At 47.2% G+C, this 115,343-nt stretch carries 108 protein-coding genes and 2 tRNA genes (1 of these 110 running past the window's edge); 95 read left to right on the forward strand and 15 right to left on the reverse strand.

Annotated elements, in window-relative coordinates:
* From D829_RS33890 to D829_RS0129400, 12 genes are all read left to right on the forward strand, one after another.
* Nucleotides 1-521: GT-D fold domain-containing glycosyltransferase (locus D829_RS33890; protein ID WP_017692487.1), on the forward strand; the 521-nt coding region annotated here is incomplete at its 5' end.
* 64 nt (nt 522-585) lie between these two features.
* Nucleotides 586-2,313 carry a glycosyltransferase family 2 protein gene (locus D829_RS32160; protein ID WP_017692488.1) on the forward strand — a complete coding sequence of 576 codons (1,728 nt, stop codon included), beginning with the start codon at nt 586-588 and terminating at the stop codon, nt 2,311-2,313.
* A gap of 353 nt (nt 2,314-2,666) precedes the next feature.
* Nucleotides 2,667-2,945, forward strand: coding sequence for a glutaredoxin family protein (locus D829_RS0129355; RefSeq protein ID WP_017692489.1), 279 nt, complete (start codon nt 2,667-2,669; stop codon nt 2,943-2,945).
* A 323-nt stretch (nt 2,946-3,268) separates the two neighbouring features.
* The gene (locus tag D829_RS0129360) at nt 3,269-4,612 is read left to right on the forward strand and encodes an LLM class flavin-dependent oxidoreductase (protein ID WP_017692490.1); all 1,344 of its coding nucleotides are present in this window, start codon (nt 3,269-3,271) and stop codon (nt 4,610-4,612) included.
* A gap of 170 nt (nt 4,613-4,782) precedes the next feature.
* Nucleotides 4,783-6,426 (forward strand): ABC transporter substrate-binding protein, encoded by a 1,644-nt coding sequence (locus D829_RS0129365; protein WP_017692491.1) that lies wholly within the window; start codon nt 4,783-4,785, stop codon nt 6,424-6,426.
* Nucleotides 6,427-6,467: 41 nt separating this feature from the next.
* Complete coding sequence (locus D829_RS0129370; RefSeq protein ID WP_017692492.1) at nt 6,468-7,400, forward strand: ABC transporter permease; 933 nt, start codon at nt 6,468-6,470, stop codon at nt 7,398-7,400.
* A 60-nt stretch (nt 7,401-7,460) separates the two neighbouring features.
* The gene (locus tag D829_RS0129375) at nt 7,461-8,378 is read left to right on the forward strand and encodes an ABC transporter permease (RefSeq protein ID WP_017692493.1); all 918 of its coding nucleotides are present in this window, start codon (nt 7,461-7,463) and stop codon (nt 8,376-8,378) included.
* Between the two features lie 25 nt (nt 8,379-8,403).
* The gene (gene ssuE, locus D829_RS0129380) at nt 8,404-8,952 is read left to right on the forward strand and encodes an NADPH-dependent FMN reductase (RefSeq protein ID WP_017692494.1); all 549 of its coding nucleotides are present in this window, start codon (nt 8,404-8,406) and stop codon (nt 8,950-8,952) included.
* A 69-nt stretch (nt 8,953-9,021) separates the two neighbouring features.
* Nucleotides 9,022-9,894: a LysR family transcriptional regulator gene (locus tag D829_RS0129385; RefSeq protein ID WP_017692495.1), complete on the forward strand. Its 873-nt coding sequence runs from the start codon at nt 9,022-9,024 to the stop codon at nt 9,892-9,894.
* Between the two features lie 54 nt (nt 9,895-9,948).
* Complete coding sequence (locus D829_RS0129390; RefSeq protein WP_017692496.1) at nt 9,949-11,010, forward strand: LLM class flavin-dependent oxidoreductase; 1,062 nt, start codon at nt 9,949-9,951, stop codon at nt 11,008-11,010.
* A 50-nt stretch (nt 11,011-11,060) separates the two neighbouring features.
* Nucleotides 11,061-12,272 carry an amidohydrolase gene (locus D829_RS0129395; RefSeq protein WP_017692497.1) on the forward strand — a complete coding sequence of 404 codons (1,212 nt, stop codon included), beginning with the start codon at nt 11,061-11,063 and terminating at the stop codon, nt 12,270-12,272.
* A gap of 245 nt (nt 12,273-12,517) precedes the next feature.
* Nucleotides 12,518-13,783 carry an MFS transporter gene (locus tag D829_RS0129400; protein ID WP_241230838.1) on the forward strand — a complete coding sequence of 422 codons (1,266 nt, stop codon included), beginning with the start codon at nt 12,518-12,520 and terminating at the stop codon, nt 13,781-13,783.
* A gap of 322 nt (nt 13,784-14,105) precedes the next feature.
* On the opposite strand, the gene D829_RS0129405 is transcribed toward D829_RS0129400, so the two are convergent.
* Nucleotides 14,106-14,957, reverse strand: a complete 852-nt coding sequence (locus D829_RS0129405) for an AraC family transcriptional regulator (protein ID WP_017692499.1) — start codon at nt 14,955-14,957, stop codon at nt 14,106-14,108.
* A gap of 181 nt (nt 14,958-15,138) precedes the next feature.
* Between D829_RS0129405 and D829_RS0129410 the strand changes: the two genes are divergently transcribed.
* Nucleotides 15,139-17,211, forward strand: coding sequence for a beta-galactosidase (locus D829_RS0129410; protein ID WP_017692500.1), 2,073 nt, complete (start codon nt 15,139-15,141; stop codon nt 17,209-17,211).
* Between the two features lie 140 nt (nt 17,212-17,351).
* On the opposite strand, the gene D829_RS0129415 is transcribed toward D829_RS0129410, so the two are convergent.
* Nucleotides 17,352-18,395 carry a helix-turn-helix transcriptional regulator gene (locus D829_RS0129415; RefSeq protein WP_017692501.1) on the reverse strand — a complete coding sequence of 348 codons (1,044 nt, stop codon included), beginning with the start codon at nt 18,393-18,395 and terminating at the stop codon, nt 17,352-17,354.
* Nucleotides 18,396-18,632: 237 nt separating this feature from the next.
* Here D829_RS0129415 and modA point away from each other — a divergent pair, with 237 nt between their 5' ends.
* The 20 genes from modA (at nt 18,633) to D829_RS0129515 (ending at nt 35,302) form a co-directional block, all read left to right on the forward strand.
* Nucleotides 18,633-19,505, forward strand: a complete 873-nt coding sequence (gene modA, locus D829_RS0129420; RefSeq protein WP_017692502.1) for a molybdate ABC transporter substrate-binding protein — start codon at nt 18,633-18,635, stop codon at nt 19,503-19,505.
* The gene (gene modB, locus D829_RS0129425; RefSeq protein WP_017692503.1) at nt 19,502-20,188 is read left to right on the forward strand and encodes a molybdate ABC transporter permease subunit; all 687 of its coding nucleotides are present in this window, start codon (nt 19,502-19,504) and stop codon (nt 20,186-20,188) included. Before modA ends, modB begins: the two co-directional genes overlap by 4 nt.
* Nucleotides 20,189-20,461: 273 nt before the next feature.
* Nucleotides 20,462-20,794 carry a hypothetical protein gene (locus D829_RS0129430; protein WP_017692504.1) on the forward strand — a complete coding sequence of 111 codons (333 nt, stop codon included), beginning with the start codon at nt 20,462-20,464 and terminating at the stop codon, nt 20,792-20,794.
* A 298-nt stretch (nt 20,795-21,092) separates the two neighbouring features.
* Nucleotides 21,093-21,938 (forward strand): transporter substrate-binding domain-containing protein, encoded by an 846-nt coding sequence (locus D829_RS0129435; protein WP_017692505.1) that lies wholly within the window; start codon nt 21,093-21,095, stop codon nt 21,936-21,938.
* A 23-nt stretch (nt 21,939-21,961) separates the two neighbouring features.
* A complete protein-coding gene (locus tag D829_RS0129440; protein ID WP_017692506.1) occupies nt 21,962-22,705 on the forward strand; it encodes an amino acid ABC transporter permease in 744 nt (247 codons plus the stop codon).
* 4 nt (nt 22,706-22,709) lie between these two features.
* The gene (locus tag D829_RS0129445) at nt 22,710-23,420 is read left to right on the forward strand and encodes an amino acid ABC transporter permease (protein WP_017692507.1); all 711 of its coding nucleotides are present in this window, start codon (nt 22,710-22,712) and stop codon (nt 23,418-23,420) included.
* A complete protein-coding gene (locus D829_RS0129450; RefSeq protein WP_017692508.1) occupies nt 23,417-24,169 on the forward strand; it encodes an amino acid ABC transporter ATP-binding protein in 753 nt (250 codons plus the stop codon). The genes D829_RS0129445 and D829_RS0129450 overlap by 4 nt, the downstream gene beginning before the upstream one ends.
* Nucleotides 24,170-24,290: 121 nt before the next feature.
* Nucleotides 24,291-24,578 carry a hypothetical protein gene (locus D829_RS0129455; protein WP_017692509.1) on the forward strand — a complete coding sequence of 96 codons (288 nt, stop codon included), beginning with the start codon at nt 24,291-24,293 and terminating at the stop codon, nt 24,576-24,578.
* A gap of 23 nt (nt 24,579-24,601) precedes the next feature.
* Nucleotides 24,602-24,943 carry a hypothetical protein gene (locus D829_RS0129460; RefSeq protein WP_017692510.1) on the forward strand — a complete coding sequence of 114 codons (342 nt, stop codon included), beginning with the start codon at nt 24,602-24,604 and terminating at the stop codon, nt 24,941-24,943.
* Nucleotides 24,940-25,239 carry a hypothetical protein gene (locus D829_RS0129465; RefSeq protein ID WP_017692511.1) on the forward strand — a complete coding sequence of 100 codons (300 nt, stop codon included), beginning with the start codon at nt 24,940-24,942 and terminating at the stop codon, nt 25,237-25,239. Before D829_RS0129460 ends, D829_RS0129465 begins: the two co-directional genes overlap by 4 nt.
* 1 nt (nt 25,240) lies before the next feature.
* Complete coding sequence (locus D829_RS0129470; protein WP_017692512.1) at nt 25,241-25,582, forward strand: hypothetical protein; 342 nt, start codon at nt 25,241-25,243, stop codon at nt 25,580-25,582.
* Between the two features lie 267 nt (nt 25,583-25,849).
* Nucleotides 25,850-26,935 carry a glycosyltransferase gene (locus D829_RS0129475; RefSeq protein ID WP_241230841.1) on the forward strand — a complete coding sequence of 362 codons (1,086 nt, stop codon included), beginning with the start codon at nt 25,850-25,852 and terminating at the stop codon, nt 26,933-26,935.
* A 60-nt stretch (nt 26,936-26,995) separates the two neighbouring features.
* Nucleotides 26,996-28,135: a glycosyltransferase gene (locus D829_RS0129480; RefSeq protein WP_017692514.1), complete on the forward strand. Its 1,140-nt coding sequence runs from the start codon at nt 26,996-26,998 to the stop codon at nt 28,133-28,135.
* 65 nt (nt 28,136-28,200) lie between these two features.
* Complete coding sequence (locus tag D829_RS32165) at nt 28,201-29,826, forward strand: glycosyltransferase family 4 protein (protein ID WP_017692515.1); 1,626 nt, start codon at nt 28,201-28,203, stop codon at nt 29,824-29,826.
* Between the two features lie 14 nt (nt 29,827-29,840).
* Complete coding sequence (gene wecB / locus D829_RS0129490) at nt 29,841-30,932, forward strand: UDP-N-acetylglucosamine 2-epimerase (non-hydrolyzing) (RefSeq protein WP_026081486.1); 1,092 nt, start codon at nt 29,841-29,843, stop codon at nt 30,930-30,932.
* Nucleotides 30,925-31,911: a polysaccharide biosynthesis protein gene (locus D829_RS0129495; RefSeq protein ID WP_017692517.1), complete on the forward strand. Its 987-nt coding sequence runs from the start codon at nt 30,925-30,927 to the stop codon at nt 31,909-31,911. Before wecB ends, D829_RS0129495 begins: the two co-directional genes overlap by 8 nt.
* Complete coding sequence (locus D829_RS0129500; RefSeq protein ID WP_017692518.1) at nt 31,908-32,735, forward strand: SDR family oxidoreductase; 828 nt, start codon at nt 31,908-31,910, stop codon at nt 32,733-32,735. Before D829_RS0129495 ends, D829_RS0129500 begins: the two co-directional genes overlap by 4 nt.
* Nucleotides 32,717-33,658 (forward strand): NAD-dependent epimerase/dehydratase family protein, encoded by a 942-nt coding sequence (locus D829_RS0129505; protein ID WP_017692519.1) that lies wholly within the window; start codon nt 32,717-32,719, stop codon nt 33,656-33,658. Before D829_RS0129500 ends, D829_RS0129505 begins: the two co-directional genes overlap by 19 nt.
* Nucleotides 33,655-34,371 (forward strand): glycosyltransferase, encoded by a 717-nt coding sequence (locus D829_RS0129510; protein WP_017692520.1) that lies wholly within the window; start codon nt 33,655-33,657, stop codon nt 34,369-34,371. Before D829_RS0129505 ends, D829_RS0129510 begins: the two co-directional genes overlap by 4 nt.
* 181 nt (nt 34,372-34,552) lie before the next feature.
* Nucleotides 34,553-35,302, forward strand: coding sequence for a glycosyltransferase (locus tag D829_RS0129515; protein ID WP_017692521.1), 750 nt, complete (start codon nt 34,553-34,555; stop codon nt 35,300-35,302).
* Nucleotides 35,303-35,725: 423 nt separating this feature from the next.
* On the opposite strand, the gene D829_RS33895 is transcribed toward D829_RS0129515, so the two are convergent.
* On the reverse strand, nt 35,726-35,896 hold the full coding sequence (locus tag D829_RS33895) for a hypothetical protein (RefSeq protein WP_017692522.1): 171 nt from the start codon (nt 35,894-35,896) through the stop codon (nt 35,726-35,728).
* Nucleotides 35,893-37,131: a glycosyltransferase family 4 protein gene (locus D829_RS0129525; RefSeq protein WP_017692523.1), complete on the reverse strand. Its 1,239-nt coding sequence runs from the start codon at nt 37,129-37,131 to the stop codon at nt 35,893-35,895. The genes D829_RS33895 and D829_RS0129525 overlap by 4 nt, the downstream gene beginning before the upstream one ends.
* Before the next feature lie 184 nt (nt 37,132-37,315).
* On the opposite strand from D829_RS0129525, the gene D829_RS0129530 reads away from it, so the two are divergent.
* Both D829_RS0129530 and D829_RS0129535 read left to right on the forward strand, forming a co-directional pair.
* Nucleotides 37,316-37,675 carry a hypothetical protein gene (locus D829_RS0129530; protein WP_017692524.1) on the forward strand — a complete coding sequence of 120 codons (360 nt, stop codon included), beginning with the start codon at nt 37,316-37,318 and terminating at the stop codon, nt 37,673-37,675.
* Between the two features lie 263 nt (nt 37,676-37,938).
* The gene (locus tag D829_RS0129535; protein ID WP_017692525.1) at nt 37,939-39,423 is read left to right on the forward strand and encodes a DHA2 family efflux MFS transporter permease subunit; all 1,485 of its coding nucleotides are present in this window, start codon (nt 37,939-37,941) and stop codon (nt 39,421-39,423) included.
* 65 nt (nt 39,424-39,488) lie between these two features.
* Here D829_RS0129535 and D829_RS0129540 read toward each other — a convergent pair whose 3' ends face one another.
* A complete protein-coding gene (locus D829_RS0129540) occupies nt 39,489-40,571 on the reverse strand; it encodes a glycosyltransferase family 4 protein (RefSeq protein WP_346773290.1) in 1,083 nt (360 codons plus the stop codon).
* 419 nt (nt 40,572-40,990) lie between these two features.
* Between D829_RS0129540 and D829_RS32170 the strand changes: the two genes are divergently transcribed.
* The 6 genes from D829_RS32170 to D829_RS0129570 all read left to right on the forward strand — a co-directional run bounded on the left by D829_RS32170 (nt 40,991) and on the right by D829_RS0129570 (nt 46,971).
* On the forward strand, nt 40,991-42,133 hold the full coding sequence (locus D829_RS32170; protein WP_081595123.1) for an ATP-binding cassette domain-containing protein: 1,143 nt from the start codon (nt 40,991-40,993) through the stop codon (nt 42,131-42,133).
* A complete protein-coding gene (locus D829_RS0129550; RefSeq protein WP_017692528.1) occupies nt 42,130-42,846 on the forward strand; it encodes an ABC transporter permease subunit in 717 nt (238 codons plus the stop codon). Before D829_RS32170 ends, D829_RS0129550 begins: the two co-directional genes overlap by 4 nt.
* Before the next feature lie 4 nt (nt 42,847-42,850).
* Nucleotides 42,851-44,245, forward strand: a complete 1,395-nt coding sequence (locus D829_RS0129555) for a GldG family protein (protein WP_017692529.1) — start codon at nt 42,851-42,853, stop codon at nt 44,243-44,245.
* On the forward strand, nt 44,242-45,258 hold the full coding sequence (locus tag D829_RS0129560; RefSeq protein ID WP_017692530.1) for a DUF4340 domain-containing protein: 1,017 nt from the start codon (nt 44,242-44,244) through the stop codon (nt 45,256-45,258). The genes D829_RS0129555 and D829_RS0129560 overlap by 4 nt, the downstream gene beginning before the upstream one ends.
* A gap of 252 nt (nt 45,259-45,510) precedes the next feature.
* Nucleotides 45,511-46,500: a YhcN/YlaJ family sporulation lipoprotein gene (locus D829_RS32175; RefSeq protein ID WP_017692531.1), complete on the forward strand. Its 990-nt coding sequence runs from the start codon at nt 45,511-45,513 to the stop codon at nt 46,498-46,500.
* 246 nt (nt 46,501-46,746) lie between these two features.
* Nucleotides 46,747-46,971 carry a helix-turn-helix transcriptional regulator gene (locus tag D829_RS0129570; protein ID WP_017692532.1) on the forward strand — a complete coding sequence of 75 codons (225 nt, stop codon included), beginning with the start codon at nt 46,747-46,749 and terminating at the stop codon, nt 46,969-46,971.
* A 201-nt stretch (nt 46,972-47,172) separates the two neighbouring features.
* Here D829_RS0129570 and D829_RS0129575 read toward each other — a convergent pair whose 3' ends face one another.
* Together D829_RS0129575 and D829_RS0129580 are read right to left on the reverse strand one after the other, a co-directional pair.
* Nucleotides 47,173-47,562 carry an aspartyl protease family protein gene (locus D829_RS0129575; protein ID WP_017692533.1) on the reverse strand — a complete coding sequence of 130 codons (390 nt, stop codon included), beginning with the start codon at nt 47,560-47,562 and terminating at the stop codon, nt 47,173-47,175.
* A complete protein-coding gene (locus D829_RS0129580) occupies nt 47,559-47,819 on the reverse strand; it encodes a hypothetical protein (protein WP_017692534.1) in 261 nt (86 codons plus the stop codon). Before D829_RS0129580 ends, D829_RS0129575 begins: the two co-directional genes overlap by 4 nt.
* A gap of 225 nt (nt 47,820-48,044) precedes the next feature.
* On the opposite strand from D829_RS0129580, the gene D829_RS0129585 reads away from it, so the two are divergent.
* Nucleotides 48,045-48,584, forward strand: a complete 540-nt coding sequence (locus D829_RS0129585; RefSeq protein ID WP_017692535.1) for a DUF4303 domain-containing protein — start codon at nt 48,045-48,047, stop codon at nt 48,582-48,584.
* 160 nt (nt 48,585-48,744) lie between these two features.
* Here D829_RS0129585 and D829_RS0129590 read toward each other — a convergent pair whose 3' ends face one another.
* Complete coding sequence (locus tag D829_RS0129590; protein ID WP_017692536.1) at nt 48,745-49,092, reverse strand: hypothetical protein; 348 nt, start codon at nt 49,090-49,092, stop codon at nt 48,745-48,747.
* Nucleotides 49,093-49,302: 210 nt separating this feature from the next.
* On the opposite strand from D829_RS0129590, the gene D829_RS0129595 reads away from it, so the two are divergent.
* The 4 genes from D829_RS0129595 (at nt 49,303) to D829_RS0129610 (ending at nt 52,657) form a co-directional block, all read left to right on the forward strand.
* Nucleotides 49,303-50,166 (forward strand): MurR/RpiR family transcriptional regulator, encoded by an 864-nt coding sequence (locus D829_RS0129595; protein ID WP_017692537.1) that lies wholly within the window; start codon nt 49,303-49,305, stop codon nt 50,164-50,166.
* Nucleotides 50,167-50,175: 9 nt separating this feature from the next.
* A complete protein-coding gene (nagB, locus tag D829_RS0129600) occupies nt 50,176-50,904 on the forward strand; it encodes a glucosamine-6-phosphate deaminase (RefSeq protein ID WP_026081489.1) in 729 nt (242 codons plus the stop codon).
* Entirely contained in the window at nt 50,901-52,121 is a 1,221-nt protein-coding gene (gene nagA, locus D829_RS0129605; protein WP_017692539.1) for an N-acetylglucosamine-6-phosphate deacetylase, read from the forward strand. Before nagB ends, nagA begins: the two co-directional genes overlap by 4 nt.
* A gap of 164 nt (nt 52,122-52,285) precedes the next feature.
* Entirely contained in the window at nt 52,286-52,657 is a 372-nt protein-coding gene (locus D829_RS0129610; protein ID WP_017692540.1) for a hypothetical protein, read from the forward strand.
* Between the two features lie 547 nt (nt 52,658-53,204).
* On the opposite strand, the gene D829_RS0129615 is transcribed toward D829_RS0129610, so the two are convergent.
* A complete protein-coding gene (locus tag D829_RS0129615) occupies nt 53,205-54,560 on the reverse strand; it encodes a dipeptidase (protein WP_017692541.1) in 1,356 nt (451 codons plus the stop codon).
* 215 nt (nt 54,561-54,775) lie between these two features.
* Between D829_RS0129615 and D829_RS0129620 the strand changes: the two genes are divergently transcribed.
* From D829_RS0129620 to D829_RS0129745, 27 genes are all read left to right on the forward strand, one after another.
* The gene (locus D829_RS0129620; protein ID WP_081595124.1) at nt 54,776-57,181 is read left to right on the forward strand and encodes an AraC family transcriptional regulator; all 2,406 of its coding nucleotides are present in this window, start codon (nt 54,776-54,778) and stop codon (nt 57,179-57,181) included.
* A gap of 333 nt (nt 57,182-57,514) precedes the next feature.
* Complete coding sequence (locus D829_RS0129625) at nt 57,515-58,444, forward strand: sugar ABC transporter permease (protein ID WP_026081491.1); 930 nt, start codon at nt 57,515-57,517, stop codon at nt 58,442-58,444.
* Between the two features lie 12 nt (nt 58,445-58,456).
* Entirely contained in the window at nt 58,457-59,344 is an 888-nt protein-coding gene (locus D829_RS0129630; RefSeq protein ID WP_017692544.1) for a carbohydrate ABC transporter permease, read from the forward strand.
* An 18-nt stretch (nt 59,345-59,362) separates the two neighbouring features.
* Complete coding sequence (locus D829_RS0129635) at nt 59,363-60,868, forward strand: extracellular solute-binding protein (protein WP_017692545.1); 1,506 nt, start codon at nt 59,363-59,365, stop codon at nt 60,866-60,868.
* 20 nt (nt 60,869-60,888) lie between these two features.
* Nucleotides 60,889-64,242, forward strand: coding sequence for a glycosyl hydrolase (locus D829_RS0129640; protein WP_017692546.1), 3,354 nt, complete (start codon nt 60,889-60,891; stop codon nt 64,240-64,242).
* Between the two features lie 16 nt (nt 64,243-64,258).
* On the forward strand, nt 64,259-65,080 hold the full coding sequence (locus D829_RS0129645) for a polysaccharide deacetylase family protein (RefSeq protein WP_026081492.1): 822 nt from the start codon (nt 64,259-64,261) through the stop codon (nt 65,078-65,080).
* Nucleotides 65,081-65,137: 57 nt separating this feature from the next.
* Nucleotides 65,138-67,342 (forward strand): glycoside hydrolase family 88 protein, encoded by a 2,205-nt coding sequence (locus D829_RS0129650; protein ID WP_017692548.1) that lies wholly within the window; start codon nt 65,138-65,140, stop codon nt 67,340-67,342.
* Nucleotides 67,343-67,546: 204 nt separating this feature from the next.
* Nucleotides 67,547-67,768, forward strand: coding sequence for an RHS repeat domain-containing protein (locus D829_RS0129655; protein ID WP_017692549.1), 222 nt, complete (start codon nt 67,547-67,549; stop codon nt 67,766-67,768).
* A 33-nt stretch (nt 67,769-67,801) separates the two neighbouring features.
* Complete coding sequence (locus D829_RS0129660; protein WP_026081494.1) at nt 67,802-72,628, forward strand: RHS repeat-associated core domain-containing protein; 4,827 nt, start codon at nt 67,802-67,804, stop codon at nt 72,626-72,628.
* 20 nt (nt 72,629-72,648) lie between these two features.
* Nucleotides 72,649-72,972: a hypothetical protein gene (locus D829_RS0129665; RefSeq protein ID WP_017692550.1), complete on the forward strand. Its 324-nt coding sequence runs from the start codon at nt 72,649-72,651 to the stop codon at nt 72,970-72,972.
* Between the two features lie 244 nt (nt 72,973-73,216).
* Nucleotides 73,217-73,624, forward strand: a complete 408-nt coding sequence (locus D829_RS0129675; protein WP_017692552.1) for a hypothetical protein — start codon at nt 73,217-73,219, stop codon at nt 73,622-73,624.
* Between the two features lie 121 nt (nt 73,625-73,745).
* On the forward strand, nt 73,746-76,073 hold the full coding sequence (locus tag D829_RS32180) for a polymorphic toxin type 28 domain-containing protein (RefSeq protein WP_193748516.1): 2,328 nt from the start codon (nt 73,746-73,748) through the stop codon (nt 76,071-76,073).
* Nucleotides 76,073-76,480 carry a contact-dependent growth inhibition system immunity protein gene (locus D829_RS0129685; protein ID WP_017692553.1) on the forward strand — a complete coding sequence of 136 codons (408 nt, stop codon included), beginning with the start codon at nt 76,073-76,075 and terminating at the stop codon, nt 76,478-76,480. Before D829_RS32180 ends, D829_RS0129685 begins: the two co-directional genes overlap by 1 nt.
* Before the next feature lie 264 nt (nt 76,481-76,744).
* Nucleotides 76,745-76,843, forward strand: a complete 99-nt coding sequence (locus D829_RS34210) for a hypothetical protein (protein ID WP_241230839.1) — start codon at nt 76,745-76,747, stop codon at nt 76,841-76,843.
* Between the two features lie 35 nt (nt 76,844-76,878).
* Nucleotides 76,879-77,436: a hypothetical protein gene (locus tag D829_RS32185; RefSeq protein WP_017692554.1), complete on the forward strand. Its 558-nt coding sequence runs from the start codon at nt 76,879-76,881 to the stop codon at nt 77,434-77,436.
* A gap of 8 nt (nt 77,437-77,444) precedes the next feature.
* Entirely contained in the window at nt 77,445-77,966 is a 522-nt protein-coding gene (locus tag D829_RS0129695; RefSeq protein ID WP_017692555.1) for a hypothetical protein, read from the forward strand.
* A 562-nt stretch (nt 77,967-78,528) separates the two neighbouring features.
* Complete coding sequence (locus D829_RS33940) at nt 78,529-79,248, forward strand: RHS repeat-associated core domain-containing protein (protein ID WP_026081496.1); 720 nt, start codon at nt 78,529-78,531, stop codon at nt 79,246-79,248.
* A gap of 15 nt (nt 79,249-79,263) precedes the next feature.
* Nucleotides 79,264-79,599, forward strand: a complete 336-nt coding sequence (locus D829_RS32190) for a DUF3969 family protein (RefSeq protein ID WP_017692556.1) — start codon at nt 79,264-79,266, stop codon at nt 79,597-79,599.
* Nucleotides 79,600-80,184: 585 nt separating this feature from the next.
* Nucleotides 80,185-80,478, forward strand: a complete 294-nt coding sequence (locus tag D829_RS33170; RefSeq protein WP_081595128.1) for an RHS repeat-associated core domain-containing protein — start codon at nt 80,185-80,187, stop codon at nt 80,476-80,478.
* Nucleotides 80,479-80,803: 325 nt separating this feature from the next.
* A complete protein-coding gene (locus D829_RS0129715; protein ID WP_017692558.1) occupies nt 80,804-81,124 on the forward strand; it encodes a hypothetical protein in 321 nt (106 codons plus the stop codon).
* 476 nt (nt 81,125-81,600) lie between these two features.
* Complete coding sequence (locus tag D829_RS0129720) at nt 81,601-81,819, forward strand: hypothetical protein (RefSeq protein ID WP_017692559.1); 219 nt, start codon at nt 81,601-81,603, stop codon at nt 81,817-81,819.
* On the forward strand, nt 81,809-82,033 hold the full coding sequence (locus tag D829_RS0129725) for a hypothetical protein (RefSeq protein WP_017692560.1): 225 nt from the start codon (nt 81,809-81,811) through the stop codon (nt 82,031-82,033). The genes D829_RS0129720 and D829_RS0129725 overlap by 11 nt, the downstream gene beginning before the upstream one ends.
* Nucleotides 82,034-82,067: 34 nt before the next feature.
* Nucleotides 82,068-82,463, forward strand: a complete 396-nt coding sequence (locus tag D829_RS0129730) for a hypothetical protein (RefSeq protein WP_017692561.1) — start codon at nt 82,068-82,070, stop codon at nt 82,461-82,463.
* Between the two features lie 145 nt (nt 82,464-82,608).
* Entirely contained in the window at nt 82,609-82,851 is a 243-nt protein-coding gene (locus D829_RS0129735) for a hypothetical protein (RefSeq protein WP_017692562.1), read from the forward strand.
* A gap of 153 nt (nt 82,852-83,004) precedes the next feature.
* A complete protein-coding gene (locus D829_RS33175; protein WP_081595129.1) occupies nt 83,005-83,265 on the forward strand; it encodes an RHS repeat protein in 261 nt (86 codons plus the stop codon).
* A gap of 2 nt (nt 83,266-83,267) precedes the next feature.
* On the forward strand, nt 83,268-83,660 hold the full coding sequence (locus D829_RS0129740; RefSeq protein WP_026081497.1) for a hypothetical protein: 393 nt from the start codon (nt 83,268-83,270) through the stop codon (nt 83,658-83,660).
* 189 nt (nt 83,661-83,849) lie between these two features.
* Nucleotides 83,850-84,176 carry a hypothetical protein gene (locus D829_RS0129745; protein WP_017692563.1) on the forward strand — a complete coding sequence of 109 codons (327 nt, stop codon included), beginning with the start codon at nt 83,850-83,852 and terminating at the stop codon, nt 84,174-84,176.
* A gap of 160 nt (nt 84,177-84,336) precedes the next feature.
* Here D829_RS0129745 and D829_RS0129750 read toward each other — a convergent pair whose 3' ends face one another.
* Nucleotides 84,337-85,212: a DUF72 domain-containing protein gene (locus D829_RS0129750; RefSeq protein ID WP_017692564.1), complete on the reverse strand. Its 876-nt coding sequence runs from the start codon at nt 85,210-85,212 to the stop codon at nt 84,337-84,339.
* A gap of 223 nt (nt 85,213-85,435) precedes the next feature.
* On the opposite strand from D829_RS0129750, the gene D829_RS0129755 reads away from it, so the two are divergent.
* The 5 genes from D829_RS0129755 (at nt 85,436) to D829_RS32205 (ending at nt 89,524) form a co-directional block, all read left to right on the forward strand.
* Complete coding sequence (locus D829_RS0129755; RefSeq protein WP_017692565.1) at nt 85,436-86,179, forward strand: class I SAM-dependent methyltransferase; 744 nt, start codon at nt 85,436-85,438, stop codon at nt 86,177-86,179.
* A gap of 27 nt (nt 86,180-86,206) precedes the next feature.
* Nucleotides 86,207-87,190: an MBL fold metallo-hydrolase gene (locus D829_RS0129760; protein WP_017692566.1), complete on the forward strand. Its 984-nt coding sequence runs from the start codon at nt 86,207-86,209 to the stop codon at nt 87,188-87,190.
* 192 nt (nt 87,191-87,382) lie between these two features.
* The gene (locus D829_RS0129765) at nt 87,383-87,799 is read left to right on the forward strand and encodes a hypothetical protein (RefSeq protein WP_017692567.1); all 417 of its coding nucleotides are present in this window, start codon (nt 87,383-87,385) and stop codon (nt 87,797-87,799) included.
* Nucleotides 87,796-88,839, forward strand: coding sequence for an FAD:protein FMN transferase (locus tag D829_RS32715; RefSeq protein WP_017692568.1), 1,044 nt, complete (start codon nt 87,796-87,798; stop codon nt 88,837-88,839). Before D829_RS0129765 ends, D829_RS32715 begins: the two co-directional genes overlap by 4 nt.
* A gap of 31 nt (nt 88,840-88,870) precedes the next feature.
* Nucleotides 88,871-89,524 carry a ferric reductase-like transmembrane domain-containing protein gene (locus D829_RS32205; RefSeq protein ID WP_017692569.1) on the forward strand — a complete coding sequence of 218 codons (654 nt, stop codon included), beginning with the start codon at nt 88,871-88,873 and terminating at the stop codon, nt 89,522-89,524.
* A gap of 163 nt (nt 89,525-89,687) precedes the next feature.
* Here D829_RS32205 and D829_RS0129780 read toward each other — a convergent pair whose 3' ends face one another.
* Nucleotides 89,688-90,254: a phosphatidylglycerophosphatase A gene (locus D829_RS0129780; protein ID WP_017692570.1), complete on the reverse strand. Its 567-nt coding sequence runs from the start codon at nt 90,252-90,254 to the stop codon at nt 89,688-89,690.
* 159 nt (nt 90,255-90,413) lie between these two features.
* Here D829_RS0129780 and D829_RS0129785 point away from each other — a divergent pair, with 159 nt between their 5' ends.
* The 9 genes from D829_RS0129785 (at nt 90,414) to D829_RS0129825 (ending at nt 100,748) form a co-directional block, all read left to right on the forward strand.
* Nucleotides 90,414-91,469, forward strand: coding sequence for a GerMN domain-containing protein (locus D829_RS0129785; RefSeq protein WP_017692571.1), 1,056 nt, complete (start codon nt 90,414-90,416; stop codon nt 91,467-91,469).
* A 338-nt stretch (nt 91,470-91,807) separates the two neighbouring features.
* On the forward strand, nt 91,808-92,563 hold the full coding sequence (rph, locus tag D829_RS0129790) for a ribonuclease PH (protein ID WP_017692572.1): 756 nt from the start codon (nt 91,808-91,810) through the stop codon (nt 92,561-92,563).
* 1 nt (nt 92,564) lies between these two features.
* Nucleotides 92,565-93,188 (forward strand): XTP/dITP diphosphatase, encoded by a 624-nt coding sequence (locus tag D829_RS0129795; RefSeq protein ID WP_017692573.1) that lies wholly within the window; start codon nt 92,565-92,567, stop codon nt 93,186-93,188.
* A gap of 349 nt (nt 93,189-93,537) precedes the next feature.
* Nucleotides 93,538-94,380, forward strand: a complete 843-nt coding sequence (locus tag D829_RS0129800) for an STM4015 family protein (RefSeq protein ID WP_017692574.1) — start codon at nt 93,538-93,540, stop codon at nt 94,378-94,380.
* Nucleotides 94,381-94,400: 20 nt separating this feature from the next.
* On the forward strand, nt 94,401-95,648 hold the full coding sequence (locus D829_RS0129805) for an STM4014 family protein (RefSeq protein ID WP_026081498.1): 1,248 nt from the start codon (nt 94,401-94,403) through the stop codon (nt 95,646-95,648).
* Nucleotides 95,641-96,426 carry an STM4013/SEN3800 family hydrolase gene (locus D829_RS0129810; protein ID WP_017692576.1) on the forward strand — a complete coding sequence of 262 codons (786 nt, stop codon included), beginning with the start codon at nt 95,641-95,643 and terminating at the stop codon, nt 96,424-96,426. The genes D829_RS0129805 and D829_RS0129810 overlap by 8 nt, the downstream gene beginning before the upstream one ends.
* A gap of 47 nt (nt 96,427-96,473) precedes the next feature.
* A complete protein-coding gene (locus D829_RS0129815; RefSeq protein WP_017692577.1) occupies nt 96,474-97,862 on the forward strand; it encodes an STM4012 family radical SAM protein in 1,389 nt (462 codons plus the stop codon).
* Complete coding sequence (locus tag D829_RS0129820; protein ID WP_017692578.1) at nt 97,859-98,722, forward strand: STM4011 family radical SAM protein; 864 nt, start codon at nt 97,859-97,861, stop codon at nt 98,720-98,722. Before D829_RS0129815 ends, D829_RS0129820 begins: the two co-directional genes overlap by 4 nt.
* A 331-nt stretch (nt 98,723-99,053) precedes the next feature.
* Nucleotides 99,054-100,748: a methyl-accepting chemotaxis protein gene (locus D829_RS0129825; RefSeq protein WP_017692579.1), complete on the forward strand. Its 1,695-nt coding sequence runs from the start codon at nt 99,054-99,056 to the stop codon at nt 100,746-100,748.
* A gap of 142 nt (nt 100,749-100,890) precedes the next feature.
* Here D829_RS0129825 and asnB read toward each other — a convergent pair whose 3' ends face one another.
* Nucleotides 100,891-102,735, reverse strand: a complete 1,845-nt coding sequence (asnB, locus tag D829_RS0129830; RefSeq protein WP_017692580.1) for an asparagine synthase (glutamine-hydrolyzing) — start codon at nt 102,733-102,735, stop codon at nt 100,891-100,893.
* 192 nt (nt 102,736-102,927) lie between these two features.
* Here asnB and D829_RS0129835 point away from each other — a divergent pair, with 192 nt between their 5' ends.
* Together D829_RS0129835 and D829_RS0129840 are read left to right on the forward strand one after the other, a co-directional pair.
* Nucleotides 102,928-103,227: a hypothetical protein gene (locus D829_RS0129835; protein WP_017692581.1), complete on the forward strand. Its 300-nt coding sequence runs from the start codon at nt 102,928-102,930 to the stop codon at nt 103,225-103,227.
* 31 nt (nt 103,228-103,258) lie between these two features.
* Entirely contained in the window at nt 103,259-103,615 is a 357-nt protein-coding gene (locus tag D829_RS0129840) for a hypothetical protein (RefSeq protein ID WP_017692582.1), read from the forward strand.
* 195 nt (nt 103,616-103,810) lie between these two features.
* On the opposite strand, the gene D829_RS0129845 is transcribed toward D829_RS0129840, so the two are convergent.
* Nucleotides 103,811-104,104 carry a DUF4870 domain-containing protein gene (locus D829_RS0129845; RefSeq protein WP_017692583.1) on the reverse strand — a complete coding sequence of 98 codons (294 nt, stop codon included), beginning with the start codon at nt 104,102-104,104 and terminating at the stop codon, nt 103,811-103,813.
* A gap of 292 nt (nt 104,105-104,396) precedes the next feature.
* Here D829_RS0129845 and D829_RS0129850 point away from each other — a divergent pair.
* From D829_RS0129850 to D829_RS32210, 3 genes are all read left to right on the forward strand, one after another.
* A tRNA-Arg gene (locus D829_RS0129850) sits at nt 104,397-104,470 on the forward strand.
* Nucleotides 104,471-104,765: 295 nt separating this feature from the next.
* Entirely contained in the window at nt 104,766-105,536 is a 771-nt protein-coding gene (locus D829_RS0129855) for a class I SAM-dependent methyltransferase (protein WP_017692584.1), read from the forward strand.
* A gap of 392 nt (nt 105,537-105,928) precedes the next feature.
* Complete coding sequence (locus tag D829_RS32210) at nt 105,929-109,888, forward strand: S8 family serine peptidase (RefSeq protein ID WP_017692585.1); 3,960 nt, start codon at nt 105,929-105,931, stop codon at nt 109,886-109,888.
* A gap of 128 nt (nt 109,889-110,016) precedes the next feature.
* Here the strand turns inward: D829_RS32210 and D829_RS0129865 are convergent, their stop codons facing one another.
* Both D829_RS0129865 and D829_RS0129870 read right to left on the reverse strand, forming a co-directional pair.
* On the reverse strand, nt 110,017-111,246 hold the full coding sequence (locus D829_RS0129865) for an MFS transporter (RefSeq protein WP_017692586.1): 1,230 nt from the start codon (nt 111,244-111,246) through the stop codon (nt 110,017-110,019).
* Nucleotides 111,247-112,006: 760 nt separating this feature from the next.
* Nucleotides 112,007-112,080, reverse strand: a tRNA-Arg gene (locus D829_RS0129870).
* 327 nt (nt 112,081-112,407) lie between these two features.
* On the opposite strand from D829_RS0129870, the gene D829_RS0129880 reads away from it, so the two are divergent.
* The 3 genes from D829_RS0129880 to clpP all read left to right on the forward strand — a co-directional run.
* Nucleotides 112,408-113,244: a hypothetical protein gene (locus D829_RS0129880; protein ID WP_241230843.1), complete on the forward strand. Its 837-nt coding sequence runs from the start codon at nt 112,408-112,410 to the stop codon at nt 113,242-113,244.
* 138 nt (nt 113,245-113,382) lie between these two features.
* Nucleotides 113,383-114,723, forward strand: coding sequence for a trigger factor (tig, locus tag D829_RS0129885; protein WP_017692588.1), 1,341 nt, complete (start codon nt 113,383-113,385; stop codon nt 114,721-114,723).
* Between the two features lie 378 nt (nt 114,724-115,101).
* A protein-coding gene (gene clpP / locus D829_RS0129890) for an ATP-dependent Clp endopeptidase proteolytic subunit ClpP (protein ID WP_017692589.1) crosses the window boundary here: on the forward strand, nt 115,102-115,343 show its start. 349 nt of this gene lie beyond the right edge of the window; only the first 242 of its 591 coding nucleotides appear in the window; its start codon is at nt 115,102-115,104; its stop codon lies beyond the right edge, outside the window.

Here is a 115,343-nt window from a genome sequence, read left to right on the forward strand (position 1 = left end):
CACCGTTTCTGCCCTATGCAGGGGTGCCATGCTCAACGCCCGACATCCGCGCGATGCTTGCGGAAGCCATACAGGCCGCCGACTGGGTTGGCGTCCCGATCTCGCGGGCACCGACATTCCAGGGGCTGTTATTCCCGGTAATGCGCCACTTCGGGATTGACTGGTCCCGGCTGAAATTGACCAGCTCCACGATCAATTACAGTCTGCATCAGTCCGGCCTGGTGTTGCCCTTGCTGCAAGGACGGCGGGTTCTGCTCATAGGCAGCCAGGCACCAGAGCTTGCGGCACTGCTGCATAACCGGGGGATTCATGTCACAGGTATCATTAGTTCTGTGGCGGGAGTCATGGATATTCCGAGGGTGATGCAGCAAACCGCAGAACATGCTTTTGATATCGCGTTGGTGGCAGCGGGTATTCCGGCGGTGATTATGTGTCGGCGAATTGCAGGTGAACTCGGCAAGGTTGCTCTGGATTTTGGACATTTGGCTGACAAACTGGTAACAGGAGAGCTTCAACTCTAGTGGCGTCCGGGGGCCGGTCATGTGCGTGTTGGCCTCACGGACAAGTGGAAATGGAGGGAGCAACATGAGCACACCCGATCAACAGCGCGGTGAAGAACGTCATAGCCGCAGCAACAAGGTTAAGGCTCGAAACGTCGTCCGTCGAAAGGGTCACAGCCATCACAACATCACTCCAAATATCAGCACTCACAGTGACAACAGCCGCAGTGAAAACAACCGGAATGGTAGCATAAGCAGCGAAAAAAAAGCGGACCGCCGGGCCACACAGCACGATGTCTCGCGACCTGCCATGGCAGTCCTGCATGCAGCAGGTCGTCGCTCAATGCGGAAATCCAGACGTAAAGGTAAAAGCAAGCGCACAGCCAAAGGCGCCAGGCTCTACAAACAGGGGTATAACAGAGGATACGACGAAGGTGTCCGCCAGGGACAGAGCTCGTTTGGTCTTGTTTTTGAAGGAGTTAGCATCATTATCCCCACGTACAATCAGCGGGACTATGTGCTGCAATGTGTGTCGAGTATCGAAAAGCATACCCCTGCCCCCTTCGAAATCATTGTCGTGGATAATGCCTCCAAGGATGGAACTGCCGAGGCCATGCTCCGCAAAGGCGGCATGGTGAGGGTGGCTGCCCTGGATAAGAACCGGGGGTTTGCCGGAGGTGTCAATCATGGGCTGATGATGGCGAGAGGACGACATATCATCGTGCTGAACAACGATACGCTGGTTACTCCGGGCTGGCTGGATAACATGATGACTTGTCTTGCCAGTGATCCGAAGATTGGTGTGGTGGGTCCGGTGACCAACTATATTGGCGGGGATCAGCAGATTCAGGTTCCGTACCGTGAGGTAGAAGAGATGTGGTCTTTTGCCGCCACACATAATCGTCCGGATGCAGACAAACATCGAATAACCGATCGCCTGGTCGGATTCTGCTGGCTGTTCTCACGGGAGCTGCTGGAACGGGTAGGTTATCTGGACGAAGGGTACGCGGTGGGCAATTTCGAAGATGACGACTGGATCATCCGGGTGAAGCTGGCAGGATACCAGCTTGCGGTAGCCGGGGATGCTTTTATCCACCACTTCGGAAGTGTCAGTATGAAAGCCTTGGGTGAGCAAGACTTTGCTGTAGTGAATAAGGATAACGAGCAGTTTTATAGCCAAAAGTGGGGAGATCCCCATGTGCTGGTTGCCGAGACATCCCGGTTGGCGTGGCAACAAACCTCTGGTACCCCATCCGGTCAACAAGAGGATGGTGACACAAACCCAATGGATCCGCGTCAGCGAATCTCAACGCAGGGCAGCCAAGATCCAGCATTACAGTTCAGACACAGTTATGACTTCTACCCGGAAGGTTCGTTCCTGTCCGATGCCAAAGGAGATGTCTATATTTTAACTGGCGGTCGGCGGCGTAAGCTGAACATCCCTGTACCGCGTGGAATATCTCCTGTTCAGGTTGCCAAACCGGACCTGCTCGCCATTCCTGCCGGAGAAGCACTGATATCAGCGGGGGACGTGCAAGGATGGCCGAGGGAATCACAACAGGTGCATACGACAGCGGTTCATGATTCTCACAATGGCTGGGCAGAAGGAAGTATTGTTGCCGCAGTGGATGCACCCGAGATTCGATATCAGATCAGCGGAGATAAGCGGAGACGATTTGTATCGGTCTATGCGGCAGAACGTTGGGGTGTACATTCTGGGCATATTATCAGCGTGTCTGCGGACCAACTGAATTCGATGGAAGAAGGACGGCCCATTATCGCCCCACCTCAGCTCTTGAACCCAGATCTGTAATGTCAGGCGATCTGTTTATCCAGATTAGCAGCATGATGCGGAATGGAAAATGTAGCGGTATCCTGTGTAATCGCTCTGATTCATTCCGCATCCGAATATTACATATGAGTTGGTAGCTAGACTACTGAAGCAGAGTGATTCATTCCTGTTAAATAAGCCATCTTTCAAATTTATAATTTAATCTTTCTATTTGGTTATAGGTTTATTCTATTAGCAGATCCATTGACGCAGGAAGGGCACAGGAGTACATTTAGAGCCATAATTCTTATTTAACAGATGGGAATTGAAGGTCTAAGGGCGTTCATAGTTAATCACCCAGACTTTGATCTTAAAACCAATCAGGAGGTATGTCGATGTCTTCATCTACCAAAAAAGTCGTGCTGTGGAGCAAAACAGGCTGTCATTTCTGCGGGGAAGTAAAAGCATTTTTGACAGAGCGAAACCAGCCTTTTGAGAACATTGAAGTGCAGGGTCATGACGTGCTGCGTGATGTACTTGAAGCAAAATATGGCATTCGGCATGTACCTGTCATTGAAGTGGGAGGGGACGGCAAGTTTGAAGCCTTGCTGGAGCCTGATCTGGAGAAGCTGGCTGAACTTCTGACACGAGCGGACGAAGCGGCAGCAGTCTAACGGGAGTTGATATATACCTTTGAAACAAGCCATTTCCGGCTGCTTCATGATGCAAGATTGCATTTGTGCAGCAGTCGGAACGTTCATAAGCTATAGCTCTCTTGGGATGTAAATGGTCATATTTACATCTTCAATGTTCATATAGAAAAAATCTATTAGTCACGCTGTTGACCCTTTTACGGGGCAGTGATAAGATTTGTGAAATTAAAACAAACCAAACTCATAGGAATAGTTAACTTTTAAGTTATTTTGCATACGTAATCAGTTCAGTTGGCCCTTGATCATTCTTTTGAAGATTCTAATCCAAGGAAGGCGGAGTGCATATGACAGCGAAACGCAGTTTGAAATTTGGAGCCATTATTCATGGGGTTGGAGGAAGCAACACCACATGGAGACACCCGGAGGTTCTGTCGGATGCCAGCGTTAACTTTGGATTCTACAAACGTCAGGCACTGAAAGCGGAGGAAGGCAAGTTCGATCTGGTCTTTATCGCAGACGGTCTGTATATAACCGAGAAATCCATTCCGCATTTCCTCAATCGCTTCGAACCAATCAGTATCCTCTCCGCTTTGGCTGCCGTTACTTCACGTATTGGACTGGTAGGCACCCTCTCGACATCCTATAGTGATCCGTTCACCGTAGCCAGACAGTTCGGTTCCCTCGATCAGATCAGTGATGGCCGTGCAGGCTGGAACGTCGTGACTTCTCCACTGGAAGGTACAGCGAAGAACTATAGCAAGAGCAGTCACCCTTCGCATCCGGAACGTTATCGCATTGCCGCGGAATATTTACAGGTAACCAAAGGGTTGTGGGACTCTTGGGAAGATGATGCCTTTGTAAGAGACAAAGAGAGCGGCGTATTCTTCGATCCATCCAAGCTGCACACGCTTAATCATGAAGGAGAATTCTTCTCCGTACAGGGGCCACTCAATATTGCCCGTTCACGGCAAGGACAGCCGGTGATTTTCCAGGCAGGTTCATCGGAAGATGGCAAAACGCTGGCGGCGCAAGAAGCGGATGCTGTCTTTACTGGACACGATACGATTGAAGATGCACAGGCATTCTATAAGGATGTGAAAACACGGGCGGCTTCCTATGGGCGTTCTTCACAGGATATTGTTATTCTGCCAGGCATCAATCCTATTGTTGGACAGACCGAAGAGGAAGCGGAACAGAAGTATCAGGAGATCGCGAGCCTGGTTACCATTGATAAAGCGCTGGATTATCTGGGACGTTTCTTCGAACACCATGATTTCTCCCAATATCCGCTGGATGAACCGTTCCCGGAACTGAATGGCATTGGAAGCAACAGCTTCCGCAGTGGAACTGACAAGATCAAGAAGGATGCCAAAGAGCAAGGATTGACCTTGCGTGAAGTGGCTCTGCGGGCAGCAACACCACGCAGCAAATTCCTGGGCACACCGGAGCAGGTTGCTGACAAGATTCAGGAATGGTTCGAGACGGAAGCGGCGGATGGTTTCATTATTGCTTCGGAGCTGCCAAGTGGATTGTCTGATTTTGTGGAACTGGTTGTTCCGATTCTGCAAGAGCGCGGCCTGTATCGTACGGAATATGAACACGATACATTGCGAGGTAACCTTGGGGTACAGATTCCGGTTAACCGTTATACGACTGCGAAGAAGCAAGTTGTATCTGATTTGGCATAACGGATAGGGAGCGAACGAGCATTTGATTATGTCTGATGTGTTCTCCAAACGGTAATAAAGTAATTACTACGTTTCGTACTACCTTAAAACCGACTTAACTCATAAGATATATAGAGTATTGGTATAAACATCAATTTAATGACACCTGTATACACAGAGGGGGAAGCGATATGAACAGGTCTATTTCATGGATGAAATATATGGCATTGGCAGCAGTATTGGTGATGGTATTATCCGGTTGCGGAGCGGCGGGAGGCAGCACGAACAGTACGGCACAGGCATTAGGCGGCAGGCAGGCCGGGCAAGCCGAAGGAGGCAACCTGACTTTTGCTCTCGCGACTTCACCGGATACACTAGACCCTCATCGCAGTGGGCTTGCCGTAACAGTACGCGCCATCCGAACGATCTACGACAATCTGGTCGTGCAGCTGCCTGATGGTTCCATCAAACCTTGGCTCGCCACGGAATGGAGCGTATCCGAGGACGGCAAGAGTTATACGTTCAAGCTGCGTGAAGGCGTGAAATTCCACGATGGCACACCGTTTAATGCGGAAGCCGTGAAATACAATCTGGACCGGGTGATTGATCCGGCCACCAAAGCTGCCAATTCTCTGGCCCTGATTAGACCCTACAGCTCCTCCGAGGTCATTGATGAATATACCATCAAAGTAAATCTGGAATCACCATCACAAGCCTTTCTTGGCAACTTGAGCCAGGCACTTCTGGGGCTCGTATCCCCTACGGCTGCCCAAAAATATGGTGACCAGCTGGGTAAGAATCCGGTGGGCACAGGCCCGTATACCTTTGTGAAATGGGATGAAAATGCGGATATCGTCGTTGCCAAGAACAAGGATTACAACTGGGGACCTGAGACGGTTGAAAATAAAGCCGCGCCCCATGTGGACACGATCACATTCAAAATTGTACCGGAAGAAGCAACGCGCATCGGAAGTGTACAGAGTAGTCAGGTACTCGCTGCCGAGACGGTTCCACCGCAGAATATCGCTGCATTAAAAAACGATCCGAACCAGCAATTGTTACAGGCCAATACAGTTGGACTGCCGTACACACTCTTTTTCAATCTGCGCAAAGCACCTTGGGATGATGTGAAAGTAAGGCAGGCAGTACAATCCGCTGTAGATGTGGAATCGATTGTCAAAACATTGTATCTGGGCAACTACGAACGTGCGTGGTCCGCACTGTCTCCTGGAATCCTGGGTTATAATGCATCGCTGGAAGGAAGCATTAACCCGGATATCAACAAAGCCAATCAGCTGCTCGATGAACAAGGCTGGGTGAAAGGCGCTGACGGTATTCGTGCGAAAGACGGCCAGAAACTGACCCTGCGTTATGTCGATGGTTCGCCAAATCGGGAGAAACGTAATGACATAGCCGCGATTATCCAGCAACAGCTGAAACAGGTAGGCATCGCTGTTGAAGTGGAAATTACAAAAGACGTAGCAACGGTCATCTATCAGAACTGGGATTATGATCTCTATGGCAACAGTCAGGTCAATTCCGATCCAAATGCCTTGTATGCTTTCTACCATACGAGTGCAGAGGGAGAGCGTCCGACATTGTCCGGTTTGTCTGATCCAAAGATCGATGAATTGCTGGAGCAGGGAGCGGTCGAGACGGATCCTGATAAACGTGTTGAGATCTACAATCAGATTCAACAATACCTGATTGAGCAAGCGATAATTCTACCGATCTATGTATTCCCGTATACCGTCGCAGCATCCAAAAAGGTCGAAGGCATCAAGTTTGATTCACTGGGTTATCCACTCTTTAACGACGTCCGCATTCAGCCCTAACATGAACGGTCAATTCAGATTCAGGAAGGAGATATCCCGGTATGGTTCAAATGATACTGTCACGACTCGCAACATCGCTTCTGGTTATTTTCGGAGCTTCGGTGCTGGTGTACTGCATCATGTATCTCCTGCCGGGTGATCCGGTTCTACTCATGCTGGACCCGTCCTCGGCTACCCCGGAGATGATCGAGAATCTGCGGGTTCAGCTTGGACTGGATCAGCCGTTTTACATCCAGTTTGCGAACTATTTTGGTGATATGCTGCGTGGCGATTTTGGTAAATCAATGATTAATTCGGATCCGGTTTTACCAAAAATACTGGAACATTTTCCAGCCACACTGGCTTTGACCGTACTCAGCTCAATCATTGCCATCACAATCGGAATTACACTCGGTGTATTGTCTGCAATTCATCGCAATGGCGTGATTGATTTCGTCGCCCGGCTCGTTGGACTTTTCGGCATCTCCATGCCAACCTTCTGGACGGGGATACTGCTCATCCTGTTATTCTCGGTACAGCTTGGCTGGTTCCCGGCGATGGGTTCCGACGGTTTCAGTTCACTGGTTCTGCCCGCGGCTACGCTGGGTCTCGTGGGTGCAGGATTTATTGTACGGATGGTACGGAACAGCATGCTGGAAGTGATCAATGAACCGTTTATCGTGGCGTTACGGGCCAAAGGACTTTCGGAACGTGCCATCATGTATGGTCATGCACTGCGTAATGCGCTTATTCCTGCTGTAACGGTAATCGGCATGCTAATCGGTGATCTGCTTGCGGGAACCGTTGTGGTGGAGACCGTCTTCTCCAGACAGGGGATCGGACGAATTATTGCGGATGCGCTAATGGCCAAGGATCTGCCAGTGGTGCAAGGTGTGGTTTTCTTTACATCTATCATCTACGTTGTCTTGAACCTGCTGGTGGATATCTCGTATTCGTACATTGATCCCCGGGTTCGGCGTGCAGTCCGCACATGATCATGGATGGAATAGTCAGAAGTGTCCTGACGCGGAGTATGAAAGGAGGAGTTGTTGCTCATGAGCATGAAACCTTTGGTTGGTGACAAAAAAGCATGGGCGGGCAGTGTAGGACGTATCCATCTGTGGAATCGCCGCCCTTGGCGCTATCGCGTCTCATTCGGGGTATCCCGATTATTCTTTTATGCAGCATTGCTGGTGGTGGTGTTTACCGTGGCATGTGCGATTGTACCGGGCTGGATTGCGCCCTATGATCCAACTCAGATGATGACGGATGCTATTCTGCAGGCTCCTTCTGCTGCACACCTGTTCGGGACGGACTATTTTGGCAGGGATATCTTCAGTGTGGTTGTGCATGGAAGCAGAGATTCATTGCTCATTGGATTCGCTTCGGTACTTGTAGGTGGTATTGTCGGCAGTGCGCTTGGTATTATCTCCGGTTATGCCGGAGGCGTTGTTGATACCATCACGATGCGGGCTGTTGATATTCTGATGGCTGTACCCGGCGTGCTCCTTGCATTGTCTGTTGCAGCTGCTCTCGGGCCAGGACTGATGAATATAGCACTGGCTGTTGCGGTTTCCTCCATTCCGGGTTACGCAAGGGTGATGCGTGGGCAGGTCATATCTGTTAAAGGTCTACCTTTCATTACAGCGACACGTTCACTGGGCGGTTCCAATACACGTATTTTCTGGAAACATGTACTGCCACATTCGTTGTCACCCTTGCTGGTCATGGCTACGCTGGGCGTAGGGACATCAATTCTTACGGGCTCCGGACTCAGTTTTCTGGGACTTGGGGTGTTGAAGGAAATACCGGATTGGGGCGCATTGCTCTCACAAGGTAGAGGTTATCTGACGGTTGCCTGGTGGATCTGTACGTTCCCCGGTCTGGCGATCACATTGTTTGTACTGGCGGTTAACCTGATTGGAGACGATATTCGCGATCGGTTGGACCCCAAAGTAAAAGGAGCGGCCTGACCGCTATACCAAGGAGGAATACTTTATGTCACATGTTGTCATTATTGCCGGATCACCTTCCAAGCGTTCGCGTTTGACAGGTCTGACGGATTACAGCAGCCAAAAATTAACGGAGGCAGGCATCACCGTTGAAGTCATTCATGTTGTGGATCTGCCCGCTGACGATCTGGTGCAAGCCCGGTTTGACAGCTCATTCATTCGTGATGCACTTGCTATCGTGGAAGCGGCGGATGCAGTTATTGTGGCTACACCTGTATACAAGGCATCGTACTCGGGAGTACTCAAGCTGTTCCTGGATCTGATTCCGCAACAGGGGCTACGGGGTAAGTTGACACTTCCGCTCGTTATCGGTGGCTCTATTGCTCATCTACTCGCGATTGATTATGCATTGAAGCCTGTTCTGGCAGCCCTTGGTGGAAGACATATCTTGGGTGGCGTGTATGCTGTGGATCAGGGAATAGAACGATTGGATGATGGGAAATTTGTACTCTCGGCAGATGTGACTACACGTCTGGATCGCTCGCTGGATGAATTGATATTGACACTGGAAAAGGATGGGATTACGATATCATAAAACCAAGTAAGTACATTGGATAAATCGATATAAGATCAAACGTCTGCGGACGTGGATACGGAGGCACTCATGAATATCGAGAACATTGAAGCATTTGTATATATCAATCATTATGGAAGCTTCAATAAGGCTGCCGAAGTACTCTTCTTGTCCCAACCTTCGGTCACAGCTCGCATTCAGTCACTGGAAAGGGAGCTGGGCTGCAAGTTGTTTGATCGGCTTGGCAAGCAAATTGTGCTGACAGAGGAAGGTCGGAAATTCCTGCCATATGCGCAGCAAGTGCTGCAAGTGATTCAGAAGGGCAAGCAGAAGATTCAGCAACGGAGATCAACACCGGATGCTCTTCGGCTCGGTAGTACAGTATCAGTATCCAACTATGTCATTCCCGATTTTTTACCCAAGATCAAGGAAGCTTACCCCGAAATTAATATCAAATTGACGACAGCAACGACGGATCAGCTGATTGCCAAACTGCTTGGTCAGGAGATCGATCTTGCTTTTGTGCGCAAGGTCATGCATCCTGCGATCCGTACGGTTGCTTTTTATGAAGATCCGATCCAGCTCTATGTGTACAAAGGGCATCCATTCATTGAGAGCGGACATGTCAGCATGGAAGCCATCCGGAATGAGCAACTGGTCTTTTTTGAATGTGGTTCACTGGACTGGCTACGCATTCACCGGGCTTTCGACTCGCTGGAACATCCGCCGAATATTACATACCATGTTGATAATTCGGAGACGGCGAAGAAACTGGTTATGCAAGGGGCAGGCATTGCCTTTCTTCCGGGACTTACTGTGAAGAAGGAAGTGCAGAATCAGGAGTTATTCCCCATTCAGGTACATGAGGTAGCAGGTGTATCGTTGCAGATCAGCGTCGTTACTTTAAAGGAAGAATATTCGCCATTGGCAGAGCCCTTCGGGGAACTGCTGCGGCAACTATAGATCGCTTGTAAGCTACATGAACACAGGTTCAGCACAATCAAGGAGGAGAAGGATATGAGTATTCGTGTTGGCATTTTGGATCAGACTCCCATCTATGAAGGGGAAACGGCGGTGGATGCTTTTCGGCATACGATTGAGCTGGCACAGCGGGCAGAGCAGCTTGGATTCCATCGGTTCTGGGTATCGGAGCATCATGATTCAGGGCATGTTGCAGGTTCCTCCCCGGAGGTACTCATCTCCCACTTGCTTGCGCATACAAAGCGGATTCGGCTGGGGTCTGGCGGAGTAATGCTCCAGCATTACAGCCCATACAAAGTCGCCGAGAATTTCAATATCCTCGCAGCGCTCGGACCAGGAAGAGTTGACCTGGGAATCGGTCGTGCACCAGGCGGGTTACCACGTTCGACACAGGCGTTGCAGGAAGGTATTCAGGAAGCTGCCTCTCTTCAAGAGAAAATTGTTCAGGTGAAACGATACATCCACAATGAGCCGCTTGAAGATCCATCGCATCCACTTGCAGGTCTCAGCGCTTCGCCTGTGTCCGACATTCCAGCGGAACTGTATGTGCTTGGAGCGAGTGTTGATAGTGCAGGCATGGCTGCGGAACTGGGACTCCCATATGTCTTTTCACTGTTCATTAACAGTAATATAGAGGTAGCGCTTCAAGCGATCCGTATATATCGTGAACAATTTGATCGTTCCCAGGGAAGAGAGCCTTACGCTGCACTAGCCATATCGTTAATTGTGGCCGAAAGTGAGGAAGAAGCGGAAGGACTTGCGAGCGAGCATATGCTGGTGAAAATTCATCTGGAGAGTGGTAAGGTGCTGACCGTCGGTTCTGTGGAACAGGCGGAAGAATTCGGCCGTCAATCAAACGAAACCTATCGGATCGAAATTTTGGAGCCAAGTGTGACCCGGGGTACGAAGGAAAGCGTAGGTCAGGCGCTGCTGAAGTTCAAGCAGGAGTTTGCTGTGGAAGAGTTCATTGTGACTACAGCTACACGGGACTTTACCAAGCGAATTCGTTCATTTGAATTGTTGCGTGAAATTTTGGCAGAGCAGGGACTAAGTGAATTTGCACTGGAATCCAAGGAACAGGAAGCTGCAATCGGATAGAATTAGGCAGTTAAGATAGCAATGAATATATACGAATGGGAGGCCATGTGATGAAAAGTGATCTGGAACAGCCCAAGCAGCATTCTGGGCAACAAGTACAGGGCCCCGAGCATGAACTTCACGGTGAACGGGCGGAAGAATTCGTGGAACGATTAATCACCATTCGGCGACATCTGCATCGTAACCCGGAATTGTCCGGCGAGGAAAGGGAGACGACGGCAGCCATTCGCAGTTGGCTGGAAGAGGAAGGCGTCCGTATTGCAGACGAATATGTGCTGCGGACAGGGCTTGTCGCTGAAGTGGGTCAAGGGGACGGTCCTGTGGTTGCCCTAAGAGCAGATATTGATGCGCTGCCCATTCAGGAAGAGACAAAGCTGGAATTTGCCTCCCAGGTAGATGGAAAGATGCACGCTTGTGGACATGACGCACACACGGCAATTCTGATCGGTGCTGCCCGATTACTGAAACAGCGTGAGTCCATTCTACCGGGAAAAGTACGGTTGATATTCCAGCCATCGGAGGAAAAAGCAACGGGTGCTCGGCAAGTGATCCAGAGCGGCGCATTGTCCGATGTTCGGGCGGTATTCGGATTACATAACAAGCCTGATCTTCAGGTAGGTACGGTGGGTATTCGGGAAGGCGCATTGATGGCAGCAGCAGACGGTTTTGTTGTCAAAGTGGAAGGTGTAGGCACCCATGCAGCCGTGCCTGAAGCCGGCATTGATCCAATCGTGGTTGCCGCACATATCGTTACGGCACTACAGGCCATTGTGAGTCGTAATGTAGGAGCACAGGAGAGTGCCGTAATCAGCGTCACCAAGCTCCACAGCGGCACAGCCTGGAACGTCATTCCCGATGAAGCGATACTCGATGGCACGGTGCGTACCTTTGATGAGAAAGTGCGTGCGCGGATTCGCGAACGTTTCAATCAGGTAGTCGCCGGTGTGGCGGCGGCCTATGGCACACGGGCTACGGTTCGCTGGATTCAGGGACCACCTGCCGTGGTCAACGATGAAGCACTGGCATCTGCGGCGGAGCAAGTTGCAAGTCAGATTGGACTGAATAGTGTTAGACCGCTACCTTCTCCAGCAGGTGAGGACTTCTCTTTTTATCAAAAAGAAGTTCCCGGCCTGTTCCTCTTCCTGGGCACCTCTGGCCCGCATGAGTGGCATCACCCTGGCTTTGATGTGGATGAACGGGCATTGGCGCTGGGAGCACATCTTCTCGCCGATCTGGCAGAGCAAGCATTACGTAATCTGTAATCATTTAGATAATGTATTCTGCGCTTTATTGTGATGTGGAACGGTTTCCGCTTTGGCGGTAACCGTTTTTTTGTTATGGCCTTTAATAGAGTTAATCCACTGTAATCAAGAGCAGGTGTGTCCATCAGACCGGTCGCGGGCTTCTCTTTCTATTCATTAATGTACATGATGTGTGCTATCCTAGGAGCGGTGATGATCGTTTTTGCCTATGAACGGCGTAGACCGGTGACAGGTACATCTGTGAATTGACTGCCAGAAGAGAAAGTGGTGACGAACGTTTGAAGTCTACGATGACTGAAACATCCAATGGAAAATTAAATCCGGTATCCTTTTCGTTTATCCGGTTTTATATGCTGGCCTTTTTATTTTTTGCGGCAAATTCAGCCTTGACGATTATTCTGCCTTTGAGAAGCGAAGCCGCCGGATTGAATCAGGCTGAGATTGGTCTGATGATGGGGGCATATATGTTCACCTGTATGCTCTTGAGACCTTTTGCAGCACAGCTGCTGGGTAAGCATGGGCCACTTCGTGTGATGCAATGGCTATTGCTTTTACATGCCGGGACGTTGTTGCTGTTTGTTGTTTTTGGTGTGGAGACGTATCTGTGGTTGCGGGCCCTGCAAGGGGTGGCTACGGCCTTTTTCTCCATGACCATGCAGGCAGGCATTGTGGAAAAGCTGGAGGACAAAGACCGGGCACAAGGGCTGTCCATGTACACCCTGTTTACGATGGTTCCTTCTCTGGTCATTCCGATTCTCGCCATACAAATCTGGGAAAATGCCAGTGATCTGGCGTTTACGTTATTGATGATCGGACTGGCGGCTCTGCCACTTCTGATCGGGTATAATGTGGATTTGCCGCGGAGTACCGTACAGAACAAATCGTATACCTTGGTTGATATGTTTCGTTCATTTGGCGGCATCTGGCGTAGCACGCCACTGCTGATCAGCAGTGTGGTAATGTTGTTTGCGTCCTGCGTCTTTGGGGCGACAGCGACCTTTCTTCCCCTGTATATGGTATCCACCGGAATGGCAAGTGCAGGCTTATTTCTGACGATACAGGGATTGGTCGTAATCCTGTGCAGGTTTATTTTGCGCAAAAAAATTCCGTCCGATGGTAGCTGGAATACCTGGCTCATGGCCGGGTTAATGCTGTGTGCAGCACTGGGAACCCAGTTGCTCAGTCTGATGGAGATCATTGGACCATTGGTGTATCTCTCCGCGGTGTTTAGCGGTTTTGCCTTGGCATTGTTGTACCCGACATTAACCACATATCTCTCTTTTGTGCTGCCTGCGGATTCCAGATATGTACTCATGGGGATCTTCATGTCCTCGTATGACCTTGGATTCTCTCTGGGTGGACTGGCGATGGGGCTTATTGTACAGGTGAGTTCGTATTCGATCATGTTTATGATCTGCACGTTGCTCTCTATTGCAGCGATGATTCTGGTGTTGGTGTTCAGGCAACGGATGGAAGCGGGGAATAAGGCCAGATCTGTGGTGACAAGCTGAACCGTATGGTAGCGGAATGATCCTGAGCAGTGATAGACAGCCGGATGTTGCTGCCAGGTATACGTTATTGTGAGGTGCGAATGGAGCGCCGATGTGGAAGCGTAAAAGAAAGGCTTATGGACTGAATTTTCCGGGGGGCGTATCATCAGGATACGAAGCTGCAGGAGACAGACCATGGGTCTTTTTTTAGATAATAGAATTTATAAGTTTTCAACAGAGCTGAACAATTCGATTATCGCAAGAAAAACTTCAACTAAACGCGGTCTGTCTTCTGTGAAAGTCTTCTTTTGCTTTTGCGTCAGCATGATGAAATAACTTGTGCCTATAACGTGTGATTGTGCATCATTCGAAATTGCATAGGTGTTACGTTCTCCTGGGTTTTAAAACATCGGATGAAGTAGCTTGACTGTGAAAATCCCGTTTCCAGCGTAATTTGTTTAATGGAAAGGTTGGTTGTCGCGAGCAGCTGTTTCGCATGTAGTAGCCTAGATTCCAAGAGGAATTCCGGGAAAGAGATGCCAAACGTCTGACTGAACTTGCGGCTAAAGTATGTTGTACTGTATCCGGCAATCCCGGCAGCGTGGTCTAGTGTAATGTGCTCGTTACTGTGGGAACGAATATAATTCCCTGCTTCACGAATTCGCTCTGAAGTGTGATTTAACGAAACATTGATTTGGCTCGCCGCGGATTGTAATCTGGTCAGAAGCTCATATAGTGTAGCTGCCACACTGTGCTCGTCCTCCACCTGATAGCCTCTTCCGAGCTCCAGTAATCGATCCATGAGCGCGGTAACCACCGGGAAGTTGGAACATTGAAACAACCAGGGCTCGTCAACGCCTTTTCCATTTAACAGTTCTTCGAGACGAATTCCGTAAAAGTGAATCCAACGAATGCTCCAAGGATCATCCGAATCTGAGTAGTACGTTTGTCTGAGACCGGGACCATAGAGGAATCCCTGCCCACGCGTTAGCTCATAACAAGCAGTTCCCGTGTCCAGGAATCCTTTACCTTCAAGTACAAGATGCAGGTTATAACATTGATCCAAGTTAATTTCAGTGGTGCCGTATTCTCGATGCACACGATGCTTCGGAAAGTCACTGTACCCTCCAATAAAATCGGGAAAGCATACATGTCTGGGGAAAATCGGCTTGGGGAGAAAGATATGTTCTTTCACGTGCATCCTCCATTTGAACGCAATATTTTTATGTAATGAATCGAAATAGATTAAGACAACTGTGGTTTGAATCTTGGACAATGACAATATTTTATTATAAGTCGCATAATCTTGTCATTTATTATAAGTGAAGTATCCAATAGAATGGAGGCAATATGGCAGGTTAAGGGGGCAATTGAAGGTGGCAAAATCAATCCAAATGGATGAATTGAAAATGGGGGTCTGTTATTACCCTGAGCACTGGTCGGAGGCGTTGTGGGAGGACGATTTCCGTAGAATGAAAGAGATGAATATCACAGTTATTCGGATGGCTGAATTTGCATGGTCCATCTTTGAGCCGGAAGAAGACCAGTTCGATTTTAGTTTTTTCCAGAAGGCACTGGATCTGGCGCATCAATACGGTTTAAGTGTTATTTTGGGAACACCTACTGCAACTCCACCAGCGTGGTTAACATCCAAATATCCTGAAGTATTAAACGCAAATAAGGACGGGGTGTTGTATCAACACGGCATGCGGCGTCATACCAACTACAGCAGCCCAATCTTCAGACAGCAATGTGAAAAAATCGTGCGCAATATGGTGATTGCCTATAAAGATCATCCGGCTCTTATTGGATGGCAGATCGATAACGAATTCAATTGTCATATGGATGTTTTCTATGCTGAGGCTGACCATGTCGCCTTCCGTGAATGGTTAAAGGATCGTTATGAATCGTTAGAGAATCTGAACCAGGCATGGGGAACCGTTTTCTGGAGTCAGACCTATACCGACTGGGAGCAAGTTTACCTTACCCGAAATATGGTCAGCCAATCGCCGAATCCTCACCTGGCATTAGATGAAAAGAGATTCATATCAGCCAATACGATTTCATTTGCCAAGCTTCAGGTGGACATCATTCGGGAACTGGATCCGAAACATTGGATCACAACGAACGGTACGTTTGGACACTTGGATAATCATGAAATGACAGAGGAGCTATTGGATTTCTTCTCCTATGATTCGTATCCGCAGTTTGCCACGATCTTCCCAGGGACAGACGATAACTCATTACAAGATCGGGCCTGGAGCATGAAACTGTCGAACGTACGTAACATGTCACCGAACTTCTGCGTCATGGAACAACAGTCTGGGCCAGGAGGCTGGGTTGACAGTATAGGCATGGGTACACCAAGACCGGGACAGATCCGATTATGGTCGTATCAATCTGTTCTTCACGGAACAGATCTGCTCGTCTACTTCCGCTGGCGGACGGCAACGTTTGGCACCGAGATGTACTGGCATGGCATCAATGATTACCATAATCAACCCAACAGAAGGGTACGCGAGGTTGCACAAGTAGGAGAAGAGTTTGCCAAGATCGGGCGTGTTATTGCGGGCACTACATATCAAGCCGATGTTGCGATCCTACAGGATTACGATAACATCTGGGATGGAGAGTTGGATGAGTGGCACGGCCCGCTTCAGCAACAGAGTGTACGCTCTTGGTATAAGCAGCTCCAGTATCGTCATATTCCGACGGACATGGTTACACTGCAACCAACGACAACACTGGAGGAGTTATCCGAGTATAAGGTGATCATCTATGCTCACCCGGCCATCATGACAGACGAGACAGCAGAACTTCTGCAAGCCTATGTCAGTCAAGGAGGCACTCTGTTTTTTGGTGCGCGCACCGGTTATAAAGATATCAAGGGACATTGTTATATGAGACCGTTCCCTGGGGCTGTCGCTGAGTTGTGTGGTGTAACCGTAGAGGACTTTACCTTAATCAAAGGAACCATTCCAGCAGCCAAACTGCAATGGAATGGGGCAAGTGAGCGGCTTCAAGAAGGAACGCCAACGGCCGGATTTAACGAAGTTCTTCATGTGGAGCATCCCGACGTACAGGTCGTAGCCGAGTATGCATCCGAATATTATTCAGGTAGTCCTGCATTGACCAAACGTACGGTAGGTCAGGGGCAAGTATGGTATTATGGAGCGGCTTACAATGAACCGGTCGTAGATACTCTCCTGGATGAAATAGGGCTATCTTCACCTGTGGGTGACCTGGTAGAGGTACCGTCCGAAGTTGAGCTTGGTATCCGTTCCGGTAAGGATAAAGCTTATGTATTTTTACTCAACTACTCGGATCAACAAGTACCCATTAAGCTTAAGAAGCAAGCAAAAGAGTTACTATCGGGTACAACAGTTCAGGATGAAATCAACATGCCCGCGTATGGTGTATTCATTTTTGAGATCGATTTGCCACATTAAAAAATTCATTCATCCATATCATGCGTTATATATAGAATGAAACACCAAAAACGCCTTGCAGCCATTGCAAGGCGTTTTGTATTTGCATCGTGCGCAACATACGTACAGTGTGGACTGACATTGGTTGTATTGTGTATGGACTATGCTTCGTACAAAATCTCACCTGTCCGGGATACATCATATCCCTCGAATGATTGCAGTTCCTGCCTGAACTCCGGCGATTGGAGAATATGCAGTACCGATTCTGTCCAGGCTTCATTACCTTGCTTCCTCAGCATGACCAGATCATAGCGCTCCTGAGTGAGCGGGACAAAATCAACCTGCCCCACAAGTCGCGCAGCCTTTTCAATGCCAACTCCGACATCAGCTTCACCTGAACTTACTTTGGCAGCCACGCCCATGTGACTGGTTTCCTCGGTTTCATATCCGATCAGACCTGCGGCAGGAATTCCATGTAGCCGAAGTTGCTCATCCAGCAATACTCTCGCGCCAGAACCTTTCTCCCGATTAGCTAGTCTCAGTTCAGGCTTGCTCAGATCGGTCCAATTCTGCAAGTTCTGCGGATTGCCACGCTGTACATACAGTCCGGCAGGACGTGATAGCAGGTTCACCACAACATAAGAACGCCCCGTCAGGATTTTACGAATATACGGCAGATTATACTCACCGGTATCTCCGTCGAGCAGATGGGTACTGACCAGATCAGACTCACCGCGATACATCGAGATAAGCCCGTCCAAGCTGCCCATGAACGAGCGGAGCGGACGAATGTCCCGTGTATGTTTCTCCATATGGCGCATTAGAATATCCAGACTAACATCCTGACCTGTTATGACCAGATGCCGTGGTGCAGAAGTCATTGTATGGGTAGAACTCGCTGGGGTAATCGCATGCGCAGACCCAACGGGTGTAGTCGATTGTAAGGAAGTTCCCTGAAAATCACCCTGACCTGGCTGAGTCCCTGATGCCGAGGTCTGATGCGGAGTCGGGATACGCTGACCTGAGGACTGAAGTTGCTTGGAGCGACGTTTATATGCCTCCAGATCGGTAGCATCAATCCGCATTTGTTTACCCACACGGTATGCGACAAGATCTCCCTTTTTGATCAGGTCATAGACCGTCAGTTTCGATATTTTGAGCAGCTTGGATATTTCTTCGGTTGTGTAGGATTGCTCCTCCGTCATAAGTGAAGATCCTCCTTCAAAGGTATAGAGCAACTATGGTTTTGTTATAAATGTTTCTTGTACTATACCATTAATTGAGGGATGCCATAAACCTGAGAACACGCAATAAACGCATAGGACAGATAACAAAAATCAAATGTGATAGAAATCACCTTCCCATTTTTTTTGTCTTGTGTATAATTAGATATAATCAATTATAACTAGTTATAACCAAAGATAACGTTGGGGGAGAAATGAATGAGAAAGAGAATCGGATATGTGTTGGGAAGTATGTCACTGGGACTGGCTCTTGTATTGGCTGGTTGCGGCGCAAACACGGGCACTAGGGATACATCCACGGGTGCAGAACAAACGACCTCAACGCCAGCGGCATCAGGTGAAAGTTCATCAGCAGGAAATACCGATCCGCAGGAAACGGTAGATCTGACAATCTCTGCGGCGGCCAGTCTGACCGATGCGATGAAAGAGATTGAAACCAATTATGAGTTAGCTAATCCTTATATAGAACTTAATTTTAACTTTGGCGCCTCGGGTGCCTTGCAACAGCAGATTGAACAGGGTGCCCCGGCTGATATCTTTGTATCGGCGGCAACAAAAAATATGAATGCGCTAGTGGATGAAAACCTGATTGCATCGGGAGATCAGAAGAATCTGCTACAGAATTCACTGGTGGCCATAGTGCCAGCAGATGGGACCCACACAGTAACCAGTGAAACGGATCTCACCAGCGACTCCATCAAGACGGTAGCCATTGGGATTCCGGAAAGTGTTCCTGCGGGAACCTATGCCAAGGAAGCTCTGACCAATGCCAAGCTGTGGGATGAACTGGAAAGCAAGCTTGTGCAGGGGAAAGACGTTAGACAGGTTCTTCAATATGTAGAGACAGGTAATGCAGATGCAGGGTTTGTATATAAAACGGATGCTCTTACTTCGGATCAGGTGAAAATTGCGTTTGAAGTGGACAAGAACAACTACACACCTGCCAATTATCCGATAGGCATTATCGAAGGAACGAAACATCGTACAGAAGCTGAACAATTCTATGCATATTTGCAAACCCCTGAAGTACTGGATATCTTCGCGAAATACGGATTCACAATTCCGGAATGAATGTGAACGCAATAGACTGGTCCGTATTCTGGTCACCGGTGCGCTTATCGCTTCAGGTTGCGTTATTATCCAGCGTAGTGGCCACTGTGCTCGGAATTGCGATAGCTTGGAAGATGTCACGTTCTTCATTTCGGGGAAAGATTCTGCTGGAAACGGCATTTATGCTGCCGCTAGTCCTTCCCCCGACGGTGGTTGGATTTCTGTTACTTGTCATACTGGGGCGTAAAAGTCTGTTTGGACAATGGGTTGAAGCCATATTCTCCGCACCGGTTATTTTCACCTGGTGGGCTGCGGTGATTGCTTCGGTGGTGGTTGCTTTTCCACTTGTGTATCAGACGATGAAATCGGGATTCAGCGGTGTGGATCGTGATCTGGAAGATGCGGGCCGTTCGATTGGGGCGAATGAGTGGCAGGTCTTCCGTTACATTTCTTTGCCGCTCGCAGGCAGAGCATTGATGACCGCTTTCATCCTGGGCTTTGCCCGTGCACTCGGGGAATTTGGTGCGACACTGATGATTGCAGGCAATATTCCGGGCAAAACACAAACGGTACCTACGGCAATCTATGTCGCTGTGGATTCGGGCAATCAGACCATGGCTTGGGCATGGACTGTTTCCATTATTATTATCTCGTTTCTCATGTTACTGATGACCAGACAGCAGCGAGATGGAAAAAATGACTAATTTGATATGTGTTAATATTATATATAAAATGATGAAAAACTCGTTTTGAGGAAAGAACTTTTTTCCTTAACGAGGGTTTTTATTACCAATTTCATATGTACCAATATCAATACCCTGCTAAATTGGTCTTAATGGAAATGTAAAGCTGTTTTAACATAAAAAAATAAAAATTTTCCCGAAATTTAATCGTTCAGTACTCGCTTTCAGTGGGCTTGTTCCTGTAAGATAGAAGTAATGGATTCCAGCCAAGTACTGAAATAAGGAGAGACGACGATGAACACTAAATCTGATTGCGGCGTTTCGTTGCAAATTGATGACTATCTGGATCTTTTGCATTTTGCCATCCAAATTCAGGATCAGGAATGGCAGCAATCCCTTATCCGCCAACTCAAAATATTTCAGACGGCGACGGAGCAGCAGCGCACACCTGAAGAGGAATTATGGACACGGTTTGATTACATCAACAGCAAACTGACAGGTCTGTGCCACCAGATTCATGCCGCTCATTCCATGGACGAACGCAAGAAGTTCGAGGAACGGATCGGTCTCTTACAATTACAGCGAGTGGAAGTTGCACGTAAAATTAAATGGGCGAGTCGCAGATAGATGAGTAGTGTATACACCAAGTGATGCACCGCCAAAATGGTATAATCAGTGAGAGTCATACAAGAAGAAGCCATCCGCCAATCGATATGGGGGATGGCTTTTTCTTGTACTATAGAGAAGTCCTATAACCTTATCAGGATGTCCTATTAGTTTAGTTATTGCCCTAAGATGACTTGTAATGATATTCTTTGTTCAACCTAATTCCGACTATACAAGTAAGAATTGTTTGTTAATAGGGTAGAGGAATGGGAGTACACATCATATTCGCTGTGATAACAGCCTGTGGAGGAGATTGGGAATGGTTAAACAACGGGGGATTCAAAAATTCCGGACAGCACTGCTGTTCATTACAATGCTGGTGGTACTGGCTGGATGCAGCACAGGAACTGCAAGCAATGAGTCAGAATCTGCTTCGGCAGCAGGCGACAGCGACACCAAAGTGAAAAAGATCATTGTAGGAACAGGTACACAGTTCCCGAATGTCTGCTTCATTGATGAGAATGGCAAGTTAACAGGTTATGATGTGGAACTGATCCGGGAGATCGATAAACGTTTGCCTGAGTATGAATTCGAATTCAGTACCATGGATTTTAAAAACCTGCTGCTGAGCCTGGAAACGAAAAAAATTGACCTGATCGCGCACCAGATGGAAGTGAATGATGAGAGACAGGCTAAGTTCCTGTTTAATGATGAAGCCTATAATATTTTTCCAAATAAAATTGTCGTAAGTCAGAAAAATGAGGAAGTAAAATCGATTGAGGATCTGAAGGGTAAAAAACTGATTGTTGGTGCTACGAGTAATGCGGCTGTACTTGCTGAGAAATGGAATGCGGCGAACGGCAACGGGATTGATATCGTTTATTCCGGAGCGGGTGAGGATACCATTACCCAGATCAAAACAGGCCGGGTGGATGCCACCATCAGCACTCAGTTTGCCATTGATTATCAGAATAAGGCGGTTGATGCTCAGTTGAAAACGGTAGGAGATGCCCTCTCCAACTCCAAAGTGTACTTCATTCTGAACAAAGATGAGCAGGAGCTCAAAACCAAAGTGGACGAAGCGCTCAAAGCGATCAAAGAAGATGGAACGTTAGGCAAACTGAGCACTGAGTGGCTTGGAGCTGACTATACGGTTGAAGAGTAGTCTGAGAAAGGTGTGCAGCGGTAATGGGAAAATCATTTGATCTGTCATTGGTTCTGGATTTCATCCCGGAACTGCTACGATATTTGCATATAACACTGATTGTACTGGGTGGTTCCGTCGTGCTCGGACTGGTGGGCGGCGTACTTCTGGCCGTTCCCCGGCTGTATCAGATTCCGATACTAAGCCAGCTGGCTACCCTGTACGTCTCATTCATGCGGGGCACACCGATCCTGATCAAATTGTTCCTGGTGTATTACGGACTTCCCGAGTTGCTCAAACCCATTGGCATCGACCTGTCGAGAACCGACCCGTTGTTATTTGTCATTGTGACCTATGCGCTTAGTGACGCGGCATCCTTTGCCGAGATCTTTCGCGGAGCGGTGCGCAGCGTGGATAAAGGTCAGACGGAAGCAGCCTATGCTGCGGGTATGACCACAGTCCAGTCTTTTCGGCGTATTGTTGTTCCGCAGGCACTGATTGTTGCTTTTCCGAACATGGCCAATACGTTAATCGGTTCATTAAAGGATACGTCTCTGGCCTTCTCCATTGGTGTCATGGACATGGTGGGCAGAGGGCAGACGCTAATCTCCGCCACGTCCCACGCACTTGAAGTGTATATCAGTTTGTCCGTGGTCTATTATGTCATTGTCATTGTGCTTGAAAAAGGATTTGCCTTTGCAGAACGCAGACTCCAGCGTCATGAACGCAAGAGGGTTGTATACAAACCGGCAATTCGAGCCAAACGCCTGAAACGAATAGCGGGGTGAGCATGTGTCGATTGATCTCCAGTTTATCTATACATCCTTTTTTCAAATCCTGAAGGCATTGCCACTGACACTCGTCATTACGATTGTTCCGTTGATTGCAGGCTTCGGAATCGGTCTGGCTACGGCTCTGATCCGTATCTATCGTGTGCGGTGGATTCACCGCATTGCTGACTTCTACGTTTCATTCCTGCGTGGAACACCGATGCTGATGCATCTATTCCTCATCTATTACGGTATTCCGATGATTATTGATAAGCTGGCGGAACGTTACGGTTGGGCTTTCCAATCCTCGTCGATTCCAATTCTCGTATTTGTACTGATTGCTTTCTCGCTCACTGCGGGCGCCTATATGTCCGAGATTATCCGTTCCGGCATTCTTGCTGTGGATATCGGCCAGATGGAGGCGGCTCACGCTGTAGGCATGAGCACATTCCAGGCTTTAAGGCGCATCATCATCCCTCAAGCGATCGGAGCTGTATTGCCTAACCTGTGCAGTATGTTTGTTGGGTTCCTGCATGGATCAACACTTGTTTTTACCGTGTCGCAGATGGACATACTCGGTAAAGCGGATGTAGTGGCATCCGTAAGTCTGAAGTTTCTGGAGGCCTTTATCGCCGCAGCATTCATCTATTGGGGGCTGACCATCATTGCCGAGCGGATCACCGCTTTACTTGAGCGTCGGGTTGCCGTGTACAGCAAAGGAGGCGTGTCATGATTACACTAACAAACATACACAAAACTTTTGGCAAGCAGGAAGTATTGAAGGGCATTGATCTAACTGTAGAGCAGGGCGATGTCGTAGCGATCCTTGGACCGAGCGGATCAGGTAAAACAACGCTGCTACGCTGCGTCAATTTTCTGGAACGTGCCGATGAGGGCGAGGTTCAGATCAGTGGATTGACCGTCGACTGCAAGCATGCACGCAAACATGACATTGTGCAGTTGAGACGAAAAACGGCGATGGTGTTCCAGCATTATAATCTGTTCAAACACAAGACAGTGCTGGATAACGTCACCGAGGGATTAATTATTGCCCAGAAAATGTCCAAAGCCGATGCCCGCACTCGTGCCTTGCGTGTGCTTGAACAAGTCGGACTGTCTGCCAAAATCAATGAGTATCCGAGTATGTTGTCAGGTGGACAACAGCAACGGGTGGGCATCGCCAGAGCACTGGCACTGAATCCCGAAGTGATTTTGTTTGATGAACCGACCTCGGCGCTAGACCCCGAGCTTGTGGGTGAGGTGTTGTCTGTCATCCGCTCCATTGCTCAAGAGGGAATTACCATGATTGTGGTTACCCATGAGATGGGTTTTGCCCGTGAGGTGGCGAATCGGGTTGTTTTCATGGATGGAGGTTCCGTTGTGGAGGAAGGAACCCCGGAGGAGGTGTTTGTACGTCCCAAGCAGGAACGTACTCGCCAATTCCTCAGTCGATATTCTTCCGACTGGAGTTATGTCATCTGACGATATAGGCGCAAGCTGTAGTAACTGACGATCCCGGCCCGGCATATGCTGTAACAGGCAAATGCTGATAGGCCGGGTTTTTCTATGGGTGAAGCAGGCCGTGACGGTAAGGAGGAGGACCATGCAGAGCAAAATCGATGAAATCATCACACATATTGCACACTCTCACCAGCAGATCGCACGTGTGCTGGATGCCAAACGCCAAGTCGCTGTACGCATGTCTGAAATCATCAATCATTTGCCAGATATCGAACCGGAGCTGGATGGCGTTGACGGTCTGCTGGATAGCTCTGGGCAAATCAACAAAAGCATTATCTCTTACTTGGGGGGCCTTGCAGATCTGGAAGAGGCTGTAGCCGAAACGCTGACCCAAGTCATGCGGGAGATCGCAGTTCAAGAGGAAGAATAAGCCCGGAAGGCGGGTGAAGGAACATGAGTAGAGAACAGAGCCTCATTCTGATGCTGGACGCAGCAGCCAAAATGCAGTGGAATATTGCCCTGATCCTGGAGGCAAAAGCGATTGAGGCCGAGAAGGTACGGAACTGGACGCTGAATCATTTGAATGGGGATACCTTTCTGACGCATGGGGATCAGGTAGGCGAGCCGCTCAAAATGCATGATCAGCTGGTGGAATTGCTGGAAGGATTAACCCGGATGGAGACCGGACTGTGCAACAATCTCAAAGCGGTGATGGTACAGAACGACAGCGAAGATGGCGGCGGTATGGACGGTGGCATGTTTGGCGGCATGGATCTGGGAGACATGGGAAAATGAGTCTGATGCGGCGTGAGCAGGAAGCCAAACTGGCGCTCATTGAATCCATTGCACACAGTCAGCAGGCGCTGGCACGCATTCTGGACAGTGTAGCCAGTGTAACCGCTCATTCGGAAGTATCCGCCCGCAGTCTGGCCGAGAACATTCGTTTGCTGAGTCGCTATCAGGCAGAAATGTCTCGTATGGTTACGGGAATCAGGCTGGCCCGAATCCAGCATGGGGAGCCTGGCTTGCCGTGGCTCAAAGACCCCGGGTGTGCAATTCGTATCGTTCGGGACATACAGGAGGAATGTTGACATGTTAAAGCAGAAGAAAATACGACTGAGAACCAAAAGAGCTTTGTTAACCCGAGGAGCCCGTCTGCGCAAAATTCGCAAGCTGCGTGCGCTCAGAGCCAAACGTGTTCTTCACAAACGCCCACTTAAAGGACGCAGTGCGTGGCTCAAAAAAAAGAAACGTACGGTACGGCGGCACCGGAGTCCGAAGCCCGTACAACCAGTCGTCCCGGCTACCCCTACCGATCCGAACCCGGACGGTGCGTACAGCCAGGGATACGACGAGGCGTACAACGAGGGATTCAACGCGGGTTTCGCCAAGGGATTCGAGGACGGACATCAGCTGGCGTACAAAGCACAGTAACCGAGTAGACAGGATTATTCCTGCATGGAATGATACCTGTCTAGCAGTTAGCCCGGGGGGGGGGGGACAGATCCCTCCGGGTTATTTGCATCGCCGCAAAAGCGGACATGCCCGTACAGGCGGATGTGGAGGGCATGCGCCAATTTTGCGCCTTGCAGGACACCCGTCCATGATGCATCTGACCCCGAGGCATATCCTTTAGAGGGAAGACCAATCTCGGGGAGAGTCTGGAAGTGAGATCTCCTGAAGGAAGACAGGGTGAAGAATGTGGCAAAACGAAGGCACCGTCCGCTGACCGAAGCGGAAACAGCTTACCGCGGCGGATATGCAGAAGGCCGCAGATTCGGCGGCTGTCAAGCCATGATGGAGCGGGTGCAGATGTTTGAACCGACCTTGCGGGACATGAAGGTGTTATATATCCCGCAAGGATTCGATGCCATCGATGAAGGTGTCACCTTGGCTCTGCAGCAATCTGTACGTGAATGCGTTGTTGGATCGCCAGCAGCGATGTTGCAGGAAGCCAGTCAGCATCGGCCCGATGTCGTGCTTGTCATGAATGGTCTGCATGTATTCCCCGCAGATCATGTAGAGCAGGTGAATGGCATACGTGCACTCGGTATCCGAACTGCCGTGTGGTTTGTGGATGATCCGTATTTCACCGAAGATACAACGTCCCTTTGCCAGCACTATGATGTCGTGTTCACGCATGAAGAGGCCGCGGTGCCCTTCTATCTGGGACATGGAGCGAACCAGGTCATCTATATGCCTCTCGCGGTGAATCCAGGCATGTTTCAACCGCGGCGCGCGGCACCGCAGCATCAGCACGACATTTGTTTTATCGGTACCGGATTCTGGAACCGGATTGCCTTGTTTGATGAATTGGCCCCTTTTCTTGCGGACAAAAAGGTGTTCATTGCGGGTAGCCAGTGGAACCGGTTGGCACGCTTTGATGTACTCGGTCGTTTTATCCACGAAGGGTGGATTGCCCCCGGAGAGACAGTGGATTATTACAATGGCGCCAAGATTGTCATTAATATTCACCGGACTTGCGAGAATGGGGAAGACAATCGCAACACACACCATCTTGTAGGTCGCTCGATTAATCCACGTACGTATGAGATCAGCGCCTGCGGCACAATGCAGATTACGGATGCACGTGCAGATTTACCCCGTTATTATAAGCCGGGATATGACATCGAGACGTTCAACAATGCAGCAGAACTTCAGCGCAAGATCCACTATTATCTGAAGCATGAAGAAGAACGACAGGCGATGGCGTGGCGGGGACTTCTCACCACGATGAACCAGCACACATTTACTCGTCGCATCGGTCAGTTGCTGGAACATTTGTAATCCCCGTCTGAAGTGCAGCACCAACGAGAACTCTATCCCAAAAAATAAAGGAGTGGCGGTATGTCTCTCAAACACCGTAAAACCAAAAAGGTTCATTCACCCGTACTGAGCCTGACTGATCAAGCGCGCAAAAATGGGCAACATGCCGGATATGACGCAGGTAAGGAAGAAGGATATCTGCGCGGTCGCGCCAACTATATTGTGAATTGTGCACAGGAACCGTTACCTTTCCGACAGCTTCACGTGCTGTATGTATCCTCGGGTAAAGGCTTCCCTTACTCCCCGTTGGATGAGGCCATTATGGCCACGCTACAGGGTATGGTAGCTCAGGTAACCCTCTCTGATCCGCGTCAACCAATTTCTGAAATTGCGCTGCAGACACGTCCTGATCTTGTGCTTGTGCTGGATGGAATGGATATTCCCGTCGAGCATATCGATGCGATTCGCGAAGCGGGCATTCAGACGGCGATCTGGCTCACGGATGACCCGTACTATACAGATATGACGCTGGAAATTGTGAAACATTTTGACCATATCTTTACGCTTGAACTGAACTGTGTAGAATTGTACCGCCAAAGCGGTTGTGCGTCGGTTCACTACCTCCCTTTTGCCGCATTCACCAATCATTACTTCCCGATTACAACTCCTTCCCCGTTAAAACGGGATGTCAGCTTTATCGGCTCGGCCTACTGGAACCGGGTATACTTCTTCAATCCGATCATGCCTCAGTTGATGTCACACAATACGGTATTTAACGGCATCTGGTGGGATCGCCTGCCTGACTATACTGCCTATGGCGAGAAGATTGAGCTCGGTCGCTGGATGAGTCCGCCGGAGACCAATGATGTGTACAATGGCACCAAAATTGTCATCAACCTGCATCGATCCCACGAAGATGATTCCGTCAATAATAATAACCTCAAAATCCCGCCAGCCTCACCGAACCCGAGAACGTTTGAAATTGCCGCGTCGACGACGCTACAGCTGACCGACGCGCGGGATGACATTGCGCGTTTCTACAAACCGGGTGTGGAGATTGAGACATATTCCTCGCCGCAGGAGTTACTCGACAAAGTGGAATATTATCTTACTCATGAAAAGGAACGCCGTGAGATTGCACTTCGTGGACTCGAACGTACACTGAAAGACCACACGTATGGCAAAAGAATTAATGAAATGTTAACCATCATATTCCCTTAATACTGGCCGGGAGGAGGTGTGCACAGTACCCTGTATCGGATACCAGGTACAGGGTCCGTGCGGCCATGGCAACGAAACCAAAGATGATGTTATTTTCACATGTGTGCAATACTCGGAGCATTACAGGTGCCGAGAAGCTGCTGCTTCATTTTATGAGAGAGATCGGTACGATCTTTGAATGTGTGCTCGTAGCCCCTCAGGAGGGGAAGCTTGCAGGGCTTGCGCGGAGATTCGGCATTCAGGTCAAAATATGCACTCTGCCGATGCTTCACGGTGTGTACACACCTTACCTGGGCATTGCAGATGATGCGGAGCATCTTCGTCATACGCCAGCGTATCAGGAAGCAGTCTCCCTAATACGGGAGACTGCTCCCGATATAGTGTTAACGAACACCTGTGTTAATGTGATGCCGGCTGTAGCGGCAAAGTCCCTTCAGATTCCGATCATCTGGAAGATTACCGAGATTATTCATACGAATGAACATACAACCGAGGCGATCCAGATGATTGGCCGTTACGCGGATTGGATTATTGGTATATCCGAGACAGCGGTAGCCCCTTTCCAAGAAGCCGGCATGGGTGACAAAGTGACCATCATATCCCCAACTTGGGAACCCGCGCTACCAGCACCGGACCGCTGGGTTCATCTGCGCGAACGCAAGCGCAAGGAGCTCGGTTTCAAATCATCGCAGACCTGTATCGGTTATATTTCTTCATTTATATATGATGCCAAAGGGTTGAAACCTTTTGTGGATATGGCCTTGAGGATCTGTGAAACACATTCGCGCTGTCGCTTCTGGATTATCGGGGCAGCATCGGATAAAAAGTATTACGACGAGTGTGTATCACGGGTGAAAAAATCCGGGTATTCACGCCGGTTTACCTTCACCACATTTGAAGAGAACGTATCTCTGGCATATACCGCGATGGATATCCTGGTCATCCCAAGCATGGTCAAAGAAGGGTTTGGCATGACCGCACTGGAGGGTCTCTATTTTGCCAAACCGGTCATCGCTTTTGCTCAGGGTGGACTGAAGGAATTAATGGAATCCGTAGGCAGTGATGCATTTCTGGCCCCGCCGGGCGACACCGAAGCGCTTGTCAGCTTGGCAACAACCTTGCTGAATGATGCAGAGCTGGCCTCGAATACGGGGTGGCGCAATCGGACAGAAGCGGAAAGGCTCTACGGGATTGAAACCTACCGAACGAAACTGCATACGATGGTGACACAGTGGTTATTGCGTTTTCCCGGATGGTTTGCTTATATCCAACCTCCGAATGGACCTGTGTATACCCATGGGGAGGGAGGACTACGCACTGTACTGGTTCTGGAGCCGGCTACGGTTCGGGCACTGTTATTCCCGCTGACCGTCATACATGCGTTGCCACATTCCTCATTACCTCCAATCGCATTGGGTCACGATGCTCCGGGTGCCTCAGGTACTGGCACAGCTGCAAAGCTGATTCAACAGAGGGGCAAAACGCGGAAACGTCGTCGCAAGTCACTTGCACCTCGTTCTCGCCGAGACCGTGAGGGACTGAAACGTACTTCCGGAACTGGCAGACGTAAGGGGAGACCCCGTACAACGAAGGGACCGCGTAAACATATGGGGAAATCGGCTAGTCGCAGACGCAAATCTGCCAAAGCGGGACGTAGCCGAGCAGGGCGCAAGGGTTCCAATACAAGATGAAGGCAGGGATTACGATGAAGATCATGACGGTGCTGGGTACGAGACCTGAGATCATACGGCTCAGCCTGATCATCTCCAAGCTGGACCAGTACGCTTCCAAACATATTCTGGTGCATACGGGACAGAACTTCACGGAAAGTCTCAGCGGTCTCTTTTTCAAGGAAATGGGCCTGCGCGCACCGGATTACGTTCTTCAGGATGAAGCGGCCACTCTGGGACGACAGCTATCCTCGATGTTTACGCAGATGGAAGATCTGATATTGCAGGAGAAGCCCGATAAATTGCTGCTGCTCGGCGATACCAATAGCGCATTATGTGCAGTATTGGCTGAGCGCATGGGTGTTCCTGTTATTCATATGGAAGCAGGCAATCGTTGCTTCGACCTGGATGTGCCTGAGGAGAAAAATCGTAAGGTTATTGATGCCATCTCCACCGTTAATATGCCTTACACGGAACAGAGCAAGAAACATTTGGTCAGTGAAGGGGTACCAAGCAGGCGCATCGTGCTAACGGGCAATCCCATCTATGAAGTAATGCAGCACTACGACACGCAAGTAAGTTCCAGCAAAATACTCAAGAAGCTCAAGCTGAAGTCCGGGCAATACTTCCTGGTTACTGCCCATCGAGCTGAGAATGTGGATCATGCCCCTCATTTGCTGGAGATTATGAAAGGACTGAACCAGGTCGCAGAGGAACACGGGTTGCGTGTGATCTGCAGTATTCATCCGCGTACAGCGATCCGGATTGCGGAGCATCTGCAACTAGAGATGAACCCGCTGGTGGAGTTTCACGAGCCGTTTGGATTCTTCGACTTTGTAATGCTTGAACGTCATGCACGCTGTGCACTTACGGATAGCGGTACCGTCCAGGAGGAGTGTTGCATTATGGGCGTGCCAACCGTAACGATGCGTCGAACTACCGAACGGCCGGAAACGGTCGATTGCGGCAGCAATGTGGTCTCCGGTCTGGATGCCGCGCGCATCGCTGATTGCGTGAAAGTCATGACAAAGATGTCTAGCGACTGGGATTGCCCGCAAGGTTACAAAGCCACAGATGTATCTAGTAAAGTGGTTAAATTTCTGCTTGGAGGGAAAATGCATGTTTGAAAATAAGCGTATACTCGTGACTGGCGGTACGGGATCATGGGGTTATGAACTTGTGGCTCAACTACTGCCCCAGCAGCCCAAAGAAATTATTGTATATTCCCGGAACGAGTCTAGCCAAGTGGCTATGAGTCGTGAATTTGAAGACCCGCGTCTTCATTTCCGGATTGGAGATATTCGTGACAAGGACGCCTTGACGGCGGCTTGCCAGCATGTGGACTATGTATTTCATCTGGCTGCGCTCAAGCATGTTCCGGTGTGTGAAGACCAACCGTACGAAGCACTCAAAACCAATGTGATTGGTACACAGAACGTAATTGAGGCCGCTATTGAGAACAAGGTGGAAAAAGTAATCTATATCTCGACTGACAAGGCTGCCAATCCGTCCAACTTCTATGGCATGACAAAAGCGATCGGCGAGAAATTAATTGTATATGCAAACTTGTTACACAGCGATACCAAGTTTGTTACGGTACGGGGTGGAAATGTACTGGGAACAAACGGAAGTGTGGTACATCTGTTCAAGAATCAGATCCGCCAGAAAGGGCAGGTCTCCATTACGGATATGAGTATGACTCGATTCTTTCTTACGCTGAAGGATGCAATTACCTTGCTGTTCAAAGCTTCGGTGGAAAGTGTCGGCGGAGAGATCTTTGTCATGACGATGCCTACCTGCAAAATCGTTGATCTCGCGGAAGTACTGATTGAGGATTCCGGTGTGGAGAATGTGAGCATTGTGGAACGTGGCATTCGTCCAGGGGAGAAAATCCATGAAATATTGATGAGTGAATTCGAGAGCATGACCACCGTTGTCTACGATGAGCAGTACCTGGTAATTCTTCCTACCCTGGGCATACCGGGTCTGCGTGAACATTATACCAATTGTCCCCCGGTCTCCTTTAACAGTTTCAGTTCTGAACACCAACTCATGACCAAAGAGGAGATTCGTGAAATTCTGAAACGCGGAGGATTCTTGTCATGAAACTGCTGATACTTGGTGGAAACGGAATGGCCGGCCATATTTTGGTCGACTATTTCCGCCGTCAAGGTGTACACAGCGTCTTCTACACATCTCGGGATGTAACGGACCCCAATGGTCTGCTCCTGGATGTGAACGACAGCTTCATGGTTGATCGATTGGTAGAAGCTGTGCACCCGGATGTGATTATTAATGCTGTAGGTGTGTTGAACAACTTCGCAGATGAGGACAAAATTACTGCATATCATATTAACGGTTTCCTGCCACATCGTCTGCGGCGGGTTGCAGATACGATTGGTGCACGCCTGATTCATATCAGCACGGACTGTGTGTTCAGCGGGGAACGGGGAGCATACCGGGAAGATGATGTTACGGATGGGACTTCAGCTTACGCCATCACCAAAGCACTTGGCGAAGTTCAGGATGAAGGTCATCTGACGATCCGTACGTCCATCATTGGACCCGAGATTCGCCAGGGCGGCATTGGTCTGATGCAATGGTTTATGTCCAGCACAGGTGAAGTCGGCGGGTATACCCGCGTATTCTGGAACGGTGTGACCACACTTGAGCTGGCCAAATGGGTAGACCATTACCTGGCCTCATCGGTTAGTGGTCTGATCCACTTAGCTCATCCGGCACCTGTTAGCAAACATGAACTGCTTGTGTTGTTCAAGCAGACCTGGGATAAGCAGGATGTGACGATTGTGCGTGATGACAGTGTAGTGCAGGACCGTACGCTGGTGTCCACTCGCGAGGATGTGAAGACAGACCTGCCGGATTATTCTACAATGCTGAAGGAGTTGGCATTATGGATGGAGCAGAGCTGAGAGGCAAGAAAGTGCTGATTACAGGCGCTTCTGGTTTTACCGGGCGACATGCCGTATCTTATTTTCGGGAAGCGGGTGCAGTGGTTGCAGCGGTAGTCCGGAGGCCGGATGTGTATTCGTTTGGTAAAGGTGCACAAGTCCATGTCTGTGATCTGAACGATAAACAGCAAGTACGTCATCTGATCGGCGAGGAGCAGCCCGACTATGTGCTGCATCTCGCTGGCAAAAATTCAGTGCCTGATTCGTGGTCTGATCCGCTACTGGTCCTGGAGACCAATGTGATGGCCGTGTTGTATCTGCTGGATGCGCTTCGCAGTTGTCCGACAGCACGAACCGTTATTGTAGGATCGAGGTTAAAATATACGCCGGAACCTGGCCGGATTCCCCAGCCTCCGCATCCATACAGCCTCAGTAAAGCTCTGGAAGAGATGGTGTCCTTGTCGTGGATGTCGCTCTTCGGACAACAGATCATGCTGGCGGAGCCAGGCAATCTGATTGGCGCGGGTCCTTCCACAGGCATCTGTTCACTGCTTGCACGCCATGTTGTTGCCTGTGAGCAGGAGGGCAAAACCGAGGCATTCCGTCTGTCCGGACGGGACAATACCCGTGACTTTCTGGATGTGCGGGATGCAGTCAGAGCGTATGCGACCCTCTTGATACAAGGGTCCAGCGGTACAGTATACCCGGTGGTGTCCGGAGTTGAGCGAAGTCTTGGTGAAATTGTAGATCTGCTGTTGTCCATGACAGAAGCGGAAGTTCCTGTTCGCTGGGATGGGGCATCTTCTGGTCCGGATGGTTCGGGGAAACAGGAGGAACTATCACTGCTGCGCAAGCTTGGCTGGCAGCCGATGATTCCATTTGCCACATCACTTCAGGATATCCTGAGTGATGTTCGTGTCCAGCAAGGGAGGACGACAAGTTGAATCCGAGAGTATCCATTGTCATTCCATTCTACAACTGTCCTTATGTGCCTCAGGCGATTCAGAGTGCGCTGAACCAGACGTATCCCGATGTGGAGATTGTTGTTGTGAATGACGGTTCAACCCGGCATGCAGAGTTGCTTCAACCCTATCTTCCTTATATTCATGTGCTTGGCAAAAGCAATGGCGGGACGGCTTCGGCACTTAATCATGGCATCCGCCATGCCTCTGGTGATTATGTAGCCTGGCTCAGTTCGGATGATTATCTGTACCCGGATAAAATTCGTTATCAGCTGGAGTTTATGCAGCGTGAGAATGTGCTCGTCTCACATACCAACTTTCATTATATCAACGAGCATTCGGCAGTTACCAGAATGCATGGTGGGCCTGAACCGATGTCGGATATGGATTTACTACGACGGTTTGTTAACGGCAATCCGGTGAATGGCTGCACGGTCATGATCCGCAAGGATCTCTTTAGCGGAGTGGGGCTGTTCGATGAACTTCTTCCCTACACCCATGATCTGGATCTCTGGATGCGTATTGTACTGAACGGTCATCGGTTCCCATACCTGAATGAACCGCTTACTGCTTATCGGTGGCATGGGGGAATGGGATCGGTACGTCATGCGGATGTCATCGGCAGAGAGGCATCCATGGTATGGTCCAGATATCGGGAACCGCTGTTGCAGCGAATAGCGACGCTTGGCGGGTAGCGTAGGGAGGGCAGTTATGAAAGCCAAAAGATGGCTGATTAACGCCCTCTTTGCGCAGCATTTTTGCCGATGATAGTGAGGTTGGGGGAAGTCGATTAATGATCCAAATGTGCTTCCGTAGCACCGCAGATGTCCGATACCGATCGAATGGATCTTCATATAATAGAGGAAAGCAATCGCTATGCAGAGACAAACGGGGGAAGGGGAGGACCGAATGGAGCCAAAAGTATCGATCGTCATTCCTTTTTACAATTGTGCTTATATCGAGCAGGCTGTTCACAGTGCCATTCACCAGACGTATCCTCATATTGAAGTGATCGTGGTGGATGATGGGTCAACCGAGCATGTGGAGCGGCTAGAGCCATTCATGGAGCATATCCATTATATTCGCAAAGAAAACGGTGGAACCGCGACAGCATTGAATGAGGGCATCAAACATGCAACAGGGGATTACTTTGTCTGGCTCAGCTCAGATGATGTGATGCTGCTGGATCGGGTGGAGAAACAACTGAAGTTTATGCGAGAGGTCAAGGCTTCATTTTGCCATGGTGCATACCATTATGTGAATGAGAAGAGTGAATGGTTGGATACGGTGCAGCCGGAAGTGGGAAGTCGTCTGGAGATGTTGCAGGTATTGCTTGAAGGTTGTCCGATCAACGGCTGTACTGTCATGTTAGAGATGGATGCATTTGAGCGGTTTGGCTTGTTCGATACCGATTTTCGCTACACCCATGACTATGAGATGTGGATGAGGCTGTTTCCGATGTATGAGCTGTTCTACTACAATGAACCTCTGATGTGCTACCGATTGCATGAGTCCATGGGAACCAAACGCCATTTCAAGGCACTGGTTGCCGAGATGGAACGGGTTCAAGAGAAGCATAGACCTATTTTACTCAATTTGCTGCAGGTTGGTGGGTACTGGAAGTAGATGGATTTGGCAATGATGGCTGAATGGAATAGGTGTTAATTGGACAGGAGAGCACCCTTATATGTATTCCAAGTTGGCGACAGATTAATAAGATCTGGATTTCCTAGCTCCAAGCGCTAACGAACCTGTCACGTCTTATTAGGGTGATTACGATGGAAAATAAATCCTAACGAATCTCAGTCACGTTATTCCTTCGCAAAATGGCTTTTGAATCTGGAATTGGACCACGATGGATGAAATAACGTCTCTGTGATTCGTTACATGTCAGACTTGTGTAAAATGGAGTAAATAGCGTGTTCTCGGTCCGTTAGAACACATTTGAAGCGAACAAGGGGTGTCCTCAGTCATTCATATGACATATGGGACACCCCTTGTTTGATATTCCTGCATGTTATATGAAGACGGCATATCTTTCGACGAAACTCAATCTTTTGAATTCATGATTGCCATGGATGCAGGATCGGGAAATATATATCCTTTAGGCAGCTTCTTCATCAATTCAGTCATTACAGCGTAATCTACGTCGATGTGAGGTGTGGAAACTGGAGTCGAAAACCAGCGATTGTATAGATCACTCGGTACAAGTAACGTCATATCGTAAGTCCTCCTCTGTAGATGGCTTCTTGGTAGACTTGAAATGTACGAAATCCCATCACTTCCAGTGAACGGTGTTGTTCAGCCCAGGCTTTCGCCGCCGCACCCACTGTTCTCCGGGTAACATCATCCTCAAGTAGTGCATTCAAAAGTTCACGGAGTGAGTCGACATCCTGCGGAGGAACAACCCATCCCGTACGTCCAGGTTCAACCATCTCAGGCATACCGGCTGTACCACTAACGATCACAGGTACACCCGCCAGTTGCGCTTCGGTAACGGAGAACGGCTGGGTGTCCTGCAGGCTGGGCTGGACATAGATGTCTGCATGGCGCAGGAAGGAAGGAATATTGTCCAGCTTGCCCCAGAACACAACATCGGCTCCAATACCCGTTGACGCGGCCTGTGACCGCAATTCATCGGTTAGATTGCCTTCTCCTGCGATCCAGCAGACCCAATCGGAACGTTTATTTTTCAGACTGGCTAAGGCCTTGATTAACACATGAACGCCCTTGATGTATTCAAGTCGTCCGGTAAAGGCAATGACTTTCTTGCCCGCAGGTGGTCGCTGGCGGAACTTCACAGCTGCTGAGGCACGGTAGGCTGGGAGATCTATAGCATAGGGAATCTGTCTGAACTTTGATTCTGGAACTGCAAGCTCTGTAAGCGTACTCTTGATCCAGTGGCTTGACACGAGAATGAGCTCAGACTGTGCCGCACTTCGTTCTTCCAATGAGAGAAAATAACGTCCACGCTTGGATTGCAAATATGAAGGGAGAGTAAGCTGTGGGTTGGAATTTTGAGCATCGTAAAAGGCTTCGCGTGCAAGAGAGCCATGATAGCTTGTAACCAGTGGGATATTGCGGTTCAAGATGCGTTTTATGGCTACAGCAGCTACTGGATCTTGCGCATGAATAACGTCATAGTGGTCCACCCCCAGATAAGCGGCCGCCATCTCGAAGGCATATCTATTCAGTTCATAATAAGCGAGAAGAGGATCGGCAGTGAATTGTGGCAGATCAGTCGGATTGAGTTTGGCTTGCAGCATGGGCCACACCTTATCCTTGGAGAAAGCGCGGTTCAGATTACGAACATATACTTCGTTACTGGCACCATTTGTGCCCATGATATCAACCTCTACACCAAGTGCGATTAGCCTGTCGGCCAGTTGTTTAACATATGTCCATATGCCTCCCATATGTGTAAGCTCCCAATACGTAACGAGCAGAACTCTCATAGCGACCTCCTTGTCACGGCCTGCACCGGCCGAGCTTCTATCCTTTTATTCTATGAAAAAAGAGGACCGGAAGGTCGGGCATTTCCGTGTAATTGTCCGAAAATGGGTGAATGCAAATGGCAATGGACGAGAGGACGCATATCCTATGTACAGGAAGGTTCATGCTCCGAAGGAGGGATCTACAGTGGCAGTATATTTACTTGAAATTCATGAGAATCTGTTACAGACATTTGTTCCCATCAAGTATATAGATGTGGAGTTGGCTTATGTGGGCAGCGAGGAAGGGACCGATGTATTTGTTGGTGGAGCCAGCATTCACGGAGAACTGTACCGACATCTTTTTCACATAAGGCCAAATTTGGGGGGAGCGAGCGGTAATCAGGTCATTCACAATCTGGATGTGTCATCCGAGCCTTATGAACTGAGGATCATCAGCAACAGCTCTTCTCCGTATCATCTGGTAATTCGAATATATTGCAGAAGTATTCACGGTCAGACATTGGGCATACTGTCAGAATATCAGATGATGAAGCTTGCAGATTGATATGGACATCATTGCATAGTCATGATTAACCAACGTGTGGAGCAGGGAAGGTGCCTGTTCCATTTTTTTGTGGTGCATCCATAGTAGAATTGTCTGAAAAAAATAGCTTGACAGCAAAGGTATTTTCATTAGAATTAGATCAGTATTAAACGAAAGTTTAAAACGACGATTTAAAACGATAGTTTGAAATTGGTCGTCAATATAGGCTGAGTGAGACGCATGGATAAGCCTGCGTCTACTGGCTGGAAAAGAGTGTGGAGAACGTGGAAGAACAAACAGCAGTACCTCAGGAGCCGGCAGAGTTTTCGCTTAAAGCCATTATACTGCCACTCCTGGCAATTATCGTCGGAATGATTATGGTTATTCTGGACAGCACGGTAGTGAACGTAGCCATTCCGAATCTCGTTCAATATTTCGAGACGGATCTTAAAACCATCCAATGGACGGTTACGGGTTACACCTTGGCTTTGTCTGCGGTTATTCCACTGGCAGGCTGGTTAACGGACCGTTTTGGTGCCAAAAGAGTGTTTCTATTCACCATTGCCATGTTTACCTTGGGTTCTGTGTTATGCTCGATCGCTCAATCACCTGAGCAATTAATCATTTACCGTATCATTCAAGGCCTTGGTGGAGGCATGGTTGCCCCTATTGGTATGGCGATGGTCTTTCGTCTGGCTCCTCCTGAGCGAAGAGGTTCTATCATGGGGATGCTGGGAATCCCGATGCTGCTTGCCCCTGCATTGGGTCCGGTGTTGTCCGGGTGGTTTATTGAATCACTGAGCTGGCACTGGATCTTCCTGATTAACTTGCCCATTGGTATTGCAGCTTTCATTCTATGTATCAAGTTTTTGCCTGATACAGATCGTGGACGCACACCTGCACTGGATCTGCTCGGCATGATTCTGGCGCCAATTGCGTTCTCGATGCTGGCTTACGGTGTGAGTGAGGGTGGAACGAGCTGGACGTCTGCAACAACTTTGACGGGTGTCATTGTGGGTGGGGTAGCGCTCATTTTGTTCATTATTGTGGAGCTTCGTCATCAAAATCCATTGCTCGAACTCCGGGTATTCAAATCATCTGATTTCTCACGGGGAATTATTCTCGCATGGGTGTCACAAGTGGCGCTGTTCGGTGCGATGATCCTGATCCCGCTTTATTTGCAGCAGATCAAAGGGTACACTGCATTGGAAACTGGATTGATCCTGCTGCCACAGGCGTTGGCTTCCGGAGTGGGTATGCCGCTCGGTGGTCGGTTGTTTGATAAAATCGGTGCTAGACCTCTGGCCTTCGTGGGTCTGGGTATTATCTCGGGAGCATTGTTTATTCTGTCCTCCATTACGGCAGAGACAGGTCTTGGCCTGATTATAACGGCTCTGGTCATGATGGGTCTGGGTATGGGCTTGTCCATGATGCCACTCAATACGCATGTATTAAATGCTGCACCGCGTAAGTTGGTTGGACGGGTTACACCGCTCACGGCCGCTGCACAGCAAGTGGTCGTGTCCTTTGCGGTTGCAGGGCTTACAGGCTTCCTTACTTCAAGAATCGCAGACAATACAACGAGTACAGAGCCGACCGCTATCGTTCATGGTTTGGTAGCTGGTTTCAATGATACGTTCTTCCTGGCCGCTTGTATTGCATTGTTCGGATGTTTGCTCAGTCTGATTCTGCGCAAACCTAAGCCGATGCCGGAAGAAGAACTTCAAAATGGCGACAAGCCTGATCCCGCGATGATGATGGGACACTAAGACTCTATAAAAACCATACTAAGGCAGTTCAGAGAAATTTTGCTGAACTGCCTTTTTTGCTATGCTCAATGGAAAATTCGCAGTGCTGTCATCATTTCACGGAAAGAAATGGCATATCGATCTGGTGAAAAAGACAAGCTCATATGCTGTCTGCCCTGAATGCGGATATATTCACGCAGTTTCTGGTTTTTCATGAGGTCCCTTGCCTCGGAGACAGCTGCCTTGACATTGCCAATCGGATAGAACTTTCCAGTCTTGTTATGTGTGATAAAAGAACGCACACCGTCCGAATCCGTACTTAGTACCGGGCATCCACAACTGATGGCTTCAGCGACGGCATAGCCGAATCCCTCAAGCAGCGAAGTCGATAACATGATGCCCCCTGAAGCGGCAATCATGGAATAGAAGGTAGGCATCTGAGAATGGGGAACATTGATGAAGATGCCAATCTTATCTTCAAGCCCGTATTCTGCCAGCATGTGCCGGAACATGACTTCATCTTCTGGATTAGCCAAAGTTGGATCGTGGAACAACCATAGTCTGACTTTCGGATTTTTTTTGACGATTTCACTCGATATGATTAAATATTCACGCCAGTTTTTGTTGTGTTCAAGACGTCCTACCCAAGCCAGCACCGGATAGGGTGGGGTATCCACCAAAATTGGTGCGAAGGTGTCCGTATCCAGCATATTGGGAATAACAAACCGATGAAGCCAAGGGCAGATATGAATGAACATATCCAGCAGGTGGTCTGTGGGAGGCAAAACGGCTGCATCGCAATGGGCTTGAAGGTAAGGGACACCCATCTGTATCGTTTCCAGAGCTTGATCGCGTGTTCCGAGTCCCTGCGCTTCAAAAATAATTCGACCTGTATAACCAAGTCCTCTCAAGCGGCCGGGCATAGCGATGTCTGAAGTGGCAATGATGGCATCATAATGATGAGTATGAATGATATGATGGATATCCTCGTCACTGGACGCGGTGAAAATGGGCGTATCACTGTTGTTCTGCAATCCCGAGCCTGTGTTGAGATACAATAGGTGCGCTTCAATGCCATGACGTTTCAGAACAGCGGTGCGCAGTCGATTTAACGTATCCACGCCACCGCTCGGAACATAAAACGTGAATAATACTTTCAAACGATTCACCCTCTGACTTTTGGTCAGGAGCACATTCTCCTGTACTCTATGTTACGTTGGCTGTAAGTGCAGGGTGTGGGTGCTACTTGGATTGTTCACATTTTGGACACATATTTTTAAGCTGTCTTTTAAGTGTCATTAAGCTGAGGCTAGGATAGCTCACGTAAGATACAAGTAACTTCCCGTGTCTATCATCTATTACATAAGTTCAACGTAACATTTACACGATAACGGAGAGGGCAGAAATAACTTGAAGAAGCGAAGCGTTCGCCTTTATCCCCGGATTTTTCCTTCTGAATGAAGGAATCAAAAAAAATCTGGGGATAACAGTGATCGGAAGGTTATTCTGCCATCGGAGTGCAAGTGTAAATATTTTCAGTTGAATTTATATAACGATCGATGGTGCACGGGTATTTTAACGGGAAAGGATGAATGATGTGCTCGAAGTGAAACAGGTCAGCAAAGTTTACGAAGGGCAACGCGGCGTACATCAACTGGATTTCACTATGGAACGTGGTGAGATTGTTGGCTTTCTTGGGCCCAATGGTGCCGGAAAAACAACAACGATGCGTATGATTACGGGTTATGTGCATCCAACTGCGGGTTCCATTATGGTGGATGGGGTATCGGTGCATGAGCAGGGGCAGCGTGTTCGTTCCAAGATTGGGTATCTGCCTGAAACGCCGCCACTGTATCCGGATATGACGGTGCAGTCCTATCTTAAATTCGTAGCCAATTTGCGAGATGTCCCGGCACGTGAGGTTAAGCTGCGGGTCAGTGAGATGGTTAGCAGACTGGGACTTCAGGGTCGGGAAAGGCAAATGGTACGTGGGTTATCCAAAGGATACAAACAACGCCTTGGGCTGGCAGGAGCCATTATTCACAAGCCGGATTTGCTGGTTCTGGATGAGCCAACATCGGGTCTTGATCCAAATCAGATTATCGAGATCCGGGATTTAATCCGAGAATTGGGCGAGAACCATACGGTTCTGCTCAGTACGCATATTTTGCCTGAAGTGAGCACGCTCTGTAATCGAATGTTGATCATTAATCAGGGACAGCTCGTGCTGGATGGTTCACCTCAGCATTTCGGATCAGCAATGGGGGATCAGTTCAAAGTGTCGATTGAAGTGAAGGCCACTGCGGAGCAATTACAACATGTGCTGACACCATGGGAGAAGGTGCGAAGTGAAGTCATTCAAGCGTCGGATGCGAATACCGCCAAAGATACTTCACTTAATTCAGATTCGGCGAATACGGTTAAAATGCTGCTTACTGGAGAAAACTCGGAAGATTTCCGGGAGGAGCTGTTCTACCTTTTGTCAGGTGCAGGATTACCGATACTGGAGATGAAGAAGGAGAACCTGAGTCTGGAGCAAATTTTCCTGAAGCTGACCACAACCGAGGCCACAGACACAGACGCAAATTCGGCAGATGTGGATAAGGTTGTTGGGGCAGAGATGGATCAGGACGTAACTTCTGACATCGACTCGTCGAGTATATCGGGAACATCAGTTAGTACAGCAGCCGATGCTTCGCCCCAAGCTCGCAAAGGGGAGGACTCCAAATGAGACGAATGATGGCGGTATGCAATAAAGAGTTGCAAGCTTATTTTCTGTCACCAACGTCCTATTTTGCTTTTGCCGTATATGTACTGATGACCAGTCTGCTGTTCTATTCAAGCTTTGTATATTACCAGCCGAGCATTGTCGATTATCGTCTCGTGTTGGGCGATACGCTGTCCATGCTGCTGTTTGTCGTGCCATTGCTGACGATGCGATTAGTGGCAGAGGAATTCAGACAGGGAACGGATGAATTGTTGCTGACTTCTCCGGCACGAGTAACAGAAATTATTTTTGGCAAATATCTCGCTTCTCTGGCCATTCTGGTTGTGCTCATCCTGTGCAGTCTGGTGTACCCATTCATCATGTCGTTCTATGGGACATTGGATATGACGACAGTATGGATGTCTGCGCTGGGATTATTTTTCCTGGGCGGAAGTATGATGGCGATTGGACTGTTCGCTTCTACATTATCCCAGCATCAGATGGTGTCTGCGGTGGCGGGTTTTATTATTTTGCTCGTTTTGTGGATGCTTGATTCATTCGCAGGCAATACAGGTTCTGCTTTGCAACAGTGGCTGGACCCATTTGCCCTGACTAACCGGTTCGACAGCTTCATGAAAGGTGTGCTTAGTGGGCCGGATATATTGTACTATGTCACCCTTTCGGGTGTGTTTCTGCTGTTAAGCATTCAAATTGTGGAACGGAAGCGGTGGAGGTGAGAAGATGAAAAAATGGTTAAGTCATACCAACAGTACCGTGCTGTCCGTAGCGGTGATTGGCATCTTTATTTTGCTAACACTGTTCCTGAATTCACTTGGCGGCTTCCAGCTGGATCTGACCTCGAACAAACAATACACGTTATCTGACCAGTCCCTTACTGCGATCAAAAATGTGAAGGATGACGTCAACATTCTGGTGTTAACGGTCGAAAATGCCAACAACACCGTTCTGAACCGTGAGGTCACGGATATGGTCGAGGAATACACGAAACGTAACAGCAAGTTGAAAATAAAACAGTATAATCTGACGCAGGAACCTGCGCTTGCATCCAAATACGGCATAACAGGCAGCTCCATTGTGCTGGAGCAGGGAGATCAACACAAAGTGATTGATATCGCCAGTCTGTTCACCGCGACAGGGGACGGAAGTGACGGATCATACCAGTTCACAGGTGAGGAAAAACTTACGCAGGCGCTCATGAATATGTCATCCACGGAGATGCGCAAAATGATGTTTTTGACTGGGCATGAAGAGCTGAGTCTCGCTCAGATGACTACGCTGCAATCCTCCTTGGAACAAAATAATGTGCAGACGGAAGAGTTACAGCTGAATCAAGCAGGGAAGGTTCCCGAAGATGCAGATGTGCTGGCGATTATTGGTCCACAACGTGATCTCAGTGATACGGAAATGAAAGCCATTCGCACATATCTGAGTAATGGAGGCAAGTTGTTATTATCCCTCGGATTTGTAGAAGATATGAAATCCAGTTGGAAAAACATCGATGCTCTGATGGCTGATTATGGCGTCGTTGATGAGCATGCGGTCATGGTGGATAATCAGCAAGCCAGTACAATGGGGCCACTCTGGGTGGTGCCGGAGTATGGTACACATGCAATTACGGACAAACTTGCTGCAAGCCAATTGTATCCGATGTTGTCGTTGTCGATTGCGCTGACCAGCAAAGAACAGGATAAATATACCCTTTCACCGTTAATTCATTCTTCGAATGACAGTTATGGGGAGACGAATATCGGCGGTTTATTGCAGAATGAAACAACCAATGATGCCGAAGAGGACATTCAAGGACCAGTTGAATTAGGGTATGCAGCCGATACGACGGATGGCAAACCGAAGGCGGTTATTCTGGGCTCGTCCATTTTCATGCAGGATTCGGAAATTGCGAATGGCGGCAATCGGGACTTTATTTTGAATACGGTAAACTATTTGAGTGAGAAAGAAAATGGATTGACGATTCGCCCAAGGGTACAAGCCGGCTATGAGACGGCATACCTGAATGACGAGCAAGCCAGAACGATTTTCTTCGTGGCTATTGTAGCGTTCCCACTCCTCTTTGTTATCATCGGTGTACTCTTATGGTGGAGGCGTAGACGGGTATGAGAAAATGGGTCCCAACAATTCTGGTGGTCATTGTACTAATTGTGGGCTGGGTGTACGCGGACAGTCAAAATTATTTTCGGGAAGAAGAAGCGGTGCAAGCCAAGTTGCTCGGTATTCAATCCGGGGATATCCAATCCATTACAATACATGACACAACGGAGGAGACATCCGGTGCAGCAGCATCTTCGACCCTGACGCTTGAAAATGGCGTATGGCAGATGGTGGAACCGAAAGCCTATCCTCTGAACGGTTACAGTGTAAGTAGCTGGCTGGATGCTCTGAGTGGTGCAAATCAGGAACTGGTGGTGGAAGAAGCGCCGACGGATCTGGATAAGTACGGATTAGGAACAGATGCTACACGTATGGATATCAAACTCAAAGATAATCGGGAGATCAAACTGGCTATTGGTGGCCAGCTTCCAGCAGATGATGCACGTTATGTACGTGTTGATTCGGGCCCTGTGGTTGCCGTGCAGACAGAGGCGATAACAAGCATAGCTTTGTCTCGTCGTGATTTGTTGGACACTACACCTTTTAACATGGATGAGACAAATGTTGGGTCTCTGGAGTGGGAGGGTGAAGCAGCTACCTGGATATTAAAAACGACATCGGAGAACGATGCAGCAGAGCAGACTTGGACACTGAATGGAAAAACGATTGAAGCCACAGATGCCGTATCTCTTATCGGCAAAATCAAAAACTTGTCGACAGCAGATGATGTGCGTAAAGCATCCGAGTTGAAAAATTCGGTTCCACGATTCACCCTGTCTGTTGAACAGATGGTCAATGGGCAACAAGTTCGAGATGTGTATCGGGGACTTACGGTGCCGTCCGAATCGGATCAGATCTGGGTCATTACGCCGGATGGTCAATGGGCATATGGCATGGATGCAACCAGTTTAACGGAAGCCGAGAAATTCCCGGATACAATTAAAGCATCAACAACTTCTTCGGAAGAGACACCGAGTTCTGTAAATGACGCAACGACATCCTCTTCAACAGACGGGAAATGAGCCGGGCGGAAGATAAGTGATATTAATTGAGATGTAATATTATTTTGAGGCAGTGCTGCGAACAAAGCAGCACTGTTTTTTTGTTTAAAGGCAAAGAATCTCACTGCCCACGGATCAAAATCCATGATCAAAGAACATGCCATTTGACCAAAAATTACAGGGTAAGGTACCATATCCTTTCAGCATATCGGTACGGTCAGAAGCGCATCCTATCTTTGTGACCAAAACCAACATACATTGGAGGATGAGTACATGCCAGCAGTCAAAAAGGCAACAGCTATTACGTTATCATTATCTACTGCAATCTTTGTAATGGCCGGTTTGACAGGTTGTGGCACGAATCGGGATACCAACAATATGCACACGCAAAGTGTTCGTCAACAAGCGAACGGAATTAACCGTTATGGCGTGGAGTCCAATGGAATGGACGGTATTCGTGCGAAAAGTTATCGCATGCATAATGTCAATGACCTGAAATCCAGTGAAGAGCTGGCAAAACGCATCACGGAGATGAAAGAAGTTAAATCCGCCCGTGTCATGTTAACGGATCGTAATGCTTATGTCGCGGTTCGTTTGGCAGATGGTCATGCAGGCAAGTTGGAAAGCAAGTCCAATGGTCGTACGAGCATGCTGAATGGAACGATGCGTAACCATGCCAGTGATACCATGCGTGGGGGCAACATGAATCATGATATGGGTGGTATGCGTGTGAATGGTGGTACGGGCACAATGTCTCCGTACAGCACTAGCGGAATTGCTCCAGGATTGAACACGAATTCAGCAACGGATCGCAGCCATATGGGCAATGATCGTGGCATTTATGGCACGATGGGCACAGGCGCGGTTGGTATGATGCGTGGTCTGACAAACAGCGGCAAAGCACGTGGGACGGACGATGGGCATTATGGTATGAAAAGTGAAGGACAACGTGTAGATAGCACGGATGATAACACATCAGCTGAGATTAAGGGTAAGATTTCAGCCAAAATCAAGCAGTTTGCACCGAATATCGAGAATGTATATGTATCAGCCAATCCGGATTTTGTGAAGCATGTCGAGAACTATGCCACAGATATGCGTAACGGTAAGCCCGTTAGTGGCATGATCGATACGTTCCAATCGATGGTGGAGCGCATCTTCCCAACGAACGGAACAGGTACGAATCACCGTGATGGCGTCCTTGACGATGGCCTGATGAACCGTAATCACAACGGTGGTGTCATGAATCGAATGAATCGGTAGTTCATAAGACAGATGAACAAGTGTGCCTTTGCGCAGATGGTAACATCCGCTGCAGAGGCATGTTTGTTTTAAATGATCTTTAATACATAGACAACTGCTCACGTTCTCTTTGGACAATGAATCACATGTTTACTGCCCATTTTTCTTATAAAACTGAACCAACGCCCTTGACCTGACATAAGATGAGTTGACTGTATCCCCTTAACCTTGTTACACCAACACAACCCGAGCAAGGAGGGGTGAACATTGAAGGGTATCGATCATAAAAGCAAATTTTTGTTGACCCACCGTGAACGCGAAGTATTCGAATTACTGGTTCAAGACAAAACAACGCGTGACATCGCAGGGCAGTTATTCATCAGCGAGAAAACGGTGCGTAACCATATTTCGAATGTGATGCAGAAACTCAATGTTAAGGGTCGTTCGCAGGCAGTTGTCGAGCTGATTAAGCTTGGAGAACTGAAGATTTAGTTGCGAATTACAGTTAGGATTAAGTAGCAGCATGAAAGCCTTTCTCTATTCTTTGTCAAGAAGAATGGGGCAAGGCTTTTTTGCTGCTGATTTATAGTTTATTACATCAGATGATCCGCTGTTCAGGGATTAAGTCACCCATCCATGGTGTATAAAAATAAGCCACGCAACGCAACCATCCAAAGGTTATCATTACATGGCTTATGTTGAAAATTGAACATCCATTAATTCAAAGTCGACTTTGCATGAGGCTCTCATCATAAAATCAATGCCAATGATTCCGTCAAAACCATAAGGTTCTTGAATTGAACCAAGTTGAATTGGAAAATCAGTCAAAGCAATATGCTCAATATGAAGATTGGGAATGTGCTGTTCATAGCAGATTTCGCTCGTTCCACCTACCCCATACATTCGCTTAGCTCGTCCATTAATAAAATCAATCTGTATACCTACTGCAGCTAATGCATCGGTATCAAACACAGTTGCTGCACAGCCTGTATCAAATAAAATATTATGCAAAATGATAGTTTGTTCATTATGGCTTATGGTCAAGGATACGATAGGTAAGCCTTGCTGTAGTTGTAGTTTCATGTTCGTTGCCGCACTCCTGAAAAAAATTCTTCTACAACCTCAACATCGCTTCTGCTCGTATGAAAGACATATAACTCGCGTGTCGGATGGAGCTTGTGCAGTTCTTTGTAACCGCTCCAGGCTTCTTGAGGATTATCATAGTTTTGAATAACAGCTATATCCTCTAGTTGACGGACACGGTTGCTGGAGCTTGCCTTGATTGCTTCCACAAGCACAAAACGATCTGGGTGTAATTCAATAATCTCTCCCCATTTCATCGGTGTCACCTCACTTGGTTAGTCGTATTTTTATTATAGCATAGTCGTTTAAGGGTGTAGGAAGTAAGCATGTTAATTGCGATTATGTGGTACCTTGTAGTTATCGAGAGACCTACATAGCAACAGGGCGGGGATATGAATATCTCGTTAACCGTTTCGGCCCGAATCAATGGTTGAAAAGACATTTGAATCTTAAACTGCATTGAAAATGAAAGGATGAGCTGTGTGGACCACTTTTTAAGTGAATTTGAAAATCAATTTCGAGCGGGGTTTCTTCCTGATCTGGAACAAACGCTGGCTAAGGTAGAGCACGAGAAAGTATATGCTTGTGCCTTTGGAACAGACAGTGATTGGGTAACGCTGTTCATGGCGGTAAATACAGAGGAATCCCTGGCTAGGCATATTGTGAGTATGAAAGAGCAAGGGCTATGTGATAGTGAGGAGGACGAGATCTATTACAGATGGGGCTGCTCCGAATATCAATATGGCGAGGATACGCACTTTAACCACATCAGTCGATTGTTGTATGCAACAGAAGATGTCCAGAAGTATAAGGATGAGATCATTCGAATCATCGCCAAAGTTGTGAATGAGACAGCAGATGACGTTTTCGCTCGATATGGACAAACCAAAGCAGACATTACGTTTTTCGTTTCTCTCACAGATGATGATCTGGCGGAGGAAATTGAAAATCAATCGGTCCATCAAATGACTGTACCCGGCTTAGCCAGCAAATTCTTAAAACGATATGATGACATGAATTAGACCGAGTTAACTTGAGTTGAGCGTTTAGTTGAATGGAAATTGCATTAAAACGATTTGAATCTTAGTACCGCGAAAGTCTTTCCTATTCTTTAACTAAACTAAAGAAGGAAGAGGCTTTTTTGTTTTAGCGTGAAAAAATGAAACAACCGAATCCATACACTTATTGATTCCTATTCATTTGAAGGAACGTCCTCCATTTTTTCTTCGAAAATGGCTGATAAAAGAGCTGCTCCAATTCCTCAAATTGTGCTTCGTTCAGATGAAGATGGAGTGCTCTTTTCGCAATTTTTGCGGCAGGCTGGGAAGCGGATTTCCTTCCTCCGGCTTTTCGTTTGATCGGAATATGAAATTGCAGCAGATCTTCAAGGTGATTCCATCCTTCCCAACTCAACCGACCTCCGCGTTTCCAGTCGATAGCATAGAGGGCATAATAGGTGTGTCCTTCTGTTTGTTTGGTAGCAATAATCCAGGTGGAAGGACTGAACTTTTTCTGTTGTCTTCGATTCATTAGAATTGCACCCCTCTCGATTCTCAATATAAAGGACATCAACTATGCGTATCAAGCAGGTCAGGGTCTATACACGCTCAGCATCATTGCAAAAGTCATGTTAAATTCCTCTTGATTTGCAGGATCGTCTTGATTAAAATGAAGTTATAAAAATAATTTTCTTAATTTGTTAAAAATAAATAAAAATAATTTTCATAAAGTGAGGTCCTCATGGCAGCCATATTACGTGCGTTGCAGCAAGAACTAAATAACCTTCCGTCTCAGGAGCGACGTATCGCCGAAGTCATTATGCAATCTCCATCGGACATTCCCGGCTGGACGATTAGTCATCTGGCAGAGCAGAGTGGGACGAGTGCGGCGACGGTAACCCGCTTTTGCAAGTCGTTTCATTTCAAAGGCTTTCCTGATTTCAAAATGAAGCTCGCCGCAGAATTGTCCCACGCATCCGATGAAACGGCGTATCAGGATATTGTAGCGGGCAATTCACTATCCAAAATTGTTGAAGCTATCGAAGCCAACCACCTCGCGTCTATTGCAGACACCACTCGTTTACTGGACTTGGGCAGATTGGAGCAAGCCGTTCAATTATTGTGCCAGGCTCGCCGCATTGATCTGTACGGTGTGGCCACCTCTTCGATTGTTACACAGGATTTCTATCAGAAACTGGTGCGGATTGGCAAAAGCTGTACGGCTTTCTCCGACTCACACATGCAGATTACATCCGCATCTTCGCTCGCCGAGGGAGATGTGGCGATGGCCGTATCCTATTCAGGCGAAACACCAGAGACCATCGATGCCCTGCATTGTGCCAAACAAGCTGGAGCTTCTACGATTTCACTGACTTCCTATGGAAGTAACACACTCGCAACGGTATCGGACATTCCACTGTTCACTTCTTCTTTGGAAGAGGGCATGAGGCGTGGAGATATGGCTTCCCGTATTGCACTGCTGCATGTGGTCGATATTTTGTTCACAGGCATGGTAAGTGCCGACTTCGACCGTTTTATCCCCAGACTGGAACAATCCTATCACAATGTGCAATCTTATCGAGTCCAACACAACGGAGGTGCCTGACAGATGAAGATGAATATACGAATTTTTGAAAATGAAGAAGATTTGAACGCCACGGGTGCTGGCCTCATTGCCAGCTTGTTGCAGACCAAACCACGGGCTGTATTGGGGCTTGCGACAGGAAGTTCTCCTGTGGGCATATATAAACAGCTTATCACGTTGTACCAGAAGGGGCTGGTTAGCTTCTCACAGGCTTCTTCTTTTAATCTCGATGAGTATGTCGGACTTCCAACAGAACATCGTGAAAGTTACCGCAGTTTCATGAACGAACAATTATTCCATCATATTGATATGGATCTTGCCAGAACGCATGTGCCTGATGGTCAGGCTGCCGATCTGGAACAGGAATGTAATTCCTATGAACAACGGCTGGACGATCGTGGACCGGTAGACCTTCAACTGCTGGGCATCGGACATAATGGTCATATTGGCTTCAATGAACCAGGAACTGAACTTACAGGACGAACACATGTCGTGGATCTGAAAGACGAGACGCGAAAGGCAAACGCACGTTTCTTTGACAGCATCGATGAGGTTCCGGCTCAGGCGATTACGATGGGTGTCGGTACCATTTTGAAAGCCAAACAGATTCTGCTCATTGCCCGTGGCGAGGAAAAAGCCGAGATTATCCGCGAAGCCTTTATGGGCCCAATCACAACGGCCTGTCCTGCATCGCTTTTGCAATGTCATCCAAATGTGGTGGTACTGCTGGACCGTGCAGCAGGGAGGCTGGTGAGATGACCGGAGCGAATAGCCATGAACCTGAGAGACAGCGTGATGAAAATATTTCTCTTCTTCGGGGCAAACTGCTCCTTGCAGATGAAATATTGGAAGACGGTGTAATAGCCTGGAGGGATGGGAAAATCCTTTATGCTGGGATACCGGAAGGTCTTCCTGAAAGGATTCGGAGCGAGGCTTTGCCGCTGTCAGTACCGGAACGTGGTCTCATCGTGCCTGGATTCATTGATATCCATGTGCATGGTGGGAACGGAGAAGACTTTATGGATGCAAGCCCGGAGGTGCTGGACAAGATCACATCTTTTCATAGTACGCAGGGCACGACAGCGATGCTTGCGACTTCGATGACGGCTCCGAAAGAGAGACTGGATAACGTACTTGCTGAGGTTAACCGCTACCGTTCTGTTGACATGCCATATGCACAGCTTGAGGGTGTGCACCTGGAAGGTCCCTTTTTCAGTCCGAAATGGCCTGGTGCGCAAAATCCGGAACATATCATGCTGCCTGATGTATCTTGGCTCGAAGCATGGGAGAAGCAATATCCTGGCCTGATCCGTCAAGTTACGTTGGCACCGGAACGTGAAGGCGCGCTGGAAGTCATTTCATGGCTGCGAGAACAACGGATTACAGCGGCACTCGGCCATACCGATGCGACCTATGAAGAGGTGGAGCGGGCAGTAGAAGCAGGACTTCATCATGCAGTACATACGTTCAATGCCATGACACCGCTGCATCACCGGCTACCCGGGGCTGCCGGAGCCGTGCTGAGTGATCCCCGCATCAGTGCTGAGGTAATTGCTGACGGCATTCATGTTCACCCTGCGGCGATATCGATCCTCGCTCAGCTGAAGCAACATAATGATCAACTCGTGTTGATTACAGATGCCATGTCTGCTGCGGGATTGGATGATGGGGAGTACAAAATCGGCGACCTGCCCGTAATTGTGAAGCATGGCGAGGCCAGACTGAAGGACGGCGGCGCACTGGCGGGAAGCACACTGACGATGATTCGCGGTTTCCGTTACCTGGTACAGGAAGTGGGCTTGAGTCTGAACGCTGCATCAAGAGCAGCAAGTCTGACCCCGGCACGCCTGCTGGGCATTGATCATCGGACAGGTTCCCTGGCTCAAGGAAAACAGGCAGATATCGTTTTGCTGAATGAGGAGTTGGATATTGAGGGTGTATGGGTCAAGGGCAGACGGATCGGTGAGTCATATTAGATTTAGAAAATTAGTATCGTGTTAATAACTCTCATTTGTGATGCATCGGTTTTCGGAGTTAAGACTTGGCTTCTATCTGTGTAGAGGCAACACCCTGAACAATATGTTAAAATAGATCTCAAAAAGACGGGATCTGCGGATCACGCATAACGGAGGCGTGAAACATGGAACGTAACGCTATGCTCGAACATGATCCGTTCATCACAGTGTTGGCGGAGAAGTTGCACATACACGGATATTATGCCTTTTATGGCGAGCATTACAATGAGACCGATATGGAGCTGTACCGCAGGCATCTGTTCACATCATTCAGCAACATCGTATGGGTAGAGCTGGATGCACGCAAAAAGTATATGATTGTCGATCATCGTGGACGCAACACGGTTATGAAACTGATCGAAGGTATGCTGAACATACGTAGGACGCTGCGAGCGAATCAGGCAATGGCAGGTACGGACACCGCTGGAGTCCAGCAGGAGATCGCGCATTTATCCAAGCTTGTGCACATGCTGAAGTTCACAACATTCCGCACATAATGGGGATGAGGGGAGTAGAATCTGGAGGATGTCCCGAAATTGGGTTACTCCTTCTAGTCACAGGCGGATGAACGTCAGCCACGTTATTCCGGTAGAAAATTGATGAATGACATGCAAAACGAGGAAATAAAGCGTCTACGATTCGTTATTGAGTCAAAACTGCGGATTTTCGTCGAATAGGAAGGGCGCAGTTCGTTAAAAAGTAAATACCGAACCATTGAAACGAAATAGATCTAGATCACCAATTATAAAAGGGGTGTACCGTCATGAAGTTGGACGGCACACCCCTTTTATATACTTACATACCTACCTATTACCCTTCATTTGTAAAGTAGGCTCAATCCTAAAATCAGTCATGCGAGAAGCTGCAACGTAGTGGAGGGGACGAAATCGATTCTGAAGAAGCGGAGCGTTCGCCTTTATCGTCGGATTTTACCCTTTGAGAAGGGGAAGCCAAAAAATCCGACGATAACAGCGATCTAAAGAACGATTCGGCCCCGGAACGTCCACTCAGCACGCTCTCATGATCTGGTTTTAAACACGATGATTACAAACTCTTCAAAAACTGAACAATCGTCAACAACCCTTTATCAAAGTTCTCCAGGTTGAAGTGCTCGTTCGGTGCATGCAGATTCTCATCCGGCAAGCCAAAGCCCATCATGACAGCAGGGATTTCGAGTACACGTGAGAGCTTCTCAACAATCGGAATGGAGCCGCCATCTTTGGTAAAGAGGGCACGAACGCCATACACATGCTCATACGCATCTGCTGCTTTTTGCATAATTGGATTGGAAGGATCGGTATTGAAAGCAAAAGCTTTCTCGATCTGTTTCACATGCAGCGTTGCACCCGGTTGAACGTGAGCACGCAGATGTGCTTCGATACGATCCAATACATGTTGTGGATCTTGATCCGCAACGAGACGGCACGTAATTTTGGCATGAGCTTCCTTCGGAATAACCGTTTTGCTGCCTTCGCCTTGGAAACCACCCCATACGCCGTTCAGTTCCAGCGTTGGACGAGCGCCAACACGTTCCACGAACGAGTAGCCTTCTTCGCCGTACAATTGCTCCAGCCCGAGGTCTTGACGAAGCTGTTCTTCATTGAAGCCCTGTTTCACAAATTCTTCTCGCATCTCAGGAGATAGTGGCAGAACGCCGTCATAGAAACCGTCTACACTCACACGGCCTTGCTCATCATGTAGCGAAGCAAGCAGGGACACGAGTGCATGCAGTGCGTTGGGTACACCGCCGCCAAATGAACCGGAGTGCAAGTCGGTATTGGCTGTATTGATATCCACATGCATAGAGCATAAGCCTCGCAGGCCTGTGGAGATTGCTGGTTTTCCTTTTTCAAGCAGGGATGTATCTGAGATCAGTATCATGTCTGCACGCAGCTTGTCTGTATGTTCATTCAGGTAGATGGGCAGGTTCGGGCTGGAGATTTCCTCTTCGCCTTCGATACAGAACTTGATGTTAACTGGCAGTTCTTTGTTTTCGGCGAGGATGGCTTCAACTGCCTTGATATGTAGGAAGATCTGTCCTTTGTCATCCGTTGCACCACGGGCGAACAGCTTGCCATCACGAACGGTAGGTTCGAAAGGAGGTGTCTCCCACAGGTTAAGCGGATCAACAGGTTGTACATCATAGTGTCCATAGATCAGAGCCGTCGGTTTGCCGGGTGCATGCAGGTGATCTGCATAGACAATCGGATGTCCAGCCGTTTGAATGACCTCTACGTTTTCCATGCCTGCACGTGTGAGCGCATCTGCTGCCCATTGTGCTGCACGGTTAATATCCTCTTTATGCGCTGAAATGGCAGAGATACTTGGAATGGACAACCATTCATTCAGTTCTGCCAGGTGTTTTTCTCTATTTTGTTCAAAATAAGTCTGTTCTTTCATTAAAAAGGCCTCCTTCATGTTTGCTATATCTCATTGTAATCCATTTTGTCATGTTAATAAAACATTGGTTAAAAAAATGATCGGTTACAGATCGTTTCATTCACCTGAGGATTGTGCGTATAATACAGGAAAAGGATTTCATCCATATATTCTCAGGGGAGTTGAGGAAGTTTCCATGACAGTCAGACCCGATGCAAGCAGGCAGGTGAGCACCGATGGAACCGACTAGGAGCGAGCGAATATTTGGCAGATTCAAGCGGTTATCCGACTTAAAGGCAGGAAGACATAAAGGAAGATTTTATCGAAACAGCCTGATGCTTATTTTACTCATTGCCAGTATTCCTGGGCTAATCACAGGTATCGTCATGTATCAACAGGTCGTTGGCCGGATGGAAACCGAGTTCAATCGGATGCATCAGAACCAGATCGAGAACCGGGCACGCAATGTGGATGATCAACTGGCTTATCTGGAGATGAACTTATCCCATTGGGCTTTTGAACCGAGGTTTGGCAATGCACTGCGAACGCTGGATTTTGTGTATTATTTCAATGAAACTCAGGAGATTGTGACTACATTATACGTATTACAAGGTTCCCATCCACTGATCAAGTCAGCACAGTTGTATTTGCAGGAGCCTAAGCCAATCTTGTTTAATCGGGATTATACCGAATTGAACGATGAAGCCAAAGTAGAAGCATATGATCGATACCTTTCCATGGGGAACCACGTGTACTGGACAGACTGGGTTTCCAGCATCAACAGAGATACCGAACCTTCGACCAACGATAGTCCACTGCATACGGATGCAGGCAATGCACTTGTTCTAGTACATAAGATACCGGGGGAGAGCATTAATCCGTTTGGGGCACTGGTCATCACGCTGGATAACGAGAAAGTCGCCAGTTTATTGAAAACGCTTACTCCTTATGATGAAGGTGTAACGTTCCTTATGGATCAGGAAGGAAACACACTGGTTACCGGGAATCCGGGAACGGCGGGAGAGACGTCTGCTTTTGAGCAGCAGCTAAAAGAAGAAGTGGCCCTGCATGCGGACAGCCGCTCATTCCTGTTCCGATATGAGGATCAGACCTATTCTGTCTCATACGGCTCATTGAGTCGGATCGATTCGGACTGGACTTACGTCTCCGCAGCACCTCTGACCTCAGTCACTTCGCCAGTCAAGATGGTATCCAAAATCATCGTCATTGCGAGTGCAGGCAGTCTGATTCTGGGATTATTGTTATCCTGGTTTGCTTCCCGCCGAATCTATTCGCCTGTAGCACGGATGCTGCATCTGCTTACGCCTGGCAGAAACGAAACAACACCAACGGATGCCAAGCTGGACGAGTTTAAGCTGCTGGAACAACAGTGGAACGAACTGACTTCCCGCAATGTCACGGCACATCGCCAATTGCAGGAGCAGCTTCCCCATCTGCGCGACAGTTTTGTCTTACAACTTGTGCAGGGGCATCTATATGCCTATAACGAGCAGGATCTTCAGCAGCGGATGCGTAATCTCGGATTTGAGTTGGAGGGCCAGCAGTATTTGTTGGTGCAGATGTATTTTACGGGGTACGAGCAGCTGCAAGGCAGATTTGGAAGCCAGGACACGGGATTAGTCACCTTTGCAGCAGTGAATATTACACAGGAAGTTGCGAAAAATGTTTTCAGGCAGATCAGTGTCATGAACTTCCACGACCTGTCTTCCGCCATGCTTGTGATTGCTCCCCAGGATGAACCTGTGAAATCACAAGCGCTGTTATGGGGACAGGAACTGGTGGAGGTCATTGGACGAACGCTCAAAATGAAGGTGACCTTGATGGTCAGTCGCCCGGCAGCTTCACTTCAGGAACTGCCCGGACGATTCGTTGAGATGGAACAGGCCGTGGCTTATCGCAGTGTGGAGGAAGGAAGTCAGATTCTCGATCTGGAGGATGAGGAATGTTTCCGCAGAAATGAAGCAGTTTCCTATCCGCTTGGGCTTGAACGGGAGTTGCTACAGGTGGTCAGGCTGGGCAAACAAGCCGAAGCGGAACGTGTGCTGGAACAATTCATGAGTGAGATTACGCGGACGGGCAGTACCGAATTTCAGGTGCAACAGATGATGCTTCAATTGCTTGGCAGCATTCAGCACATGATGCTGCAAACGGGTGTCACACCTTATAAGCTGTTTGGTGGTTACAACATGTATGAGCAACTATCCGGTATTCGTGAACCTGTACAGATGAAGCAATGGATGATGAATGAGGTACTCATACCTTATATACAAGAGGTTGAGGTACGATCGCAGGAACCGCTGAAACTGGTGGTGGAACGAACGATGTTGTATATCGATACACATTACCGCAGCGACATTTCGCTGGAGAATTGTGCTGACGAGGAGCAGATGACACCCTATGCACTGAGTAAGGCTTTCAAACAGGTATCGGGCATCAACTTTATTGATTATTTGACACGTGTGAGAATGGATGCGGCGAAGCAATTGTTGCAGGAGACAACGATGAAAATCAATGATGTTGCAGCGGCTGTGGGATATCAGCACAGTTATTTTAATCGGATCTTCAAGAAACAGGAGGGAGTTACGCCGAGTCAGTATCGCGATCAATGGTTTGGACAATAACCTTTTATATCTTTGTCATTTCAGACCGGCATTCGGCTTTATCGGATGACGGTTTTTTCTTTTTTTTACCGTGATACAAAGAAGGATAAACCCGCAAAAATGTGCAATTCTACCCGCTACGTTATGCGCAATTTCTTGTGAAAATGGCGTTATAGCGGACTTTTCGGCCATCATGTCGTAGCAATGCAAAAAATGAAGGTTGCCGGAAAAAGATCGGCTGTATAGTCTGAGTATCAGGTTAATTGATAACGTTTACATATTTGAGGAAGGGGAGACATGATGAACGGGAAGACGGACTGGAATACCAACGGCACTGCAACTGCTCAAGCGGATATGGCAACAAGACCATTAAAACAGGAGTCCAATTGGAAAAGACAGATTAAACGAAACAAATGGTTATATGTGCTTGTGCTTCCCGGATTTTTGTACTTTGTCATCTTTAAATACTTGCCCATGTGGGGGATCATCATTGCCTTTCAGGACTACCAGCCTTTCCTGGGCATCCGGGAGAGTAACTGGGTGGGGCTAGAGAACTTTACGAACTTTTTCTCCAATCCAGACTTCTTTCGACTATTACGCAATACGCTGGTTCTTGCTCTGTATGATCTTATCTTCTTTTTCCCGGCACCGATCATTATCGCCTTATTATTAAATGAAATTCGGGTCGCCTTCTTCAAAAGAACGATTCAAACGCTGGTCTATGTACCCCATTTTGTATCCATGGTGATTATCGCCAGTATCACGTATGTGTTCCTGACCCCGCAGGGCGGGGTGTTATACGACCTGATCGCCTGGATTACAGGCAAGCCCATTGATGTACTCTCCAGTCCGGGTTCGTTCCGTCCGCTCATTATTGTGCAGATGATGTGGAAAGAGATGGGATGGGGCACAATTATCTTCCTGGCGGCCCTCGCAGGTGTGGATACGGAGCAATATGAAGCTTCCATTGTGGATGGCGCAGGACGATTACGGCGGATGTGGCATATCACGCTTCCAGCCATTCGTACGACCATAGTCATTTTGCTCATTCTCAGACTGGGGAACTTCCTCGATACCGGATTTGAGCAGATCTATCTGATGACCAACTCCCTCAACCGGGATGTCGCAGACGTATTTGATACGTATGTGTACACGGTGGGGATTACGCAAGGTGCATTCAGTTACAGTACCGCTGTGGGACTATTCAAGTCTGTGGTGGGGATCATTCTGGTGCTTGGCAGCAATAAACTTGCGAAAAAATTCGGCCATCCCGGAATTTATTAAGGAGGAGCGCCCATGAACAGCCGTCTATACAACAGCCCTGCCGGCAAGGTATTTGATATCTTCAATTACGTCATGCTGGGGATTCTGGGCATATTAACCGTCCTTCCGTTCCTGTATATTATAGGGAATTCTTTCGCAACGGAAGCCGAGATCACCGAACGCAGTTTTTTCCTCATCCCGAAGGTATTTTCCTTTAGTGCATATGAGTATATTTTTTCCTCGTCCACGATCTTTCGCAGCATTGGTGTTTCCATCTTCATCACGGTGGCAGGGACACTGGTCAATCTGTTCTTCACCCTAACGATGGCCTATCCACTATCCAGAAGTGACTTCTGGGGCCGTAACGTCATGATGAACATGGTGATTTTCTCGATGTTATTTGGCGGTGGCATGATTCCAACGTACCTCGTCATTCGTGGACTGGGACTGCTCGATTCTTACTGGGCTCTTATGCTTCCTGGCGCGATCAGCGCTTTTAACTTAATAGTTGTCAAAAACTTTTTTCAGCAAATGCCGCCCGGGCTGGAGGAAGCGGCCCGCATCGACGGCTGTTCGGATCTTGGGGTGCTGTGGCGAATCGTTCTGCCTTTATCCAAACCGGTCATCGCCACGTTTGCCTTGTTCTACGCCGTAGGCCACTGGAACAATTTTTTCTCGGCACTGCTGTACATTTCCGACAGTGACAAATGGCCGTTACAAGTCATGTTGAGACAGATCGTGTTGCTCTCGCAAGCCAGTGTCGGAGATATGGCAAACATGGACCCCAATTTTGTACAGCCACCAGAGCAGTCGATCAAAATGGCGGTGATCGTTGTAGGTACCATTCCGATCTTGCTGGTGTATCCGTTTTTGCAGAAGCATTTTGCCAAAGGTGTCATGTTAGGTTCAATCAAAGGCTAAAGCCAAGGGGGAGAACGTATGGGACAAAAAACGGGATTCAAAAAAGGTGCACTGTTACTTTCTGCGTCACTGGTATTGAGTACAATTCTGGGAGCATGCTCCACGGACAAAGCAGGTTCAGGGACCGCTGCGGGTGGAACTGACGAGATTACCATTATGCTTCCGAACTTCGAAGCGGAGAATCCGCCGGAGAACAGCCCGGTCATCCAGAAGCTTGAAGAACTGACCAAGGTGGATGTGAACCTGCAGTGGGTGCCAAGCAGCTCGTACGAAGACAAATTCAACATCACACTGGCCTCGGGAAAGCTGCCTCAGATTATGGTGGTGTTAGGGAAGTCCCCAAGTTTTATTAATGCGGCTCGAACCGGGGCTTTCTGGGAGCTTGGTCCTTATCTGAAAGACTATCCGAATCTGAGTCAAATGAATGAAATCATCACCAACAATGCGTCAATCGATGGCAAAACCTATGGGATCTACCGGGCACGTGCCCTGGGACGTAATGGGGTCACAATCCGAAAGGATTGGCTGGAGAAGTTGGGGCTGGAAGAGCCGAAGACGATTGATGAATTTTACAATGTATTGAAAGCGTTCACGAAAGATGATCCAGACGGTAACGGTAAGGATGATACGTACGGTCTGGTTGCCAGCAAATTCACGGGTCCGTGGGATAACATGCAGGTATGGTTCGGTGCACCCAACAAATGGGGAGATGATGGTAGCGGAGGTCTGATCCCGGCGCATGAGACACCAGAATACATGGAAGCCCTGAAATTTTTTCGGCAAATCTATAGCGAAGGTCTGGTCAACAAGGATTTTGCCGTGATGGATGCAACGAAACTGCCTGATCCATTTGTGAATGGTCAAGCCGGTGTCATGGTAGATGTAGCAGATAATGCGCAGCGGATGGATCAGAAAATACTCGATAAAGACCCAAATGCGACAGGACGCGTGGATGTGCTGCAAGCGATGGAAGGTCCAAAGGGATTGCGTGATATGCCAACGTCCGGTTACTCAGGCCTGATTACCATTTCCAAAAGCAGTGTCAAAACGGAAGAAGACCTGAAGAAGGTGCTGAGCTTCCTCGATCAGTTGAATGAACCGGAATTGCAGGCATTGCTGTACAACGGACTGGAAGGCAAGCAATACGAGAAAAAAGAAGACTACATCATACCAAGCACTGACAAGCTGGCGCTGCGCGACCTGCAGGGTTTAAATCAGATTTTGATGTTTGTGCCGGAAGACAGAACGCTTCGTGTACAACAGACACCTGTCCGTGAAAAGGTTGCACAGGTGCAGAAAGCCAACGAAGAGATTGTCATCGCCAATCCTGGCGAACCGCTGATCTCTGATGTTTACGCTCAGAAAGGACCGCAGCTGGACAATATCATCAACGATGCGCGGATCAAATATATCGTAGGTCAGATTGATGAGAAAGGATTCGAAGATGCTGTTGCCCTGTGGAAGAATAACGGCGGAGACGATTATGTCAAAGAAGTTAATGAACTGTACGCTGCACTGAAGTAGTGTGAAAGGAGGAAGGCAACATGTGGAACGGGGATGCTTTTGAAAATCCCGAGGCGCAGTACAGGGTCCATCCCTTTTGGTTCTGGAACGGGGATATGGAAGAAGAGCAGGTTAAGCGGCAGGTGGCTGAGATGGCCACGCAAGGTGTAGGCGGATTCTTCATCTGTCCGCGTCAGGGGCTACAGATTCCCTATCTCTCTGAAGCATGGTTCGATAAGGTGCGGATTGCAGTGCAGGCAGCTGCCGATCATGGCATGCAGGTATGGTTATATGACGAGTATCCCTATCCGAGTGGAATGGCTGGTGGGGAAGTGACCCTTGATTTCCCTGAAGCAAAGCAGCGTCAGCTCGTGCATCATCAGTTGGTGGTTCAGGGTGAAGAAGCTGTCGATCTGGAGTTGCCATGGGGACGAGTCTTGGTTGCCAAGGCGATTCCCAAGGATGAACAGGGCAAACGGTTGTGGCATGAGTCCAGCGATCTGCGCAGCAAAATCGGCAATATCCAGACCGATCAGGTGTTTCAGGAGACCGGACTCACATCGTATAACCGCAAGCGGTTCTTCACCTACCGAACAGCGTTCCGCTTGTTGTGGGATGTTCCCCCGGGTGATTGGGAGTTGATTATATTTCAAGAAATGGAGATCGACGATTTCAAATATTACGGCAACTTTGTTGATCCTTGCCACAAGGAAGCGATGAGTCGTTTTATTGAACTGACACATGAGCGTTATAAGTCAGCGGTTGGAGATCAATTTGAAAGCGTGATCAAAGGCATGTTCTCGGATGAGATTGCACCGCTGGGTCGTATCCCCTGGTCACCACAGCTTCCCCGTTATTTCAGCGAGCGTTGTGGTTATAGTCTGATCGATTCGCTACTGGCCCTGTTATATGGTGATGTTCCGGACGCGCATCGGATTCGGTATGACTACTATCAGTCACTGCACCTGCTTCTCAGGGAGTCCTATCACAAACAGGTGCATGACTGGTGTGAGGAAGCAGGAATCCAGTATGCGGCTGAAGTGCCTGGGGTACGGATGACCACCCAGTTGTTCAGCCATATGCCAGGTGGTGATTCGGCCCATGAGAAAATTGGACGATCCTTATCGTGGATTCTGGAACGGTACGGCCAAAAGATGCGTGACAATCCCAAGATGGTCAGTTCGCTTGCCCGGCAATTGGGCCGAAGCCGCAATCTGATTGAATGTTTTCACAGTGTAGGCTGGTCCATGACGCTACAGGATGCCAAGTGGATGATTGATCGAATGGCCGCCATGGGCACCAATTTTTATAACTTTCACGCCTTTTTCTATACGATTGGTGGGCTTGCGAAGCATGACGCACCGCCGTCTCAATTTTTACAGAATCCCTACTGGAAGCATTTCCGGCGATTGGGGGATTACACCGGACGTTTGAGCTATCTCATGAGCACCGGAGCAGCAGATATTCGTATTGCCGTGCTTGACCCAACGACGACATTCTGGAGTCTGATGGGGAATCCGCTGCATGGATTTGAATATAGCGGCGAAGACGAAGCAGAACGGGGGCAACTGGAGCGTCTGACGAAGGACTGGATGAGGATCACGACACATCTGCTCGAAAACAGACGTGACTATGATCACCTTGATCCCGAATTGTTGGCTGAAGCTGACTTAACGGATGGCATCATTCAGATCGGCGTTGCCCGTTATGACGCACTGATTCTGCCACCGATGCTGAATCTGGAGGCCGCGGCCTGGGAACAGGTGAAGAGATTCGTTCAGCAGGGAGGAACTGTCATCTCTGTTGGGATGCCTCCGCATATTGCCATCCAGCCGGGAAGTCCGGAGGGAGAGGAAGCTGCCCAGTTCTTTGGTGCGGGCGAGCAGCCACAAGAGGTGTACTGGGGCCGTAGCGTGACAACAGATCACGATATCCGTGAAACCATGTGGCATCAAGGTGAGGGGAATGCCTATTTTCTACCCGCAGGAACAGGGCAGGGAGATGACTTTTCGCTGGAGCTAATCTCTCTCCTGCTCGATCAGGTATTGCCGGAACCCATCTGCTGGATCATGGAGGAGGAAAGTGCCTCCCTGCTGATGCACACCCGTGAATTGTCGGCTGGAGAGCACATGGTTTTTTTGACCAATCAGGAGGGTCAGGAATTGAAGGGGCAATTAAAGCTAGTTGCCAGACAGCTGTGGGATGGAGAGGAGCTGGCAGAGGGTGCTTGTCTTGTGGCAGAACGACTTGATCTGGAGACAGGACAACTTCAGGCATTGCCGTATACGAGCAGTGGTGGGGAATGGTGCATTTCACTAACGCTGGCGCCTTATGAAGCACATGCTGTTCGTCTTACTTTACAAGCTGTGAAGGAAGAGGCTTTAACAGCGAAGTTGGATGTAGCAGACAAAATGGGTTCGGCGTTCGGATCTGATGTATCGGCAGGGACGAATCAAGCCAGTAAGATCAGTATTCCTTCAGAAGGGCCATGGCGATTGGAAACGGTGCAGCCTAACATTTTGCGAATGGGACAATTCCATCTTCAGGCTTCCAATGCTAATGGTGTGATTCTGGAAAGCCAGCATGTAGCTGTAAAACCGTTTATTGATCAGGCGGCAGAATTATCGGAGCAGCAGCATCTGCCACTCCAGTTCAACCAGGTATTTGGCACACCGAAAAAGGCATCCGTTGCTTACCCGATCGAGTGCCGATATACGACCACATTTGAGCTAAGAACGGCATTGCCTGCATGCTTGTTATTTATGGACAGAGCGGCGATTTCGGGCACTTGGTCGATGGAGATTAATGGGCAACCGCTTGAAAAGGAACAATTCGATCCAATCGAAATAACCGACCACAATAACATCGCTTGTGAGATTACGGAGCTGCTGCACAGCGGTCTCAACGAAATGACGGTCATCGTACAGGTAACGAAAGATGAGGATGGCATTGTGGATCCCTTGTATCTACAGGGAAGATTCGGCGTGGAGTTCCATCATGAAGGCATGGCTTCGCTCGTGCGGGAATCGGACACGGCCCTTTGTATCGGACCAGAACCGCAGCCGCTGTATCCCCATTTTGCCGGGGAAATGAGTTATAAACGCACGTTCTGGCTGAATGAGCCAGGGGAAGATATTACCTCGTTTGAACTGGAATTTAGCGATTGGCGGGTGCAGGATGTGACGGAAGTGCGGGTGAACGGACATAGTCTGGGTGTGAGATGCTGGTCTCCGTATCGTTGGAAAGGAGAGGCCTCCTGGTTGCGTCCGGGAGACAACGACATTGAAGTACGGATCACGAACACATTAATTGGCCTGCTGGAAGGTACGTATTTTGATTCAGAACATCATCGATTACAGGATGCAGGTCATGTACCTGTTGAAGAATTCGGATAAAGGAGTGGTAGCAGGGATGGGACATCGTATTCAGTTTGACCGCTATCCAGGTGGTGTGATGAAAGCGTTAACGCTCAGTTATGACGATGGAGTGGTGCATGATCGCAGACTGCTGGAAATCTGTAATCGGTATGGTTTGCGGGGAACCTTTAATCTGAACTCCGGTACCCTGGGTAATCCAGGCCGCATTGAGGCTGGGGAAGTCGCTGAACTTTATACGGGGCATGAAGTAGCCGTTCACACGGTTACTCACCCTACGCTGCCTTATGTTCCGAATGAACTATTGACCGAAGAGATTATGGAAGACCGAAAAGCATTGGAGCAGCTCGTCGGTTATCCGGTACGAGGCATGGCTTATCCCAACGGAGGGTATGACCGTGCGTTAAGTACCAAGCTGGAGTGGCTTGGCATTGATTATGCCCGTACCGTTGAATCACATGGCAGATACACGTTGCCAGATCGGCCGCTTGAATGGCATCCGACGTGTCATCATAACCATGATCTGGCGGGGCATGCCAAACGTTTTATCCAACATTCCAAAACAGGTACGCCACTATTACTTTACGTCTGGGGTCACAGTTATGAGTTCAATGATAACGACAACTGGGAGATCATCGAACAGTTCGGTGAGCAGATTGGCGGCAGGAATGACATCTGGTATGCGACGAACATCGAAGTGATTGCCTATTGGAAAGCGGTACAACGACTGGAGTGTTCGGCCGATCGATCCATCATCCATAATCCGTCTGCCATCTCGGTTTGGTTCACCGCAGATCAGCAGGTTGTTGAAGTGCAGGGTGGAGAGACATTGCGGCTAAGCGAACGAATCAAGGTATAAGGAAGGGAGCTGACGATCATTCGTTATTTTCATGAGAACGAGGCGATTGCAGGCAAGGTGTACGATTCAATTCCGGATATATTGACAACGGTGGCTCAGCGTTATATTGGCGATCATCCGAAACATTCCTTTTTGTTCAGAGCCTATCATCAGGGAGGTTTTCGCAGGCTGGGCGATTATCGTTACGACCTGAATCTGAATGAAAAATGGGTAGAGGCGTGTGCAGGGCAATACGTGTATGTATGGGGCAAGTTATGGAGCGAGCAGAATACAACGTTAAATACGGGTCTGAACTGTTATAGTCCAGTGACGATCTATGTGAATGGCGAAGAGGTATTCAAGTCCGAGTTGTTGCAGGAGTTATTTCCCGAGCGAAGAACCCAGATTCCGATTTCCGTGAACTATGGCTGGAATGATGTGTTGCTGTGTTTTGTCAAAACAGAAGTGGGATTCGGCGGTATCTACGGAACAGCCTCATTCAAAAATTTCCCACTCCACTTCCTCACTCCTGGGGCAAATCGTCAGGGTCAGGAAGGCTGGTTATATTCGGAACCCGTCGATGAACCTGTATTATCTCTTCCTCGTGACGGCATGACGGAAGAAGAGACGGGCCTTACCTGGTATCCGCGCAGGGACTGGACGGAGTTAGAAAAGAGCAGGGGGTGCTTCTCCAGAATTCTGGCAGTTGCATTGGGTACAACAGGTTCAGCAGAATTATCAGGTACTAAACAACCCGCTGTTGCCTATGCATGGTCCAAACTGGATGTAACTCAACCGGGATATTCACCTGTTCTTCTGCAAGGAAAACATGAAGGTGCGCTCACCCTGTACGTGGCTGGTAAGGAAGTATACTCTGCTGGAAGTAGCGGTGAATTCCACCTTGAACTCCCGCGCCGTTACGGTTCTTCGAATCTGGTCGCGAAAGGTGAAATTCAGGCAGTGGGCGGTTCATGGGGATTCACGTTGGAAGATGCCGAGCGTTCGGGTTCTACAGGCTGGAGACTGAAACCGCCTCATCCGGTTGCAGGATGCTCTGACCCCTGGCTGTACACAGGTGTGTTTGCTCCCGGTGCTGAACCATCCCACGCCGACATTGTGAGAACTGATACCGTATTTGATGATGGCGGACAAGGTGTATATTGGCGGGTAGATCTTCCTGATACGCATGTTCGTCCCTATCTGGAGAACACACATTACGGAAAGTGGAATTATCCGCTCGGCGTTACCCTGCTTGGACTTCTCCAGACGGGACAGGAATTGGGACGGGATGATTACATTCAGTATGTGCGGCAACATATTGAACTGAGCACTTCATTTGACCGCTATGGTCTGTGGGATCGGGAAGGGTACGGTGCGGCAGGGATCAATAATCAGCTGTCTGCCATAGATAGTCTGGATGATTGCGGTTCGTTTGGGTCTACGCTGCTTGCTGCGATGGAGTTCGGCGATATTCGTGGGGGAAGAGATACCGCGGATCGGATTGCGGGCTACATTACGGATGAGCAGGAGCGTCTGGAGGATGGTGCCTTTTACCGGGTTCGCGGCAGTGGGGAGATGCGTAAGGAGACGATGTGGTGTGATGACTTGTACATGAGTACACCTTTTCTGATGCGTTATGGTCAGTTGACAGGTGATGCGACGTATTGGGATGATGCGGTTAATCAGTTCCTGATGTTCCGTAAATACCTCTACCTTCCCGATCAACAGATCATGTCCCATGTGTATGATTTTGTGCGTGGTCGGGCGACAGGTATTCCGTGGGGACGAGGGAACGGCTGGGTGCTCTTTTCATTAACCGAATTGTTATCCATCCTGCCACATGATCATATGAAACGATCGGAATTGCTAACGTTCTATCGTGATTTAAGTCAAGGTTATCTGGCGCTGCAAGGGGAAAATGGACTATGGCATCAGGTGCTGAACCGTCCGGATTCGTATGAAGAAACCTCCTGCACGTCCATGTTCATCTACGCTTATGCCCGTGGTATTCGGGAAGGCTGGCTGGAACAGCCTGAGCCTTATCTGGAGGCTGTACGCAAAGGATGGGAAGGCATGACGCGTTTGTCGATTGACTATAAAGGTAATATATACGGGGTATGCCGCGGTTCCGGGTACTCGTTTACCGCCTTGTATTATCGCGATGATCTGGGATGGAATCTGAACGATACCCATGGGATCGGCATTGTGCTCTTGGCAGGCATTGAATTGTATAAAATGAACCAGAAGCTCCGTGAGAGGCATATATGTGAAGTGCATAATTAATTCGAGGCAGAAGGCTTGATGAAGTCCTTTGAAGTAAAAGAAGACGAATTAGGCAAGTAAGTTACCTAAATCGTCTTCTTTTTGTTCTATTGCCACGATTTTTTTGGATATTGTGGATCAATCGACAAATTTTGATAGAAAGCTACAAAATGGTTTTATTATAATAGGGAAGAGCCAGTTATTCTATCATAGGGAGGAATTGAATTGCAAAACAAAGGGAGATGGACAAGGTGGACTGGAGCATGTGTATTGGGTCTGGGACTATTATGCATGGCTTCGTCCGTAGAGGCGGCAGGGAAAACAACTTATGTATATGATGCCAACAATCGATTAACCTCTGTGACAACCGCGAGTGGAAAGGTATATACATATCAGTATGATACCAACGGAAATCTATTAAAAATAGTTCAGCGTGCAGCCAAGTGATAAGTACAATTCATACGAGGAGAGATTGATGATATGAAGAGAAGGCTATCCATTCTGCTTATTTTTACTTTTTTGGCATCGATATTATTTCCACCAGAACTTGGGATACAACGTGCTGCTGCTTCTTCATCCTATGACACGCTGAATACCGTGAGTGTGACAGAAGACGTATACGGCGATGACTTATTGAACCCCGCGTTGGGAGGCGCTGTGGATTCGAATGAGCTTATTACCATTACGACCGTATCTGAACGTTTTCAAGTGGAGCGGGACTGGATCATTCTTGAACTGGGAAAAGGCTACGCGTTAAATGAAATCTATCAGGCGTTGATTGCTCAGGAACTAGGGGGTTCATATGAGACATACATACAGGAGAAATATCCAAACGCCTTAAATCATTCATTCACGACTAGTCCTGAATCGGTTACCTTTGAAAATGAACCTGGTTCATTGGGACGGGTCGATGAGCCTTCGGTGACAGAGGCTACATACAACGATGAATATGTGTCCTCTTCTGTGACAGACGAGGTGTATACATCGCCTCATTCATTCGCTCTCGCTGCCAACGGTTATGATGACATCGCCTTACAGCGTCAGTCCATCAAGTTCGACCAGGCTCCTTATGGAGTGGGATCGGTAAATGATAGTATCTCTACGAGCGATGGCTCGCTCAATATAAGCGTGGTGGATCTGGTCATGCCAGGGGCCAACGGTCTTGATTTTACTCTGCGTCGCAAGTATGACAGCTCGCTGGGCAAGGACCAGATTGGTGCGAGAGTAAATCCTGATTTTAAAAACACAACCGAATCGACAACAGAGGAACAAAAATTTCCAATTGGTAAAGGCTGGACCTGGGATCTGCCTTATGTGAAACATGAAGGCGGTGGGACGTATGTTCATATTCCGGGAGTTGGTACATTCGCCGATTCTGAAAGAGGTGGGTTAGCAGGATATCCATGGGAGAATCTGGACTTTGGGCTTGTACACTCCGATCTCTATGTTTCAGGAGAAAAAGCAAACTATGTTTTAAAAGATTACAATACCGGAATTGTTCAATATTTTGATCAGGCGGGAAACATTCTGCAAATTCGTAATCAGTATAATAACACCATTGAATTTTATTACACCACCAACGTAAATTACGGCACCGTTCTGAGTTTTGTTATGACTCGGGCTGGCAAGGGACAGCCAGTGCAGACGATGGATTTTTCATACAGCGCGAATGAGGTCAAAGCTTCCTTTAATGATCGGGTGGTCACCTATAAAACGCGAAATGTGACGAGCAACAATCGTACTCAGCGATTGCTCGATCACGTCATTGATGCAGAAGGAAGAATAACGAAGTATGGGTATCTTCGATGGAATGGCTTACTTTTCAACCTAATTGATTACTACAAGGATTACACGGGAGAAAATCAGCAGGTCTATTGGGGATGGAATGACTGGCTCGTTTTGGCCTCCATTGAGCATCCGACCAAAGCGATGACGCAATATACTTTTGGCGGAACTGTCCTGCGAAAACTGGGACCGACTGGCGCGGAGACTCAACCTCGATATGGTCAGCGCAGAGTATACTACAGCACAGCAGGACAGGAAGTATCCAGCCAAATCAATGTGAATTATAGCGGCGATATTGGTGCAGTTTACGGACAAAACAATACCTTTACGACCACGGTAGAGGATGGGCTAACCCGAACCGAGTACAGTTTCAAGAAACAATTTGTTGCACATAACAAACCGGATGTGGTCTATAATACGCAAATCAGTAACCGGGCAATTGAAGGGGATCAGCGGCGGGTTACAGCCTATTCTTACAATGAGGCTGCTTATCGCAATGTTCCGACCCGGATTGAAGAACGTTCGTATGATACAGGTGGAGCTTCCAGTGCAGCGGTCACGACCCTGCAGTACAACAATTGGGGGCAGGTGATTGCCCAGACGAATCCACTGGGTGCAACGATCAAGCCCACATATGAGATGAAGTTTTTCAGTGGATACGACTTGTCACCAGTGATAGCCCTTACCCAAAGCACGGAAACGGGCGGTAGTAGCCAACAGGCAACCACCAGTTACAGCTATGATTCGGTTACCGGATCATTAGCACAGTCAGTCATACGGGACAGCCAAGGCAATCTTCTGGGCCAGACTAATTATCAATATGATGGATACGGAAACCCGATTGTGCTCCAACTGAAGGGAGAGACGGCAGATACCATCGTTCGTCAGCAGTTTGGTTACAAGTCCATGCGGCCTACCCGGCAGGAAGTTAATGTAAAGGATGCAGCAGGGAAGAGTTCCGCGGTTATCCTTCAAGCAGGGTATAACGTTACCGGAGAGATGAACAGCTACACGGACGGCAATCAGAATATAACAACGACGGCCTATGACAAGCTTGGGCGTGTTATTTCCGAGAAGAATCCGGATGGAAGCATGACCACCTTGTCCTATGATGACGTGAATAATACGTTGACGGTAACGACACCTGATCTTAGCAAAACGGTATACCGTTTTGACCCGCTAGGCAGGTTGTCTAGTGAAACGAATGTGCGGGGCAGCAAGACGTATACGTATGATGCATATGATCGAATGATCGCTCAGACGGATGCGACAGGACAAACAATCACGTACACGTATGATGCCTTCGATCGGGTCATTCGCCAGCAGGACGGAACGTCCACCACCCAAATGGCTTATGATGATGCAGCATGGACCCTGACAATCACCGATGGCGAAAACAACCGCATTCGGGAGACCTATAATGTCATGGGCCAAGTGACCAAAAAGGAAGAACTCAGGGCTAGCGGCAACGTGGCTTTGGCCACCTATACGTATGACAGCGTAGGCAACGTCATCTCCGTCACCGACGGAAACGGCAACCTGACCACGAATAGTTATGATGCCTTGTCCCGTCTCTCCTCGGTGACCGATGCCGAGAATAAAAAGACAAGTTATACGTACAATCTCGGTGGTGACTTAACCAAAGTAACCTATGCAGACGGAAAAACTGTCCAGAAGCGTTATGATGAGATGGGACGTTTGCTCGTCCGGACCGATCCCTTGGGACAAGTCACGACCTATACGTATGATGCGAATGACAATGTGACAAAAGTGCTGGATCGCAAAGGGCAGGAACGCACCTACGTATACAACAGCCGCAACTTCCTACTGGAAAACCGGGCCAGTGACGGCACAATCTCATACACCTATGATGCCATGGGCCGGAGAACTGGCATGGGCGATCCTACCGGAAGTACCCAATATGCATATACACCCGTCGGTGAACTGGAGAAAATCACGTATCCGGATGGGGCGACGTTAACGCTGGGTTACGATGCCCGAGGAACACGTACGCGTCAGACCTTCCAGCAAGGCAGTTACACGCTCAATCTGGGTATGTCGTACAAGGGAGCTTCTGTACTTCCAGCATCGCTGAACTTAACCAATGGGAGTGGAACGACGCTCGGCAGCTTCGCCTACACCTATCGGGGTAACAATAGTCTGGCCCAACAAAGTGCGGGGTCTGGCTGGAAAGAGACCTACACGTACAACGGACTGAATCTGACCGGGCTCACCCATACGTTCCAGGGAACAAACGGCCCGAGCTACAGCTATGCCTATGATAACAATCGAAATATTACGAGCAAAACAGATCAGGGAATCGCTTCCCAATACACCTATGACAAGCTAAATCGAATTAAAACGTCCAGCCCGTATCAGGAAACGTATACCTACGACGTGCGGGATAACCGGAGCAGCCTGGAGAGTGAGAGGGAGTGGAGCCCGCCTGCACCAGCTTCTTACACTTACGATGCTCGCAATCAACTAACAGGTGCTACGGTTAACGCCCAGACGGTGAGCTACCGATACAATGGTGACGGTCTGATGACTGAACGAAGTACGGGAGGTCAAACGACTCGGTACTACTACGATGATCGTGGGTTGCTGATGGCCGAAGGCACGGTAAGCAGCACGGGAACGGCGCAAATCACGGTAGGCTATGTCTACGATGCCACTGGCAAACTGATCGCCCGGCAGATCGCCGGAGAAAACCAGCTCCATTCCTATGTGACGAACGGACACGGGGATGTCACGGAAATCCGGGATGCGTCAGGCAATATATTAAACCGATACACATACGATATCTGGGGCAACCCGGAAATGACAGAGGAGACCGTCCCGAACGTCTTGCGTTATGCGGGGGAATATTGGGATGATGTCACGGGACTACAGTATTTAAGAGCTCGTTGGTATGACCCGTCCACGGCCCGTTTCATTAACGAGGATACGGTGGAAGGGGAACTCACGAATCCCCTGAGTTTGAACCTGTACACGTATGTGGAAAACAACCCATTGATCTATGTCGACTCCAGCGGAGAGTCCAAACGACCAGCAAAGAACTCTTTAGAGGGGTTGGGGGCAGGGAGTGGAAGTGCCAGTGCTGGCGCAGGTAGATCATCTGGAGGAAGTTTTGGTGGGGGCGGAAGTAAAGGTGGAAGTAGAGGAGGAAGTAGCAGCGGATCAAGTAGTAATAAGCCATCGACTTCAAGTAATGGGCAATCGATCCAGGGGGCGGCTAAGCTTTCAGATACGATTAGTAGTAAAGCCTTTAAACAAATTTTTAAAAAGTGGGGTAAACAAGGTGTCGACGCCTTTGTAAAAGCGGCAAATAAGGGATTAGTAGGCCCGCAAGGACAAAATGGAATAAAATTATTAAAAGGTGACGGAATAAGAATCGGTGGTAAAACTTATACTCATGAAATTAAGGTTTTGAATAAAGAGTATGGTGATTATCGAATTTTTGGATATGTTGATGAGGCAGGAAAATTTATTTTTGACCAATTTAAAAAGGGATTACATTAATAATCAAGGAGTTGAGAAGTTTGAACACCGATGAACTCTTAAACTGGGTTTCTACAAACGATATAATTGAACGTGCTAAAAAAGCTTTTTGGTCATACATGGGAAATTTTAAAATGGAGGAGCCGGATGAGTATAGAGAGTTATTTAAAAATGTGGATTTGAAATTTTTAGATACAAATATTAGCAAAATAAGCTTAACAATTAGTTATAGATTTGACGAGCCGATTAGTTTTGTATCTGTTTTTATAGAAATTACTCATGAGGAAGAAGAGTTATGTATTTATGAGTCCTTATTTTCACTAGATGGGAGTGAGTTAGATGATTATTTAAGAATGACAAACTAGAAGAAGGATCTATATTTGGTGTGTGAAGGCTTATAGTTTCTCTGTTTTTCTAAATATGGAAGGGAAATTGGGCGGAGTTGCGAAATTTAAATCAGACATGGGTGCTAGACTTGAGATTGCGAAACAAAATGATGCCATTTACTCTCTATACTCAAATCCGCGGATTCCTCAAGCAAGTAAGGATTGGCTCACAAAAAAGGGAATTGGTTATAAGGAATTTTTAGATTAAAAGGAGAGATGATCCATGTCTGTCTCATCATCTATTGAAATATGCTTATCAAAGCAACTATCAGGAATGACTATTTTAAGCAAATTAGAAAAATACGGTTGGTCGTATAACGATCACGGACATGCAACTTTTCTGCCCATCGGTGACGATGATGACTATAGTTGGCAACACGTCAGTATTCCTAAAGAAGAGTTGTTTAAAATTCTAAGTACAAAGGAAAAGCAAAGAGAATTAATCGGAGTTGGAATGACTTGGAAGGATACGAATATAGGAGACACTTTTTTAATGAGTCCTGATATTAATCGTAAAGTTGTTGAAGTAGAGAGTTACAGTAATATAAATGATATAAATTGGTACATGACCAAATTGATCCCTGTGTTTGGTCCGTTATTTGAGTCAATTTCTTACCAAGAACATGTATAAGTTCTTTCACCTAATGAAACCTTGAGGCTAAACATCCTCAAGGTTGTTTTCTTATAAAAAATTAATCAGAATCTCTTTGCTTGCTATCCTTTGGCTTGAAACAAGGATGAGAATGTATGTTTTGGGAGAAAGGATTTTAGGTCTCAGGTTGTCCATTGAAACGAATATACGGGGCAGCAAGACGTATGCGTATGATGCGTTCAACCGGGTCCTTCGCCAGCAGGACGGAACGTCCACCACCCAAATGGTCTATGCGGCGCGTACCCTGACGATCACCGATGGGGAAAACAACCGTATTCGGGAGACCTACAATGTCATGGGCCAAGTGACCAAAAAGGAAGAACTCAAGGCCAGCGGCAACGTGATTTTGGCCACCTACACGTATGACAGCGTAGGCAACGTCATCTCCGTCACCGACGGAAACGGCAACCTGACCACGAATAGCTATGATGCCTTGTCCCGTCTCTCCTCGGTGACCGATGCCGAGAATAAAAAGACAAGTTATACGTACAATCTCGGTGATGACTTAACCAAAGTAACCTATGCAGACGGAAAAACTGTCCAGAAGCGTTATGATGAGATGGGACGTTTGCTCGTCCAGACCGATCCCCTGGGACAAGTCACGACCTATACGTATGATGCGAATGACAATGTGACGAAAGTGCTGGATCGCAAAGGGCAGGAACGCAGCTACGTATACAACAGCCGCAACTTCCTGCTGGAAAACCGGGCCAGTGACGGCACAATCTCATACACCTATGATGCTATGGGCCGGAGAACCGTTATGGGCGACCCTACGGGAAGTACTCAATATGCCTATACACCCGTTGGTGAACTGGAGAGTATCACGTATTCAGACGGAGCCACGCTGACTATGAGTTACGATGCCCGAGGAACACGTACGCGTCAGACCTTCCAGCAAGGCAGTTACACGCTCAATCTGGGTATGTCGTACAAGGGAGCTTCTGTACTTCCAGCATCGCTGAACTTAACCAATGGGAGTGGAACGACACTCGGCAGCTTCGCCTACACCTATCGGGGCAACAACACTCTGGCCCAACAAAGTACCGGGTCTGGCTGGAAAGAGACCTACATGTACAACGGACTGAATCTGATCGGGCTCACCCATACGTTCCAGGGAACAAACGGCCCGAGCTACAGCTATGCCTATGATAACAACCGAAATATTACGAGCAAAACGGATGAGGGGATCGCTTCCCAATTCACTTATGATAAGCTGAACCGCGTTCACACATCCAGCCCGTATCAGGAAACGTATACCTACGATGTGCGAGATAACCGGAGCGGTCTGGAAAGTGACCGGGAGTGGAACCCGCCTGTGCCAGCTTCTTACACTTACGATGCTCGCAATCAACTAACAGGTGCTACGGTTAACGCCCAGACGGTGAGCTACCGTTACAATGGTGACGGTCTGATGACTGAACGAAGTACGGGAGGTCAAACGACTCGGTACTACTACGATGATCGTGGACTACTGGTGGCCGAAGGCACGGTAAGCAGCACGGGAACGGCGCAAATCACGGTAGGTTACGTCTACGATGCCACTGGCAAACTGACCGCCCGGCAGATGGCCGGAGAGAGTCAACTCCAGTCCTATGTGACGAATGGACACGGGGATGTAACGGAAATCCGGGATGCGTCAGGCAATATATTAAACCGATACACATACGACATCTGGGGCAACCCGGAAATGACAGAGGAGACCGTCCCGAACGTCTTGCGTTATGCGGGGGAATATTGGGATGATGTCACGGGCCTACAGTATTTAAGAGCTCGTTGGTATGACCCGTCCACGGCTCGTTTCATCAACGAGGATACGGTGGAAGGGGAACTCACGAATCCGCTGAGTTTGAACCTGTATACGTATGTGGAAAATAATCCATTGATCTATGTGGACTCCAGCGGAGAGTCCAAAAGACCAGCAAAGAACTCCTTAGAGGGGTTGGGGGCAGGGAGTGGAAGTGCCAGTGCTGGCGCAGGTAGATCATCTGGAGGAGGTTTTGGTGGGGGCGGAAGTAAAGGTGGTTCCTCTGGTAGTAAGCCGTCAACATCAAACAAAGGACAATCGACTAAGGAGACGCCAAAATCTTCTGTTGTAAAAGAACTATCAAGAGCTATGAAAAAAAACCTTAAAACTTTGGACAACATAGTGAATAAGCACCTTACTGAAAAGGACTTCTCAGGAACTTTAAGGGATTTGCAAGGAAATCCTGTTCCGAAACCAGAAGGAGGATATTGGAACCATTTGCATGAGATGCAAAATTCTTATCAAGGATTAATCAAAATAAAACGTGGGCTCACAGGTTCTCTACAAAATCCTAATTTATCAGGCTCTGTTAAAAAAACTTTACAAGATGGTCTAGACAAAGCAAATAAATATTTGAAGAAAATTGAAGATTTGTTTGAACCTTTTGGAGGAATAAAATAATGAGAAAAACGATTAAAGAGATGTATGATCTTAAGCAAAGTACTCAAGAAGCCGAACAGGAATATGCTTTGGATACCTGGTACAACAGACTAATCAGTAAAACAGTTGAAGAGATTGACATAGGAGATACCTCTAGAATGTTGTCACAGAAAATTCTTGTTGAATTAGCGATACAAAAGGCTATAGAATTTTTAATAGATGATCCACAGGCCGGTGAAAAGTATGATGGTCAATTACTTGAGTTACTCCATTCTATTGACTTAAATGAATTTAAAGATCTGTCACAACTTAAACTCCTCCTACAAAAAATTAATAACAGCCTATTAGATTTAGAGTGGTTGGATGAAGAGGATAAAAAGGAATACAGTGAATTATTATGTGAATTTATGACAAAGGTCAATATGTGAAGTTTAGTGTATGACTAGTTATTATCCCCATGAAAGTCGCTAACTAGCGGCTTTTTTTTTGAGCATGGTTCAGATTACTATGGCATATGGTGCAACCGGTTATCCAATCGCCAGGCAGTTGGCTGGACGGAAACAGCTGCAGTATGTGACTAATGGCCACGGGGTCCGAGATGTATCTGGAAAAGGTATAGTATACGGCAGTCCACTCACAGTGAAGGAACGTTACCGAATGCCCTCCGTTATACAGGGGAATATTGGGATGAAGTGACAGGACTACAGTATTTGAGGGCACGCTGGTATGATCCGGCCACGGCACGGTTTATTAGTGAGGATACGGTTGAAGGGGAATCACGAATCCGCTGAGTTTGAACCTGTACACGTATGTGGAAAACAACCCATTGATCTATGTCGACTCCAGCGGAGAGTCCAAAAGACCGGCAAAGAACTCTTTAGAGGGGTTGGGGGCAGGGAGTGGAAGTGCCAGTGCTGGCGCAGGTAGATCATCTGGAGGAAGTTTTGGTGGGGGCGGAAGTAAAGGTGGATCCTCTGGTAGTAAGCCGTCGAGTTCAAGTAGTGGGCAGACGACTAAGGGGACGGGAAATGGTGGCCAGAAACCTAACGTGGCTGAACAGAATTTCAGCTCGAATTTTGATAAAAAAATAAAAAAGCATGCTCAAGATATCTATGAAACTTCAAGGGATTTAGGTATTCCAGTTAAAAAAGGAGATAAAGAAGGAATGAAAGATTTTGTTTCCTCAATTGTAAAGGACTCAAAAAATCTCGCTAATTCAAAACCTTTTGAATGGAATACAATTGAGTCAGTGAATGCTTATGTTAAGGGAGATGCAGTTGTTCTAGTCAATCGAAAAACAAACGAAATATTTACTTTTTTAAATAAAAAAGGAGACCGATTATCAAGTAAGTTAAAATCCGTATTAGATTTGATTGGAGAGTGAGGACGAATATGAACAACTATATAATATCTTTTACAAAAAAGTTTGATTATTTTTTTAAAAACAAAGAATTTTCAAATATTATTTATTTACATGATGAGGATGATCAGGAGAGACTAGACCATGTCCTATTCCTTGAAAAAGCCGATGGTAAAGTTATAGGGTTGTATATAAGAGGTATGAATCCGTTAATCTCAGTGAACAGAATTTATGATTTGGATGATTTCAATTTGTTTGCAAGTTATGAAGAATTAGTTGAATCTAAGGAGAATATTCAACTGAGAGTAGAGTATATATGTTTGTTTTTTAGCTCCGGATATAATGAACTTTTAGGTTTTTATTTATCGAATAACGATACATCTAGTTCTCTATTTGTATTATTTTTACAAGATGAGATTGATATGATAAAGAATTGTAGTAAGTCAGACGCTAGTAAGATCCTTAAAAATAAGTATTCGAGTAAAGGTTATATAACTTACGAAAAAAAGAGCGAGAGTGACTGGGAAGAGATGAAAATGGAATGTCAACAATAAATTGAACACAATTTTTCAATAGGAAAGTCTTGATTTTTTTTGTTGCCACCCAGGGCCGAATGAGCCCTATCATATCTGACCCATGTAATACTATTATCGGACTTTGGCACTTTGAAAATAATAACACCACAATTGGAGTTAACTGCCGTATTGTGGTGTGCTTTTACTTATGATTTTATCCTATAGGTAATAGGGGCAAGGAAATGACGAGCGAACGTCAACCAAATCTACGTAAGGAAAAATACATTTGCGATTAACGAAATTGTCTGACCGAAGTAGGTACGATGAAGGCAAGGTTCGCTTTCGCTAAATGGTGATGGGCTTATGGCAGAAGGTAAATCGGGCCAGACGAGAGAGCTTCCGTACAGTAGATCACCTATATGACGTAAGTGGAGAGCTTCAATCTCGGTAAGATCAGGTTGAGCCCGGATTGGAAAAATACTGGAAGAGAGGACACATGTTGTCATGTAGTTGAAAATGCAGCAGGTAAACACGCTGGATTGTTTATCTATTATGACAAGCTTAACCGCATCCACACATCCAGCCCGTATCAGGGAACGTATTGAACCGATACACCTATGACATCTGGGGCAACCCGGAAACAACAGAGGAAACCATCCCGAACGTCTTGCGTTATGCGGGGGAAGATTGGGATGATGTCACGGGCCTACAGTATTTAAGAGCTCGTTGGTATGACCCGTCCACGGCTCGTTTCATCAACGAGGATACGGTGGAAGGGGAACTCAAGAATCCTCTGAGTTTGAACCTGTACACGTATGTGGAAAACAACCCATTGATCTATGTAGACTTCAGCGGAGAGTCCAAAAGACCGGCAAAGAACTCTTTAGAGGGGTTGGGGGCAGGGAGTGGGAGTGCCAGTGCTGGCGCAGGTCGATCATCTGGAGGAAGTTTTGGTGGGGGCGGAAGTAAAGGTGGGGGTAGAGGAGGAAGTAGCAGCGGATCAAGTAGTAGTAAGCCATCGACTTCAAGTAGTGGACAGACGAGTCAAGGGACTGGAAAAATTAATAACGTCTACGACTCTATCAAAAAGGCTCCTAAGTATCCTGAAGGATTCAAAGGTGTTCAAAATGGAACAAAAAAAGTTAATGTTAATAATAAGGATGTTCTTGAACAATTAAGAAACGTAGAATCTGGGCAGTGGAAAAAAGTATATAAGGATGGTTACAATGCCAGCGGTAAAGAGGTGTCAATTCATTATTTTGAGAGTGCCTCAGGAAAGGTATTTGATGTTAAGGTTAAGTTTGGTTGGAGTAACAATTAAGGAGTGAAGAATAATATGGAATTGAATTTAAAAGTTTCTGATAAAGTTCAAATAGAAAGGATTGTATCAATTCTAGGATTAGGGATGCTAACTGCTCTTGAAGAGGGTGTGGTCAATCTCGAAGAGATAGAAGGATATTTGTTTAATCCATTTACAGTAGACATTTTAGAGAATATGGCCTTAGAGAATGCAGTAATAGAAATAATTAAATCTGGGTGTGAACTGGAAGATGTTGAGAGTTTAATACCGCAAAAATTACAATCTACTATTTCAGGGCTTAAGGAGGATACTATCAACACATTAAGACAGTTACCGACTCCAAACATACCCACTGAAAAACTATTTAAATGATAGGTCTCAAGGCGGTTTCTCAAATTAGTATCAATAATAAAGATTTATAGTAAACCATCATATAAAGGGATTCTGATTGGCCTAATGCCAGTTGGAGTTCCCTTTCTTGTGAATTAATCCTTAATTACTTCAGATAATAGTATATACTCACAAAATTCCTGATGTTATTAAAACCATTAGGTGTATTTATGTATATAAAATAAAAATAAATTACAATTTGGCATCGATCTGATCCTTCAGAAAAAATACATTTGCGATGAACGAAATCATCTGACCGAAGTGAATACAGAAGAAGGCAAGGTTCGCTATCACTAAATGGTGATGGGCTTATGGTAGAAGGAATAGGCCTGGATGGAACGAAGACCTGATATTACTATAATGACCTACAGCTGCTTATTGTAGAAGGTATAATCGGGCCAGACGACAGGGTATCCGTAAAGTAGGTTACCAGTATGACACAGGTTGTCATGTAGTTGAAAATGCAGCAGGTAAACACGCTGGATTGTTTATCTATTATGACAAGCTGAACCGCATCCACACATCCAGCCCGTATCAGGGAACGTATTGAATTGATACACCTATGACATCTGGGGCAACCCGGAAACAACAGAGGAAACCATCCCGAACGTCTTGCGTTATGCCAGAGAGTATTGGTATGAAGTGACGGGACTACAGTATATAAGAGCTCGTTGGTACGTTCCGCCCACGGCTCGTTTTATCAACGAGGATACGGTTGAAGGGGAACTCACGAATCCCCTGAGTTTGAACCTGTATACGTATGTGGAAAATAATCCATTGATCTATATAGACTCCAGCGGAGAGTCCAAAAGACCGGCAAAGAACTCTTTAAAACGACGGGAACTAATTCATCTTCTGTAACAGTAAGGTATGGAAATAGTACTTCGAGTGTTTATCGTGGAGGTAAAACATTTGAAGTAAAAACGAACGAAGTCAAGCTGGACAAGAAAACTGGATTAGTCAAAACAACACATGGAGTATCCTTGGATACCAATCCTGGTACTGTTTCTAAATTCGGTGGAGCTTATAAAATTGAAAGTATTCCTGATGGTTTAAAGATCATTCAACGGGGGAGTAGACTAGAACATTTTGAGATAGTTCCCGCGTATGATATGTCACTTAAAATGTATCAGGACTTATTGAATCTAATTAAGGTATCACCGGTAAAATAATTGGAGGTAGGATCATGGATGAGATCAAAGTTTTTTTTCTTGAGGACACGGAATTAGCGGAATATGAAGCAATTAGTAAAGGGTATAGAAATGATGTCATTGTTACTGTCTCAGACATTTTATACCGTGTTCACGTATATGATATCGTAAGACTTCAACAGGATTTCGAATCAGAGTTGGATAATTACGGGTACTATTCAATTGAATCAAATTTAGTATTAGTGAAAGAAGTAAGTAAAGAGAATATTCAATTAACGATTAAGGCGCTATATGAGCAAAAATATTTTGAAAATTTAAAACCTATTGATAAAAGTAGTGTCGGTGATTTTTTTTAAAAATAACAATTTGTATGTTGCGATAAATAAACCTTGTTAGTTTTTTCCTCGCAAGGTTTATTTAAAATATCACCAATGATACGAATAAATAAAATAGCGTTGCGCGAGATACTGTCTATACTCAAACTTTCAGATTCCTCAAGCAACTAAGGATTGGCTCTCAAAGAAGGGAATTGGTTTTAAGGAATCCTTAGATTAAGAGAAGAGATGATCGATGTCTGTCTCATTATCTATTGAGATGTGCTTATCAGGGCAACTATGAGAATACCTATTTTAAGCAAATTAAGTGCTCGTTGGTATGATCCTTCAACCGTATCCTCGTTTTATCAACGAGGATACGGTTGAAGGGGAACTCACGAATCCGCTGAGTTTACATTTGTACACGATGTGGAAAAGAACCCGTTGATCTATGTAGACTCCAGCGGAGAGTCCAAAAGACCTGCAAAGAACTCTTTAGAGGGGTTTGGGGGCAGGGAGTGGAAGTACCAGTGCTGGCGCAGGTAGATCATCTGGCGGAGGTTTTGGTGGGGGCGGAAGTAAAGGTGGAAGTGGATCGGCTGGTAGTAAGCCCAAGCCATCGACTTCAAGTAACGGGCAACCGAGTCAAGGATCAGTTAAGGCTATCAACGTTTCTGAATCTAAAATGTATCAACTTGGTAATTATTTCAACAAACACGGAAGGGGATGGGGTATGAATCTAAAAAAGCCTATGATGTAGCAGCTAAAGAATTCGCTACAAAAAATCAAAACAACCCTAAGTCTAGTATTGTTGAAGGAACTTGGAACGGTTCAGGGTCGTTAAATGGAACAACTCAACGAGCAATAACTTATGATAGGAAAACAGTTATTATTGATATTAAATCAGGCCAAGTAATTGACTTCTTCGTAGGTAAGGAATCAAAGGTATAAATATTATAAAATTACAATAAAGAGGTGGGTCGCGTTGTCAGAAAAAATTATCAACAGTAAGTGTATGGGGCGTTATCAGCTTGGGTGGACTATGGAAGATTTGAAAAAAGAAATTTATGGGAATTTCACAGAAGAATCTTTGGAAAATCATTACACTCTAACTACGGAGAACTTGAAGTTCTGGATATTAAAAAAGAGAGAGGTTATATCGCAAATAATGGCTTTCGGTTCTTATTCCGGCAAATTCTTAGAATGTATAGGGATAGGCAATAACATGCTAGATTTAAGCCGGATTGGTCTCAGGTATAATAAAGAAGATTATGTATATACACTTCAAGATTATCCTGGAATTTGTTTTGAGCTTGAGGATATTGACGAATGGAATGAACTCACTGCGCCAATAGAGTATATTTCAATATTTAATGTTTAGCAAAGAATGATATTTTGAGAAATAAAGCTTACTTAGGTTTGTGAAAAGTCTTGAATATTGCTGAAGAGTCCCCCTTGGAATAGACATTGGGAAAAAAACTAGGTTTAAACGATAAAATTTGAAGTGTACCCTGAGGAGTGTTTTTATGGCAAGGTTACAATGCAAATGTGGTGCAACATTATCTAACTCAAAAGCACCTAATGACGTTGAGTTAAGAGTATATACCGACAAAGAGTGGGATAACATTATAAATTTAGGGAACGCAATTGACCCAGTAACAATACCATTTCCTCGATATGATGTATGGAGATGTTTAAACTGTGAGAGAATTTATGTTTTTGATGAGGATACTGTAATAAAAACATATATGTTGGAGAGCAACGATTAGAATAGTGAGAATACCTCTTTACTGAATAAGCTATATACCTTAACGACCATCTGCTCAAAGCAGGTGGTCGTTTAATTAATGTAACCTATGCAGATGGAATACCGTCCAGAAGCGTTATGATGAGATGGGACGTATACTCGTCCAGACCGACCCCTGGGACAAGTCACGACCTATACGTATGATGCGAATGACAATGTGACAAAAGTGCTGGATCGCAAAGGGCAGGAACGCACCTACGTATACAACAGCCGCAACTTCCTACTGGAAAACCGGGCCAGTGACGGCACGATCTCATACACCTATGATGCTATGGGCCGGAGAACCGGTATGGCGACCCTACGGGAAGTACTCAATATGCCTATACACCCGTTGGTGAACTGGAGAGCATCACGTATCCAGACGGAGCCATGTTGACGATGAGTTACGATGCCCGAGGAGCACGTACTCGTCAGACCTTCCAGCAAGGCAGTTACACGCTCAACCTGGGCATGACGTACAAAGGAGCCTCGGCGCTTCCGGCATCCCTCAGCTTGACGAGCGGCAGCGGAACGGCTCTCGGCAGCTTCGCGTATACGTATCGGGGCAACAATAGTCTGGCCCAACAAAGTGCCGGGTCCGGGTGGAAGGAAGTCTATACCTACGACGGCCTGAACCTGAAGGAACTCACGCATGCGTTTAATGGTACAAACGGTCCGAGTTACAGCTATACCTATGATAACAACCGAAATATCACGAGCAAAACGGATCAGGGAATCGCTTCCCAATACAAATACTTCAGGAGGCGTCGAACATTGGGGAATAAAAGGTAAGGGTGGAGTATTTAGTTGGAGGCTGAAAATCAAATCTGAAGCAAGTACAAGAGAAGGCTTAAAAGCAGGAAGTAATCAGCCTCGTTTTGATGCAAGATTAGATGATAAGGGATCATATATCAATCCTTTTACTGGTGAAATGGGTGGTCGAAGCATAGGTACACGTATTCCCCTTGGGAGCTGATAAGTTTGAATAAAAAGATTCTGATGGAAATCTTGTTATATCCTAAAACAAGTGATGCAGAGAAAGATGATGCAGTAATTGACTTGGTAATTAATTTCCAAGATGATGAGACAATCGATTTTCTAATTAATGTTTCAAACGATAATTGCTATGATGAAATGGTAGTGGCAAGTTGTGGCGAGTCTTTAGCACACATTTGGATTAAGAACGAACAAATTAATTATGAAAAAGTATTAGTTCTAAAAGGTGTTGCTTCAGCGGAAGCAATCTCATTAATTCAAGCACAACGCACTGATTGGTATAGAGACTATTCAAAGATGAATCAAATTTAGGGATGAGAAGGCCCTGAAGGTTCACCTTTAGGGCTTTTTTGAAAGTAGTCAATTTGTTTGTGTTTTTATATATATTTTACTATTGAGAGTAGAGAAACTAAAGTAATTTGTAAGTGCTGATGTTTGTGATACCGCGCTAATAAACGTTGTACATAAGGCATCAAAATAACTCCAGCTGCTCCGGTCCTTCTTCCTTCTCCGGTTCAGTACGGTCAGGGAAAGGCTTCACCGGCTGATCCAGCAGGTCCATCATCATCTGGGCATTCGCCGCTGCATCGCCACCGGAGTTGTTGTTGAAAATAACATAGACATCCTTGCTCTGCTCCTGCAATTGCTCCAGATACCCTTTCCACTCCAACAATTCTTCCTTGTTGTAACGGTATAAATAACGGGTCTCGCGCCAATTAGGCGCACCATTCTGATGCCACCCGGACACATTGCGTCCGTGCATACGCACCAGCGTCATCTCGGAATCCGTCGCCTGTGGCACGATGGGGATAGAACCGAGACCTGCCTGAGGTTCGTCACAGACGCTGTGAATCCAGCCTTGCTCTTTCAGGAACGCAAGCGTCCGCTCGCGCATGTCACCTTCATACCAACTGCGATGACGGAATTCGAGGGCACATGGAATACCTTCCATTCTCAGTTTCACTTCACGAAGCTCTTTCACGTTGTCTTTATTGCACTCAAACCAAGGTGGATATTGAAACAAGGCTGCTTGCATCTTGCCGGCTTCAATGACGGGTTCCAGTGATTCCCGAAAAGCCTTATACATCTCCGACGTGCTGGTGAAGTAGGGCTTGCCCCGCAGATGTCCGGTCATTCCCTGATAGGCTTTGATGATAAAAGCAAAGGATTCGGGCGTCTCTGCAGCCCATCGTGCCATTCGATCCCGCGGCTGAACGGCGTAGAAGGAACTATCCACCTCCACGGTGGAGAAGTATTGTCCGTATAGACTAAGCTTGTCTTTGGCTTTGGTACGGTTTGGATAGAGATCTTCCTGATCTCCCCATCCGGTAAGTCCGATGCGAATCATAAGAACACCTCCTGTTGCTTATAGTTAACCGATTCGCAGGGGCATGCGTATGTCTAACATTATATCGTGTGCATTTTAGCTCTTCAATGTTGGAAACTTACTGGGATTTTTTGAGTTTGCAGAATAAAGACGTTACAATACATTAAAGCTAGGGGAAATGATCAGGCCTGTACAAAGCGTACTACAGATAGAGGGCCGATGACCAAGTGGAGGGCGAGATGTAATGACGGAATGGTATAAAAAAAGTTTTGGAGAAGATTATCTTCTCGTATACAAGCACCGGGATGTGCAGGGTGCCTATCAGGAAGTACATAAAATGATCAATTGGTTGAAGCTTGAGCCCAATGCTGAAGTATTGGATCTCTGCTGCGGTATGGGACGGCACTCCATGGCACTTGCTGACGCAGGATACCAGGTGACTGGAATCGACCTGTCCGATGTGCTTCTACGTGAAGCGCGCATAATGGACACCGAACACCAAGTATCGTGGTGTCTTGCGGACATGCGTGAACTCCCGCTAAAAGGCGGCTTTGACGCTGTAGTCAATCTGTTCACATCGTTTGGTTATTTCCTGGAGGACGGAGAACAACTGAAAGTATTATGTGCCATTCATCGCATGCTTCGCCCGGGTGGCAGCTATATTATTGATTTTATGAATACGGCTTATGTGACTCGTCATCTGGTGCCGCACTCCGTCCGAGAGGATGAAGGGCAGCGGATCGAGGAGTATCGCAAGATTGAGGAAGGATTTGTGCAAAAGGAAATTCGCATTACGGATACCACATCCGGACATGAACCGCGGGTATATCAGGAGCGTGTGAAGTTGTACACACGGGATCAACTGAGTCAGATGTTAAGTGCAGCTGGACTCCGGGTAGATCAGGTTCATGGCGGCTATGATGAAGAGAAATATGACGAGCAGACTTCTCCGCGCATGATTTTTGTGGGTCGTCGTCCTTTGGAGTGAACAGAGACCGTCAGGAAGGGGGATAACATGAAGCGAACAGAAGAGATGTCCATGACAGAGGGCATACACCGGGTCAAGATCAGCATGTCGTTTCCCTTACGATGGGTGAACAGTTATGTGTTATCAGAACCGGATGGGAAGATAACCATTATAGATCCGGGACCGCGTAATTCGGAAACAGAACAGGAGTGGAGTGAAACGCTGGGAGATCTAGGCCTGACCTTTAGTGATATTCGTCAAATTGTACTGACCCACCATCACCCCGATCATCTTGGGTTGTCGGGTTGGATGCAACAGATGACGGGGGCACCCGTTCGAATGTCCACACGCTCCTGCCAAGAGGCCGATTATATGTGGGGACCTGATTCACACATCAATACAATATTACCTGATTATTATGGTCGTCATGGTATGCCGGAAGACAAGACTGAGCAGATACATGAACATATGAAGGCATTTACTTCGCAGATCACACCACTTCCAAATGTGACACCCATTGAAGATGGCGAGTGGCTTAGTATGGGCGGGAAACGTTGGGTTGCTGTGGAGACGGGTGGACATGCCCCAGGCCATTTATCCTTTTATGCGCCGGAGTCCATGGAGATTCTGTGCGGAGATGCAGTTTTGCCACAGATTTCACCGAATATTAGTCTGCAACCCGGCAGTGATCTTCAGCCATTATTATCTTATATGGAAGGATTGCAACGTCTTGGGGAGCTGAATGTCAAGCAGGCGTATCCAGGACATCGGAATCCTTTTGCCCAGTTCAGCGAACGGACAGTACAACTGCTCGCTCATCACGAGGAACGTCTCCAGAAGATGACGGAGCGAATTCAGGAGTCACCTGCGAATGCGTATGACATCTGTGTACACATGTTTGGCAATCGGCTCGGCACCCATCAACTGCGGTTCGCCATGAGTGAGACGTTAGCCCATCTGCAGGAGTTAATTCGACGAGAAGTAGTGAAGCAGGAGCAGCAACCGGATGGTACGTTCTATTTTCAAATCTAAACGGAATGATGATATCGATATGAAATGATAATGCGATCTTATATAGAGGCTCGGGACAGGAAGTTCACCTGTTCTGGGCCTTTTTAGCCTCTCTTAACGGTTCATTCATCTATTTTTAAGCCAGCGCGCCTATGATACATCTATGAACTTCGATACATCTATGAACTTCGCTAAAGAAAGCAGGGAAGAGCGATGACCAGAAGAAAACGGAATCAATGGAGAAAATGGCAAGCTTCAGCGGCAGCAACGTTGACTGTGGCTGCACTCTTTCAATATGTAAGAACTTCGGATGCCTTTGATGTGGCCTATGCAGCAGCGAATGGCACAGATACAAGCGTTACTGCTTCAAGCCAAGTGGATACGCATGATGATGTGATGGATGAATGGATCAACAGTACAACGGACAGCAACAACTGGAACACGCAGGACAATGACAATAATGATAGTCAATATAATGGAACATCCGATAGCACACAAGCAGCTCGGCCAGATCAGAGCGTGAGTAACAAGGGGAATTATTCAGATTCTCAGCGTTTCGGACAAAATAACCAGGGTACAGACTCCGGATACACCAGTGGCAACTATCAGTCACGTACAGGTGCGTCATGAGCCGCACGGAGCAAGTTGCTCGTCCGCTCCGTTTTCAATTCCGTGCGATGAACACGGATGTTGAAGTGCAACTGTCCGCTGGGCGGGAAGAAGCTGAACATGCAGCAACCGTGGTGAAGAATTGGTTTGAGACGCAGGAGCAGCGTTTCAGCCGATTTGTGGCAGACAGTGAACTAAATCGTCTGAATGCTTCAATCGGATGGATGCCCATCTCCGCTGCGATGGATGAAGTTTTGAGTTTGGCCTATGGATATATTGGACTGACTGAAGGGATTTTTCAACCGGGTATCTCCCAGGCTCTTCAGGCTTCGGGATATGATCTAAGTTTCGAGAAGGTGCAGCAACGACAATTGCAACGTCCGTTGCTTGAACGCATACTGCGAACAAAAACGCCTGAATGTTCAGGGATGACAGAAGATCGATATGACCACAGTCGTCCGAGCTGGATTCAGCGGGAAGGTAGCCGGATGGTTCATCTGGACCCCGGAGCTGAGTTGGACCTGGGAGGCATTGTTAAGGGCTGGGCAGTGGAGCGTATCGCAGACTGGTTGCAGCGAACGTTGCATATTCCGGCGGGGTTGATTAACGCGGGTGGAGATATTCAAGTATGGGGCTCACCAGACCATTCCCAGTGGACCTTGCAAGTAGCAGATCCTTTGCAGAATCAGGGTGCTGTGTCGGGAGCGATCCGTTTACAGCGAGGAGCTGTTGCCACTTCGGGTATTTCCCGCAGACAATGGCAGAATACGGACGGAAGCTTTGCACATCACCTCATTGACCCCCGGACGATGGAGCCGGCAGATACGGACGTATTGCAGTGTACCGTTATGGGACAGCATGCTTCGCAATGCGAGATCATTGCCAAGACGGTCTGCATTTTGGGTAGTGCCGAGGCGGTGGGCTGGTTAAACCGACATTACGATCGGCATGACGTCCTGTGGATGACACGGGATGGGAGTATTTATTTTAGAGGGAATACGGATACGCTCGCTGAGCATTGGCCCGGTTTTGATCCGGATCATCGCTTCAGTCTGATCTAGGACAAGTCTAACAGATATGGGGGAGCCGGTTATGGCACAATGGATTGTAGATTACCTGCCGACGTGGAATATCATTCGAATTAGTGGAATTGCTGCTTATGTGCTGCTCTTTGCCGGTGTGTTTCTGGGCATTGCGCAAGGGATGCCTATGGCCAAAGGCAAACCAAAAGCAGCCATGTTCAAATGGCATACCCGAACGACCTGGCTCGCCTTCGGACTTGGACTCGTGCACGCATTAACGTTATATATTGATCATTACAGCCCATTTACCTGGGGAGAACTTCTGATTCCTTTTACCGCCTCCGTGCATCCGATCGGCAGTGGTCTGGGAACGTTAGCCTTCTACGGATTAGTGATTGTCCTGTTATCCAGTGATCTGCGGAACAAGCTGGGCCGTAAATGGTGGTTCATGTTCCACATGTTGTCCTATCCGGTGTTCATTGGTCTGCTGGTTCACGGCATGGTGACGGGAATAGATTCTGGCAATATCATCATGCGGATGATGTATGTATTTACCGGACTCAGCATTCTCGGTATCACCGTGCTGCGTGGCATGTTGAGAGAACGCAAAGGCCCGGAAATCACGATTGGACCGAAACGTGCAACATCTGGTTCACCTTCCGAGCAGAATTGGGTTGAAGGTTTTGGTTTGGTGGGAACGGTACGACCTAAACATCTGAAATAATAAAATGTGGATTATCATCCAATATGTATCGTTACACATGCAAAGAAGCGGCCATCAGGCCGCTTTTTCCATGAACAGTTATTTTATTGAACAGTCATTTCACGAAGCATCCATACACATGTCCAATGTTCTACATAGCTTCAGGTATGAAACGAGTTACGGATTATACAGCGTCATCACTAACAGGTTTTTCTCCCAGTGCTTCTTCAAGCTCGGATTGTTTGCGATGGGCGATCCGACTGCTCGCTGCTGATGCAATCGCACCGACAATATCATCGAAGAACGTGTGGACAGGGCCCAGGCTCTTGTCATTCAGTCGTTCAAGCACCCCTGGTTTCAGCTTGTCCACATAACCATAATTCGTAAATCCAATGCTGCCATATACATTGACGATGGAGAATGCCAAAATCTCATCCACGCCATACAGTCCTTCATCGTTCTCAATCATCTCCTGCAAAGGAGATATGAGCTGCCCCTGTTCTGCCAGAATATCAAGCTGAATCCCGGTCAGAACAGCGTTCTGTACCTCTCGTTTACGGAGAACCATCTCCACATTTTCGATACATTCTTCCATCGTAAGACCTGGATAATATTTTTGCTGCAATAACATGACCAGCTCTGCGATCTCAGGGATCGTGACGCCCCGCTTATGCAGCCATTCCCTTGTGGCCTCCGCGACCTTGCGGCTATTCAGGCTGTAAGGGATTTTTTCTTGCTCAGGGTGTTCCATGGGCGATTCCTCCTCTGAAGTTAGCAATGTCCCTACTCTTGCTTCCTAATACGTTATTAACCTGTTTTACGTTTCTTTATTATCTTTTAGTTATTTTTTGGACAAAGGCTCGTATACATGGTAGTACAAACTGTAAAAATGATGAGGGGGAACGTGATCATGAGAAAGATCCAATCTTTGCGTACGGTATCGGCAGCTGCGCTGCTGAGCATTCCTATGGTGTTGTCAGGTTGTGGCATGTTTGGAGCACAGTCTTCCGAAGCTGTTGATCCACCACCGCCTATTCAGGAAGCAGCCATGATTCAGGCAGCCGAAGGGAATGGGGCACTCGCAATGCTCCCATTAACGACGGTATATCTGCAAGACCAGCAGGGGCTGCTCGCTCCTGTATCCCTGACCCTTCCTTCTGGAACAGATGCTAGCAGTCCAAAGACAGCTCTGGATACACTTGTCACAGGCGGGGCCTATTCGGGTATGCTGCCTGAAGGATTCCAGGGCGTTCTCCCGCAGGGAACGGTTGTGCAGAATGTAACGATTCACGCGGATGACAAGCTGGCGGTCGTTGAGTTCTCGGGTAATTTTGCCAAGTATGATGCGAAGGAAGAACGGAAAATGCTAGAAGCTGTCACGTGGACATTAACGGGAACGCCTGATGTGGAGAATGTGCAGATCTGGGTGGATGGCAAAAAGTTAACGCAAATGCCGGTGAACAGCACGCCGTTGCCTGAACCGCTGAATCGGGCTGTGGGAATCAATCTGGATCTGGGCGATACGTTTGTGACGAACAGCAGCCCGGTCACGGTCTATTTCTCCGCTGCTTCTCCAGCAGGCATCCAATATTATGTTCCGGTGACACGTCTGGTTACACCTGGTGAAGATCGTGTGCAGGCAGCATTGAATGAACTGATCAAGGGACCTGACAAAGGCGGCGAACTGGAAGAGGTCATGACAGGCGGAACGGAGCTGCAATCGGTCAAAACGGCAGAGGATGGCACGGTAACGGTTGCCTTGAAAGATGATATGTTTGCCGAAGGGGATATCGTGCCAAGCGAGCTGTTACAGTCCGTCGTATTAACGACTGCAGAAAATACAGCCAGCAAGGATGCCAAAGTGCAGATCGAATGGAATGGCCAAAAAACGGTTATGGGTGACGACAACAGGGATTACAGTGCGCCGGTTTCCAAGCCTGAATATATCAACGAAATTCCGATTTAATGAACGAAGAATGCTTAAGGATGCTTTTAACCGAACTCTTTGGTAAAATATAAGGGATTCGTAAAATACGTGTTCAAAAAGATCGGTTTTCAGTACCGAGAAGATGGGATGAAGCTAGAAATGGAGTAGCGGAGCGTAGGCAAACTACGTGAGCAACTACAATGTTTCCGAAGGAAACAACCTTCGTAAGCTTATGCTTATTCGGCTTGAATTCCATATTCGATGCTGATGATGCCTTAAGGCATCTTTCGTAATCAAAAGCGAGCTTTTTGAACAATCTCTAAAAGTGTGAATAAGTTCAACATTACAGGATGCTTAAGTCGTAGGAGGCAGAAAATATGAGATCAAACGGACGAACCAGCGAACAGCTGCGCCCGCTGAATTTAACAGTGAACACGAATAAATACGCCGAGGGCTCTGTACTGATTGAAGTTGGAGATACAAAGGTGATCTGTACAGCTACAGTAGAGGAACGTGTACCTCCCTTTATGAAAGGGCAGGGTAAAGGCTGGGTAACAGCTGAATATTCCATGTTGCCACGTGCAACACATACCCGGAACCAACGTGAAGCCAATCGCGGCAAATTAACTGGACGCACCATGGAAATCCAGCGTCTGATTGGTCGGGCACTGCGCTCGGTAGTTAATCTGCAGGCTCTTGGTGAGCGTACGATTACCCTGGACTGTGATGTTATTCAAGCTGACGGAGGCACACGCACAACGTCCATTACCGGTGCGTTTGTAGCGCTGGCGCTTGCCGTGAACAAGATCTCCCAACAGCACAAACTGCAAGTGTTCCCGATTACGGATTTCATTGCCGCAGTAAGTGTGGGTGTTGTGGGTGAACAGCCTGTACTGGATCTGAACTATGATGAAGATTCCAAAGCCAAGGTAGACATGAACCTGGTGATGACAGGCGGCGGTAAATACGTCGAGCTTCAGGGAACAGGTGAGGAAGCACCATTTGATCGCCGTGAGCTGAACGCCATGTTGGAACTGGGCGAACAGGGAATTCTGGAGATGATCGAGCGTCAAAAAGAAGTGCTAGGACCGATTGCGCTCAAGATCGGCGCGCGTGGATTAGGGGAAGCGTAAGATGAGTTTGGACAGCCCAATCCTCATTGTTGCAACCCGCAATGCGGGTAAAGTCCGTGAATTCGCTCATGCTTTCGCACCGCTTGGCAAAGAGGTTAAGAGCATGTTTGACTATCCGGAGCTGCCGGATGTGGTAGAAGATGGCGTAACGTTTGCGGAAAATGCCTGGAAGAAAGCCAAAGCGGTTGGTGATGCGCTGGGTTTGCCCGTTCTGGCAGACGATTCAGGACTTTGCGTAGATCTGTTGGACGGGGAGCCAGGAGTGTATTCAGCGAGATATGCAGGCGAAGGAGCAACGGATGCACAGAATAATGCGAAGTTGCTGGAGACGCTGGAATCGTTGAAATCCGGTGAGGACACCGAGCAGCCGCTACTAAGTCCGGCTCGTTTCGTTTGTGCGCTGGTCCTGTACGATCCGACAACAGGTGATAAGTATGAATCGGAAGGCACTGCGGAAGGCTGGATTACGGCTCAAGCTGCAGGTGCTGGCGGCTTTGGATATGACCCGCTATTCTATGTACCTGAATACGAGATGACGATGGCAGAGCTGACGCTCGAGCAAAAGCAGGCGATTAGCCACCGCGGTCATGCGCTGAGAGCGCTTGTATCCAGACTTGAAGGCTAAGACTAAACGAAACATTTTGATTTAACATAATGATATGTGAACATCAAAGCGTTAATGGAAGGACAGAAGCATTCCGAATGGAATGGTTCACCCGCCATTAACGCTTTTTCTATGAAATGAAGTGTTGAGTCGGATTTGGGAAGGTCCATCTATATACCTAAAGAGGATTGCTATTTCTGCGACTATATTAGAGAACGTATGTTCCTGTACCTACATTCAAAATGGTTCACATTGCACGATTGGGAATCTCATTGGGACTGGAGTTGGAAGAAGTTGCAAGCCTTGTGTGGTATGGGTTAACATTCAAATTAACGAATCATATATGAACCTTAAACGGAGGGATCTACTCATGCAAGAAGTGAAGCTTGTTGTATCCTACGATGAATATGAGGACGGCATTCGTATGGAAAAATTAATTAAGGATTTGGCAGCTAAACCGGAGGCCAGCTCACTGGAAAGTCTGGTCATCGGAGATTGGGGACAGGCTTATGAAAATTCGCCTGACGAGTTCATAGGCACGCTCGTCGAGTCAGCTCCAAGCTTTCCGTCATTGAAGAAACTGTTCATCGGGGATATGGGATACGAAGAGTGTGAAGTGTCGTGGATTATTCAGACGAATCTTACCCCGTTGTTGGGTGCTTTTCCAGAATTAAAATCATTCTCGGTCATGGGCAGTAGCGGCCTTAGTCTGGAACCACTCGAGCATGCCAAGCTCGAAGAGTTGATTATTATTTGTGGTGGTCTGCCGAAAGATGTATTATCTTCAATCACCCATGCCAAGTTGCCTGAATTGCGTAAACTGGAACTGTATCTGGGTGTAGATAATTATGGTTTCGATGGTTCACTTGAAGATGTGCTTCCCCTTTTGGAACAAGGGTTATTTCCAAAGCTGGTTTACTTGGGTCTGAAAGACAGTGAAATTCAGGATGAGATTGCGAAAGCAGCAGCTAAAGCACCTATTCTGGATCAACTTGAAGTACTGGATCTATCGCAAGGGACGTTATCCGATGAAGGGGCTGAGGCGTTGCTTGCCAGTGACAAGATCAAGAAACTAAAACATCTCGATCTAAGTTACCATTACATGACCAATGAAATGATCAGTCGCTGGAACCAATCTGGTATATCCGTAGATGTTAGCGACCAGCAACAGAGCGATGAGGATGACTGGCGTTACCCGTCGTTAACGGAATAGAAATGTCAGATGTAAAGGAAATGAAAGAAAGCCGGCATCAACCAGTAGATGTACCTGATCCAACACGAAATCAGCCCTTATTATTGATTGGAAACCCTAATAACCGACGAACTCAAGGGATGCAAGAGGCTAGGCATAGATTGGGCTTGAAACCTGCGGTTGTACTGTCATATGCACAATTGCTTCAGAACTGGAGACACGGCGGAACGATCGCTGATACAGTTGATTCCAATCTGTCTGTACCCCTGATTCGAATTGATGCTCCTGGCGAGGATTGGGAAGTAGAGCGTGAGCTGCTATTCCTTGGAGCTATGAACGATACGTTAGCCTTAACGGATGGAATAGGTGCAGAAGCATTTTCCGCAGAACAGGCACTTGCGCTGGAACAGGACTGGGGAAGAATCTACGCTCCTGCCCAGTGGTTCCGTGGCTGGAAAGCATGTCTGGATCGAATCGGCCGTGAGTCTCGGGAAATATGGCCTGAAGTCCGATTTATGAATGATCCCGCCGATATCCAATTGATGTTTGACAAGAGAACATGTCAGCAGCATCTATCTTCACATGGAGTTGATGTACCTCCGGCGCTTCAATCTTCGCAGCCAATCCGCAATTATATGGACCTGCGTAGCTCAATGAAGTCTGCCGAGATGCATCGTGTGTTTGTGAAGCTTGCGTGCGGCTCCGGGGCTTCAGGAGTTGTTGCCTATCAAGTCAATCCCCGAACGGGTGATGAAATCGCTGTAACAACGATGGGGATGGAACAGAGACAGGGCAAGACGATTTTCTTCAATGAAGGACGTCTACGCAAGTATACCCGCAGTGAAGAGATTGCTACGCTGATGAACTGGTTATGTGCAGAAGGTGCACAGATTGAACGATGGATGCCAAAAGCCACGCTTGATCAGCGGGCCTATGATATTCGCCAACTGATTGCAGGTGGACAGGCAGGTCACGCGATTATGCGGCTGAGCCGTACCCCGATTACCAATCTGCATCTGCGCAATGAGCGTATGCTACCTGCTGAAGCAGGGCTGGATGAACAGCGGATGTCGCTGGTACGGTCGGCAGCGCAAGCAGCCATGTCTGCATTTCCCAACTCGTGGTCAGCCGGGATTGATGTGATGCTTACGAGTGGTTCGAATCCGCGTGCCTATGTGCTGGATGTGAATCCCTTTGGAGATTTGTTATACAGGGTCGAGCATCATGGCCTCGGAACCTATGAGTGGGAAATGGAACTTTTACGAAAGGAGCCTATTCAACATGCCTGATATGAACACCATTGTGGGCTCCCATGATCTGTTAATGATTACGCTGGATACGTTACGCTATGACGTAGCCAAGCTGGAAGAGGAGAATTGTCCTAATCTGTGTGGTTCGGGTCCGTGGGAGAAGCGTCATACCCCAGGCAGTTTTACATATGCGGCGCACCATGCTTTTTTTGGTGGTTTTATGCCGACTCCTGCCAATACAGATAAGGCATCTCATGTAAGGCTATTTCATTCCCGAAATACTGGGCTCAAAACACATCCGCACACCTGGCTGTTTGATACACCGGATATCGTATCCGGGTTAGCAGCTGAAGGTTACCGTACCCTCTGTATTGGCGGCGTCATCTTTTTTACGAAAAAAAACCCGCTTGCGAAAGTATTGCCTGGCTATTTCCAACAGAGCTACTGGCGAATGAACTTTGGGGTAACCAACCCCAAATCAACAGAACATCAGGTACAACATGCATTAAAGCTACTTGAACAGACAGCGTCGGATGAAAAGATATTTATGTTTTTGAACGTGTCTGCCATTCATGGCCCCAATCGTTACTTTGTAGAAGGGGCTAAGGAAGACTCGGTGGAGACTCAACGGGCTGCACTTCGATATGTAGACGAGGCTCTTGGGCCATTGTTCGAGGCGATGCGAAAACGCGCCCGCCCTGCGTATTGCCTGGCTTTTTCCGATCATGGTACAGCTTACGGTGAAGACGGGTATCAAGGACACCGGCTTGCACATGATGTCGTCTGGACGGTGCCTTACCGTGAATTTTTAGTATAGAATGTATTGATCTTATGAGGACAACAACCGGAGACAGGAGGAAACCGATGGAGAAACATATACAACATACAACAACAGGCCATTCCACACAGTCCGGATCCAATATAGCTACAAGTCTCAGTGAAGTACTGGCATTCCCTTATCGTTCTTACTTATACTCGTACCCACACAAGACCGCCTATCGTGAGCTGGACCCACCACTGCCGTTAGGGCCACTGTGGGAACGAGAAAATACCGATACGTATTTTTTATATATGCATATTCCCTTTTGCGCTGCTCGTTGCGGATTCTGTAATCTGTTCACACTGCCGGATCGACGGGATGATACGCATGAACGCTATGTAGATGCGCTGGAACGTCAGGCGAAGCAGTGGGCACCCATTACATCTCGAAGGCCGTATTCGAGGTTTGCGATTGGTGGAGGAACGCCTACATTATTAAATGAGGTTCAGTTGAATCGTCTGTTTGATATTGCTGAACATGTTATGGGGCTGGACCCTGCACAAGCATCGATTTCGGTGGAAACGTCGCCGGATACCGTTACGGAAGCCAAGCTGGCCATCATGAAGGAACGAAGTGTGGATCGTGTTAGTATGGGCATCCAGAGTTTTATTGAAGCTGAAGCATCCGCCATCTATCGTCCGCAAAAACCGCAGGAGGTCGAACGAGCACTTGAGAAGCTTACTCGTTATGATTTCCCATTGTTGAATCTGGATCTGATCTATGGTTTGCCAGGGCAAACGGTTGAATCGTGGATTTATTCATTGGAAAGAGTTCTGGCCTACGAGCCGGGCGAGATATTTATCTATCCCTTGTATACACGGGAAAATACAATCGTGAAGCCAGATGATATTCGCCGTCAGGGACCTGACATTCGGATGGAACTGTATAAAGCTGCACGTGAGACTTTGAAAAGTAAAGGTTATGTGCAATATTCGATGCGTAGATTTGCCAAAGAACAGTCGTCCTCCAAAGTGCTTCTGCCTTATAGCTGTCAGGAGGAGGGCATGGTTGGTCTGGGATGTGGCGCACGCTCTTATACGAGTGAAGTACATTATGCTTCCAAGTATGGCGTGAGTTACAAGGCGACGCAGAGCATCATTGCCGACTACGTGGCGACCGAGCGCTACGATGTGGCGGACTATGGCATCGTGTTAAGCCGTGAGGAACAGAGACGTCGCTTTATTCTGAAAGCCTTGCTGCATCGGGAGGGATTGACACTGTCTGACTACCAACAGCGCTTTGGTACCGATGTGATGTCCGACTATGTCTGGTTGGCAGAACTGTTGACAGAGGGCATGGCGGAGTTGGAGAGCGATGAGGGCAAGCAGGTGCTGCGTCTGACAGAAGAAGGACTGGGTTACTCCGATGCGATTGGAGATTGGCTTATATCTGCCGAAATTCGTGAACAGATGGAAGGGTTTGTTTTCTCATGAGAGCGACTTTGTATTATCGGGGGAAGTTGTCTTCCTGTAATTACGACTGTCCATACTGCCCTTTTAGCAAAACCGTGGATTCCAAAGAGACGTTGGAAGTGGATGAACAACAATTGCGTCAATTTGTGAATTGGGTGAGGGAGCAGGAGAGTGCCGGGGATCAATTTTCAATTTTCTTCAATCCCTATGGTGAAGCTTTGGTGCGTCGATGGTACCGGGAAGCGTTGGTTGAGCTGTCACATATGCCACATGTGGATAAAGTTGCAATCCAAACCAACCTGTCCGTCAAGCTGGATTGGGCGAGGGAGCTGGATACGGATAAAGCAGCTTTTTGGGCGACATATCATCCTCGTGAGACAAAAGAGGCTTCTTTTGTAAAACAATGTCTGACCTTGCGTCAGATGGGACTTGCTTTTAGTGTCGGTACTGTCGGACTCCGTAGTGCTTTCCCCGCAATTGAGTCCATGAGACAGGCTTTGCCGGATGATGTGTATATGTGGGTAAATGCCTTCAAAGATCGACCCAAGTATTACACGCCGGAAGACATTCAGTTTTTACGTGGACTTGATCCGCTATTTGAAGGTAATCTGCAGGATTATGAGAGCTTGGGCAAACGATGTGCTGCTGGTTCGGAAGTATTTTATGTACAGGGGTCCGGGCATGTGAAGAGGTGTTACAAGGATCGTCGAATCATTGGACATCTGTATCGCGATGGTGTGCAAGCTTTGGCCGCTGATCGGCCTTGTCGCATGAAAAAATGTGGCTGTTACATCGGTTATATCCATATGGAGGATTCCCCGTTCAGGGAAACGTTTGGCAGTGGGCTGCTTGAACGAAATCCGGTATGGATCAATCGTTAACTTTGAATTGAAATGCGCTGAAATCGATAAAGACTTTACACCAGTAAGTACTGCTGAGTAAAGTCTTTTTTTATTTTGGTCTGACGATTCAAAATATGTAATTTAGGATAAAAGAGATGTAGTATATTGTCGGTTAGATGTGCGTAAAAACCTAAATTATAGAACAGGTAGATACTATAGACCTATATTTTGGTGCGCAAATATGCTAACCTATTTTAAGTAGTCTCATATGTATTCATTCTTATTTGGAGTAAAAGGAGGGGAGATTTAGCTTTCAGACTGACTACATAATTCATGATTGAAATACATTGAAACGTATGGAGGAAATGAAATGAAAAGATTATCCATTAGTAGGAAATTGCTTTTAGGTTTTGGTTCTGTAATTCTTTTATTGGTAGCCGTTGTAGTCATCTCATATACTCAGTTTGTCTCGGTTGAGAAAACGTTTACGGATTTAATCCGGGAGCGTACCGCGAAACTGCTCACGATCAAAAATATGATCATCGATGTGAAATCCCAACAGGTTGCTTTACGGAATTTTGTGACGGAAGAGAATGATCAAAGCGAGCAACAATTCAAGTCTTTTTATGAAGATTACCGTAAAACAAGCGAAGAATTAAGATCAGGGATTCAAACCTCAACGATGATTGATTTGCTGGATCGTTCAGATCGCAGTGCGGAGGAATATTATGCTTTTGGACAGAGTGTCATTGAATTGAAAAAACAAGGCAGAACTAGCGAGATCACAAGGATGCTGTTAGATACAGGTCCAACGATCATATCCGGATTTGAAGAAACGGTAACTGCCATGGAACAACATCAGCAAAACTCGTTGGATACTGGCATTGTAAATGCCAATCAACTCATTCAAAAAGTAATTCGTTTAATCATGATCATTGGAATCATCTCGATCGTTTTAGGCGCGGTAATTGCTTTGATCATGGGAAGAATCATATCCAAACCGGTTGCACATGTGGCAAGGGCTGCAAGCCGAATTGCTGATGGAGACCTGACGGGTGAGGCCATTGTCGTTCGTAATCGGGATGAGATCGGAGAACTGGCGGAATCCTTCAACAAGATGATGGAGAACTTGCGCCATTTAATCCATCAGGTGGGTCATAATGCAGATCGGGTAGCTGCATCTTCTGAGGAGTTAACGGCAAGTACAGAGCAAACGGCGACAGCGACCGAACAGGTAGCTACAACGATGGAAGAGATTGCTACGGGTATGGATACGCAGGTGAGTATGGTTGGAGACGGGTTTCATACGATTAATGAATTGTCCACAGGCTTTCAGCAGATGACAGTGAATACACAAAATATGTCGGATGAAGCAACCAATGCGTCAGCGAAAACCATATCTGGTAATGATGCGGTTCAATCGGCTGTTGGGCAGATGAACTCGATTCATCAGACTGTACGTGTACTCGCTAAGGTTATTGAAGAACTGGGCAATCATTCAGATGAGATTGGATCTATGGTTGAAAGTATCTCCGAAATATCGGCACAAACAAATCTGTTGTCTCTTAATGCGGCTATTGAAGCTGCGAGAGCAGGTGAGCATGGTCGTGGATTCGAAGTGGTAGCAACCGAGGTGCGCAAGCTGTCTGATCAATCTGCGAAATCAGCGGAACAGATCAGTGTACTCGTAGCTGCTATACGCAATGGCATGAATAATGCATCACAATCCATGGGAGAAGTAAACGCTGAGGTTCAGGAAGGCATAGAACTTGTCCGTAAAGCAGGAGGTACTTTTGAGGAGATTCGTGAAGCTGTCAGCAATGTCGCTGGTCAGACTCAGGAGGTATCTGCATCCATTGAACAAATGGCGGCGGGTGTGGGGCAGATCAATGTGTCGATGAAGACCATCATGGAAGTAACAGAGAATGCGGCTGCCGGAACAGAGGAAGTCAGTGCAACGTCCGAGGAGCAACTGTCTGCGATGCAGGAAATCGCTTCGGCGGCTAATGACCTGTCTTCTATGGCGGAAGAGTTACAGGAGTCAGTCAGTCGATTCAAAGTGTAATCATGGATATACTTCTGGGTGAAGTTCAATATTTATATATGATCATATCGTGTATGTAAAACAAGTGGGTGCCAAGGAGAACAACAGTTATGCCTGTTCTTCTGGCACCCTTTTTTGATGAAGTAGCGATCAGTGGGTCATTCTAACGAATAGCGACTTTATATGTCCGCAACCAGGTATTGATCTGAGTCAGATATGCAAATAACTGGGGACCAGACATGAGCTGCCCGAACCAGGGAAGATTGGAAGCTGCATCTGGTGAAGACGCAAGATTCCGGATCTGAGCTTTGTCGATTAAAGGCAAAATAGGTGATGTGGGATCATCCAGGATATCAAGTACCTGTTGTTTGACCGCGGTCAGATATTGAGGATTATGTGTTTTCGGGTACGGACTCTTTTTACGATATAACACATCGTCAGGCAGGACACCTTCGAGTGCTTTACGCAGAATACCTTTTTCCCGTCCACCCGTTATTTTCATTTCCCAAGGGATGTTAAACACATACTGGATCAGACGATGGTCACAGTAAGGTACCCGCACTTCCAGTCCTTCCCCCATGCTCATCCGGTCTTTGCGATCCAGAAGTGTAGGCATGAAACGTGTAATGTTCAGGTAGGACATCACCCGCATTTGTGCAGCTTTACCTGTTTCCCCATCCAACAGAGGCACTTCAGCCACTGCATCCGAATAGCGGTCTGCCAAATAATCGAGTGGCCGAATCCATTCCCGGATATCCGGGGATAACAACGCTGCTCGCATATCAGGTGCTACAGACCACGGAAACGTACCGGAGTTCAGCATATCTTCGCGATGGAACCAGGGGTAACCGCCAAACACTTCATCCGCTGCTTCGCCTGAAATGGCAACGGTGGCACCTTTTTTGATTTCTTTACAGAACAAATAGAGCGAGGAGTCTACATCTGCCATACCTGGCAGATCCCTGACTAACATGGCCTGTGTCAGTGCATGAACCAGTTCTCCGTTCTCAATCTCAATCCAGTGATGGTCGGTCTTGAGTTCATCCACCATTCGCTTAATCCAGGGTCCATCTGCACCCGGCTGAAAGGAATGCGCCTGGAAATGCTTGGCGTTATCCACATAATCGACAGAATACGTACTAATTTGGCCTTGCCCCGTCCGGTTGTAATAATCCACGGCTAACGCAGACAAGGCACTGGAGTCCAGTCCTCCCGATAAAAGAGAGCATACCGGAACATCCGAAGCCAACTGGCGCTCCAGTGCATCTTGCAAGAGCGTTCGCACCTCTGCTGCCGTCTCTTCCAGGTTATGTTCGTGATTCTGGCTTTCCAGTTTCCAGTAGGCATAGGTTCGGATACCGTTTCGGTTATAGATCAGCGCGTGCGCAGGCTTAAGTTCGCTTAGTGAAGAGTATACGCCGTGTCCTGGTGTCCGTGCAGGCCCTACAATAAACACTTCGGCCAATCCTTCCGGGCCCACAGCGGCTTCCACGTCAGGGTGAATAAGCAGAGCTTTGGGCTCTGAACCAAATACGAGAGTGTCTTTGTTATTACTGTAGAACAGAGGTTTCACGCCAAGGCGATCTCGTGCGATAAAAACCTGTTCGCGTCCCCCATCCCATATGGCAAAAGCAAAAATACCGTTAAACCGGTCAACACATGCCGGTCCCCACTCAATATAAGAGGCGAGCAACACTTCCGTATCACATTGCGTGCGGAACTGATGCCCCCGCTGGAGCAATTCCTTTTTCAACTCGGGTGCATTGTATAGTTCTCCGTTATACACGACGGTATAGGAGGTATCTCCCTGTAACGCATGCATGGGCTGTGCGCCGTTCTCGGGGTCCATTACACTAAGACGCCGATGTCCAAAGGCACAAGGATTGGAGATCCATGTACCTGAAGCGTCGGGCCCCCGGTTCGACAAGCTATCCGTCATACGGACCAGCAGCTCTGATTCCTGGGTCAAATCCCGATTCCACTGTATGAAGCCGGTAATACCGCACATGGTTTGTTCATCCTTTCTTGGTCGAGTCATTCATCCGTTTGGCTGCTTAGTTACTGGCAACCAGCAAATGTTGTCTTTTCGTCAGAGGTCGTAACAAATATATGCCGAAAGCAGGCATAAAATGTCTGTCCTCTTCGGAAACTAGTTCTAGGGACAACGGCCTCAACATGCCTGTGAAGGAGAGAACATGCAATGGACAGTATGAAGTATTATGTGTCTGTCATGGGCCGCTCCGTTATTCCGGATCCGTCGGTAACATCATATGAATGGATCATTCAGGCAACACCGCAGGAAGCGGAGCAATTACTGGGACTGCTGAGCCTCATGCAGGAAAAGGAGGAAGAGGCCTTTCCTGGCATGGTATTCCCATGGCCAGATACACCGGAGGAGTCCGTAAACCGAGCGTATGAAACGGTATTACAACAGGTGTATCGAGAGATTTACCGATTGGGCACACCAGAGACACGATACCAGATTGAACAAAGTACATGATAAGCACAAAGGAAAAGGAGCGCGATGACGAATGTATGCCATTCAAGATGCCAAAATACGCAGATTAACCGAGGTGGATGGATTGTCTTGTGCAGAGGTTGAAGTGCAGCCTGGAAATGCCGGAGATCCGTCGTTACTTGTATACGTGGCCTCAACACAGCCCGGAAATTCGCTGGAAGTCGTTCGGATTGTACGCAATCACTCCGATTCGGCGATCGACTGGTATAACAATAATATGCATACCGCGTTTGAAGAGGCGACAGAAACAGCATTTGAGAACAGCGAAGGCGTGTCAGTTGAAGAAGATAAGGCTCGGTTTCAAAGTGAGTTGTTTGCCTTTGGTTTGCTTGGTCCAACACTTGAGCGTTATCTGATCGGTCAGGCTTAACAGGTAACGCTCAAGCAATACATGTGGTTTTAGCGAGATAGAGTTCAATGTTAAGCTATACGTAGACAATGAACAATTGCTATTGCTATTGCTATTGCTGGTTGCTGCAACTGTAGCTGCATCTGTAACTGGAAAACCCCGCCGTTGTTGAACGGCGGGGTTTGTTATGCGATGGTCAAATCAGGTGGGATGTGATCAAGCATACTCGCGCAGTACTTGAATCCCTTTGACCACGTTATATACAAAGCTTAATCCGTAGATCACAAAGAATAGAATGACAAACCCGACGGCGGAACCCAGGCTATGCGCAGTCACGAAGAAATAAAATAACGGAATGGCAGCGAGAAAGGGGAATACATGTGAGAATAAGGCGCGTTTCGCATGTCCCTCAATGTAATCATCCTTGGCAACTATCCATATAATGATCGGAAACAGGAACGGGGCAAAGAAAATACTAAAATAGGATAGGGCTGATAAAAGTTGTCTCATGACGATTCTCTCCTTCAATGCATCTTTGAAATGTATGTATGCAAAAGATTACCCAGCAATTCTGACATTGAAAATGTCTGATGTTAATCTTACTCTAAATGTCCCAATCTCCTCAATATAACCTGGTTCAAGCTATCATATTCTCAAAGGGATTGGAGTATGAGAATAACACCGAAAAGTACATGTTTGAACCCGTATTTAAGTATAATTATTAATTTTTTTATAAAACTATTGAAAAATATAGAAATCAGAGTATAATAAGAACCGCGCCGAAAATTTATTATACATATTTGTCTCAGTAGCTCAGCTGGATAGAGCAACGCCCTTCTAAGGCGTCGGTCGGGGGTTCGAATCCCTCCTGGGACGTAAAAAACAAGAAGCTTCCTTCGGGAAGCTTCTTGTTTTTCGTTCAGGGGAAGAGAACCCCAATGGTTCGTCGGAGCATTCACTTCGTTAGCACTACTTCGCAGTCTCGATTGGAAGGAGAGTATCCCTCCTGGGACGTAAAAAAAGAAAAGCTTCCCCCGGGAAGCTTCTTTTGCGTTCTAGGTAAATTGTTTTATTGGTTATACCTATAAATAATATAGAATTTATATATTTAAAGAATAAACAATTCTATGCCACAATGAGGATATCGATAACGAAAGCGACGGTGGTATCCATGAAATCATTAAATCAATGGCAAGCAGATGAATATGACAACAAACTGGCTTTTGTGTCCGGATACGGCAAAAACTTGATCTCTTGGCTCCAACCCCAAAAAGGGGAATATATCCTTGATCTGGGTTGCGGGACGGGGGATTTAACATATGAAATTTCTCTGGCCGAAGCTGAAGTTATTGGCATGGATGCATCGACGGACATGATTCGCCGGGCGAGGGAGAAATTCCCTGAACTTGAGTTCGTGGAAGGAGACGGTCATCAGTTTGAGACGAATAGACTATATGATGCCGTCTTCTCCAATGCAGCCCTGCACTGGATGCGAAGCCCGCGATTAGTGGTGGATAGTATATGGAAATCTTTGAAGCCCGGAGGGCGTTTCGTAGCAGAATTTGGTGGTAAAGGGAACGTGCAGACCATTGTGAATGCATTAGAGCAGGTTATGGAGCGAAACACGGGCATTCGTGCATCGGAACGCAATCCTTGGTATTTTCCTTCGATCGGAGAATATAGCTATATTTTAGAGCAACGTGGATTTGTGGTGCGTCATGCCTATCACTATGACCGTCCTACCAGATTGGAAGATGGTGAGCAAGGTATAGTAGGCTGGTTGACTCATTTTGGAGGGGACTATTTTGAGGGTCTCAGTCATGAAGAGATACAACAAATATGCAAGGAAACCAGTCAGATTGTGATGTCTCACCTTTGGAAAGATGATGCGATGTATGCCGATTACAAGCGTCTGCGTATTGAAGCCGTGAAGCCAAAATAAAGTAGAATTTTGCAATATTTCGAAATGTTTATCGTTGTTAAATGAATTATATCGATTTTTTGTAAACTAATCACTCTTTACCCATATACCAGGAATCTCTTTCGGATAAGAGGCTCTTGGTCTTTTTTTATGCATTATTTTAAAAATAAAATATTCAAACGACAAATAATTACAAATGGATATTTTTATCGTACTCAAGACCCATATAAGTAATTTCTATATCATATTTGTAAGTATTTAGAAGGGAAATGTGGTATTTTGATAGAATAATTTACCAAGGGTCAATCTTCTTGCAGATAGGCGGTGAAATTGGAGTGTGTATTGCAGTACGCACAAACAGCAGGAACCCATCATTTGGTGACGTATTCACATTTAAAAGGAGGGGCAAAGCCTTGAGTAAACGATTGATATCCACGTTATTAAGTGTTCTGATGGTCTTTTCCATTATTCTCCCCGCGGCTGGAGCCGCTCCCACAGATTCAGTTATTCAGCTTGACAACTTACCCAGTACAGCCGAAGCCAAACAATGGAGAGAGATTCTTGCAGGACGGGAAGCAAAACTTGCCGCAGATCCATTTTTGGATAAAAGCTTGGAAGGTCTGGGTGGAGAGAACACCCGAGTGATCGTTGAGCTTTCCAATAAACCTGTTGCAGTAGCGCAAGGTGAATCAACCCTCTCTGGAAAATCTTTTACCTCCTCTATGGAAACAAAGGCTGTGACTCAAGTTGAGCAACAACAACAGTCATTTGTACATAGCCTCACTCAGAAGAAAATCAAACATGAAGTACTGGAAGAATATGCATATGCCCTGAATGGTGTAGCGATTGAGCTTAAAGGAAACCAGGTGGGACAATTGCTTCAAATACCTGGTGTGGTCAGCGTATATCCTGACCTTGAAGTTACAATAGCGCCCGAGACAGATGAAGTGAACCCGTACATGAAAGACACAGCGCCTTTTATTGGTGCACCTGAAGTATGGGATCTGGGTTACAAAGGAAATGGCATTAAAGTCGGAGTCATCGATACAGGGATTGACTATGAACATCCTAATTTGCAGGAAGCTTACAAAGGCGGATGGGACTTTGTTGGAAACGACAATGATCCGTATGAAGCGACATATCAGGAATGGAAAGCTTCGGGTGAACCTGAGTTCAATGATACTGGAAGCGCCTATTACACCTCCCACGGTACGCACGTAGCGGGTACCGTTGCTGCTCGCGAAGCGGGGGACTACGGTATTGTTGGTGTTGCTCCTGAAGCAGATATCTATGCTTACCGTGTACTTGGACCGTATGGTAGTGGTCAAACATCATGGGTACTCGGCGGAATTGATCGTTCTGTTCAAGATGGCATGGACGTAATTAATCTCTCGTTGGGTAACGCCGCCAACGACCCGAGTTATATTACTTCAGTTGCCCTGAACAATGCGATGTTGTCTGGTGTGACAGCGGTTGTAGCAAGTGGTAACAGTGGACCTAACCGTTATACACTCGGTTCTCCGGGTGCGTCTGCAATGGCCATTACGGTAGGTAACTCTACAGGACCTAGCCAGCTGATTACAGCCGATACTCACTTCTGGATTGGTGAGGAAGGCGAAGAGGCACAACCTGAACAACAACCGGTGCCAGAGGTTGAACAATCTCCTGAACTGGGTACAGCACCTGGAACAGAAGCACCAGCAGTTTCAGTGCAAGGTGTACCCGCAACTGCTGATGAGGAAAGTGCAGCGGCTGTGGAGGACACAGTTTCTAACGAAGCTAAAGTTCCGAATGTAGAAGAAGCTACAACAGAAGAAAATACTCCATCTGCATCACCTTCTGCACCCGTTGAAGCTTCTCCTGAAGCTGCCCCTGTGGAAGAAGAGGCTGTAATTGCTCCGGCTGAAGCTCCACTGGCTATTACAGAGTCGGTTTACCGTCTGGATCTGATGGGATGGAGCCTGTCAGCAGACCCTGAAACTGTTTTGACAGGGAAATATGAGCTTGAATTTGCAGCACTGGGTAAACCAACTGATTTTGAAGGCAAGGATTTTACAGGTAAAGTCGCATTGATTCAGCGGGGTGAACTGGCATTTGTAGAGAAAGTCGCCAATGCCAAAGCAGCTGGAGCCGTGGCTGTTATTGTATATAACAACATTCCGGGTCCAATCGGTGTAAGTCTGGGCGATAACTTTGAACTCATTCCAACACTGAGCATGTCCAAGGAAGATGGAGATGTGATCAAGGCTGAGCTGGACGCAGGCCAAGCCGTTGAAGTGAGCTTTAGTGATTTTGAACGTTCCCAAACTCCGGGCGATGAAATGAGTTCATCCAGTTCACGTGGACCTGCTAAGGTGACGCTGGACATCAAACCGGATATTGTTGCACCAGGTACAAGCATTTTGTCTACGATTCCTGCCTACGGCAAGGATGAGCCAGATGCAGATTACGCACAAGCTTATGATCGTAAATCAGGTACAAGTATGGCTACACCTCATGTAGCAGGTTTGATTGCGCTGTTGATTGAGAAGCATCCGGACTGGACGCCATTTGATATCAAAGTTGCGCTCATGAACAATAGTAAAGTGCTGGATACAACCAAGTTTGATGTATTTGATCAAGGTGCTGGCCGTATTCAGGCTGTTAATACCATTGATCCTGCTGCTTTTGTCAAAGTGCTTGATGTAACTCAATACACAGAAAGTGGCTCTGTTGTTGAAAAGGAAAATATCACCGGAAGTATCAACTACGGTAATTTCCTGAGCACAGATGAAAAGACGATTACCAAAACGATTAAAGTTGAAGCGCTGAATGGTAGTGGCGGGGATTACACCGTAAATGTGAATCCAACTCGTAATGTCGCTGGTGTATCCGTTGCGGTGGACAAGAGTTCCTTCACACTGAATGGTGAGGAAGAACTTGCAGTGACCATCACCGTTCCGCGTGGGGTTACTGTGACTACAGAAGCACAAGGATACATTGAGTTCTCAAACGGAACCAGTACTTTTACTGTTCCATATGTTGCTCATTTCAACGTTACGTTGAGTGGAGTTAAGTATATCGAAACCGTAAAAGGCACTGAGAAAAATCCATTCCACTATCCATTGAAGGCTGATGGTACGTTGGATACGCTGAATGTTGCGATGGAATTCTATAATCCGATGACATTTGCCCTGATTGAAATCTATGATGGTCTTAATCCGGAAGGTGGATATTATCAAGATGGTTATATTGGCTCCATCTTTGGTAACTATTTTAACTTCAATGCCAATGCAAGATACAATCTTGCTTGGGACGGCTCATATGCAGATTACACAACCGATGAAGTGACTGAGATTCCGGATGGTTTATATACGGTAGACATCACTACTATTGGTACGGACGGCAAAACCTATAAGGAAGACACTTCGCCATTTTTGGTGAAAAAGAAAGCTCCGGCTGTAACTGCACCAGAAACATTAGAGTTCAAAGAGGATGAGTCTGCTGTCCTTAATGGTAGCGTGGAAGACTTGTACTTCCGCGTAGCTCCTGCGCTTGCCAGCGGATGGAACATCGCGTTTGATCCGGCAGCTTCCCTGGAAGCAACGTATGTTGTGAAAAAAGAGGATGGGTCGGTTTATAAAGTGGGAACCTTTGAAGTGCAACCTGATGGCAGCTTCAGCCTTCCTTTGGAAGGGATCGAAGCAGGGGAATATGCTGTTGAACTTACCGTAAAAGACCAACAGGGGCTTTCGGGCACAGCCAATACGGCACTGAAATTGGAAGCCGTGGAGACCGAACCTGAAACTCCGGCAACCAAGGCCCCAGGTACGCCTGTATTGTCTCACAATAACTGGGTAGGCAACGGCCTGCCAGAGGGCGCGTATATCGTTACAATGAACCTGTGGTGGGGCGAGAACGCAACTAGCTACAAGTTATATGAGGACGGGGTTTTGGTTGATACGCAGAAGTTGACTTACAACGCGCCTTGGGCACAATTTGCTCAGACGAAGATCACGGGCAAAGCCAATGGCACGTATACGTACGTGGCAGAGCTGACCAACGACAAGGGAACAACTCGGAGTCAGACGTTGACTGTTCGGGTTACCAATGCAACGCCAGGCAAAGCGGTTCTCTCTCAAGATAACTGGGATGGCGATGGCCATTATAAGGTGACCATGAACCTGTGGTGGGGGACCAACGCTACAGAGTATCGTCTCTATGAAAATGATAAGTTGATCGATACGCAAGAACTTCGTTGGGCTACACCTTATGCGCAAAGTGCTGTGACTACACTGTCCGGGAAAGCATCGGGCACGTATACGTATCGGGCAGAGTTAATTAACGCAGCCGGCGTTACCAGCACAGACACAATTAAGGTAAAAGTGAAGTAAGTTCATTCCTCATTGAAATTGATTAAAATTGATTAAATTAATGAAGGAATTGTTCTATGCATAAACGGCCTCCATCCTGATTTGCAGGATGGGGGCCGTTTTGTTTTTTTTATAAATGAATTATATGACTAACCGATCATTCTATTTTTGCTGGCCTGAATCCCTGCGATTAACAAAGCGATGGCCAGAATGACCTGTATTAACAACGGAAGGGTCCATCCCTTTGTCCAGTCATGAAGCATACCGAATAGTAGAGGTCCCACTGCGGCCAGCATATATCCGAAGGATTGGGCCATACCGGACAGGCTGGCAGCTTGTCTGGCATCTTTTGTGCGAAGGACGAAGAACATGGTTACCATGCCAAATGAAGCTCCAGCACCTATTCCTGCCAACGTGACACCGATGGTAACGAGCGAAGCGATGCCGCTTAACAATAAAGCATACCCGACAATTAAAGAAGAGCACGTAATCGCGGTTAGAACACGCTGATCTCGCGTTCGGCCGGCGAGGATTGGAACGATAAAGGTAGCCGGTACACTAACCATCTGCATTAGGGAGAGCATCCACCCTGCTGACGTGGGGCTGAATCCTTGATCGGCGAGAATCTCGGGAAGCCAGGTGATCGTTGTATAGAATATTAGAGATTGCAGACCCATAAATAAAGTAATGAACCAGGCTAGTGCAGAGGTTCTTAGACGCACAGGTGCCCCTTCGCTCTGGGAGGTAACATATAACATCCGCTGGCGTCCTGCGGCGATCTGGGGGAGCCACAAGAGAAGCGCCAGTATGGACAACAATGCCCACATGCCTAACGAAGCACGCCAACCCATAGATGTGGCTCCTGCTACGGGCACACTCACACCGGAGGCGATGGCACCAAATATATTCATGGATACAGAGTATAATCCGGTGACGATACCTACCCGCAATGGAAAATCACGTTTGATCAAACTCGGCAAAAGCACGTTGCTTAATGCAATGCCGCACCCCAAAATTGCGGTTCCTGCATATAAGGAGAGAACGGAAGGCAACAAGCGTAATGCCACCCCAATGGTTACGATCATAACAGCCAATAGCAGAGCAGATTCGAGTCCTAACCGCTTGGCAAGACGTGGTGCAAAAGGAGAGACTGCTGCAAAGGCGAGCAAAGGAAGTGAGGTCAGAAGTCCGACCATTGTATGGCCGATACCTGTATCTGAGCGGATCATCTCCACTACAGGTCCGGTTGCTGTAATCGGTGACCTCATGGTAGCAGCGATGACGATAATACCTGCTAACAACAGGCCGAATCTTTTGGATGTCGAAGAATGTTCTCCCTCAGTATGGATAGAAGAGTGTTGCTGTATTGAAGATGACATTGATAAAATCTCCTGTTTCCTAAGAAGTTAATATGTATGGATTGTTACATAATCCACTCTGCAAGCATAACATTCTATGTCAACATTGAGCAATGAAATGAAAAAAACCAATCGACCATGGGTGCCTTGACTAGCCTGTGAACTCTAACGAATCCACGAGGTCTTATAATGGGTAAAACCGCTATTTTCAGATTCTAACGAACCTCAGCGACGTTAATCAGGCATGAAGCGCAAATAAGTGAGTTAACACCCCGGAATGGCGAAATAAGCTCTCTAAGATTCGTTAGAATTCGATGATGCTGAATTTGCAGCAAATAAAGTGTCCTATGTTCGTTAGAACATCGATACTTTCAACGCGTTGCTTATAGAGTGATCAAATGCTGACGCTTCAATGCAGCGCATAAAGTACGTAACGAAGCGAATGCTCCGACGAACTGTTGGGGTTTTCATCCCCAGAACGCAAAAAAACTTCTCGAAGGAAGCTTCTTTTTAATACGTCCCAGGGGGATACTCTCCTTGCAGTCGAGACTGCGAAGTAATGCTAACGAAGAGGATGCTCCGACGAACTGTTGGGGTTCTCATCCCCAGAACGCAAAAAACTTCCCGAAGGAAGTTTTCTTTTAATACGTCCCACGAGGGATACTCTCCTTGCAGTCGAGACTGCGAAGTAATGCTAACGAAGCGAATGCTCCGACGAACCATTGGGGTTCTCATCCCCAGAACGCAAAAAAAGCTTCCCGAAGGAAGCTTCTTTTTAATACGTCCCAGGAGGGATTCGAACCCCCGACCGACGCCTTAGAAGGGCGTTGCTCTATCCAGCTGAGCTACTGAGACATGAATTTTTTCAAGCAAAATTGATTTTATCATATGCATACAGGAATATCAAGCATTTTATTTTAAACTGTTTTTCGTATATGATATTTGGCGGCAGTAACGTTTTTTTCATTATATTTAAGGTTATGTTAGAATATCAGGAGAACTCAGAAAATAGATCAACAATCGTTTTAATATATACATCTATTTAGGTTGATTCCAACTGGAGATTCAGGATATAGAGGAGGTGCTCCCATTAAGGAATCCACGACCCCGGAAACCGAGCATAACAACAATATTGTGCTGTTTCCTAAGACGCTGGACTATTACCAGATTCAATTGACAGTGATGCTTGAAAATGAACGGTATGGTGAAGCGATGAAATTGCTTCACTTTTTGCTGCAATGTCAGGGACAGGAAGAGCGCCACTATGATGAATGGCGGGCCCTGCTCGAATGGCTTCAGGCTGCGTTTCCTCAATATGAAGAAACCTCGCCTGTCGTTCTTGAAGAACAAGAAGAAGAGATTAGTGAGGAAGACATGGCACGGCAGCATGCCCGAATGAAGCTTGAACAGGACGATGGCTATGCAGATAAGATGCTTCGTACAGTAATGGAAGAACCGCTGTCTGAACAAACTATGCTCGCATTGGAGCAGCTGGCTTATCTCGATCTGCCGAAGATTGATGATGCCCTTACAGGTTGGTTAAGTGAGAAGTCACTTCATCCTCTGCTTCAGTTCCGAGTGCTGCAAACCTTGCGTCGCCGAGGCGTTCAAGGTATGATCCTGTTTACGAGAGGTGAAGAGCAGGTTGAAGTCGAGATTGATACCGTGCCTCTTAAACCAGAGGAATTCCCGCTTCCAATCATTCAGATTCTGGAACGAGTGGCAGATCAGACGGAGGTTCATGAACCTACGCTCTTTTATTTTGCCCAGGAACTGTGGATACAATATGTCATGGCGGTGTATGGAACCCGTGATTATGTATCGATGCTGGAAGAAAATGATTCCATGACAGATATATGGGCAGCAGCTCTACATATGACCGTTGCAGACAGTCTGGGTGGCTCGCATGATGAGGAAAATACCCGCTCGATGTATGCTGTGACAGGCGCGATGCGCTTTCGGCTGGAGCAGGCTTATCGTTCGATGAAGCAGTTTGTTTCTGCCGGTTTGGATGGTTAATCGAGGCCGGAAACGTTTTCCTTAAACTGTATCAAGGGATTCCCCTTGAAAAAGAATCTAATCTTGTTTATACTAAAATGGTTATTTTGTACGTGATTGTCTACGTGAACATGTGAATTTTGGAGGGGAAAGTATACAATGAAAGCAACTTGGGAAAAGATAGAGAAGAACCTTGGGGTTCTTGAGGTTGAAGTGGGTGCAGATCGTGTAACTGCAGCACTCGACAAAGCTTTTAATAAAGTAGTAAAACAAGCAAACGTACCTGGATTCCGTAAAGGTAAAGTACCACGTTCAATCTTCGAAGCTCGTTTTGGTGTAGAGAGCCTTTATCAAGAAGCAATCGACATTTTGCTTCCTGAAGCCTATACAGAAGCAATCGACCAAACGGATATTTTCCCGGTTGATCGTCCTGACGTAGATGTTGAACAATTCGCTAAAGGACAAACATTCAAGTTCAAAGCAAAAGTAACTGTGAAACCTGAAGTTACCCTGGGTGACTACAAAGGAATCGAAGTTGCTGTAGCAAAAGGTGAAGTAACTGACGCAGAAGTGGCTGAAGAACTTGAGCGTCTTCAACAACGTCACGCAGAACTCGTTGTAATCGACGAAGGTTCCGCTGCGGACGGCGACGTTGCAGTAATCGACTTCGACGGTTCCGTTGATGGTGTACCTTTCGAAGGTGGACAAGCTGAGCGTTATTCCCTGGAACTGGGTTCCAACACTTTCATTCCTGGCTTTGAAGAACAAGTTGTGGGTCTGTCCACAGGCGACTTCAAAGACGTAGAAGTGACTTTCCCAGAGAGCTACCATGCAGCAGAACTTGCTGGCAAACAAGCGGTATTCAAAGTGAAAATTCACGAAATCAAACGCAAACAGCTTCCTGCATTGGATGATGAGTTTGCTAAAGATGTTAGCGAATTCGATACGCTTGAAGAGTACAAAGCTGACCTGAAAACACAATTGGAATCCCGTAAAGCTGACGAAGCCAAAGCTGCTCAAGAAAATGCAGTTGTAGAAAAAGTGGCTGAGAACGCTGAAGTGGACATTCCTTCTGCAATGGTGGAAAGCGAAGTACAAAACATGATGCGTGATTTCGACAACCGTCTTCGCAACCAAGGGATGAACCTTGAAATGTTCCTGAGCTTCTCTGGCCAGACACAAGCTGACCTGAGAGGACAAATGCAAGAAGATGCTTCCAAACGTGTTCGCAACAACCTGGTGCTTGAAGCTGTAGGTAAAGCGGAAAACATTGAAGTGTCTGATGAAGAAGTGAATCAAGAACTCGAAAAAATGGCTGAATCTTACAAGCGTCCTGCTGATGAGATCCGTGGCATCCTCGAGGGTAATGGTTCCCTGGACAGCCTTCGTGATGAAGTGAAACTGCGTAAAACGATTGACGTTCTCCTTAAGAACAGCACAGTTGTTGAACCGGTTGAAGCTCCAGCTGAAGAAGTTGTTGCAGAAGCTGACGAAAAATAAGACAAGCTGTTATGAACTTGTCAGTTGAATAAACGATAAGGCACGTGAATTATTGCGTGCCTTATTTTTAAATTATGACATCCATTTTATAGAAGATGAAGTAATAATATGGATGGATACTAATTTTATTGATCCATGTACACTTTTTACATACCTATGTACTTCATGCAAATAAAAAATGGCAAGACGGCATAGGATGGCTTCAATTTGCACATACATAGAAAACATGGTTAAATATGATCAGGCTAAAAAGTAAACGAACTGATGTCCTACACCTCTTGTGAAAAATGACATTGTCACAGGAAAGTGTTAGAATGAATTTGGGTTTGCTTTACAGGTGGCCTATGTCTAATTACATGTAGAAAAGAGGTTGGTCTCATGAGTCTGGTGCCAATGGTTATAGAACAAACCAATCGAGGCGAGCGGTCTTACGATATATATTCACGTTTGCTGAAAGATCGCATTATCTTTCTAACCAGTGCGATCGATGACGATGTAGCCAATCTTGTCATAGCACAGCTTTTGTTTTTGGCAGCCGACGATCCTGAGAAGGATATCAGCTTGTACATTAACTCACCTGGTGGTTCTGTCACCGCAGGGATGGGTATATACGATACGAT

This window comes from Paenibacillus sp. PAMC 26794, assembly GCF_000316035.1.
GTDB lineage: Bacteria > Bacillota > Bacilli > Paenibacillales > Paenibacillaceae > Paenibacillus.

Coding starts and splice junctions, on each gene's coding strand:
- D829_RS32160 (WP_017692488.1), top strand. CDS start 586: ATGAGCACACCCGATCAACAGCGCGGTGAAGAACGTCATAGCCGCAGC.
- D829_RS0129355 (WP_017692489.1), top strand. CDS start 2,667: ATGTCTTCATCTACCAAAAAAGTCGTGCTGTGGAGCAAAACAGGCTGT.
- D829_RS0129360 (WP_017692490.1), top strand. CDS start 3,269: ATGACAGCGAAACGCAGTTTGAAATTTGGAGCCATTATTCATGGGGTT.
- D829_RS0129365 (WP_017692491.1), top strand. CDS start 4,783: ATGAACAGGTCTATTTCATGGATGAAATATATGGCATTGGCAGCAGTA.
- D829_RS0129370 (WP_017692492.1), top strand. CDS start 6,468: ATGGTTCAAATGATACTGTCACGACTCGCAACATCGCTTCTGGTTATT.
- D829_RS0129375 (WP_017692493.1), top strand. CDS start 7,461: ATGAGCATGAAACCTTTGGTTGGTGACAAAAAAGCATGGGCGGGCAGT.
- ssuE (WP_017692494.1), top strand. CDS start 8,404: ATGTCACATGTTGTCATTATTGCCGGATCACCTTCCAAGCGTTCGCGT.
- D829_RS0129385 (WP_017692495.1), top strand. CDS start 9,022: ATGAATATCGAGAACATTGAAGCATTTGTATATATCAATCATTATGGA.
- D829_RS0129390 (WP_017692496.1), top strand. CDS start 9,949: ATGAGTATTCGTGTTGGCATTTTGGATCAGACTCCCATCTATGAAGGG.
- D829_RS0129395 (WP_017692497.1), top strand. CDS start 11,061: ATGAAAAGTGATCTGGAACAGCCCAAGCAGCATTCTGGGCAACAAGTA.
- D829_RS0129415 (WP_017692501.1), bottom strand. CDS start 18,395: ATGACGGAGGAGCAATCCTACACAACCGAAGAAATATCCAAGCTGCTC.
- modA (WP_017692502.1), top strand. CDS start 18,633: ATGAGAAAGAGAATCGGATATGTGTTGGGAAGTATGTCACTGGGACTG.
- modB (WP_017692503.1), top strand. CDS start 19,502: ATGAATGTGAACGCAATAGACTGGTCCGTATTCTGGTCACCGGTGCGC.
- D829_RS0129430 (WP_017692504.1), top strand. CDS start 20,462: ATGAACACTAAATCTGATTGCGGCGTTTCGTTGCAAATTGATGACTAT.
- D829_RS0129435 (WP_017692505.1), top strand. CDS start 21,093: ATGGTTAAACAACGGGGGATTCAAAAATTCCGGACAGCACTGCTGTTC.
- D829_RS0129440 (WP_017692506.1), top strand. CDS start 21,962: ATGGGAAAATCATTTGATCTGTCATTGGTTCTGGATTTCATCCCGGAA.
- D829_RS0129450 (WP_017692508.1), top strand. CDS start 23,417: ATGATTACACTAACAAACATACACAAAACTTTTGGCAAGCAGGAAGTA.
- D829_RS0129455 (WP_017692509.1), top strand. CDS start 24,291: ATGCAGAGCAAAATCGATGAAATCATCACACATATTGCACACTCTCAC.
- D829_RS0129460 (WP_017692510.1), top strand. CDS start 24,602: ATGAGTAGAGAACAGAGCCTCATTCTGATGCTGGACGCAGCAGCCAAA.
- D829_RS0129465 (WP_017692511.1), top strand. CDS start 24,940: ATGAGTCTGATGCGGCGTGAGCAGGAAGCCAAACTGGCGCTCATTGAA.
- D829_RS0129470 (WP_017692512.1), top strand. CDS start 25,241: ATGTTAAAGCAGAAGAAAATACGACTGAGAACCAAAAGAGCTTTGTTA.
- D829_RS0129480 (WP_017692514.1), top strand. CDS start 26,996: ATGTCTCTCAAACACCGTAAAACCAAAAAGGTTCATTCACCCGTACTG.
- D829_RS32165 (WP_017692515.1), top strand. CDS start 28,201: ATGGCAACGAAACCAAAGATGATGTTATTTTCACATGTGTGCAATACT.
- wecB (WP_026081486.1), top strand. CDS start 29,841: ATGAAGATCATGACGGTGCTGGGTACGAGACCTGAGATCATACGGCTC.
- D829_RS0129495 (WP_017692517.1), top strand. CDS start 30,925: ATGTTTGAAAATAAGCGTATACTCGTGACTGGCGGTACGGGATCATGG.
- D829_RS0129500 (WP_017692518.1), top strand. CDS start 31,908: ATGAAACTGCTGATACTTGGTGGAAACGGAATGGCCGGCCATATTTTG.
- D829_RS0129505 (WP_017692519.1), top strand. CDS start 32,717: ATGGATGGAGCAGAGCTGAGAGGCAAGAAAGTGCTGATTACAGGCGCT.
- D829_RS0129515 (WP_017692521.1), top strand. CDS start 34,553: ATGCAGAGACAAACGGGGGAAGGGGAGGACCGAATGGAGCCAAAAGTA.
- D829_RS33895 (WP_017692522.1), bottom strand. CDS start 35,896: ATGACGTTACTTGTACCGAGTGATCTATACAATCGCTGGTTTTCGACT.
- D829_RS0129525 (WP_017692523.1), bottom strand. CDS start 37,131: ATGAGAGTTCTGCTCGTTACGTATTGGGAGCTTACACATATGGGAGGC.
- D829_RS32170 (WP_081595123.1), top strand. CDS start 40,991: ATGAATGATGTGCTCGAAGTGAAACAGGTCAGCAAAGTTTACGAAGGG.
- D829_RS0129550 (WP_017692528.1), top strand. CDS start 42,130: ATGAGACGAATGATGGCGGTATGCAATAAAGAGTTGCAAGCTTATTTT.
- D829_RS0129555 (WP_017692529.1), top strand. CDS start 42,851: ATGAAAAAATGGTTAAGTCATACCAACAGTACCGTGCTGTCCGTAGCG.
- D829_RS0129560 (WP_017692530.1), top strand. CDS start 44,242: ATGAGAAAATGGGTCCCAACAATTCTGGTGGTCATTGTACTAATTGTG.
- D829_RS32175 (WP_017692531.1), top strand. CDS start 45,511: ATGCCAGCAGTCAAAAAGGCAACAGCTATTACGTTATCATTATCTACT.
- D829_RS0129575 (WP_017692533.1), bottom strand. CDS start 47,562: ATGAAACTACAACTACAGCAAGGCTTACCTATCGTATCCTTGACCATA.
- D829_RS0129580 (WP_017692534.1), bottom strand. CDS start 47,819: ATGAAATGGGGAGAGATTATTGAATTACACCCAGATCGTTTTGTGCTT.
- D829_RS0129590 (WP_017692536.1), bottom strand. CDS start 49,092: ATGAATCGAAGACAACAGAAAAAGTTCAGTCCTTCCACCTGGATTATT.
- D829_RS0129595 (WP_017692537.1), top strand. CDS start 49,303: ATGGCAGCCATATTACGTGCGTTGCAGCAAGAACTAAATAACCTTCCG.
- nagB (WP_026081489.1), top strand. CDS start 50,176: ATGAATATACGAATTTTTGAAAATGAAGAAGATTTGAACGCCACGGGT.
- nagA (WP_017692539.1), top strand. CDS start 50,901: ATGACCGGAGCGAATAGCCATGAACCTGAGAGACAGCGTGATGAAAAT.
- D829_RS0129610 (WP_017692540.1), top strand. CDS start 52,286: ATGGAACGTAACGCTATGCTCGAACATGATCCGTTCATCACAGTGTTG.
- D829_RS0129615 (WP_017692541.1), bottom strand. CDS start 54,560: ATGAAAGAACAGACTTATTTTGAACAAAATAGAGAAAAACACCTGGCA.
- D829_RS0129620 (WP_081595124.1), top strand. CDS start 54,776: ATGGAACCGACTAGGAGCGAGCGAATATTTGGCAGATTCAAGCGGTTA.
- D829_RS0129625 (WP_026081491.1), top strand. CDS start 57,515: ATGGCAACAAGACCATTAAAACAGGAGTCCAATTGGAAAAGACAGATT.
- D829_RS0129630 (WP_017692544.1), top strand. CDS start 58,457: ATGAACAGCCGTCTATACAACAGCCCTGCCGGCAAGGTATTTGATATC.
- D829_RS0129635 (WP_017692545.1), top strand. CDS start 59,363: ATGGGACAAAAAACGGGATTCAAAAAAGGTGCACTGTTACTTTCTGCG.
- D829_RS0129640 (WP_017692546.1), top strand. CDS start 60,889: ATGTGGAACGGGGATGCTTTTGAAAATCCCGAGGCGCAGTACAGGGTC.
- D829_RS0129645 (WP_026081492.1), top strand. CDS start 64,259: ATGGGACATCGTATTCAGTTTGACCGCTATCCAGGTGGTGTGATGAAA.
- D829_RS0129660 (WP_026081494.1), top strand. CDS start 67,802: ATGAAGAGAAGGCTATCCATTCTGCTTATTTTTACTTTTTTGGCATCG.
- D829_RS0129675 (WP_017692552.1), top strand. CDS start 73,217: ATGTCTGTCTCATCATCTATTGAAATATGCTTATCAAAGCAACTATCA.
- D829_RS0129685 (WP_017692553.1), top strand. CDS start 76,073: ATGAGAAAAACGATTAAAGAGATGTATGATCTTAAGCAAAGTACTCAA.
- D829_RS0129695 (WP_017692555.1), top strand. CDS start 77,445: ATGAACAACTATATAATATCTTTTACAAAAAAGTTTGATTATTTTTTT.
- D829_RS32190 (WP_017692556.1), top strand. CDS start 79,264: ATGGAATTGAATTTAAAAGTTTCTGATAAAGTTCAAATAGAAAGGATT.
- D829_RS0129715 (WP_017692558.1), top strand. CDS start 80,804: ATGGATGAGATCAAAGTTTTTTTTCTTGAGGACACGGAATTAGCGGAA.
- D829_RS0129725 (WP_017692560.1), top strand. CDS start 81,809: ATGGGGTATGAATCTAAAAAAGCCTATGATGTAGCAGCTAAAGAATTC.
- D829_RS0129735 (WP_017692562.1), top strand. CDS start 82,609: ATGGCAAGGTTACAATGCAAATGTGGTGCAACATTATCTAACTCAAAA.
- D829_RS0129740 (WP_026081497.1), top strand. CDS start 83,268: ATGAGTTACGATGCCCGAGGAGCACGTACTCGTCAGACCTTCCAGCAA.
- D829_RS0129750 (WP_017692564.1), bottom strand. CDS start 85,212: ATGATTCGCATCGGACTTACCGGATGGGGAGATCAGGAAGATCTCTAT.
- D829_RS0129755 (WP_017692565.1), top strand. CDS start 85,436: ATGACGGAATGGTATAAAAAAAGTTTTGGAGAAGATTATCTTCTCGTA.
- D829_RS0129760 (WP_017692566.1), top strand. CDS start 86,207: ATGAAGCGAACAGAAGAGATGTCCATGACAGAGGGCATACACCGGGTC.
- D829_RS0129765 (WP_017692567.1), top strand. CDS start 87,383: ATGACCAGAAGAAAACGGAATCAATGGAGAAAATGGCAAGCTTCAGCG.
- D829_RS32715 (WP_017692568.1), top strand. CDS start 87,796: ATGAGCCGCACGGAGCAAGTTGCTCGTCCGCTCCGTTTTCAATTCCGT.
- D829_RS32205 (WP_017692569.1), top strand. CDS start 88,871: ATGGCACAATGGATTGTAGATTACCTGCCGACGTGGAATATCATTCGA.
- D829_RS0129780 (WP_017692570.1), bottom strand. CDS start 90,254: ATGGAACACCCTGAGCAAGAAAAAATCCCTTACAGCCTGAATAGCCGC.
- D829_RS0129785 (WP_017692571.1), top strand. CDS start 90,414: ATGAGAAAGATCCAATCTTTGCGTACGGTATCGGCAGCTGCGCTGCTG.
- rph (WP_017692572.1), top strand. CDS start 91,808: ATGAGATCAAACGGACGAACCAGCGAACAGCTGCGCCCGCTGAATTTA.
- D829_RS0129795 (WP_017692573.1), top strand. CDS start 92,565: ATGAGTTTGGACAGCCCAATCCTCATTGTTGCAACCCGCAATGCGGGT.
- D829_RS0129800 (WP_017692574.1), top strand. CDS start 93,538: ATGCAAGAAGTGAAGCTTGTTGTATCCTACGATGAATATGAGGACGGC.
- D829_RS0129805 (WP_026081498.1), top strand. CDS start 94,401: ATGAAAGAAAGCCGGCATCAACCAGTAGATGTACCTGATCCAACACGA.
- D829_RS0129810 (WP_017692576.1), top strand. CDS start 95,641: ATGCCTGATATGAACACCATTGTGGGCTCCCATGATCTGTTAATGATT.
- D829_RS0129815 (WP_017692577.1), top strand. CDS start 96,474: ATGGAGAAACATATACAACATACAACAACAGGCCATTCCACACAGTCC.
- D829_RS0129820 (WP_017692578.1), top strand. CDS start 97,859: ATGAGAGCGACTTTGTATTATCGGGGGAAGTTGTCTTCCTGTAATTAC.
- D829_RS0129825 (WP_017692579.1), top strand. CDS start 99,054: ATGAAAAGATTATCCATTAGTAGGAAATTGCTTTTAGGTTTTGGTTCT.
- asnB (WP_017692580.1), bottom strand. CDS start 102,735: ATGTGCGGTATTACCGGCTTCATACAGTGGAATCGGGATTTGACCCAG.
- D829_RS0129835 (WP_017692581.1), top strand. CDS start 102,928: ATGGACAGTATGAAGTATTATGTGTCTGTCATGGGCCGCTCCGTTATT.
- D829_RS0129840 (WP_017692582.1), top strand. CDS start 103,259: ATGTATGCCATTCAAGATGCCAAAATACGCAGATTAACCGAGGTGGAT.
- D829_RS0129845 (WP_017692583.1), bottom strand. CDS start 104,104: ATGAGACAACTTTTATCAGCCCTATCCTATTTTAGTATTTTCTTTGCC.
- D829_RS0129855 (WP_017692584.1), top strand. CDS start 104,766: ATGAAATCATTAAATCAATGGCAAGCAGATGAATATGACAACAAACTG.
- D829_RS0129865 (WP_017692586.1), bottom strand. CDS start 111,246: ATGTCATCTTCAATACAGCAACACTCTTCTATCCATACTGAGGGAGAA.
- D829_RS0129880 (WP_241230843.1), top strand. CDS start 112,408: ATGCTTGAAAATGAACGGTATGGTGAAGCGATGAAATTGCTTCACTTT.
- tig (WP_017692588.1), top strand. CDS start 113,383: ATGAAAGCAACTTGGGAAAAGATAGAGAAGAACCTTGGGGTTCTTGAG.